The 115,343-nt window shown below is 73.2% G+C and carries 85 protein-coding genes (2 of these 85 cut by a window edge); 45 read left to right on the plus strand and 40 right to left on the minus strand.

What is annotated here, in order from left to right; all coding sequences use genetic code 11:
- From ABT369_RS10370 to ABT369_RS10430, 13 genes are all read left to right on the plus strand, one after another.
- A protein-coding gene (locus ABT369_RS10370; RefSeq protein WP_350611437.1) for a carbon-nitrogen hydrolase family protein crosses the window boundary here: on the plus strand, positions 1–751 show its 3' portion. Its footprint begins 107 nt before the window's first position; only the last 751 of its 858 coding nucleotides appear in the window; its start codon lies beyond the left edge, outside the window; it ends in the stop codon at positions 749–751.
- Positions 752–754: 3 nt separating this feature from the next.
- Entirely contained in the window at positions 755–2,398 is a 1,644-nt protein-coding gene (locus ABT369_RS10375) for a carbamoyltransferase family protein (RefSeq protein ID WP_350611438.1), read from the plus strand.
- Complete coding sequence (locus tag ABT369_RS10380; protein WP_350611439.1) at positions 2,395–3,786, plus strand: class I adenylate-forming enzyme family protein; 1,392 nt, start codon at positions 2,395–2,397, stop codon at positions 3,784–3,786. Before ABT369_RS10375 ends, ABT369_RS10380 begins: the two co-directional genes overlap by 4 nt.
- 68 nt (positions 3,787–3,854) lie before the next feature.
- A complete protein-coding gene (locus ABT369_RS10385; protein WP_350611440.1) occupies positions 3,855–5,507 on the plus strand; it encodes a carbamoyltransferase family protein in 1,653 nt (550 codons plus the stop codon).
- Positions 5,504–6,235: a sugar phosphate nucleotidyltransferase gene (locus tag ABT369_RS10390; protein WP_350611441.1), complete on the plus strand. Its 732-nt coding sequence runs from the start codon at positions 5,504–5,506 to the stop codon at positions 6,233–6,235. Before ABT369_RS10385 ends, ABT369_RS10390 begins: the two co-directional genes overlap by 4 nt.
- Positions 6,217–6,738 carry a chorismate--pyruvate lyase family protein gene (locus tag ABT369_RS10395; protein WP_350611442.1) on the plus strand — a complete coding sequence of 174 codons (522 nt, stop codon included), beginning with the start codon at positions 6,217–6,219 and terminating at the stop codon, positions 6,736–6,738. Before ABT369_RS10390 ends, ABT369_RS10395 begins: the two co-directional genes overlap by 19 nt.
- Complete coding sequence (locus tag ABT369_RS10400; protein ID WP_350611443.1) at positions 6,735–7,778, plus strand: isopenicillin N synthase family dioxygenase; 1,044 nt, start codon at positions 6,735–6,737, stop codon at positions 7,776–7,778. The genes ABT369_RS10395 and ABT369_RS10400 overlap by 4 nt, the downstream gene beginning before the upstream one ends.
- 31 nt (positions 7,779–7,809) lie before the next feature.
- Complete coding sequence (locus ABT369_RS10405; RefSeq protein WP_350611444.1) at positions 7,810–8,751, plus strand: TIGR03621 family F420-dependent LLM class oxidoreductase; 942 nt, start codon at positions 7,810–7,812, stop codon at positions 8,749–8,751.
- Positions 8,752–8,759: 8 nt separating this feature from the next.
- The gene (locus ABT369_RS10410) at positions 8,760–9,371 is read left to right on the plus strand and encodes an HAD family hydrolase (protein ID WP_350611445.1); all 612 of its coding nucleotides are present in this window, start codon (positions 8,760–8,762) and stop codon (positions 9,369–9,371) included.
- Between the two features lie 17 nt (positions 9,372–9,388).
- Positions 9,389–10,756, plus strand: a complete 1,368-nt coding sequence (locus tag ABT369_RS10415; protein WP_350611446.1) for a condensation domain-containing protein — start codon at positions 9,389–9,391, stop codon at positions 10,754–10,756.
- 20 nt (positions 10,757–10,776) lie between these two features.
- The gene (locus ABT369_RS10420; RefSeq protein ID WP_350611447.1) at positions 10,777–11,997 is read left to right on the plus strand and encodes a cytochrome P450; all 1,221 of its coding nucleotides are present in this window, start codon (positions 10,777–10,779) and stop codon (positions 11,995–11,997) included.
- Positions 11,998–12,127: 130 nt separating this feature from the next.
- Positions 12,128–12,385, plus strand: a complete 258-nt coding sequence (locus tag ABT369_RS10425; RefSeq protein ID WP_350611448.1) for a hypothetical protein — start codon at positions 12,128–12,130, stop codon at positions 12,383–12,385.
- 241 nt (positions 12,386–12,626) lie between these two features.
- Entirely contained in the window at positions 12,627–13,835 is a 1,209-nt protein-coding gene (locus ABT369_RS10430; RefSeq protein WP_350611449.1) for an oxygenase MpaB family protein, read from the plus strand.
- 13 nt (positions 13,836–13,848) lie between these two features.
- Here ABT369_RS10430 and ABT369_RS10435 read toward each other — a convergent pair whose 3' ends face one another.
- Both ABT369_RS10435 and ABT369_RS10440 read right to left on the minus strand, forming a co-directional pair.
- Positions 13,849–15,012 carry a TetR/AcrR family transcriptional regulator gene (locus tag ABT369_RS10435; protein ID WP_350611450.1) on the minus strand — a complete coding sequence of 388 codons (1,164 nt, stop codon included), beginning with the start codon at positions 15,010–15,012 and terminating at the stop codon, positions 13,849–13,851.
- Positions 15,013–15,100: 88 nt separating this feature from the next.
- Complete coding sequence (locus ABT369_RS10440) at positions 15,101–16,291, minus strand: TetR/AcrR family transcriptional regulator (RefSeq protein WP_350611451.1); 1,191 nt, start codon at positions 16,289–16,291, stop codon at positions 15,101–15,103.
- 141 nt (positions 16,292–16,432) lie between these two features.
- Between ABT369_RS10440 and ABT369_RS10445 the strand changes: the two genes are divergently transcribed.
- The gene (locus tag ABT369_RS10445; RefSeq protein WP_350611452.1) at positions 16,433–17,647 is read left to right on the plus strand and encodes an acetyl-CoA C-acetyltransferase; all 1,215 of its coding nucleotides are present in this window, start codon (positions 16,433–16,435) and stop codon (positions 17,645–17,647) included.
- Positions 17,648–17,656: 9 nt separating this feature from the next.
- Positions 17,657–19,768 (plus strand): 3-hydroxyacyl-CoA dehydrogenase NAD-binding domain-containing protein, encoded by a 2,112-nt coding sequence (locus ABT369_RS10450; RefSeq protein WP_350611453.1) that lies wholly within the window; start codon positions 17,657–17,659, stop codon positions 19,766–19,768.
- 47 nt (positions 19,769–19,815) lie between these two features.
- Here ABT369_RS10450 and ABT369_RS10455 read toward each other — a convergent pair whose 3' ends face one another.
- Complete coding sequence (locus ABT369_RS10455) at positions 19,816–20,967, minus strand: acyl-CoA dehydrogenase family protein (RefSeq protein ID WP_350611454.1); 1,152 nt, start codon at positions 20,965–20,967, stop codon at positions 19,816–19,818.
- Between the two features lie 74 nt (positions 20,968–21,041).
- Here ABT369_RS10455 and ABT369_RS10460 point away from each other — a divergent pair, with 74 nt between their 5' ends.
- Positions 21,042–22,532, plus strand: a complete 1,491-nt coding sequence (locus tag ABT369_RS10460) for an aldehyde dehydrogenase family protein (RefSeq protein ID WP_350611455.1) — start codon at positions 21,042–21,044, stop codon at positions 22,530–22,532.
- A gap of 5 nt (positions 22,533–22,537) precedes the next feature.
- Here the strand turns inward: ABT369_RS10460 and ABT369_RS10465 are convergent, their stop codons facing one another.
- Positions 22,538–23,215, minus strand: a complete 678-nt coding sequence (locus ABT369_RS10465) for a GntR family transcriptional regulator (RefSeq protein ID WP_350611456.1) — start codon at positions 23,213–23,215, stop codon at positions 22,538–22,540.
- Between the two features lie 16 nt (positions 23,216–23,231).
- Between ABT369_RS10465 and ABT369_RS10470 the strand changes: the two genes are divergently transcribed.
- The 4 genes from ABT369_RS10470 to ABT369_RS10485 are packed head-to-tail and all read left to right on the plus strand — an operon-like array spanning position 23,232 to position 27,373.
- Positions 23,232–24,062, plus strand: a complete 831-nt coding sequence (locus tag ABT369_RS10470) for an enoyl-CoA hydratase-related protein (protein WP_350611457.1) — start codon at positions 23,232–23,234, stop codon at positions 24,060–24,062.
- Positions 24,055–25,215: a CaiB/BaiF CoA transferase family protein gene (locus tag ABT369_RS10475; protein ID WP_350611458.1), complete on the plus strand. Its 1,161-nt coding sequence runs from the start codon at positions 24,055–24,057 to the stop codon at positions 25,213–25,215. Before ABT369_RS10470 ends, ABT369_RS10475 begins: the two co-directional genes overlap by 8 nt.
- Entirely contained in the window at positions 25,215–26,243 is a 1,029-nt protein-coding gene (locus ABT369_RS10480; RefSeq protein WP_350611459.1) for an LLM class F420-dependent oxidoreductase, read from the plus strand. The genes ABT369_RS10475 and ABT369_RS10480 overlap by 1 nt, the downstream gene beginning before the upstream one ends.
- Entirely contained in the window at positions 26,240–27,373 is a 1,134-nt protein-coding gene (locus ABT369_RS10485; protein WP_350611460.1) for an acyl-CoA dehydrogenase family protein, read from the plus strand. Before ABT369_RS10480 ends, ABT369_RS10485 begins: the two co-directional genes overlap by 4 nt.
- On the opposite strand, the gene ABT369_RS10490 is transcribed toward ABT369_RS10485, so the two are convergent.
- Complete coding sequence (locus ABT369_RS10490) at positions 27,359–28,045, minus strand: TetR/AcrR family transcriptional regulator (protein WP_350611461.1); 687 nt, start codon at positions 28,043–28,045, stop codon at positions 27,359–27,361. The two genes, ABT369_RS10485 and ABT369_RS10490, sit on opposite strands and share 15 nt — an antisense overlap.
- Before the next feature lie 77 nt (positions 28,046–28,122).
- Positions 28,123–29,961, minus strand: a complete 1,839-nt coding sequence (locus tag ABT369_RS10495) for an AMP-dependent synthetase/ligase (protein WP_350611462.1) — start codon at positions 29,959–29,961, stop codon at positions 28,123–28,125.
- Between the two features lie 290 nt (positions 29,962–30,251).
- Between ABT369_RS10495 and ABT369_RS10500 the strand changes: the two genes are divergently transcribed.
- Positions 30,252–31,487, plus strand: a complete 1,236-nt coding sequence (locus ABT369_RS10500) for an oxygenase MpaB family protein (protein ID WP_350611463.1) — start codon at positions 30,252–30,254, stop codon at positions 31,485–31,487.
- A 30-nt stretch (positions 31,488–31,517) separates the two neighbouring features.
- On the opposite strand, the gene ABT369_RS10505 is transcribed toward ABT369_RS10500, so the two are convergent.
- Positions 31,518–32,201: an ABC transporter ATP-binding protein gene (locus ABT369_RS10505; RefSeq protein ID WP_350611464.1), complete on the minus strand. Its 684-nt coding sequence runs from the start codon at positions 32,199–32,201 to the stop codon at positions 31,518–31,520.
- A gap of 173 nt (positions 32,202–32,374) precedes the next feature.
- On the opposite strand from ABT369_RS10505, the gene ABT369_RS10510 reads away from it, so the two are divergent.
- The 5 genes from ABT369_RS10510 (at position 32,375) to ABT369_RS10530 (ending at position 39,774) form a co-directional block, all read left to right on the plus strand.
- Entirely contained in the window at positions 32,375–33,658 is a 1,284-nt protein-coding gene (locus tag ABT369_RS10510) for a sensor histidine kinase (protein WP_350611465.1), read from the plus strand.
- Complete coding sequence (locus tag ABT369_RS10515; RefSeq protein WP_350611466.1) at positions 33,655–34,335, plus strand: response regulator; 681 nt, start codon at positions 33,655–33,657, stop codon at positions 34,333–34,335. The genes ABT369_RS10510 and ABT369_RS10515 overlap by 4 nt, the downstream gene beginning before the upstream one ends.
- Before the next feature lie 96 nt (positions 34,336–34,431).
- A complete protein-coding gene (locus ABT369_RS10520; RefSeq protein ID WP_350611467.1) occupies positions 34,432–35,223 on the plus strand; it encodes an SMI1/KNR4 family protein in 792 nt (263 codons plus the stop codon).
- Positions 35,224–35,535: 312 nt separating this feature from the next.
- Entirely contained in the window at positions 35,536–37,851 is a 2,316-nt protein-coding gene (locus tag ABT369_RS10525) for a heavy metal translocating P-type ATPase (protein WP_350611468.1), read from the plus strand.
- A gap of 90 nt (positions 37,852–37,941) precedes the next feature.
- Complete coding sequence (locus ABT369_RS10530) at positions 37,942–39,774, plus strand: sensor histidine kinase (RefSeq protein WP_350611469.1); 1,833 nt, start codon at positions 37,942–37,944, stop codon at positions 39,772–39,774.
- Positions 39,775–39,783: 9 nt separating this feature from the next.
- Here ABT369_RS10530 and ABT369_RS10535 read toward each other — a convergent pair whose 3' ends face one another.
- Positions 39,784–40,767: a CE1 family esterase gene (locus tag ABT369_RS10535; RefSeq protein ID WP_350611470.1), complete on the minus strand. Its 984-nt coding sequence runs from the start codon at positions 40,765–40,767 to the stop codon at positions 39,784–39,786.
- Between the two features lie 250 nt (positions 40,768–41,017).
- Positions 41,018–42,835 carry a hypothetical protein gene (locus ABT369_RS10540; RefSeq protein ID WP_350611471.1) on the minus strand — a complete coding sequence of 606 codons (1,818 nt, stop codon included), beginning with the start codon at positions 42,833–42,835 and terminating at the stop codon, positions 41,018–41,020.
- Between the two features lie 595 nt (positions 42,836–43,430).
- Here ABT369_RS10540 and ABT369_RS10545 point away from each other — a divergent pair.
- From ABT369_RS10545 to ABT369_RS10575, 7 genes are read left to right on the plus strand one after another with little or no spacing between them, the layout of a single operon-like run.
- Positions 43,431–50,747, plus strand: a complete 7,317-nt coding sequence (locus tag ABT369_RS10545; RefSeq protein WP_350611472.1) for an SDR family NAD(P)-dependent oxidoreductase — start codon at positions 43,431–43,433, stop codon at positions 50,745–50,747.
- A complete protein-coding gene (locus tag ABT369_RS10550) occupies positions 50,744–55,375 on the plus strand; it encodes a beta-ketoacyl synthase N-terminal-like domain-containing protein (RefSeq protein ID WP_350611473.1) in 4,632 nt (1,543 codons plus the stop codon). The genes ABT369_RS10545 and ABT369_RS10550 overlap by 4 nt, the downstream gene beginning before the upstream one ends.
- A complete protein-coding gene (locus ABT369_RS10555; RefSeq protein WP_350611474.1) occupies positions 55,365–55,682 on the plus strand; it encodes an acyl carrier protein in 318 nt (105 codons plus the stop codon). Before ABT369_RS10550 ends, ABT369_RS10555 begins: the two co-directional genes overlap by 11 nt.
- Positions 55,679–56,509, plus strand: a complete 831-nt coding sequence (locus tag ABT369_RS10560; RefSeq protein WP_350611475.1) for an alpha/beta fold hydrolase — start codon at positions 55,679–55,681, stop codon at positions 56,507–56,509. Before ABT369_RS10555 ends, ABT369_RS10560 begins: the two co-directional genes overlap by 4 nt.
- 9 nt (positions 56,510–56,518) lie before the next feature.
- The gene (locus ABT369_RS10565) at positions 56,519–57,484 is read left to right on the plus strand and encodes a sulfotransferase domain-containing protein (protein WP_350611476.1); all 966 of its coding nucleotides are present in this window, start codon (positions 56,519–56,521) and stop codon (positions 57,482–57,484) included.
- On the plus strand, positions 57,481–58,212 hold the full coding sequence (locus ABT369_RS10570) for an SDR family NAD(P)-dependent oxidoreductase (RefSeq protein WP_350611477.1): 732 nt from the start codon (positions 57,481–57,483) through the stop codon (positions 58,210–58,212). The genes ABT369_RS10565 and ABT369_RS10570 overlap by 4 nt, the downstream gene beginning before the upstream one ends.
- The gene (locus ABT369_RS10575; RefSeq protein ID WP_350611478.1) at positions 58,209–59,222 is read left to right on the plus strand and encodes an alpha/beta hydrolase; all 1,014 of its coding nucleotides are present in this window, start codon (positions 58,209–58,211) and stop codon (positions 59,220–59,222) included. Before ABT369_RS10570 ends, ABT369_RS10575 begins: the two co-directional genes overlap by 4 nt.
- Here the strand turns inward: ABT369_RS10575 and ABT369_RS10580 are convergent.
- From ABT369_RS10580 to ABT369_RS10650, 15 genes are all read right to left on the minus strand, one after another.
- Positions 59,119–61,017: a flavin-containing monooxygenase gene (locus ABT369_RS10580; protein WP_350611479.1), complete on the minus strand. Its 1,899-nt coding sequence runs from the start codon at positions 61,015–61,017 to the stop codon at positions 59,119–59,121. The two genes, ABT369_RS10575 and ABT369_RS10580, sit on opposite strands and share 104 nt — an antisense overlap.
- 298 nt (positions 61,018–61,315) lie before the next feature.
- A complete protein-coding gene (locus ABT369_RS10585) occupies positions 61,316–61,807 on the minus strand; it encodes an AbrB family transcriptional regulator (RefSeq protein ID WP_350611480.1) in 492 nt (163 codons plus the stop codon).
- A 51-nt stretch (positions 61,808–61,858) separates the two neighbouring features.
- Complete coding sequence (locus ABT369_RS10590) at positions 61,859–62,677, minus strand: SDR family oxidoreductase (RefSeq protein WP_350611481.1); 819 nt, start codon at positions 62,675–62,677, stop codon at positions 61,859–61,861.
- 6 nt (positions 62,678–62,683) lie between these two features.
- On the minus strand, positions 62,684–63,565 hold the full coding sequence (locus ABT369_RS10595) for a FadR/GntR family transcriptional regulator (RefSeq protein WP_350611482.1): 882 nt from the start codon (positions 63,563–63,565) through the stop codon (positions 62,684–62,686).
- A gap of 66 nt (positions 63,566–63,631) precedes the next feature.
- Positions 63,632–64,120 carry a MaoC/PaaZ C-terminal domain-containing protein gene (locus ABT369_RS10600; protein WP_350611483.1) on the minus strand — a complete coding sequence of 163 codons (489 nt, stop codon included), beginning with the start codon at positions 64,118–64,120 and terminating at the stop codon, positions 63,632–63,634.
- A gap of 5 nt (positions 64,121–64,125) precedes the next feature.
- Complete coding sequence (locus ABT369_RS10605; protein ID WP_350611484.1) at positions 64,126–65,307, minus strand: acyl-CoA dehydrogenase family protein; 1,182 nt, start codon at positions 65,305–65,307, stop codon at positions 64,126–64,128.
- Entirely contained in the window at positions 65,291–65,683 is a 393-nt protein-coding gene (locus ABT369_RS10610) for a DUF7508 domain-containing protein (protein ID WP_350611485.1), read from the minus strand. Before ABT369_RS10610 ends, ABT369_RS10605 begins: the two co-directional genes overlap by 17 nt.
- The gene (locus tag ABT369_RS10615) at positions 65,680–67,482 is read right to left on the minus strand and encodes an acyclic terpene utilization AtuA family protein (RefSeq protein ID WP_350611486.1); all 1,803 of its coding nucleotides are present in this window, start codon (positions 67,480–67,482) and stop codon (positions 65,680–65,682) included. Before ABT369_RS10615 ends, ABT369_RS10610 begins: the two co-directional genes overlap by 4 nt.
- Positions 67,483–67,493: 11 nt before the next feature.
- Complete coding sequence (locus tag ABT369_RS10620; RefSeq protein ID WP_350611487.1) at positions 67,494–67,952, minus strand: hotdog family protein; 459 nt, start codon at positions 67,950–67,952, stop codon at positions 67,494–67,496.
- Complete coding sequence (locus tag ABT369_RS10625) at positions 67,949–68,449, minus strand: FAS1-like dehydratase domain-containing protein (protein WP_350611488.1); 501 nt, start codon at positions 68,447–68,449, stop codon at positions 67,949–67,951. The genes ABT369_RS10620 and ABT369_RS10625 overlap by 4 nt, the downstream gene beginning before the upstream one ends.
- Positions 68,450–68,511: 62 nt before the next feature.
- A complete protein-coding gene (locus ABT369_RS10630) occupies positions 68,512–69,699 on the minus strand; it encodes a CaiB/BaiF CoA transferase family protein (RefSeq protein WP_350611489.1) in 1,188 nt (395 codons plus the stop codon).
- 32 nt (positions 69,700–69,731) lie between these two features.
- Positions 69,732–70,847 carry an ABC transporter substrate-binding protein gene (locus ABT369_RS10635; RefSeq protein WP_350611490.1) on the minus strand — a complete coding sequence of 372 codons (1,116 nt, stop codon included), beginning with the start codon at positions 70,845–70,847 and terminating at the stop codon, positions 69,732–69,734.
- 35 nt (positions 70,848–70,882) lie between these two features.
- Positions 70,883–72,592 carry an ABC transporter permease gene (locus ABT369_RS10640; protein ID WP_350611491.1) on the minus strand — a complete coding sequence of 570 codons (1,710 nt, stop codon included), beginning with the start codon at positions 72,590–72,592 and terminating at the stop codon, positions 70,883–70,885.
- 15 nt (positions 72,593–72,607) lie between these two features.
- Positions 72,608–73,684 carry an ABC transporter ATP-binding protein gene (locus ABT369_RS10645; protein WP_350611492.1) on the minus strand — a complete coding sequence of 359 codons (1,077 nt, stop codon included), beginning with the start codon at positions 73,682–73,684 and terminating at the stop codon, positions 72,608–72,610.
- A 527-nt stretch (positions 73,685–74,211) separates the two neighbouring features.
- Entirely contained in the window at positions 74,212–75,444 is a 1,233-nt protein-coding gene (locus ABT369_RS10650; RefSeq protein ID WP_350611493.1) for an ROK family transcriptional regulator, read from the minus strand.
- A 270-nt stretch (positions 75,445–75,714) separates the two neighbouring features.
- On the opposite strand from ABT369_RS10650, the gene ABT369_RS10655 reads away from it, so the two are divergent.
- The 4 genes from ABT369_RS10655 to ABT369_RS10670 all read left to right on the plus strand — a co-directional run bounded on the left by ABT369_RS10655 (position 75,715) and on the right by ABT369_RS10670 (position 79,524).
- Entirely contained in the window at positions 75,715–76,743 is a 1,029-nt protein-coding gene (locus ABT369_RS10655; RefSeq protein WP_350611494.1) for a sugar phosphate isomerase/epimerase family protein, read from the plus strand.
- An 80-nt stretch (positions 76,744–76,823) separates the two neighbouring features.
- Positions 76,824–77,096, plus strand: coding sequence for a Sec-independent protein translocase subunit TatA (gene tatA, locus ABT369_RS10660; protein ID WP_502891723.1), 273 nt, complete (start codon positions 76,824–76,826; stop codon positions 77,094–77,096).
- A gap of 62 nt (positions 77,097–77,158) precedes the next feature.
- Positions 77,159–78,532 carry a cytochrome ubiquinol oxidase subunit I gene (locus tag ABT369_RS10665; protein WP_350611495.1) on the plus strand — a complete coding sequence of 458 codons (1,374 nt, stop codon included), beginning with the start codon at positions 77,159–77,161 and terminating at the stop codon, positions 78,530–78,532.
- On the plus strand, positions 78,529–79,524 hold the full coding sequence (locus ABT369_RS10670) for a cytochrome d ubiquinol oxidase subunit II (protein WP_350611496.1): 996 nt from the start codon (positions 78,529–78,531) through the stop codon (positions 79,522–79,524). The genes ABT369_RS10665 and ABT369_RS10670 overlap by 4 nt, the downstream gene beginning before the upstream one ends.
- Before the next feature lie 15 nt (positions 79,525–79,539).
- On the opposite strand, the gene ABT369_RS10675 is transcribed toward ABT369_RS10670, so the two are convergent.
- Positions 79,540–79,758 carry a ferredoxin gene (locus ABT369_RS10675; RefSeq protein WP_350611497.1) on the minus strand — a complete coding sequence of 73 codons (219 nt, stop codon included), beginning with the start codon at positions 79,756–79,758 and terminating at the stop codon, positions 79,540–79,542.
- Between the two features lie 5 nt (positions 79,759–79,763).
- Entirely contained in the window at positions 79,764–80,966 is a 1,203-nt protein-coding gene (locus ABT369_RS10680; protein ID WP_350611498.1) for a cytochrome P450, read from the minus strand.
- Positions 80,967–81,089: 123 nt separating this feature from the next.
- On the opposite strand from ABT369_RS10680, the gene ABT369_RS10685 reads away from it, so the two are divergent.
- Positions 81,090–81,749, plus strand: a complete 660-nt coding sequence (locus tag ABT369_RS10685) for a TetR/AcrR family transcriptional regulator (RefSeq protein WP_350611499.1) — start codon at positions 81,090–81,092, stop codon at positions 81,747–81,749.
- 26 nt (positions 81,750–81,775) lie between these two features.
- Here ABT369_RS10685 and gdhA read toward each other — a convergent pair whose 3' ends face one another.
- Positions 81,776–83,128 carry an NADP-specific glutamate dehydrogenase gene (gene gdhA, locus ABT369_RS10690; RefSeq protein ID WP_350611500.1) on the minus strand — a complete coding sequence of 451 codons (1,353 nt, stop codon included), beginning with the start codon at positions 83,126–83,128 and terminating at the stop codon, positions 81,776–81,778.
- 150 nt (positions 83,129–83,278) lie between these two features.
- On the opposite strand from gdhA, the gene ABT369_RS10695 reads away from it, so the two are divergent.
- Positions 83,279–83,431, plus strand: coding sequence for a hypothetical protein (locus ABT369_RS10695; RefSeq protein ID WP_350611501.1), 153 nt, complete (start codon positions 83,279–83,281; stop codon positions 83,429–83,431).
- Between the two features lie 77 nt (positions 83,432–83,508).
- On the opposite strand, the gene ABT369_RS10700 is transcribed toward ABT369_RS10695, so the two are convergent.
- Positions 83,509–83,691 carry an antitoxin gene (locus tag ABT369_RS10700; protein ID WP_350611502.1) on the minus strand — a complete coding sequence of 61 codons (183 nt, stop codon included), beginning with the start codon at positions 83,689–83,691 and terminating at the stop codon, positions 83,509–83,511.
- A gap of 413 nt (positions 83,692–84,104) precedes the next feature.
- Between ABT369_RS10700 and ABT369_RS10705 the strand changes: the two genes are divergently transcribed.
- Both ABT369_RS10705 and ABT369_RS10710 read left to right on the plus strand, forming a co-directional pair.
- Positions 84,105–87,731, plus strand: a complete 3,627-nt coding sequence (locus ABT369_RS10705; RefSeq protein ID WP_350611503.1) for a discoidin domain-containing protein — start codon at positions 84,105–84,107, stop codon at positions 87,729–87,731.
- 80 nt (positions 87,732–87,811) lie between these two features.
- Positions 87,812–88,171: a hypothetical protein gene (locus tag ABT369_RS10710; RefSeq protein WP_350611504.1), complete on the plus strand. Its 360-nt coding sequence runs from the start codon at positions 87,812–87,814 to the stop codon at positions 88,169–88,171.
- Between the two features lie 13 nt (positions 88,172–88,184).
- On the opposite strand, the gene fmdA is transcribed toward ABT369_RS10710, so the two are convergent.
- The 8 genes from fmdA to ABT369_RS10750 form a co-directional block, all read right to left on the minus strand.
- Positions 88,185–89,435 carry a formamidase gene (fmdA, locus tag ABT369_RS10715; protein WP_350611505.1) on the minus strand — a complete coding sequence of 417 codons (1,251 nt, stop codon included), beginning with the start codon at positions 89,433–89,435 and terminating at the stop codon, positions 88,185–88,187.
- A 30-nt stretch (positions 89,436–89,465) separates the two neighbouring features.
- Positions 89,466–89,744 (minus strand): FmdB family zinc ribbon protein, encoded by a 279-nt coding sequence (locus ABT369_RS10720; RefSeq protein WP_350611506.1) that lies wholly within the window; start codon positions 89,742–89,744, stop codon positions 89,466–89,468.
- An 80-nt stretch (positions 89,745–89,824) separates the two neighbouring features.
- Positions 89,825–90,988, minus strand: a complete 1,164-nt coding sequence (locus tag ABT369_RS10725) for a globin domain-containing protein (protein WP_350611507.1) — start codon at positions 90,986–90,988, stop codon at positions 89,825–89,827.
- 124 nt (positions 90,989–91,112) lie between these two features.
- Complete coding sequence (locus ABT369_RS10730; protein WP_350611508.1) at positions 91,113–94,298, minus strand: tetratricopeptide repeat protein; 3,186 nt, start codon at positions 94,296–94,298, stop codon at positions 91,113–91,115.
- A gap of 119 nt (positions 94,299–94,417) precedes the next feature.
- Positions 94,418–95,458: a glycosyltransferase family 4 protein gene (locus ABT369_RS10735; RefSeq protein ID WP_350611509.1), complete on the minus strand. Its 1,041-nt coding sequence runs from the start codon at positions 95,456–95,458 to the stop codon at positions 94,418–94,420.
- Positions 95,455–96,726, minus strand: a complete 1,272-nt coding sequence (locus tag ABT369_RS10740) for an MFS transporter (protein WP_350611510.1) — start codon at positions 96,724–96,726, stop codon at positions 95,455–95,457. The genes ABT369_RS10735 and ABT369_RS10740 overlap by 4 nt, the downstream gene beginning before the upstream one ends.
- A 5-nt stretch (positions 96,727–96,731) precedes the next feature.
- A complete protein-coding gene (locus tag ABT369_RS10745; protein ID WP_350611511.1) occupies positions 96,732–97,844 on the minus strand; it encodes a glycosyltransferase family 4 protein in 1,113 nt (370 codons plus the stop codon).
- Positions 97,841–99,622, minus strand: coding sequence for a thiamine pyrophosphate-binding protein (locus tag ABT369_RS10750; protein ID WP_350611512.1), 1,782 nt, complete (start codon positions 99,620–99,622; stop codon positions 97,841–97,843). Before ABT369_RS10750 ends, ABT369_RS10745 begins: the two co-directional genes overlap by 4 nt.
- 56 nt (positions 99,623–99,678) lie before the next feature.
- On the opposite strand from ABT369_RS10750, the gene ABT369_RS10755 reads away from it, so the two are divergent.
- Positions 99,679–100,461 carry an HAD hydrolase family protein gene (locus ABT369_RS10755; RefSeq protein ID WP_350611513.1) on the plus strand — a complete coding sequence of 261 codons (783 nt, stop codon included), beginning with the start codon at positions 99,679–99,681 and terminating at the stop codon, positions 100,459–100,461.
- A gap of 17 nt (positions 100,462–100,478) precedes the next feature.
- Here the strand turns inward: ABT369_RS10755 and ABT369_RS10760 are convergent, their stop codons facing one another.
- The 3 genes from ABT369_RS10760 to ABT369_RS10770 form a co-directional block, all read right to left on the minus strand.
- Positions 100,479–101,432: an NAD-dependent epimerase/dehydratase family protein gene (locus ABT369_RS10760; RefSeq protein ID WP_350611514.1), complete on the minus strand. Its 954-nt coding sequence runs from the start codon at positions 101,430–101,432 to the stop codon at positions 100,479–100,481.
- Positions 101,429–102,466 (minus strand): glycosyltransferase family 4 protein, encoded by a 1,038-nt coding sequence (locus ABT369_RS10765; protein WP_350611515.1) that lies wholly within the window; start codon positions 102,464–102,466, stop codon positions 101,429–101,431. Before ABT369_RS10765 ends, ABT369_RS10760 begins: the two co-directional genes overlap by 4 nt.
- Positions 102,467–102,536: 70 nt before the next feature.
- Positions 102,537–103,601: a glycosyltransferase family 4 protein gene (locus ABT369_RS10770; protein ID WP_350611516.1), complete on the minus strand. Its 1,065-nt coding sequence runs from the start codon at positions 103,599–103,601 to the stop codon at positions 102,537–102,539.
- 244 nt (positions 103,602–103,845) lie between these two features.
- On the opposite strand from ABT369_RS10770, the gene ABT369_RS10775 reads away from it, so the two are divergent.
- Positions 103,846–105,099, plus strand: coding sequence for an NAD(P)/FAD-dependent oxidoreductase (locus ABT369_RS10775; RefSeq protein ID WP_350611517.1), 1,254 nt, complete (start codon positions 103,846–103,848; stop codon positions 105,097–105,099).
- Between the two features lie 12 nt (positions 105,100–105,111).
- On the opposite strand, the gene ABT369_RS10780 is transcribed toward ABT369_RS10775, so the two are convergent.
- Complete coding sequence (locus ABT369_RS10780; RefSeq protein WP_350611518.1) at positions 105,112–106,320, minus strand: cytochrome P450; 1,209 nt, start codon at positions 106,318–106,320, stop codon at positions 105,112–105,114.
- 187 nt (positions 106,321–106,507) lie between these two features.
- Between ABT369_RS10780 and ABT369_RS10785 the strand changes: the two genes are divergently transcribed.
- Together ABT369_RS10785 and ABT369_RS10790 are read left to right on the plus strand one after the other, a co-directional pair.
- A complete protein-coding gene (locus ABT369_RS10785; protein ID WP_350611519.1) occupies positions 106,508–113,008 on the plus strand; it encodes a non-ribosomal peptide synthetase in 6,501 nt (2,166 codons plus the stop codon).
- Positions 113,005–115,343: the beginning of a non-ribosomal peptide synthetase gene (locus ABT369_RS10790; protein WP_350611520.1), read on the plus strand. Its footprint extends 3,136 nt past the window's final position; 2,339 of the gene's 5,475 nt are visible here — the first part of the coding sequence; it begins with the start codon at positions 113,005–113,007; the stop codon falls past the right edge of the window. The genes ABT369_RS10785 and ABT369_RS10790 overlap by 4 nt, the downstream gene beginning before the upstream one ends.

A 115,343-nucleotide genomic window follows, 5' to 3' on the forward strand; every position in this document is an offset into this window, starting at 1 on the left:
CCTCGTCGTCTTTCCCGAACTGTGGCAGATCGGGTACGCCCCCTGCCCCGACGGGCCGCACCGCGACGCCTGGCTGGCCCGGGCCGAGCCGCTCGACGGCCGCTGGGTCGGCGCGTTCCGCGAGCTGGCCGCCACGGCCGGGATCGCCGTCGCGGTCACCTTCCTGCGGCGCACCGACGCGGGCCCGGCCAACGCGACCGCCGTCATCGGCAGCGACGGCGCACTGGCCCTCGTGCACGACAAGGTCCACGTCTGCGACTTCACGTGGGAGGCGGTACTGCGACCCGGAGCCCGGTTCCGCGCCGCCCCGGTGCGCACGCGCGCCGGCCCGGTCCGCATCGGCGTGATGACCTGCTTCGACCGCGAGTTCCCCGAATCGGCGCGGTCGCTGGCACTCGACGGTGCCGAACTCATCCTCAGCCCCAACGCCTGCCTCATCTGTGACGACCGGCTCGGTCAGTTCCGGGCCCGCGCGTTCGAGAACATGCTCGCCGTCGCGATGGCCAACTACCCGCGACCGTTCATGAACGGCCGCTCGGCGGTCTTCGACGGCATCGCCAGCGCGGCCGACCGGCCCCGCGACCACCAGATCCTCGTCGCCGGCGCCCGGCCCGGCCTGCTCGTCGCCGACGTCGACCTCGACGCGCTGCGCCGCTACCGCGCCCAGGGCCTCTGGACCCACGCGCGGCGCAGGCCCGACGCGTACCGCAACCTGGCCCGCAATCCGTCCCATGCCCCAGAAAGGCGGTGACCCATGCGAGTACTCGGTCTCGGCGGATCACACCACGACTACGGCGCCTGTCTCGTGCGGGACGGTGTCGTCGTGTCGGCCGTGGAGGAGGAGCGGCTGACCAGAGTGAAGATGGCCTTCGGGCTGGGCCCGCGGCTGGCCAAGGCCGAGGCGGTGGACTACGTGCTGGACGAGGCCGGCCTCGGCATCGGCGACGTCGACCTCATCGTCGCCAACGACTTCCTCAACCCCGTGTACGCCGCGCGGTTCGCCGACCGGGTGCACTGGATCGGCCACCATCTCTCGCACGCCGCGAGCACGTTCTACACCTCGCCGTTCGAGGAGGCCGCGGTGCTGGTCCTCGACGGCCGCGGCAGCGACGTCGGCACCGACGCCGGGCTGTGCTGCGAGACCACGACGTCCTATCGCGCGGACCCGTCCGGGCTGCGCCCGCTCGCCGCCCACGCGGGCCGGGTCACCCTCGCCGACGAGCGGTCCGTGGACCCCTGCGAGGACTCGATCGGCTGGATGTACGAGCTCGTGTCGCGGGAGATCGGCTTCGGCGGCCCGGGCGGGCAGGGCGCCGGCAAGACCATGGGCCTGGCGGCCTACGGCGGCCCCCGGTACGTCGAGGCCATGCGCGACTGGTACAGCCTGTCCGACGGGCGGTTCCGCCAGTCGACCGAGCAGCAGATCGCCATGCGCCGGCACATCGTCTCCGAGCTCGCCGGGGCGGGGGAGCGGGGCCGCGACGAGGTCCGCGCCGACCTCGCCCACGCCGTGCAGCACCACGTCGAGCGCATCATCGTCGAGCTGGCCCGGTGGCTGCACAAGCAGACCGGACAGTCGCGGCTGTGCCTGGCCGGCGGGGTCGCGCTCAACAGCGTGGCGAACTTCAAGATCCTCGAGGAGACGCCGTTCGAGGAGGTGCACATCGTGCCGGCCGCGGGCGACAGCGGCACGTCGCTCGGCGCCGCCCTCTACGGCCACTACGTGCACGGCGGCGCCGGGTGGACCCCCCGAACCGAACCGTTCACGCCGTACCTCGGCCGGGAGTACGGCACCGCCGACATCGACGCGGCCCTGGACGCCGTGTCCGACCGGGTGAGGGTCAGCCGCCCCGCCGAGCTGCTCGTGAGCGTCGCCCTGCGGCTGGCCGCCGGTGACGTCGTCGGCTGGTTCCAGGGGCGCTCCGAGATCGGGCCGCGGGCCCTGGGCAACCGCAGCATCCTCGCCGACCCGCGACCGGCCTGGATGAGGGACCGGATCAACGAGAAGGTCAAACACCGCGAGCCGTTCCGTCCGTTCGCGCCGATCGTCCGGCAGGCACGGCAGGCGGAGTTCTTCGGCACCGACATCCCCGTCTACTACATGCTGCTGGTGGCGCCGGTCCTGGAGCACAAGCGCCAGCAGATCGCGGCGGTGACCCACGCCGACGGTACGGCCCGGCTCCAGACCGTGACCGCCGCGCTCAACCCGAGACTCGACGCGCTCCTGGCCGCCTTCGAACGGCTGACCGGGGTACCGGTGCTGCTCAACACCTCGTTCAACGACAACGACGAACCGATCGTCGAGTCGCCGGCCGATGCCCTGCGCTGCTTCCTCAACACCGACCTCGACGCCCTCGTCCTCGGTGACACCCTGGTCACCAAGGTGCCGGCGCCGTGACCGGCCGCCTGTTCGCGGCGCTCGGCGACCGGCTCGCCGGCCAGGTCGTCGCCTCGGCCCGCGGTGAGGTGCCCGGTGCGCGGGTCCGGGCCGGCGCCGAGCGGCTCGCCGCCTGGCTCGACGGGCTCGACGGGCTCGACGGGCACGGCCAGGCGGGGGGCCCGTTGGTCGCCGCATGCGGGACCGCGGTCGGGACGCTGGTCGCCACCCTCGCGGGCGACCTCGCCGCGGTGCCGGTCGTCCACGTCGACCCGCTCGATCCGGCGCCGCCCGCCGGGCTACGGGTCGGCGACCAGCCGGGCCCGGCCGAGGGCGGCTATCGCGACCCCGAGCTCGGTGTGTACGCGGACCGGGGCACCGCCGGCGACGCCCCGGCCGGTGCGGCCCCGCACACCCAGACCTTCCTCACTTCCGGGTCGACCGGCGCCCCGACCGGCGTGGTCCGGGGAGCCGACGCGATCCTGGCCGACGGCCGCCGAGTCGCGCAGTTCCTCGGCTACCGGCCCGGGAGCCCGGTCGTCGTCGCGGTGCCGCTGCACCACGCCTACGGCTTCAACTACGGCCTCGTCGCCGCGATCCTGGCCGGCTCCGGCATCTACCACTGCGGGCCGCGGACGATCCCGTCGCAGCACGCGCGGGCCGCGGCCCGGACCGGCGCGCGGGTCCTCATCGCCCACCCGGCGCACTACCGGACCGCGGCGCAGGAGGCGGCCCGGGTCGGTGGGCCGGTGCTCGGCCCGTTCGAGCGTGCCGTGTCGGCCGGTGCGCCGCTGCCGCCCGGCGCGGCCCGGGACATCGCGCGCTGGCATCAGCTGACGCTGTACAACTGCTATGGCTCTTCGGAGGCGGGCGCGATCACCCTCAGCCCGGTCGACGGCACCGAGGCGCCCGGCGACATCGGCGTGCCGCTTCCCGGTGTGGAGGTCCGGCTCGGCGAGCGGCACGGCGACGTCGGCGGCGAGCTGCTGGTGCACACCTCCTCGCTCGCGGACGGCTACCTGGGGCCGGACGGCGTGCGCCCGCTGCGCCTCGACGGCGGCTGGCTGCGCACCGGCGATCTGGCCGAGCTCGACGGCGGCCGCATCCGGCTGCGCGGCCGCATCGCGTCGGTCATCAACGTCGACGGCGAGAAGGTGAACCCGGAGGAGGTCGAGCGGGTCCTGGCCGCCCACCCGGCGGTGGCGGACGTCGACGTGCGGGGCGAGCCCGACCTCCTGCGCGGGCAGGTGCCGGTGGCGCACGTGGTGCTGCGCGCGGCCGTCCCGGACGCGGACCTGCTCGCCTGGTGCCGCGCCCGGCTGGCGCCGGCCAAGGTGCCGCGCCGCTTCCAGGCGCACGCCGAGCTGCCGCGCACCGCGACCGGCAAGCGCATCCGTCACGACCGGTGAAGTGCTGTCCGCAGCGGTGCGGACTGATTGAGGACAACGTTTCCGAGTCGACCGAAAGGACTGGCGACATGCGGGTGCTCGGCCTTGGTGGGTCGCATCACGACTTCTGCGCGTGCCTGGTGGAGGACGGCGAGGTGATCGCGGCGGTGGAGGAGGAGCGGCTGACGCGGGTGAAGCAGGCGTTCGGCCTGGGCCCGCGGCTGGCCCGCTGCCTGGCCGCCGACGCGGTGCTGCAGGAGGCCGGCCTCGGGATCGACGACGTCGACCTGGTCGTGGCCAACGACTTCCTCAACCGGGTGTACTCGCTGCGCTTCGACAACCGCGTGCACTGGATCGGCCACCACCTGTCCCACGCCGCGAGCACCTTCTACACGGCGCCGTTCGACAGCGCGGCCGTGCTGGTGCTCGACGGTCGCGGCAGCGCGGTCGAGGGCCCGGACGGGCTGCGCGGCGAGACCATCACCCACTACGCCGCGGACTCGGACGGGCTGCGGACCATCCGTCAGCAGCTCGGCCGGGTGACCCTGACCGACGTGCGCATGGAGGACCCCAACGAGGACTCCGTCGGCTGGATGTACGAGGCGGTCTCCAAGGCGATCGGGTTCGTCTCCCGGCGCACCGGCATGGGGGAGCCGGGCAAGACGATGGGTCTGGCCCCGTACGGCGGCCGGCGGTACGTCGACGCGCTCGCGGAGACGTTCCACCTCGCCGACGGCGAGTTCCGCCAGTCGTTCGCGCAGCAGGACGCGCTGCGCGAGCTTATCGCGGGGGAGCTGGCGAAGGCGCCCGACGAACGCTCGCGGGAGGCCGTCCGGGCGGACTTCGCGTTCGCAGCCCAGGCGAACACGGAACGCATCGTGCTCGAGCTGGCGCGGTGGCTGCACGAGGCGACCGGTGAGCGGCGGCTGTGCCTGGCCGGAGGGGTGGCGCTCAACAGCGTGACCAACTACCGGCTGCTGACGGAGACGCCGTTCGAGCAGGTGCACATCGTGCCGGCGGCGGGCGACAACGGCACCGGGCTGGGTGCGGCCCTGTACGGCTACCACGAGATCGGCGGCCACCCGCGCAAGGACACCCGCACGCCGTTCTCGCCGTACCTCGGCCCGCGGCACGGCACCGCCGACATCGACGCGGCGATCGAGCAGTACCGGCGCCAGCTGCGCGTGGAGCACCCCGACGACCTGTTCGACCACGTCGCGGCCCAGCTCGCGGACGGGGCGATCGTCGGCTGGTTCCAGGGGCGCTCCGAGATCGGGCCGCGGGCGCTGGGCAACCGCAGCATCCTCGCCGACCCGCGACCCGCCGGGATGAAGGACCACATCAACGCGAAGGTCAAGCACCGCGAGGCGTTCCGTCCGTTCGCCCCGGTCGTGCTGGAGAGCCGCCAGGCCGAGTTCTTCACCTCCGACGCGCCGAACTACTACATGCTGCTGGTGCCGGACGTGCGCCCGGAGCACCGGGCCACGATCGCCGCGGTCACCCACGTGGACGGCTCCGCGCGCATGCAGACCGCCAGTCCCCGGCTCAACCGGCCGCTGTGCGACCTGCTGACCGCGTTCGACCGGATCACCGGGGTGCCGGTGCTGCTCAACACGTCGTTCAACGACAACGACGAACCGATCGTGGAGACGCCCCAGGACGCCATCCGATGCTTCCTCAACACGGAGATGGACCTGCTCGTCCTCGGCGACACGGTGCTGCGCAGGAGCGGTGCGGCATGACGGCCGTCCAGCGCCCGCCGGTGGTGCTGCTGTGCGGCGGCCTCGGCCTGCGCCAGCGCACCGACACCGACGACCTGCCCAAGGCCCTGCGCCCGCTGCCGGACGGGCGGCCGCTGCTGCTGCACATCATGGAGTACTACCGCGGCTTCGGCTGCACGGAGTTCGTCCTGTGTGTCGGGTACCGCGCCGAGGCGATCCGCGAGGTCGTACGGCGCGCCCACCCGGTCTCCGGCGGGCTGCGGATCACGTTCGTGGACAGCGGGGCGGAGGCAGGCAAGTGCGTGCGCCTGCTGGACGCCCGGCCGCACGTGGGCCGGCGCCGGTTCCTGCTCGGCTACAGCGACGTGCTGTCCAGCCTCGACCTCGACGACCTGATCAGCACCCACCAGGCCGGACGCGGCCTGGTCACGCTGGTCGCCACCCGGGTCCGTTCCCGGTACGGCGTCGTGCGCTTCGGCGAGCGGACGCTGGTGACGGCCTTCGACGAGAAGCCGGTCGACGACACGCTCATCTCGGCCGGGTACTTCGTCTGCGAGCCCGAGCTGTTCGCCGAGCTGGCACCGGGCGTGTCCTTCGAGCGCGACGTGCTGCCACGCCTCGCCGCGCGGCGCACGCTGCACGGGTTCCGGCATGACGGCATGTGGGTCGGCCTCGACACGTACAAGGACTTCCTGGAGGTCGAGTCGCTCGTGCAACGAGAGGGGGCGGCGTGGCTGACCCGGGTTTGATGCGCCTGTTCGTCGCCCAGCACGAGCGGCCGCCCGGTGCCGCGGCGCTGGACTTCGCCGCGCTGTCGCCCTACCACCGGTGCCTGCTCATCACCGACGGGACCGTGACCAGCCTCCTCGAGGCGTACGCGCTGGAGGCGGTGCGCACCCGCTGCCTCGACCGCGCCGCCGGCCGGCTCACGCCGGTGCAGCAGCGGTGGCTGCGCGTCGATGCCGGGGCCGCGACCCTGGCCCGCCGGGTCGTGATCGAGGGGGTGCGGTCCAACGCGGCCTACCTGTCGGCCTCGTCGGTCCTGATCCCCGACCGGCTGCCCCCGGACTTCGTGGAGGCGCTGGCGCACGAGCACGCCAGCATCGGCAGCGCCCTGATCGGCGCCGCCGTCGAGCACCGGCGAGAGCTGCTGTGGTTCGACCGGCCGGCGGGGACGGTGGCCAGCCGCACGTACCGCGTCTTCATCCAGGGCCGGCCCGCCCTGCTGATCACCGAGGAGTTCCTGCGATGAGCCCCGTGACCGATCCCTCGGTGACCCTCGTGGACGGGTTCGTGCCGGTCATCGACCTGGCGACGGCGCAGGGCCCGTCGTCGCGCCGGCTGGCCGCGGCCCGCACGCTCGGCCAGGTCTGCGCGACCAGCGGATTCTTCGCCGTCGTCAACCACGGCGTGCCGGCCGCCACCACGGCGGCCCTGCAACGGGCGACGCGCGCGTTCTTCGGCCTGCCCACCGAGCAGAAGGAGGCGCTGCTGGTGGACCCCATCGACCCGCTGATGCGCGGCTACGGCCGGGAGACGGAGCCCGCCATCCAGCGCGAGCAGGGACCCGGCGGCAGCCAGCTGGAGACGTTCGTCATCAACCGGCTCGGCGAGCCGCTGCCGGCACCGCTACGGCCGGCGAACGGGGACGAGGCGCTGTGCACGGCGAACCGGTGGCCGGCACTGCCCGGCTTCCGTGAGGCCTTCCTGGCGTACTTCGCCGAATCCGAGCGCCTCGCCGCGCAGATCATGGGGCTGTTCGCGCTGGCGCTGGACCTGCCCGAGGACTGGTTCGAGGACAAGTTCGCCGCGCACGCGACGAGCATGGCCGCGAACCGGTATCCGGGTCAGCCGGGACGCCCGGCCAAGGACCAGCTGCGCAAGGGCGAGCACACCGACTGGGGGACGCTGACGATCCTGCTCAAGGACGAGACCGACGCCGGCCTGCAGGTGCTCGACCGGGACCGGCGGTGGGTGAACGTGCCGTCTGTGCCGGGGTCCCTCGTCGTCAACATCGGCGACCTCATGGCCCAGTGGACGAACGGCCGGTGGGCGAGCACCGTGCACCGGGTCGTGCACACCGGCGACGACACGGGCCACGACGACCGGTACTCGGTGGCCTTCTTCCACCAGCCGAGCTACGACGCCCTCATCGAGTGCATTCCCAGCTGCGTGACCGAACAGCACCCGGCCCGCCACGCGCCGGCGACGTTCGGCGACTACCTGACCGCGAAGATGCGCCGGGCGTACCTGCACCGGCGCATCGCGGAGAACCTGCGGGCGCCGCGGTGATCCGCGCCGGTGGCCCCTTGAAAGGAGCTCCATGAGTATCGATCGTCGATTCCGGTTCGCCGTGCTGGCGAACGAGGTGCCGAGCGCGCAGAGCTGGCGGGAGCAGGCCCGGACCGCCGAGGACCTCGGCTACAGCGGCCTGCTCGTGCCGGACCACCTCGGCCGGGAATGGGGACCGCTGGTGTCCCTCGCGACCGCCGCCGAGGCGACCGGGCGGATCGCGCTCGGCACCCTCATGCTCGCTACCGATCTCCGGCATCCGCTGGTGCTGTTCAAGGAGCTGGCGACGCTGGCGCAGTTCGCCGGCGAGCGCCTGGAGATCGGCCTCGGCGCGGGATGGCTGGCCCAGGACTACGAACGGGCCGGGATCCCGATGGCACCGGCGGGCGAGCGCATCGACCGGCTCGCCGAGGCGACCACGATCCTCAAGGCACTGTGGCGGGGCGGCTCCCTGGACCATCGGGGAACGCACTACACGCTCACCGGGGCCGTGGGCGAGCCCGCACCGCCGGCCGCCCCGGCCGTGAAGTGGGTGCTGGGCGGCGGTGGCCGCAGGATGCTCTCGGTCGCCGCCGAGCACGCCGACATCATCAACGTCAGCGCGCAGCTCTCCGCCGCGCAACGGGGACCGTCGTTCTTCGCCTCGGCGCGGCTGGCCGACTTCGACCGCCGGTACGACTGGATCCGGTCCCTGACGCAGAGCCGGTTCGACGACATCGAGATCCAGTGCCTCGCGCAGGTCTGTGCCGTCACCGCGGACCGCGACCGCTACGGGCAGCGGGTCCTCGCGCGCGCGTTCGGCATGGACGCGGCGGACGCCCTCGACTCGCCGCTGGCGCTCGTCGGCTCCGTCGACGAGATCTGCGACCGGCTCGAGCGCCTGCGGGAGCGGCTCGCGATGAGCTACTGGGTGCTCCCGGCGGCGCAGCTCAAGCCCTTCGCCGACGTGGTCGAGCGACTGACCGGAAAGTGAGCCGGCCGGTGACTGCCCCAATCGAGCCGCCGCCGAGCGGCATCATCTTCGATCTGGACGGCACGCTGGTCGACTCGCTCGACCTGCACCGGCGGGCCCTGGGCGCCGCCGCGGCCGCGGCCGGGCGGGCCGAGCCGAGCGCGGCCCGCGTCTTCATGGCGCAGCGCGCGACGGACATCGGTACCGTGGCCGCATTGGTCGGCGACGCGGACCTGGGCACCGCGTGGCGCGCCTACCACGACGCCTTCCTCGAGCTGATGCCCGGCAGCGGGCTGCGGCCGACGGTCCGCACCCCGGACGTCCTGCGGCGGCTGGGCGAGGCCGGCATCGCGGTGGGCATCTGCACCGGACGGACCCGCGAGCTGGCCGCGGCGCTGCTGCGCTACTGCGGTCTGGACCTCGACCTGACCGTCGCCCGCGAGGACGTCACCGCGCCCAAGCCCGCGCCCGACGGGCTTCGGCTGGCCGTCGACCGGCTCGGGCTCGACCCGGAATCCACGCTGTTCGTCGGCGACAGCGCGGCCGACCGGTCCGCGGGCGAGGCGTGCGGGATCCGCACGGTGCTGGTCCCGGTGGCGGCCGTGCCCGGACTCGTCTGGCCGCAACTCGTCTGGCCGTAGCCATGGGAAGGACTCGAATGGCGGTACATTTCCGCGCCGAAGGCGCCGGGCCGGGTCCCCTCACCTGGGGCCAGCTCGCCATCTGGGAGGTCCTGCGCTGGCTGCCGGCCGACGACTCCTCGCTCAACATCACCGGCTCGTGCACCGTTCCCGCCGGCGTGGCGCTGCCGCAGGTCCTGGCCGCCGTCGGTGCGCTCGTGGAGCGGCATGACTCGCTGCGCAGCCGCTACTTCGACACGCCGGACGGGCCACGGCAACAGGTGCGGGACCGCGGCGAGCTGGCGGTGCCGGCGCATGACGTGGGGGAGGGCTCCCTCGACGACGCCGTGGCCCACCACCTGCGCATCATGCGGGCCGGGCACTTCGACGACGCGGTCGACCTGCCGCTGCGGGTGGCGGTGCTGACCGATGCGGGCCGCCCGGTCAGGGTGCTGATGGTGGTCAGTCACATGGCGGTCGACGGCTGGAGCTACCAGATCCTGCTTCGGGACCTGGCGGCGCTGCTCGCCGGCGAGACGCTCGGGCCGGTGGGGCAGCAGCCGTTGCAACGCGCCGCCTTCGAGGCGTCCGAGCCGGGCCGGCGCCGGGAGGCCAGGACGCTCGCCTACTGGGCCGAGCGGCTGGCCGGCACCGGCGACCGCATGATGCGCAACGCCAGTGCCGATCCGGTGCCGAAGCTGGCGTGGGCGGAGATCCTGTCACCGGCGCTGGCCGCGGCGACCCTGTCGTTGTCGGCCCGCTACGCCGTCAGACCGTCGGCCATCGCGATGGCCGCCACGGCGGTCGTGCTGACCGAATGGACCGGCCAGCCCGACGTGTCGATCCGCACGATCGTCGCCACCCGCTTCCAGCCGGAGAGCCGCGACATGGTGGCCGCGTTCAACCAGAACGCCCTGTTCCACCTGCCCGTCCGCGAGGAGGGGCGCGACGCGCTGTTCCGCCGGGCCGGGGACGCGGCCATGCGCGCCTACCGCAACAGCGAGTGCGACCCCCGGAAGCTCGGCGCGGTCATCGACGCCATCGCGGCCGAGCGCGACATCGCCGGCCGCGGGTACTGCTTCTTCAACGACGTGCGGTTCGCCCGCGAGGGCCGGGTCGTCGTCGACATCGACGCCGCGGACGAGGCGGCCCGGCGGGTGCCCACGCTGCGGCACCTGACGCGGGTGTCGGAGGTCCAGCGGCCGAGAACGCCGAAGGATGCCAATTTCTTTCTGTACCTCAACGAGATCGGCGACCGCGCGGACCTCACGCTCTGCGTCCGCGAGGGCTTCCTCGGCGCCGCAACGCCCGCCGACTTCCTCAGAAGCCTGGAGCGCACCGTGCTGGACGCCGCGCTCGACCCGCAGTACACGGTGCGGCAACCGACCTGGACCCACGACCGCTGATCAACCGGAGGTGTACGCACATGCAACTGGCCCAGCACGAGACGGCAGGCTGCCCGATCGTCTTCCCCGCGGAGCGCGACAACCCGTTCACGCCACCGGCGGCCTACCGCGACGGCGCACCGGACGGCCGGCCGCGGAAGGTCACGCTCGCCTACGGCGGCGAGGCCTGGCTCATCACACGCTACCGGGACATCAGGGCGCTGCTCTCCGACGACTCGCTGCTCAGCGCGGACGGTACCCGGGAGGGTTTCCCCGCGGTCCCGCTGTCCTACCGCGACCCGCGGCCCGGGGTGTTCGTCAACATGGACTCGCCCGAGCACACCCGGCTCCGGCGGTTCCTCGCCCACGAGTTCAGCGCCGCCGCCGTCGAGGCCCGCCGACCCGCCGTGCAGGAACAGGTCGACCGCCTGCTCGGCGCGTTCATCGAGCGCGGGCCGGGCGGCGACCTGGTCGAGGGCTTCGCCGACGTGCTGCCCCGCCACGTGTCGGCGAACCTGTTCGGCGTGCGCGGCGACGACAGCGACTTCGTCGAGCAGTGCAGCCGTGCGCGGGCGACGCACGACGGCTCGGCGGCGCGGCGGCACGCGTCGGGCCAGAAGATGCGCCGGGTCCTCGGCGACCTCGTCGCCAGCAAGATCGACGAGCCGACCGACGACCTGCTCGGCCGGCTCGTCGCGGGCGCGGTCGCATCCGGCGACCTCGAGGTCGAGGAGCTCGTGGGGATGGCCACCCTGTTGCTGGCCGCCAGCCTCGAGGCGACGTCGTGCCTGATCAGCCTGACGACGTTCTCGCTGCTGCGCGACCCGGAGCAGGGCGCGCTCGTCCGCAGCGACCCGGCCCGCTGGATCCGCCCGGCCGTCGACGAGACGTTGCGCTACTGGACCATCATCCAGCACGGCCCGATCCGCGCGGCCAAGGTCGACATCCCCATCGACGGCGAGGTGATCCGCGCCGGCGAGTCGGTCGTGCTGCACCTGCACTCGGCCAACTGGGACAGCGCCGTCTACCCCGACCCGGAGGTCTTCGACATCCGCCGCGTCGGCGCGCCCCATCTCTCCTTCGGCCACGGCGTGCACCGGTGCCTCGGCGCCGGCCTGGGACAGCTGGAGGCCTACACGGCCGTGGAGGCGATCTTCACTCGGCTGCCGGACCTGCGGCTGTCCGTGCCCGTCGAGGAGGTCACCTTCCGGGAGACCCAGGACCTGCTCTACGGCTTGCGGAGCCTGCCGGTCACCTGGTGAGCTTCGCGTCGGTCATCGGCCGCGGCCGCCTTCGTCAGGCCGGCCGCGGCTCGTCACCGGCTCAGCCGGGCCGGCTTTCGCCCGGAGGAAGCAGCAGCCGCCGCTGGCCGATGCCACGCTGCCCCGGCTGATGACGGACCAGCTCGCCCCTCCGGCTGACCTGCCGATGACGACCGGCGAGCTTTTCGAGGAGCTGTTCTTCGCGGACCACAACCGCGTCATGGTCGCGGCTCGGCACCCCGACCCCCGGGTGCGTCACTTCGCGGCGCCCGACGCGTGGCGAGATGACCTGCGGTTCATGCTGTGCGACCCGGAACCGGCGATTGCCGCGGATGCCGCGGCCAACCCGTCGCTCGACTGGAGATCGGTCACCGCCGCCCTGCGATAGACCGCGATCGCACCATCCGCGCATGCCCACCCGGCGCCGTCGCGAGGCGCGACAGCGGCGTGCCGCGATCATGTCCCTTCCGGCGTGGTGTTCCGCCGTCGAACGTGCCGCTTGCCTCCGCAGTCACGCTCCTCTATGTTAATAGAAAATCACATGGCCGGACGGTTCGTAATCTGCTCGTATCGCCTCCACACCCCAGTGTTCATGGCGATGTCCGGCCGACCGGGAAGTAGGCGAGCGAATGCAAAATCTCAGCAGAAGACGAGCGCTGACCCTCGGTGCCGCGCTGGGGCTGGTGGGTGCGCTGCCACCCGCCACGGCGTGGGCGTGGTCGTCCGCCAACTCGATCGCCGGGACCGACACGGTCACCGACCCGTGGGACGTGTGGGACGACGCCACCGACCCGCTGGTCGCCTCGCTGCTCGACAACGGCCAGATCCCGGCCGTCAACACCGCGTTCCAGTCGTGGGTCAACAACGGCGACCCGCTCCCCGCCGGGCTGCCCGCCACGCTCGGCACCTATCTGCAGCAGGTCAACCGGCTGCCCTCGTGGGCCGACACGACCAAGCTGGCCGCCGCCGCCAAGTTCAACAAGCGCATGAGCCTTTACCTGTTCCTGCTGTACGGCCTGGGCAGCGGGATCATGAGCACCGTGATCCCGCGGGAGGCCCGCAACGTCTACTACTCGGCCGGCGGCGCCGACATGAAGTCCCGCGCGGCCAAGACGTTCACCTACGGCTACGACCTGAGCGCACCGGACGCCTTCCTGCCGACGGGGCACTTCATCACCACGTCCAACAAGACAAGACTGACCCACGCGGCGGTACGTCACCTGCTGCCCAAATCGCCGGCGTGGCGGGCGGTCACCGACAACCCGATCCCCATCAGCAACGGGGACATCCTGATCACGTTCCACAGCCTCGGCACCTTCGTCCACCGCAAGCTGAAGTCCTGGGGCATCCGGATGTCGGCCGCGGAAGAGGCCGCCTATCTGCACCAGTGGCAGGTCGGGCTGCACCTGCTGGGCGTGCGGGACGACTTCATCCCGGCGACCTGGGCGGCCGCGGACGCGCAGTCGAACTACGTGCTGACGCCGCTGCTCGCCCCGACGCCCGAGGGCATCCAGCTGGCCAACATCCTGCTCGGGCTGGTCTCGCAGGTCGACGGGGGGCTCACGCTGGGGATTCAGCGGGAGTTCGTGCGGTACGTGCTCAGCGACAAGATCGGCGACTGGCTGAGGCTGCCGCGCGACCTGGTGGCCCGGGGGCTGATCGAGGTCGGCTGGCCGGCGTACGTCGCGTTCCAGGAGGGGCTCTCGCCGATCGTGCCCGCCGGGTTCGACGTGATCGACAAGCTCGTGCGCGCCATCGCCATGCTGTTCCTCAACAACGGCACCTCGGCGAGCTACACCCCCATCACCATCCCGACCGGGAACCGGCCCGGCGCCTGAGCCGGCCGCGTGCTCACAGGGTCAGCGCGGCGGTGACCAGGCCGGTCACCATGTCCCGGTGGCCGGGCGCGTCCTGCCAGCGCAGGGCGCGCCCGGCCTCCACCACCACGCCGAACCCCGCGTGCACCAGCAGCCGGGCCTGGCGCGGGTCCAGCTCCGGGCGGACCGCTCGCAGCTGCTGCTCCCAGACGGCGATGTGCTCACGCTGGGCCAGGATCAGCGGCCGCTGCACGTCGGCCGGCAACCCCGCGACCTCGGCCTCGGCGACGCTGGTGAGCGCGTTGTGCTCGAAGCAGTAGGCCACGTACGCCGCGGCCAGCGCGACCACGGCCTGCCGCGGATCGGTCGCCTGGTGCAGGCTGCGGTCGACCGCCTGGGCGAGCAGCCCCGCCGCCTGCAGACACGCGGCGACCAGGATGTCGACCTTGCCGGGGTAGTGGCGGTAGAGCGCGGACGGTGTGAGCCCGACCGCCTGCGCGATCTGGGCGTTCGTCACGTTGGCGAAGCCCTCCCGCGCGAACAGCGGGATCGCCGCGGCCAGGATCTCCGCCCGCCGCGTGCGCGGCACGGGCTGGCCGGGCAGCTCGACCAGGTGGGCACTGCGCGCGGCGGCCGCCGGATCGGTGCCGACCACGCGCAGGGCGGAGTCCAGCAGCAGCTCCTCGATCCGCCGCTGGGCGATCGAGGTGTGGTGCATCGTGATGGAGCCGATGGCGCCGAGGGCGGCCACGGCCCGCAGACGTTCGTCCGGCAGCGGGTGCTCGCGCCGCACGAGCTCGGTCACTCGCCCCACGACGTGCGCGAACTTCCCGCGCAGCACCCGGCGGTCGGCGCGCTCGAGATAGCGGGCCTCCCACCGGTAGAGCCCGCCCGAGGTGCGGTGTGCGACCGTGACGCGGATCAGGGCGGCGAGCACGTCCGGCAGCGCCGCGTCGGGCGGCCACTCGTCGAGCACCTCGACCAGCTCGTCCACCATGCCGTTGGCGCACTCGGCGAACAGCGCGTACTTGTTCGGGAAGTGCCGGTACAACGCCGGCGCGCTGATGCCCACCCCGGCGGCGATCTCCTCCATCGACGCGGCGTGATAGCCGCGCGCGCTGAACACCTGGCCGGCCGCCTCGACGATGATCTGCCTGCGGTTGTGCGGCCGGGTGGCCGCCGCCGACCCGGCGGTCACCGGATCACTCGAGCGGGCGGGGGCGCGCACAGGGCCATACGTGCTAGTCAAGCACAGCCCCGCCGCCATGGTGATCAATGGCCGGTGCTCAGGCGTGCAGGACCGCGAGGGCGAGGCGGGACGTCTGGGCGTCGAAGCCGGAGGTGCGCTCGAATCGGCCGAGTCGGCCGATGTCGGTGACGACGTTGAGCGCGGCGTGCACGAGCACCCGGGCGTCGGCGACCGGCAGCTCCGGGCGCACGGTGCCGAGCAGGCGCACCCACTCCTCGACGTGCTGGCGCTGGGCGCCGCGCAGCTGATGGCGGTCCTCGTCGGGCAGGTTGTTGTTCTCCGCGAGGTAGACCGCGACGAGGTCGCGCTGGCCGAACGCGAAGGCGACGTAGGCCCGCACGACGCGGTGCAGGGCGTCGGCCGGGTCGGCGGCCTCGGCGAGGGCCGCGGTCGTCGCGGCGGTGAGGCGGTCGGTCGCGCGGTAGTAGGCGGCCGCGAGCAGGTCGGCCTTGCTGGGGAAGTAGCGGTACACGCTGGAGGCCTGCATGCCGGCGGCGCGCCCGATGTCCTCGACGCCGACGGCGTGGTACCCGTGCCGGCGGAACAGCCGGATCGCCTCGAGGAGCAGCAGCTCGCGGCGGGAGGAGGGGCGGACCGGCGGCGCGGGCGGGTCGGCGGGCGGCGCGGGCGGCCGCCGCGGCGGGTCGGCCCGCAGGAGCGTCCAGGCGACGCGGGTGAGCAGTTCCTCGGTGTCGGCGGCCGTGGCGCGGTGGGTGGTCACGCTGCCGAGGGCGCTCAGCGCGGCGTCGACCAGCAGCTGCGCCGGTGCCTCGGCCAGTCGCGGCCGAATCGTGCGCAGCGGGGTGGTGAGGCGGCCGACGAGCGTGTCGAGTCCGGCCTGGAACTCCTGCCGGTGCTCCGGGGTGAGGTAGCGGCCCTCCCACTGGTAGAGCCCGGCGACGCGGCGCTTGGCCACGGTGACCGCGGCCAGCGCGCGGAGCAGTTCGTCCAGGACGCCCTCGGCGGCGGTCGCCTGCGGCTCGGCGGTCGCCTGGAGCAGGGCGCCGACGACGTCGCGGGTGGCGTGCACGAGGATCGCGTACTTGTTCGCGAAGTGGCGGTACACGGCCGGGCCGCTGATGCCGACGACCGCGGCGATCTCGTCGACCGAGACCCGGTGGTAGCCGCGCTCGCAGAACAGCTCGGCGCCGGCCAGCGCGATGCGGTCTTTGCGGTCCTTCGGGCGCTTCGTCGCCGTCGGGCCGACCCCGCTCGCTGCTGGCTGCACCCGTACAGGTTAGCGCCACCTCGCAGCCGTGACATCGGCGACCTGCGTGCGCCGGGCGGCCGGACGCCTTGACAGCCGCGCGGCGCCTCGGAGAAAGTTAGGCGCGATTCGCATTCGGGCGAGCGACGAGGAGCCGGCGCCATGACGACCGAGGCGTACATCTACGACGCGCTGCGCACCCCGCGCGGCCGCGGCAAGGCGACCGGATCACTGCACGGAGTGAAGCCGGTTTCGCTCATCACCGGACTCATCGAGCAGGCGCTGCGGCGGATGCCCGGTCTCGACCCGGGCCGCGTCGACGACGTCGTGCTCGGCGTGGTCTCCCCGCTGGGCGACCAGGGCGCCGACATCGCCAAGACGGCCGCCCTCGCCGCCGGCCTGCCCGACACGGTGGCCGGGGTCCAGTTGAACCGGTTCTGCGCCTCCGGCCTGGAGGCGGTGAACATCGCCGCGCAGAAGGTGCGATCGGGCTGGGAGGACCTGGTGCTCGCCGGTGGCGTCGAGTCGATGTCACGGGTGCCGATGGGCTCCGACGGGGGAGCGTGGGCGCTGGACCCGGAGACCAACTACACCACCGGCTTCGTGCCGCAGGGCATCGGCGCGGACCTCATCGCCACCATCGACGGCCACGGCCGCGAGGCCGTCGACGGCTACGCCCTGCAGTCGCAGGCCCGGGCCGCGAAGGCGTGGGCCAACGGCTACTTCGCCCGGTCCGTGGTGCCCGTTCTCGACCGCAACGGGCTCGTCGTGCTCGACCGCGACGAGCACCTCCGCCCGGACTCCACCATGGAGGGCCTGGCCGCCCTGCCGGCGTCGTTCGCCGCCATCGGTGACCTCGGCGGGTTCGATGCCGTGGCGCTGCAGAAGTACCACTGGATCGAACGCATCGACCACGTGCACACGGCCGGCAACTCCTCCGGCATCGTCGACGGCGCCGCGCTGGTCGTCGTCGGCAGCGAGGCGGCCGGCCGCGATGCGGGCCTGACACCCCGGGCCCGAATCCGGGCGACCGCGGTGAGCGGCGCCGACCCCACGATCATGCTGACCGGGCCGGCCCCGGCCGCCCGCAAGGCGCTGGCCAAGGCCGGCCTGGACGCCGCCGATCTGGACCTGGTCGAGATCAACGAGGCGTTCGCCGCCGTCGTCCTGCGCTTCGTCGCCGACCTGGACCTGAGCCTGGACATCGTCAACGTCAACGGTGGTGCCATCGCCATGGGCCACCCGCTCGGCGCCACCGGCGCCATGATCCTCGGCACGCTCGTCGACGAGCTGGAGCGCCGCGGCGGGCGGTACGGGCTCGCGACGCTCTGCGTCGGCGGCGGCATGGGCATCGCGACCGTCATCGAACGAATCTGAGGAGCGCGCATGGTCGGCACCATCCGGTGGGAGGACGGCGAGGACGGGATCGTCCTGCTCACCCTCGACCACCCGGGACGTTCGGCGAACGTGATGAACGCCGAGTTCACCGCGAGCCTCGTGAGCACCGTGGACCGGCTGGAGGCCGAGCGCGACCGGATCGCGGGCGTGATCATCACCTCCGCGAAGACGACCTTCTTCGCCGGTGGTGACCTCGAGTCCCTGGTGCGGCTGACCCCGGCCGACGCCGCGGCCGTCGAGGCCGACACCCACGGGCTCAAGCGGGCCGTGCGGCGGCTGGAGACGCTCGGCCGGCCGGTCGTCGCGGCGATCAACGGTTCGGCCCTCGGGGGCGGGCTCGAACTGGCGCTGGGATGCCACCACCGCATCGCGCTCGACGACCCCGCCATCGAGATCGGGTTCCCGGAGGTCACCCTCGGCCTGCTGCCCGGCTGCGGTGGCGTCGTGCGCAGCGTCCGGCTGCTGGGCATCGCCGACGCGCTGGGCAACTGGCTGCTGCGCGGCCAGCGGCACCGGCCGCCGGCCGCGCTCACCCACGGGCTCGTCGACGAACTCGCCCCCGATCCGGTCGCCCTGCTCGCCGCCGCCCGCGCCTGGATCGCGGCGAACCCGGACGCCACGCAGCCGTACGACCGCAAGGGCTACCGGATTCCCGGCGGTACCCCGGCCACCCCGGCGCTCGCCGCCCAGCTGCCGGCGCTGCCCGCGACCCTGCGCAAGCACCTCAAGGGCGCGCCCTACCCCGCGCCGCGCAACATCCTCGCCGCCGCGGTCGAGGGCGCGCAGGTCGACCTGGACACCGCCCTGGTCATCGAGGGCCGCTACTTCATCGAACTGGCCACCGGCCAGATCGCCAAGAACATGATCCAGGCCCTGTTCTTCGACGTGCAGCGGTCCGCCGCCCGGGACCCCGGCGCGGGCGACCCGCCGGCGCGGCGCGTCGCCGTCGTCGGGGCCGGGATGATGGGCGCCGCCATCGCCTACGTCTGCGCGAAGGCGGGCCTGGAGGTCCTGCTCAAGGACGTCACGCTCGAGGCCGCGCGCAAGGGCAAGGCCTACGCCGAGGGCCGCCGTCACGACCAGGCGCTGCTGGACCGCATCACCCCGACCGCCGACGTCGCCGACCTCGCCGGCGTCGACGTCGTCATCGAGGCGGTCTTCGAGGACCCGACGCTCAAGCAGCAGGTGTACGCCGAGATCGAGCGGGTCGCACCGGATGCGCTGATCGCCTCCAACACCTCCACCCTGCCCATCAGCCTGCTCGCCGGGACGGTGCGCCGGCCCGAGGACTTCGTCGGCCTGCACTTCTTCTCGCCGGTGGACAAGATGCCGCTGGTCGAGGTCATCCGCGGCGAGCGGACCACCGACGCGACGGTCCAGCGGGCCCTCGGCGTCGTCCGGCAGCTGCGCAAGACGCCCATCGTCGTCAACGACAGCCGGGGCTTCTTCACCAGCCGGGTCATCGGGACGTTCACGAACGAGGGCGTGGCGATGCTGGCCGAGGGCATCCCGGCCGCGACCATCGAGCAGGCCAGCAGCCAGGCCGGATACCCGGCGCCGGTGCTCGCGCTCATGGACGAGCTCACCCTCACCCTGCCCCGCCGGATCCGCCAGGAGACGGCGGCGGCGGTGGTCGCCGCGGGCGGGGCCTGGACACCGCACGCCGCCGACGCCGTCATCGACCGGATGATCGACGGGCACGGACGCCCGGGACGCGCCGGGGGAGCGGGCTTCTACGAGTACCGCGACGGCAGACGGGCCGGGCTCTGGCCGGGGCTGCGCGACGAGTTCGGCGGCGCCAACCTCGGCGTGCCGTTCGAGGATCTCCAGGAGCGGATGCTCTTCGTCGAGGCGATCGAGTCGGTGCGCTGCCTGCAGGAGGGCGTGCTCACCTCGGTCGCCGACGCCAACGTCGGCTCCATCCTGGGCATCGGCTACCCGAGCTGGACCGGGGGCGTGCTGCGGTACATCGATCAGTACGCGGGCGGGCTGCCGGGCTTCGTCGTCCGGGCGCGGGAGCTCGCCGAGCGCTACGGCGAACGGTTCGACCCGCCGGCGCTGCTGTGCGCGAAGGCCGAGCGGGGCGAGTCGTTCGCGTAGGCCCGTCCAGGCCGGTGCGTGCCTGACGCACGCACCGGCCGATGGTGCTACCGCAGCTCGTCGGTCAGACCGTAGGTCCGGGCGATGATCTCGCGCTGGATCTCGCTGGTGCCGCCGTAGACGGTGGAAACGATGGAGGAGCGCACCAGCCGCTCCATGTCGAACTCGGTGGCGTAGCCGTAGCCGCCCATCATCTGCATCGCGTCGAGGGCGACGCGGCGGGCGGTCTCGGTGGCCTTGAGCTTCGCCATCGAGCTCGCCCGGGGCAGCACCGCGCCCGGCGTGCGGTCGAGTTCGGCGGCGGTGCTGTACACCAGCAGTCGGGCGCATTCGATCTCGGTGGCCAGGTCGGCCAGGCGGTGGCGCAGCACCTGGAACGAGCCGATCGGCCGGCGGAACTGGCGCCGCTGCTTGACGTAGGCCACGACGTCGTCGAAGGCCCGCTGGGCGGTGCCGAGCATGAGGCTGGCCAGGATCAGCCGCTCCATGTTGAGCCCGGCCATCAGCTGCTTCCAGCCCGCGTCGACCTGGCCGACCACGGCGTCGGCGGGCAGGACGCAGTCGGTGAAGTACAGGTCGTTGACCTCCCGGCCGCCCATGGTCTCGATGCCGGCGACGACCAGCCCCGCCGCCGTCGTCGGGACCTGGAACATCGTCAGGCCGGAGTGCTCGCCGGCCCGGCCGGACGTGCGGGCGACGAGCAGGATGTGCTCGGCGAGATGGGCGTTGGAGCACCAGGTCTTCTGCCCGTTGACGACGAACTCGTCGCCGCGGCGCTCGGCCCGGCAGCTCAGGTTGGCCACGTCGGAGCCGGCCTCGGGCTCGGACATCGCGATCGCCTCGACGGCCCCGCGGGCCACACCGTTGAGGATGAGCTTCTGCTGCTCCGGTGACCCGAAGCGCTCGTAGGTCGCCGCGACGATGATCGACGTGGTGAAGCCGCCGATGGGTGCCATGGCTCGGGACGTCGCCTCGAGGAAGAGGCACAGGTCGACGATGCCGGCCCCGCCGCCGCCGTGCTCCTCCGGCAGGGAGAGGCCCAGCCAGCCCAGCTCGGCCATCTTGCGGTACAGCTCCGGGCTGTGTGTCTCCCGCCCGCCGTCGGTGAGCTGCTGCCGCTGGGCCCGGCTCCCGGCCTCGCGGCGGCAGAAGTCCTCCACGGCGGCCACCATCGACCGCTGCTCATCGGTCCACTCCACGGCATCCTCCAGTTCCACAAGGGATTGACACGAAGATTAGACTATCGAATATCAAATGTCAGGAGGCCGGTGCGATGACGTCCATCGTTGAACAACCCCGCCGCTTGCATGTCGTCGATCCGGCCACCGGTGAGCCGGCCGGCGACTACGACATCGCCGACGCGGCGGAGGTCGACGCCGCCGTGACCCGGGCGCGCGCCGCCGCGAGCTGGTGGAGCGGCCTGGACGCCCGCCGGCGCGCCCGCCATCTGCTCGCCTTCAAGGCACTGATCGCGGGCCGGATCGACGAGCTGGCCGGGCTCATCCGGGCCGAGACCGGCAAGCCGATCGCCGGGGCGCAGCTGGAGGTCATGCTGGCCGTCGAGCACCTGGACTGGGCCGCCCGCAACGCCCGGCGGGTGCTGCGGCGCCGCTCGGTGCCGTCCGGGATGCTGGCGTTCAACCAGGCCAGCTCCGTGCAGTACGTGCCCTACGGTGTCGTCGGCGTGATCGGGCCGTGGAACTATCCCGTCTACACCCCGATGGGCTCGATCTCGCACGCCCTCGCGGCCGGCAACGCGGTGGTGTTCAAGCCCAGCGAGTACACCCCGGGCGTCGGCGTGTGGCTGGCCCAGCGCTGGTCCGAGCTCCTGCCCGACCAGCCGGTGCTGCAGGTCGTCACCGGCGACGGCGGCACCGGGGCGGCACTCAGCCGCGCCGCCGTCGACAAGATCGCCTTCACCGGATCGGCGGCCACGGCCCGCGCGGTCATGGCGGCGTGCGCCGAGCGGCTGACCCCGGTCGTGATCGAGGGCGGCGGCAAGGACGCGCTCATCGTGACGGCCGACGCCGACCTGGACGCGGCCGCCGCCGCGGCGGTCTTCGGCGGCCTGGGCAACGCCGGCCAGACCTGCGCCGGGGTCGAGCGCGTCTACGTCGAGCGGGCCGTCCACGAGCCCTTCGTGGCGAAGCTGGCCGGGCTGATGCAGCAGGTCCGGCCGGGCGCCGAGCCGGAGGCGGCGTACGGGCCGATGAGCACGCCCACGCAGGCCGCCATCGTGCAGCGCCACATCAGCGACGCGATCAGTGGCGGCGCGCGGGCGGTGGTCGGCGGCGCCGAGTCGGTGCGGGCGCCGTTCGTCGAGCCGGTGCTGCTGGCCGATGTGCCCGAGGACAGCGCCGCGATCACCGAGGAGACGTTCGGCCCCGTCATCGTGGTGAACCCGGTCGCCGACGCCGACGAGGCGCTGCGCCGGGCGAACGCCAGCACCTACGGGCTGTCCGGCTCCATCTTCACCCGCCGCCGCGGCCGCGGGCTGGCGCTGGCCGCCGGGCTGCGCGCGGGCGCGGTGTCGGTCAACTCGGTGCTCGGATACGCCGGCGTGCCCTCACTGCCCTTCGGCGGCGTCGGCGACTCCGGCTTCGGGCGCATCCACGGCGCCGACGGCCTGCGCGAGTTCAGCCGGCCGCGATCGGTGACCTGGCAGCGGTTCCGGCCGCCGATCGACCTGATGACCATGCAACCGGCGGCGTCGGCGATGCGGATGTCGCTGGCCCTGTTCAAGTGGCGTCACGGCCGGCGGTGACCCGCTCACTCGCTCCAGACCCCGAGCCCGTCCAGGTGCTTGACGAGCCGCTCGGCGCCGTCGTTGAAGTGCCGCGCCACGACCGGGCGCACGGCGGCCGGGTCGCGCGCCTCCAGCGCGGCCAGCAACGCCTCGTGGTCGGTGACCATTGCCGCCCGCCACTCGGCGTTGCCCGCGTAGAAACGACTCGGGGTGTACCGCGTGGCCGCCCGCAGCAGCCAGGACAGCTTGCGGGCGTCCGCCAGCCGGTTGATGCTGCGGTGGAACTCGAACTCGAGCTGCTCCACCCGGCTGACCTGCCGGGCGTGGGCGGCCCGGCGCAGCCGCTCGTGCTGCTCGCGCAGGTCGGCGAGCTGGGCCGGGGTGATGTCGGCGGCCACCCGGGCGGCGAGCTCGCCGGCGATGTGGCCCTGCACCGCGAAGACGTCGACGATGTCCTGCCGTGAGAGCGGGGCGACGACGTGGCCGCGCCGCGGCTGCAGCTCCACCATGTCCTCCGCGCGCAGCATCAGCAGCGCCTCGCGCACCGGGGTGATGCTCAGCCCCGTCTCCTCCGCGACCTGCTCGAGCCGGATCCGCTCGCCCGCCCGCAGCTGGCCCGACATGATCCGGTCGCGCAGCAGGTTGGCCACCGTCTCGGACAGCTGCGGCTGGGACAGGTCGCCCGTCTTCGTCCGTTCCATCCGTAGAGAGTATCAAATGTCAAATATCACTGATCCGGACCGGACGGAGCCGATCGGGGCCGGGCTGCTGGCCGCCACCGGCCACGGCGTCCGCACGATCTGGTTCGACCGGCCCGACCGGCGCAACGCCATGACCCTGGAGATGTTCCGCGACTACTACACCGCCCTGCGGTCGGCCGACGAGGACCCCGCCGTCCGGGCCATCGTCGTCACCGGCACCGGCGACTGGTTCTGCACCGGCGCCGACCCGGAGTCGCTGCAGGGGCTGCTCGACCCGCACCACCGCGACCGCCTGGTGCACGAGCTCGGCTTCGCGGCCCACCTGCCGGCGACCCTGTCGACGCCGATCATCGCGGCGGTCAACGGCGGCGCCGCCGGCCTCGGCCTGGTGCACGCCCTCTACGCCGACGTCCGGTTCCTGGCCGCGCAGGCCCGCCTCTCCACCGCGTTCAGCCGCCTCGGCCTCGTCGCCGAATACGGCAGCGCCTGGCTGCTGCCCCGCCTCGTCGGCGCGGGCAATGCCCTGGACCTGCTGCTCTCCGGCCGCAGGATCGACGCGGCGGAGGCGTTGCGGATCGGGCTCGTGCAACGGGTCCTCCCACGCGACCGAGTGCTCGCCGAGGCCCGAGCCTATGCCGCGGACCTCGCCGAGCACTGCTCGCCGGCCTCGATGGCGGCGATCCGGCGGCAGGTATGGTCGGGCCTGGAGACCGGGATCGCCGCCGCGGCGGACGCCGCGGTCGAGCACATGGCCGCCTCGCTGGCCGGGCCGGACTTCGCCGAGGCCCTCACCAGCCGGGTCCAGGGGCGCGCCCCGCGGTTCGCGCCGAGGGACGCGCGTGCGTAGGGGCCCGCTGGCCGGGGTCCGGGTGCTGGAGCTGGCCGGGATCGGGCCCGGCCCGTTCGCGGCGATGCTGCTGGCCGACCTCGGCGCCGACGTCGTGCGCGTCGACCGGCCCGAACCCGGCGCGCCGCTCCTCGGCGACCCGAGCCGCGACCTGCTCAACCGGGGCAAGCGCTCGATCATCGTGGACCTCAAGCACCCCGACGGCGCCGACGTGGTCCTCAGCCTGGCCGAGCGCTCCGCCATCCTGATCGAGGGGTGGCGCCCGGGCGTGGCCGAACGGCTGGGCCTCGGGCCGGAGGCGGCGCTGGAGCGCAACCCGGCCCTGGTGTACGGGCGGATGACCGGCTGGGGCCAGGACGGGCCGCTGGCCCACGCGGCCGGTCACGACATCGGCTACATCGCCGTCGCCGGGGCACTGCATCCCGTCGGCCCGGCCGACGGGCCGCCGCAGATCCCGCTCAACCTGGTCGGCGACTTCGGCGGCGGCGCGCTGTACCTCGTCGTCGGCTGCCTGGCCGCGCTGCACGTGGCCCGCAGCACCGGCCGGGGCCAGGTCGTCGACGCCGCCATCGTCGACGGCACCGCCCACCTGACCACCGTCTTCGCAGGGCTGCTGGCCGGCGGGGCCTGGCGGGCCGAGCGGGGCCGCAACCTGCTCGACGGCGGCGCCCCGTTCTACAGCGTCTACGCCACCGCCGACGGCGGGCACATGGCGGTGGGTGCCCTGGAGCCGCAGTTCTACGCCGAACTGCCCCGGCTGCTCGGCCTCGCCGGTGCCGGGCTGCCGGCCCAGGACGACGTGCGGGGATGGCCGGCGCTGCGCGCCCGGTTCGCGGCGGTCTTCGCCACCCGCACCCGGGACGAGTGGACCGACCTGTTCGAGGGCACCGACGCCTGCGTGGCGCCGGTGCTGTCGCTGGCCGAGGCCCAGCACCATCCGCACCTCGTCGCGCGCGGGACGTTCGAGGATCACGCCGGGGTGCGCCAGCCCGCCGTGGCGCCGCGGCTGTCGTACACACCGGGAGCGGTCGGCGGCCCGCCACCGGCGCCCGGTGCCCACACCGAGGCGGTCCTGGCCGAGTGGGGCCTGGGCGCGCACGCCCGCCATTGGCTCGACAGCGCCGCCGCCGGCCGGACCCGGGAGGAACCCTGATGCGCATCGCCACCACGCTCGCCTACGCCAACGACCCCAGGAGCGAGGCGGACGCCGTGGCCGGGTGGGAGCGCGACGGCCTCGACGTCGTGTGGGTGAACGAGGCCTACGGCTTCGACGCGCCGACCATCATGGGCTACCTGGCCGCGACGACGCGGCGGCTGGAGATCGGCTCCGCCATCCTGCCCGTCTACTCGCGCACGCCGGCCCTGCTGGCGCAGACCGCAGCCGGCCTGGACGCGATGTCGGGCGGGCGCGCCCTGCTCGGCATCGGCGCGTCGGGGCCGCAGGTGGTCGAGGGGTGGCACGGCGTCGCCTACGACCGGCCGCTGGGGCGGACCCGCGAGGTGATCCGGATCTGCCGGCAGGTGTGGCGCCGGCAGGCACTGGAGCACGAGGGCATCTACCGGCTGCCGCTGCCCGCCGGGGAGGGCACCGGGCTGGGCAAGCCGCTGAAGCTGCTCAACCACCCGGTCCGCGAGCGGATTCCGATCTACGTGGCGAGCCTCGGCGACAAGAACGTGCAGATGACCGCGGAGCTCGCCGACGGCTGGCTGCCGTTCCTGTACGACCCCGGGCGCGCGGCCGACGTCTGGGGCGGCGCGCTGGCGGCCGGGCGCGAGCGGCGATCCGCCGATCTCGCGCCGCTGGAGGTGGTGGCCGGCGGGCCGCTGGCCATCGGCCCGGACGTGACCGGCCTGCGGGATCTCGCCCGGCCCCTGATCGCGCTGTACGTCGGCGGCATGGGCGCCAAGGGCCGCAACTTCTACCACGACCTGCTGTGCCGCTACGGCTACGCCGACGCGGCCGGGCGCATCCAGGAGCTGTACCTGGCCGGGCACAAGGCCGAGGCCGCCGCCGCGGTGCCGGCCGAGCTGCTGGAGCGCACCAGCCTGATCGGCCCGGCCGCGTACGTGCGGGACCGGGTCCAGGCGTATCGCGACGCCGGCGTCACGGTCCTCAACGTCACGCCGCTCGGGCCCGACCCGCGGCGCCTCATCGCCGCAGTGAAGGAGATGACGCAGTGAACCGCACGACGTTCACCGCCGAGCACCGGGCGTTCGCCGACATGGTGCGCGCCTTCATCGGCAAGGAGATCGCGCCGCACCACGAGCGCTGGGAGGCCGACGGCATCGTCGACCGCGCCGTGTGGCGGGCCGCGGGCGCCGCCGGGCTGCTGGGCTTCTTCGTCGACGAGCGTTACGGCGGCGGCGGGGTGACGGACCGGCGCTTCAACGCCATCCTCACCGAGGAGCTGGCCCGCGCCGGCGCCAGCGGACCGGCGTTCGGGCTGCACAACGACATCATCGGGCCGTACCTCACCGACCTGACCACCGACGAGCAGCGGCAGCGGTGGCTGCCGGGCTACTGCTCCGGCGAGATCATCACGGCGATCGCCATGTCCGAGCCCGGCGCCGGTAGCGACCTGCAGGGCATCACGACCACCGCGGTGCGCGACGGCGACGAGTACGTCCTCAACGGGCAGAAGACCTTCATCAGCAACGGCATCCTGGCCGACCTCGTCATCGTGGTCGCCCGCACCGACCCAGCGGCCGGGCACCGGGGGATCAGCCTGCTGGTCGTGGAGCGCGGCATGCCCGGCTTCGAGCGCGGCCGCAACCTCGACAAGATCGGGCAGAAGGCGCAGGACACCGCCGAGCTGTTCTTCTCCGACGTGCGGGTGCCGGTGGCCAACCGGCTCGGCGCGGAGGGCGAGGGTTTCCGGTACCTGATGCGCAATCTGGCGTTCGAACGGCTGTCGATCGCGGTCGCCGCGCTCGCGGGCGCCGAGGCGGTGTTCGAGCAGACCCTGGCCTACTGCAAGCAGCGCCAGGCCTTCGGGCGGCCGATCGGCACCTTCCAGCACAACCGGTTCGTGCTGGCGGAGCTGGCCACCGAGCTGCGCCTCGGCCGGGTCTTCGTCGACCAGTGCCTGATCGACGCGGCGCTCACGGCCGAGACCGCGGCGATGGCGAAGTGGTGGTGCACCGAGCTGCAGCTGCGCACCGTCGACCGGTGCCTGCAGCTGCACGGCGGCTACGGCTACATGCGCGAGTACGCGGTGGCCCGGGCCTATCTCGATGCCCGCGTGCAGACCATCTACGGCGGCACGACGGAGATCATGAAGGAGCTGATCGGCCGGTCACTCGGCCTGTGAGCCGTGCTCCAGCATCGGCACCAGGAACCGCCGGGCCAGCGCGCGCAGCTGCTCGGCGTCGTCGAGATCGATGACGTGGCTCGGCGTGACCAGGAAGGAGCAGGACAGCCGCGTCATCAGCTCGGCCACCACCTCCACGTCCACGTCGCCGGAGAGGTGCCCGGCGCGCTGCTCGCGGCGCAGCTGCCCGGCGACGAAGCGCTGCACCGTGGCCAGGGTTCCCCCGCCGTCGCCGATCATCGACGGGATGAGGGTGTCCGGCTCGCCGGCCATCAGGCCGCCGATCAGCGGGTTGCCCCGGATGGCCTGCAGCGAGCTGACGAAGCCCAGCACCACCCGGTCGGCGACGGTCGCGGCCTGCTTGATGTCGACGAGGAACCGGTCGAAGTACCGCCGGAACTCGCGCCTGACCACCTGCTCGACGAGCGCGTCCTTCGAGGCGAACCGGCGATAGGCGGTGATCCGCGAGACGCCGGCCCGCCGGGCGACGTCCTCCATGGTGGAGCGGCGGATACCCATGCGGCAGAACTGGTCGTAGGCCGCGTCGAGCAGCTGCCGGGCGACCTCGTCGCTGTCGTCGGCCCGCCCGAGCGCGTCGGTGAAGGCGCGCTCGAGCAGCGACGGTGCGCCCGGCGGAGCGTCGAGCGCGGACATCAGCGGGTCGCCGGCCATGAGCCGTCCTGCTCCTGTTCCTGCGATACGTTGAGGCGAGTTGCGTATCACAGTACCAAGCGGTGGCCGGGCGGTGCCTATCCGGCGTAGAGCGCGTCGATGGTGTCGCTGTAGCGGGCGGTGATGACCCGGCGCCGCAGCTTCAGCGTGGGGGTCAGCTCGCCGGTCTCCGGTGTCCAGCTCGACGGCAGGATCCGGAAGCTCTTGACCTGCTCGGGCCGGGAGAGCCGGGCGTTGGCGGCGTCCACCGTGGCCTGGATCTCGGCCAGCAGTACCGGATCCGCGGCCAGGGCGGCCGGCCGCGGGTCCTCGATGCCGTGCGTCCGGGCCCACTGCGGCGCGACCTCGTCGTCCAGGACGATCAGGGCCGTCACGTACGGCCGCCGGTCGCCGATCGCCACGGCCTGGCCGATCAGGGGATGGGCGCGCAGCAGTGCCTCGATCTGGGCCGGCGAGACGTTCTTGCCGCTCGAGGTGATGATGAGTTCCTTCTTGCGGTCGGTGATGGTGAGGAATCCGTCCTCGTCGAGGGTGCCGACGTCGCCGGTGGCCAGCCACCCGTCCGCGTCGGTGATCGCCTCCACGCCGCCGTCCCGGCGCAGATAGCCGGAGCAGACCAGCGGTCCCCGCACGAGGATCTCGCCGTCCTCGGCGAGGCGGACCGCCATGCCCGGGTTGGGCCGGCCGACGGTGCCGGTGCGGAACCGGGCCGGCGTGTTGATGGTGGCCGTGCCGGTGGTCTCGGTCATGCCCCAGACCTCGAGCACGTCGAGACCGAGCCCGGCGAGGAACCGCAGCACCTCGACCGGGATGGGCGCCGCGCCGCTGCCCGCCCACACCATGTTCTGCAGCCCGAGCAGCGCGCGCATAGGCCGCAGGACGGAGTCGTCCGCCTGCGCCAGCCGGGTGGCCAGCTCGTCCGGAACCGGCCGGCCGGCCGCGCGCAGCTCGTAGGCCTCCAGCGCCACCGCGCTCGCCGCCTCGAACGCGGCGCGCGCCGCGGGTGCGGCGGCGGCCAGCTGGGCCTGCACGCCGGCGGCCATCTTCTCCCACACGCGCGGCACGCCGAAGAACGAGGCCGGCCCGACCGCGCGCAGCGCCGCGACGAGCTGGCCCGCGTCCGGGCAGATCGTCACGTGACCGGCGCGGTAGACGGCGTTGTAGATGCCCAGCATCCGCTCGGCGATGTGCGCGAGCGGCAGGTAGGCGACCGACGGGGCGTGGTCGGGCACCGCGACGGTCGCCTCGAGCACCACGGCCTGGTAGATGACGTTGTGGTGGCTGAGCACGACGCCCTTCGGGTCGCCGGTGGTGCCGGAGGTGTACAGCAGCGTCACCGGCTGGTCCGGCCGGATCGCGCGCCAGCGCCGCTCGAACGCCTCGGGGTCGGCGCGGTGCGCGGTCCGGCCCACGGCCCGCACGTGCGAGAGGGGCACGGTCGCCAGGCTGATGTCGTCCGGCGCGGGCTCGTCGACCAGCACGATCCGGCGCAGGTCGGGCAGATCGGGCAGGATCGGCCGCCAGCGGGCGAGGTCGGCCGCCCCCTCCAGCACGAGGACCTGGGCCCGGCTGTGCACCGCCAGGTACCGCAGCTGCTCGGGGCTCAGCGTCGGGTAGACCGTGGACGGCACCGCGCCCAGGTGAACCGCGGCCAGGTCGACCAGCCAATGCTCGGGCCGGCCGGACATCATGATCAGCATGTGCCGGCCCGGCCGCAGCCCGATCTCGGCCAGGCCGCGGGAAATCTCGGCGACCTCCTGACGCAGCTCGGACCAGGTCCGGGTGTCGTCGCGGCCCAGCGTCGTCAGCGCCGGCCGATCGCCGAAGTCGGTGGCGTTGCGGTGCAGCAGGCCGGGAACGGTGAGGTCGGCGGCGGTCTTCGCGCACTGGTCGGCAAGGGTGTCGGCGGGGTCCATGGGTGTGCTCCTTAACCGGGACCGGGCGGGGTGTCGGTCGAGCAGAGCCGCTGCGGGCTTACCGGCACTGTAAACGACGGCTAACTTTCTGGGAAGGTTCCGCGTGTGCTCCCTCGTCTCCATCGGGAGAACGGAGAACCGCGACTAACTGCAGTGGCACGGCGCGCATTGATCGACGTAGCCGGATGTCTTGTGGTCGGGGGCGCGGTGTGCTCTGATGCCTGATACACGGATGCAGTTCGTGTATCAACGTATCAACGAGCTTCCGGCCTCAAGGAAAGAGGAGAAGCGTGGAACCACTCAGCAGACGCAAGGTCTTGCGAGCCGGCGGGGCGCTGGGCGCGCTCGGGGCGCTGACCGTCGCCGCACCCGCGCAGGCGAAGTCGGTGTGGACGTGGTCGCCCACCGGCTCCGTGGCCGGCGCCGGAGTCGGCGCCGATCCGCGGTGGGTGTGGGACGAGGAGGCCGATCCACTGGTCGCCTCGCTGATCGATCGGGGCGACGTGCCCGCCGTCAACGCGCTGCTGCGGACCTGGACCAAGAACGGCCAGGCGCTGCCGGCCGGGCTGCCCGCCGACCTGCGCGACTTCATGGAGCGCGCCCGCCGGCTGCCGGCCTGGGCCGACCAGGGCAAGCTGGCCACCGCGGTGCAGTTCAACCAGAAGCGCGGCCTGTACCTCGGCGTGCTCTACGGCCTGGCCAGCGGCATGATGAGCACCGTCATCCCGAAGGAGGCCCGCGCCGTCTACTACTCCAAGGGCGGCGCGGACATGAAGGACCGCATCTCCAAGACGGCCAAGCTCGGCTACGACATCGGGGCCGTCAACGCCTTCCAGCCCGACGGCGAGATGATCGTGACCGCCGTCAAGACCCGCCTGGTGCACGCGGCGGTCCGCCACCTGCTGCCGCAGTCTCCCGACTGGGCGCAGGTCGCCGACGAGGACATCCCGATCAGCCAGCGCGACATGATGGTCACCTGGCACAGCCTGCCCACCACCGTCATGCAGAAGCTCAACGCCTGGCAGGTGCCGATCCCGGCCGCCGAGTCCACGGCGTTCCTGCACTCGTGGCAGGTCGGCGCGCACATGCTGGGCATCCGCGACGAATACATCCCGGCGACGTGGAGCGAGGCCAACGCCCAGGCCCAGCAGGTGCTCACCCCGATCCTGGCGCCGACGGCCGAGGGGCTCGTGCTCTCCGACATCCTGCTCAACCTCGGCTCCGTGATCGACGGCGGCCTGCTGACCAAGCCGATCCTCGGCGCGTTCACGCGGTTCATGCTCGGCGACCAGATCGCCGGCTGGCTGAAGATCGCGCGGGAGCCGCTCTGGGACACGCTGCTGCGCACGGCCTGGGGCCCGTTCATCCTCGTGCGCGAGGGCCTGCTGCCGTTCCCGCTGGCGCCCGAGGCCTACTGGCTCTTCGACGAGTTCCTGCGCAAGGCCGCCCTGCTGTTCCTGTCCGAGGCCAAGCCGATCAGCATCGAGATCCCCGTGACGAACCGCCCCGGGCAGGTGTCGCGCTGACCCGAGCGCACGTCGGCCGGAGCGGCATCGTCATCGGGCGGCCCGCGCTTCCGCCTCAACGCCGACCCGGCCGTCGTGCACGATGACGAGCCGGTCGGCGTACCCGGCCACCCGGCTGTCGTGGGTCACCAGCAGCACGGTGACGGCCTCCTGGCGGGCCAGCCCGACGAGCAGGTCCATCACGGCCCTGCCGGTGACCGGGTCCAGCGACCCGGTCGGCTCGTCGGCGAAGAGCACGCGCGGGCGGACGGCCAGCGCCCGGGCGACGGCGACCCGCTGGGCCTGGCCGCCGGACAGCTCGCCGGTCCGCCGCGTGCCGAGCCCGCCGAGGCCGAGCCGGTCCAGCCAGCTCGCGGCGGTCGCGTACGCCGTGTTCCGGCGGACCTTGTTCAGCAGCAGCGGCAGGGCGATGTTGTCCGCGACGGTCAGCTCCGGCGCCAGCTGGCCGAACTGGAAGACGAACCCGAACGCGGTGCGCCGCAGCTTCGTACGGGCCGGCTCGGGCAGGGTGTCGAGCCGCCGGCCGTCGTAGCGCACCTCGCCGCTGTCGGGTGTGCAGATGCCGGAGAGGCAGTGCAGCAAGGTGGATTTGCCGGAGCCGCTGGGGCCCATCACGGCCAGGATCTCGCCGGGTGCCACGGCGACGGTGGCGCCGCGCAGCGCCGGGGTCGTGCCGAACGACCGGGCGACGTCCCGGGCCTCGATCATGCTCATGCCTGGACGCTATGGGCCGCACGGGTTGCCGCGCGTCGATCTGTGCTCCGATATCGGCCGGTCCGCTGGTACGACGCCGCGGCGGGGTCCTACCAGCGATGTACGACCCGGGGCCCGTCGAGCGCTGCCGAGCGGACGATGTGCCGGGCGGGCGGGTTTGCCAGACTTGGCCGGTGAGCTTCACGACGTTCCGCGAACAGCTGCGTACCGGCCCGGTGACCCCGCCGGCGCCGTCGCGATGGGCGCTCGCCGCGGATGTCGTGCTCGCGGTGGCGCTCGCGGGCGGCGCGTACTTCGGCTTCGCCCTGCGCGCCGAGGGAATCCCCACGACGGCGTTGCACGGGCCGCCGGCGCCGGTGGCCCCCGGTGCGTCCGGTCCGCCCGACGTGGTGGTGCCGTACTTCACGTCGCTGCCCTGGCCGCAGGCGCTGTTGTGGGGCCTGGTGGTCGGGCTGGCCACACTGCCCGTGGCGGCCCGGCGGCGCTACCCGCTCGCGGTGTTCTGGATCGTGCTGCTGGCGGCGACGACCTACCACCGGTCGCCCGGCTTCGGCGATCCGCTGTTCACGTTCGCCGCGTGCGTGGTCGCCGCGTACAGCGCGGTGATGCACAGCCCGTACCGTATCCCCGCCGTGGTCAGCGTGGTGCTCGGCGGGATCACCATGGTGCTGCACCGGGCCAGCCTGCCGATCAACCAGCCGGCCCTGCTGCTGATCCTGATCCTCGTGCCGGTCGGGCTCGCGGCGAACGCGGTGCACGGGCTGCAGCAGCGGGTGCGGATGGCGGAAGCCCAGCGGGAGGCCGAGGCGACGTTGGCGGTACAGCGTGAGCGCGCCCGGATCGCCCAGGAACTGCACGACGTGGTCACGCACAACGTGAGCGTCATGGTCGTGCAGGCGGTCGCGGCCCGCCGCGTCCTGCCCGTCGCGCCGGACAAGGTCGATCAGGCCCTGGCCGCCATCGAGTCGGGCGGCCGCGCCGCGATGAACGAGCTGCGGCACGTCATGGGCCTGCTGACCATGGACGGCGACGAGCCCGGCCCGGACGAGCCGGAGGTCGAGCCGCCGTCGCCCGGCCTGGACCGGGTACCGGAGCTCGTCGCCCGGGTCCGCGACGCCGGGACGCCCGTGGAGGTCACCGTCGACGGCGACCCGCAGCCGCTGCCGCCCGGGGTCGACCTCGCGGCGTACCGGGTCGTGCAGGAGGCGCTCACCAACGCCGTGAAGCACGCGGCGGGCGCCGCGGTGCACGTCCGCATCGAGCACCGGCCCGCGGAGGTACGGGTCGAGGTCACCGACAACGGTGGAACCGCCCGTCCCGCGGCCCCGGCCGGCAACGGCCGCGGTCTCATCGGGCTGCGGGAACGGCTCGCGGTCTACGGCGGGACCCTCGCCAGCGGGCCGCTGCCGGACGGCGGCTACCGAGTCCGCGCGACGATCCCGGTGGAGCGGCCGTGACCGCGGACCCGCCGCGGGTCGTGATCGCCGACGACCAGGCGCTGGTCCGCACCGGCTTCGCGATGATCCTCGGCGCCGACGGCATCGAGGTCGTCGCCGAGGCCGCCGACGGGGCCGAGGCCATCGACGCGGTCCGGCGCACGCGGCCCGACGTGGTGCTCATGGACGTGCGGATGCCCGGCGTGGACGGCCTCGAGGCCACCCGGCGCATCCTGGCCGACCACCCGGACCCGCCCCGGATCATCATCCTGACGACCTTCGACCTGGACCGGTACGTGTACGCGGCGCTGAGCGCCGGCGCGAGCGGGTTCCTGCTCAAGGACGTCACCGCCGACCGCCTCGTCTCGGCGGTGCGCATGGTCCGCACCGGCGACGCGCTGCTCGCGCCGAGCGTGACCCGCCGGCTGGTCGAGCGGTTCGCCGGACGCGACGAGGAAACGACGCTCCACCGGGACCTGTCCACCCTGACCCCGCGCGAGCTGGACATCCTCCGGCTGATCGCGCGCGGCCTGAGCAACACCGAGCTGGCGGCACGGCTGCACATCAGCGAGACGACGGTGAAGACCCACGTCACCCGGATGCTGTCCAAGCTCGGCCTCCGCGACCGCACACAGGCCATCATCGCCGCCTACGAGACGGGGCTGATCGTTCCCGGCTCCGGCACGCCGCCCGAGTGACGTCCTCCCCGCGCCGGACCGGTCGCCCTTGAACCGCCTTTGTACGATGCACCGCGCTCTTCTTCGTACACCAGGCATTCAGGAGTTTTTGCGCATATGACATCCCAGCCGCAGTACCACGCGCGTTCGCTGGCCCTGGCCGGGCGAACCGCGGAGACCTCACCCGACGCCGTAGCGGCCCTCGACCGGTTCGCCGCCGAGCGCGGCTTCCCGCTGCCCGCGTCGGTGCGGGAGTGGTATTCACTCGCCGCCGGACAGGAGATCCTGCGCCGGTTCAGCAACGATGACCGCGTGTACGCGGCCCACGAGCTGGGCCGGCCGGAGGAGTGCTCGCCCGACGACGAGTCCGACCAGGAACGCGAGTGGGATCCGGTCGCCGAGATCCAGCTCCTGCCGTTCATGATCGAGAATCAGGGCGTCTGTTTCTGGGCGGTCAAGCTCGACGGCAGCGACGACCCGCCCGTGATGATCTCGCTCGACGACCTGGAACCCACCGACGAATGGACGATGCTCTCGGCTTCGTTCTCGGATCTGGTGTACACCCGGATCTGGGACCACCAGGCGATGTGCGGCGCCCGGACGCTCCGGGCGCCGGTCGCGAGCTTCGACCCGGCCACCTGGGCGGGCTTCGGCACACGGTTGGAGGAGCGGCCCGCGGACAGCAACGGCTGGCGGTACCGGTTCGCCGGAAGCGCCGACGACCAGCGGGTCCTGCTGGAGAAGAACGCGTGGGACCAGGCCGGCCAGTGTTACCTGTGGGCAGCCAGCGACGACCTGCTCGTCGACCTCGTCACCACCGTGCGGGAGTCCACCGGCCTGGCGACGCAGCTCAGCACGTACTGGGGCGACGAGACCCTCAAGCGCATCGGTCATCGCCTGGAGGCCTGAACCGTCTCGTCCATGCGCACGGCGCGGCCGGGGGATCGGTGCCGAACCACCGCCCCCGGCCGTCAGCCGTACCGCTTGACGGACGCCGCGGGCCTCGTGGTGACCGAGCCGGTGGTTCTTCACCGCGATCACGGACGAGATCTCGCCGTCGGCCGGATGGACGAAAGCGTCTGCCTGACGGTCCTCGACGACGGAGGAGGACCGGCGCCAAGGTCGGGCCCTTCGGCCTTGGATCGGGTCCCGCGGCGCATGGAGCATGAAGTGAGGCCGGTTCGCCGGGCCGGCCGGCTCCCAGCGGGACGGAGGGCTCCGATGTCGCAGCCGCGAGGTTCCCGCCTGTGGGCCGCCCGAGAGGCACTGCTGTTCTGGTTGGCGACGCTGCTGCTCATCGCCGGTGTGGTGGCCGCCGCCGCGGGTGCGGGCGGTCCGGCGTCCGCGCTGTGGGCCGGTGCGACGCTGGTCGGCCTGGCCTACTCGACGATCACCATCGCCGTCGCGTTGCTGCGCCGCCGGCCTTCGGTGGATGTCATCGCGTGGCTGGCGCTGGCGGGCGCTCTGCTGGTCGGCCAGCCGCTGGCCGGCGCGGTGATCGCGGTCATGCTGTTCACCGGAGGCCTCCTGGAGGCGCGCGCGTCGGCCCGGGCCCGCCGGGAACTCGGCCGCCTGGCCGCCGGCGCGCCGCGGATCGCCCGCCGGGAGGGTCCGGCCGGCCTGGACGAGATCCCGGTGGACCGGGTCGCGGTCGGCGACCGGCTGCTGGTCGGCGCCGGCGAGCTCGTCCCGGTCGACGGCCGGTTGCTCGACGACGGCGTGTTCGACGAGTCGGCGCTGTCCGGCGAGCCGCTGCCGGTCGAGCGCCGGGCCGGCGACGACGTCCGCAGCGGTGTGGTCAACGCCGGGGCGGCGGCGCGGATGCTGGCCACCGAGACAGCGGCCGCGTCGACCTACGCGGGCGTGGTGCGACTGGTGCAGCGGGCCCAGGCGAGCAGCGCACCCTTCGTCCGCCTCGCCGACCGGTTCGCGCTGATCTTCGTACCGCTGACGCTGCTGGTGGCCGGGATGGCCTGGGCGATCTCGGGTGAGGCGGTGCGCGCCGTGGCCGTGCTGGTCGTGGCGACTCCCTGCCCGCTGCTGCTGGCCGCCCCGATCGCCATCATGTCCGGCGTGTCCCGGGCGGCCCGCTACGGGGTGATCCTCAAGGGCGGGGCGGCGCTGGAGCGCCTGGCCGCCGGGCGGGTCCTGCTGTTCGACAAGACCGGCACGCTGACCAGCGGCCGGCCCGTCCTCGCCACGGTGGCCACCGGCCATGACCTGCCGGCCGACGAAGTCCTGCGGCTGGCCGCCTCGCTCGACCAGTCGTCGGCGCACGTGCTCGCCGCGCCAATCGTGACCGCCGCCCGCGATCGCCGGCTGAGCCTGTCCGCGGCGTCGGACGTGCGAGAACGGCACGGCTTCGGCATCGAAGGAACGGTCGAGGGTCACGCGGTACGCCTCGGCAAGGCGGCCTGGGTCGTCGACGGCCCCGCCCCGGAGTGGGTGCGGCGCGCCCGGCGCCGGGCCACCCTGGACGGGTCGCTGACCGTGTTCGCGGCGGTGGACGACCGGCCCGCCGGGGTCCTGCTGCTCACCGATCCGCTGCGGCCCGACGCGCCGCGCATGATGCGGACCCTGCGCGACGCCGGCATCGAGCGCACCGTCCTGATCACCGGGGACCGGGCGGACATCGCGGAGACCGTCGGGCGGGTTGCCGGCGTCGACACCGTGTACGCCGACCGCGACCCCGCCGACAAGCTCGCCATCGTCGGCGCCGAACAGGCCGCCGCACCGAGCGTCATGGTCGGCGACGGGGTGAACGACGCCCCGGCGCTCGCCGCCGCCGGGGTCGGCGTGGCCCTGGCGGCCCGCGGTGTCACGGCCGCCGCCGAGGCGGCCGACGTCGTGCTCACCACGGACCGCGTCGACGGCCTCGCCGACGCGATCCTCGTCGCCCGCCGCGCCCGACGCATCGCCCGCCGCTCGGCCGCGCTCGGCATGACCCTGTCGCTGGCCGCGATGGTCCCGGCCGCGGCCGGGCTGCTCACGCCGGTGGCCGGCGCGCTGCTGCAGGAGGCGATCGACGTCGCGGCCATCGGCCTGGCCCTGACGGTCCTGCTGCCGCAGCGCACGCATACCGTCACCATGCCGACCGCCGACCTCGCCGTCACCCGGCAGCTGTATGAGCAGCACACCGCCATCCGCCCGCTCGTCGAGCAGATCCGGGCCGTCGCCGACGACCTCTCCGTCACCCGAGCCGACCTCGGGCCCGCCCGTGCGCTGCTCGACCTCCTCGAGACCGACCTGCTGCCACACGAGCGGGCCGAGGAGGAGCAGCTGCTGCCGATCGTCGCGCGGGCCCTCGGCGGTCCCGACCCGATCGCGGCCCTCAGCCGCACCCACGCCGAGATCGAGCACCAGATCCGCCGGCTGCGCCGAACCCTGCCGGACGTCGGCAGCCGGCCCGAGCCGGAAGACGTGATCGACCTGCGGGCCGGGCTCTACGGCCTGTACGCCATCATGCAGCTGCACAACGCGCAGGAGGAGGAGAACGCGTTCAGCCTGATGCCGACGGCTCGCGGCGGCGACGCGTGAACCGGCCCGGGTAGCCTTGAGAAGGTTGGCAGACCTTTCGAAGCGTGTCACCGCGCGATTCGAGCTGCGTCGCCAGCGCGAGGTGTACGTGTGCGACCTGAGAGCGTGATGCGGGAGAGGGCGGCCCCGATGCGGGTACGCCTGCTGTCGTCCTTGGTGCGTGCGAAGCCGCCGCTGCCGCTCGCGCTCCTGCTTGCGGCGGTGGTGATCGCGGCGGAGACCGTGATCCTGATCCCGCTGCACGGCGCCGTCCGCGAGGATTCCCGGGGGATGATCTACCTCGTCGGCGTTCTGGTCATCTCGACCGTGTGCGGGGCCAAGCTCGGTGTGCTGGCGGCCCTGGCCAGCACGTTTGCCTACAACTACTTCCAAGTCCCGCCCTTCGGCAGGTTCGAGGTCGCCACGACCAGGGAGGACCTGCAGGAGGCGGCTGTCTTCATGGCGGCCGCCCTGCTCGTCAGCGGTCTTGCCCACCTCGCCCGCAGACACGCCGCGGAGACGTCCGACCGCCGCCAGGAGGCCGACCTCGGTGCCGGCCTGGCCCGCCTGCTCCTCGGCACCGACGACCTGCAACCCGCCTTGGGCGTCGCCGCGCACCGGATCGCTCAGACCCTCCACATTCCCTGGGCGGCGATCGAGCTCGGCACGGCCACCACGAACGCTGACCGGGTGGCCTTCCCACTGCGGACCTGGTCGACCGACCTCGGCACCCTGCTCGTCCCGGCCGGCCTGCCCGAACCCACCCTGGTACGCCTCCGTGAGCGGATCATTCCCATGCTCGCATCGGTGCTCGGCGCCGCGCGGGAACGCGAGGCGAGCCGGGAGCAGCAGGCCGCGTTGCGCCGGGTGGCGATGCTGGTCGCCAAGGGGATCAAGCCGACCGAGGTGTTCGAGGCCGTAGCCGAGGAGATCGGGCGGGTCCTCGGTCCGTACCCCACGGCGCTGTACCGGTACGAATCCAACGGCACCGTCCGCAGACTGGCCGGCACCATGGAGCTGAACGTGGCCGAGCAGACATTCCCGGTCGAGGGAGAGTCGCTCCTGCCGATGGTGCTGAGGACCCGCGCCGCGGCCCGGATCGCCTCGTACGAGAACTCCACGGGCCCCAACGCCGCGATCGCTCGCCGCGAAGGCATCAAGTCGGGGGTCGGTGTCCCGATCGTGGTCGAAGGCCGTGTCTGGGGGGTGGCCGTCGTCGTGACGATGCGACCCGAGCCGTTGCCGGATGACACCGAAGCCCGCATGGCCGACTTCACGGAGCTCGTCGCGACCGCGATCGCCAATGCCGAGACCCACGCGGAGCTCACCGCGTCGCGTGCGCGCATCGTCGCCGCCAGCGATGAGGCGCGCCGCCGCATCGAACGCGATCTGCACGACGGCGCGCAGCAGAGTCTTGTCGCGCTCGGCCTCCAACTGCGCGGTGTCGAGGCGGCGCTGCCCGCCGACCTGGGGTCCGTCCGTGACGACCTGTCGCTGGCCGTGGGCAACCTGACCGGCGTCCTGCACGACCTGCAGGAGCTCTCGCGCGGCATCCACCCGGCGATCCTCTCCAAGGGCGGACTCGGCGCGGCCGTCAAGTCCCTCGCGCGCCGCAGTCCCACCCCCGTGGACCTCGCCCTGGCCGTCGGGCAGCGACTGCCCGAACAGGTCGAGGTCGGCGCCTACTACGTCGTGTCCGAGGCGCTCACGAACACCGCGAAACACGCCCACGCAACGCTGGTCCACGTCGGCCTCGAAACCTGCGACAGCTGTCTGCGGATCTCGGTGCAGGACGACGGTGTCGGCGGCGCCGGCGTGAGTCGCGGCTCGGGACTCGTCGGCCTCCGCGATCGCGTTGCCGTGCTCGGCGGCCGGCTGGAGATCTCCAGTCCGGCCGGCCACGGAACGGCACTCAAGGCCGAGATCCCGATCGACAAGCGCTGAGCATGGTGCTCAACCCTTGCCCGGATGGGCGCTGAAGAACTTCCAGATCGTATCGGTCGCGTTCAGCGCCGTCGACGGTGGCGGCAGCCCGAGCAGCTTCTCCACCGCCGGCATCGGGGTGCCGCCCGGCCACTGGTGCCCGGCCCCCGCGATGGTGATCAGCTCGACGTCACGCCCGTCGGGGCAGTGGGCCAGCGACGTGGTGACCGAGCTCGAGGTGTGGGCCTCCGGCGCGGAGCACCGCTCGGTCTTGCGCCAGGTCGCGATCTGGTCGGGCACCGAGCCGCCGTCGATCTTGACCGGGATCAGCCCCACGCCGTCGTTGTTCATCTTCCCCGGCTTGCCGTCGTACGGGACGATGTCGTCCCCGGTGCCGTGGATGTGGATCACGGAGATGGGCGCCGGCGACGGGCAGTCCCCGAGCAGCTTGCCGGCCACCACCCCGATCGCGGCGAACGTGGTGCTGTCGCAAGCCAGCCGGTAGGCGAGCATCCCGCCGTTGGATATCCCGGTGGCGTACGTCCGGGCCGGATCGATCGGCAGGTCGTTCGAGACCGCCGCCACCACGTCCTTGATGAACGCCACGTCGTCGACGCCGCCGTGGACCGAGGGGCCGCAGCAGTCGCCGCTCACGACCCAGGATCGCAGGAGCCCGTCGGGGTATGCGACCACGAAACCCTTGCGGTCGGCCTCGGCGTTCCAGCCGTACGCCATCTCCGCCTGGACGCCGTCGCCCAGTGCGCCGTGCAGCATCACGACCAGCGGCACCGGCTTCGACATCGACAGGTTGGCCGGCCGGTACAGCCGGTACGTGCGCTTCGTGCCGCCGATGGTGATGGTGTGGTCGGTCGAACCGGCGGCGACGGCCGGGCTGCGGACCTTGCCCGCGGCCGCCTTGGTCGTGCTCGCAGCGGTCGGTGTGGCCGACCCGCGCCCCTGCGGCTGTCCCGCATCGCAGGCGATGAGGACGATGAGCGCGCACACGGCCGCCACCGCCCACACGGTACGCCTGGCGGACGTCGTACTGCTGGATGGCCAATTCATGAAGCCTCCGCCTCTCTCGGTAACGCGGCCTCTCTCGGTAACGCGGCCTCTCTCGGTAACGCGGCCTCTCTCGGTAACGCGGCCTCTCTCGGTAACGCGGCCTCTCTCGGCAACGCGTGCCTCGTCGGTGGTGCCCGCCGGCCGGTCGGCGCCGTGCGCTGACCGGCCGGCGGGAAAGGGATGCCGCAGGCCGAGCGGGTCAGTTGCCCCGGCCCGGACGGTAGGCCGCCGGACGGTTGTTGCCGGTGGCGCGCAGCCGGATCAGCTCCCAGCCACCCTCGGGGACGTTGTCGCCCTTGTCGGTGCGCAGGTTCATCGGGTTGGCCATGCCGAGGTAGATCGTCGATCCGTCGGCCACCATGTTGCGCACGCCGTAGTTGAAGTAGTTGCCGAGCCCGGTGGTGTTGACCGGGCGGGCCGGCGACTGCGGGCTGTCGAACGCCCACAGGTCGGCGCCGTACGTCTTCGGGTCGGGCGTGCCGAACGCGGCCCGGACCCCCGGCAGCGCCTTCGCGGGCGAGTACTGGCTGATCTGGCCCCAGTCCATCGTGCCGACGTACAGCGAGCCACCGGCGACCACCATCGACCAGGTGTAGTTGTTGTAGACGTTGCCGAACCCGGCCGAGCCCCACTTGGGCTTGTACCCGGTCGAGGCGAGGTGCCAGGCGCCGGCCCCGTTGTTCGCCTTCGGGTCGTACGCGGGCAGCTGCGCCGCCCCGTAGAGCAGGTCGACCGTCGGGCGGCCCTTGTCGAAGTTGGCGGCGCGGAAGATGCTCACCGTGCGCTGGGTGTTCTTCACCGCGAGGCCGCCAGCCTGGTCGTTCGCCGGCGGGTACTGCTTCACCATGGCCGCGGTGGCCTGCAGCGGCACGTGCATCGTGCCCCAGTACAGGTAGCCGCCGTACGAGGCCAGCGAGCCGAGGCCGTACGTCTTGGCCACGACCGGGTCGGGCTCGTACTGGCTCACGCCCCACACCTGCCGCCAGCTGCCGGCGTCGTCCTTGGTCAGGCCGGGCTGCCCGTTGGCCAGCGGCGCGCTCATCCAGAGGCCCGCCGCGGTCGCCTTCGTGCTCCCGCCGGCGCTGGGCCAGGTGGTGACGAAGAGCCGGCCCTGGTGCACGACGAGATCCGCGACCTGCGACGGCAGGTAGCCCACCGCCGTGAACTTGAACGGGTTGGACTTGTTGCCGGTCCAGCGCAGCACCGCGCCGCCGCCCTGGCCCTCGGGGCCGATGCCGACACCGGCGTAGAGCGCACCGTCGGCCACGACGAAGTGCCGGATGTTGCCGTACGTGTTGAGGCTTGTCGACCCGAGGTACTTACCCGAGTTGCTGTCGAAGGCGAAGAGGTTGATGCCGAGCAGACCCGGGCCGCCGAGCAGCACCACGCCGTTGTACGTGCCGGCGGCACGCATGCCGACGGTCGTGTTGAGCCGCAGGCTGTCGTTGCTGGACGCGTTGTTGATGTCGGCCGTCTTGTCGGTCAGCTTCTTCGTCGACGTCTGGTAGACGTACACCTTCGGCGCGCGCCAGTCGCCCAGCCCGGCCGCCAGGTTGCCCGCGCTGCCCAGGCTGTCCTTGAGGTTGCCGAGCCTGCCCCCGAGGCCGCCGATCTTCTGGGTCAGCTGGTTGCCCAGCTGGCTGGAGCCGTACTCGCACACGTAGTCGTCGTTCTGGGTCGGCGTCGTCTGCGCGAGGCTCGTGCCGAGCGTGAGGCACTGGACGTTGGCGCCCGTGCCGAACCAGACCCGGTCGCCCGACTGGGCCAGGCCCCAGATGTACGACTGGTTCACCTTCGCCTGGCCCTCCTGGCAGGGCGGCCCGGACGGGTACGGCTGACCGATGCCGGCGAAGCACTCGTCCGGTGCGGCCTTCGCCAGCAGCTCCGGCCCCGAGGCCGTCCGCGCCGCCTGGGCCGTGATGGCACCGCTGGCGGCCGGCGCGGCGACGAATACGGGGATGGCCGCCAGGATCGCGGCGGGTAGCAGAGATCGGGCGAAGAACCGGATCCTGTGCATGCTTGTCCTCTCATCAGGTACAGGTCCGTCGGCGGCAGCCGCGCGGACGTCGAAAAGGGCGAGAGATAGGGGATCCGCCGACGGGCAGGGGCGTCTGCCGTCGCGGGCGGATGACGGGTACAGCGATGTCCGCACCCCGAGCCGAGCGGGCGGGAAGGGTGCGTGCCGACGGGCGGTGCGGCATTGGCAGTCCGGCTGGAATCCAGCACATCGGACGCGCTGCGCCATGCGGGCGTCTCGCCGAGCGCGGAAGGGTCCGCGGCGGTTCAGCCCAAGGCATCTACAACGAGGTTTGTATCAGACCACCGACGTACAAAGGGGAGGATCGGCGAAGAGAGTCCTGAATAGCCGGACAAACCTGAGGGCCGTGTTGTACGAATAACGTGTCGCGGCCACAGCGTGCTGGAAGACGCCGCGGACTCGCCGGTTGCGGACGCCGGCGGCGCGCACGCCGGACGTGAGCATGCTTCGGCCCGACGGCCTTGAGTTCGCTCTGGTGAAGACCCGACTGATTCGGCGCACAAGGCTGCGTCGTGGGGTCAGTGTGCGCCTGCGCAATCCAACGCTGCACACCTGACCCATCGACGGGAGCCTGATGAAGACTGCATTCGGCGGCAACGACCTGGTTGTCGCCATCAATCCGTGTGGAGCGGTGGAGCCCGGTCCACGGCTCGTGGCCGCCGCCGTTGCCGGTGGCGGACGCGGGGTCTTCGACCTGGCTCGGGGCGACGAGGCGGCACTGCGGGCGCTGGAGCGCGCGGCGTCGTGGTCGGCGGGATCGATCGGGGTCCGGGTGCCGGAAGGTTGTCGCGCCACCCTCGCCGATGTGGAGCGCGCCGCGGGGCATCGGGTGAGCCTGGTGGTGATGCCGGCGAACGGCGCCGGGTGGTCGCTGCGGGAGGCAGCGCAACGGTATCGGGTGCTGGTGGAGGTGAGCAGCCGGGCGGAGGCCCGCGCCGCGGCCGAGGCCGGTGCGCACGGGGTGATCGCGCGCGGTTGCGAGGCCGGCGGCCGGGTCGGCGAGCTGAGCTCCTTCGTCCTGTTGCAGCAGTTGCTGGCCGACGAGGCGCTGGCGCTGCCGGTGTGGGTGGCCGGGGGCATCGGGCCGCGCACGGCCGCCGCATGCGTGGTCGGCGGCGCCGCCGGTGTGGTGCTGGACAGCCAGCTCGCGCTCATGCCGGAGTCGGACCTGCCGGAGGACGTGCGGGCCGTGATCGGGCGGATGGACGGCTCGGAGACGGTGCTGTCCGATGGCGTGCGCGGCCTGCGCCGCGACGGCCGCCCGGACGGCACCGGCGAGCTGCTGCCGGTGGGCCAGGACGGCTGGATGGCGGCCGTGTTCCGGCACCGCTGGCGCACCACCGCCGCGGCGGTGCGCGGCATCCGCGCGGCGATCGAGGCCGCGGCCGGCGACGACGCGGCAGGCGCATTGCTGGCGCCGGGCGCGCCGCTCGCGGAGGCGTTGGGCGTGCGGATCCCGGTGGCGCAGGGGCCGATGACGCGCGTCAGTGACGTGGCCGGGTTCGCGGCCGCGGTGGCCGACGACGGGGCGCTGCCGTTCATCGCGCTCGCGCTGGCCACCGGCGAGCAGTCCCGGCGGATGCTGCGGGAGGCCGCGCAGCGACTGGGCCGGCGCCCGTGGGGAGTGGGCGTCCTCGGCTTCGCCCCGGAGGAGGTGCGGGCGGCGCAGCTCGCCGCCGTGATGGAGGTCCGGCCGCCGGTCGTGATCATCGCGGGTGGCCGGCCGGCCCAGGCCAAGGCCCTCGAGGCCGACGGCCTCAACGCGTTCCTGCACGTGCCGTCGCCCGGGCTGCTGCGCCAGTTCCTGCGGGCCGGCGCGCGGCGGTTCATCTTCGAGGGCGCCGAGTGCGGCGGGCACATCGGGCCGCGCACGAGCTTTGCGCTGTGGGAGGCACAGGCGCTGGCGCTGGAGGAGTTCCTCGACGAGGCGCCGCCCGGCACCGCCGCGCAGGTGCAGGTGTTCTTCGCCGGCGGTATCCACGACGGGCGTTCCGCGGCGATGGTGGCGGCGATGGCCGGCCCGCTGGCGCAGCGTGGCGTCCAGATCGGCGTGCTGATGGGCACCGCCTACCTGCTCACGAGTGAGGCGGTCGAGTGCGGGGCGATCCAGCCGCTGTTCCAGCGCGAGGTGCTGGATGCGACGGTCACCGCGCTGCTGGAGACCGCGCCGGGACACGTGACGCGGTGCCTGCACACGCCGTACGTCGACGACTTCCACCGGATGCGGCGGGAGCTGGACGCGGCGGGTGTGGACGCCCGGCAGGTGTGGGAGCAGCTGGAGACGCTGAACGTCGGCCGGCTCCGCATCGCCAGCAAGGGCCTGCGCCGCGACGGCGAGGCCCTGGTCGCCGTGGACGAGCCGGGCCAGCGCGCCGAGGGCATGTTCATGGCCGGCCAGATCGCGGTCCTGCGCGACGAGCAGACCACCGTGGCCGCGCTGCACGCCGACGTGACCGTGGGTGCGCGGCGCTTCCACGCCGGGCGGATCGCGGCGCTCAGCACGGTGCTCGGGCCGGACGCCGCGGTGGCCGAGCCGACGCCGCCGCCCCTGGACGTCGCCATCGTCGGCATGTCGTGCGTCTTCCCCGGCTCGCCGGACCTGCCCGCGTTCTGGCAGACGATCCTCGGCGGCCGCGACGCGGTGACCGAGGTGCCCGCCGAGCGGTGGGACGCCGAGACGTACTACGCGCCCGAGGTGGAGCCGGGACAGACGGGCCGGATCAGCGTGTCGAAGTGGGGCGGCTTCATCGAGCCGGTGCCGTTCGACGCGATCGGCTTCGGCATCCCGCCGGCGGCGCTGGCCAGCATCGACCCGGCCCAGCTGCTGGCCCTGGAGGCGTCGCGGCGGGCGCTGGCCGACGCCGGATACCACCACGGCTCGCCCGCGGTCGACCACTCGCGGACCGGGGTCGTGTTCGGCGCCGAGGCGGGCAGCGACCTGGGCAACGCGAAGGTGGTCCGCACCTCGCTGCCCGGGTATCTGGGTGAAGTACCGGAGGATCTGGCCGGGCAGTTGCCCACGGTCACCGAGGACTCCTTCCCCGGCATCCTGGCGAACGTGATCGCCGGGCGGGTGGCGAACCGGCTGGACCTGGGCGGCCCGAACTTCGCCGTGGACGCCGCCTGCGCCTCCTCGCTGGCGGCGATGGACGCCGCCTGCAAGGAGCTGGCCGCCGGCGGCAGCGACCTGATGCTCTGCGGCGCGGTGGACCTGCACAACGGCATCCACGACTACCTGATGTTCAGCTCCGCGCATGCGCTGTCGCCGACCGGGCGGTGCCGCACGTTCGACTCCACGGGCGACGGAATCGCGCTCGGCGAGGGTGTCGCGTGCGTGGTGCTCAAGCGGCTGGCCGACGCGCGGCGCGACGGCGATCGCGTCTACGCGGTGATCAAGGGGCTGGGCGCGGCCAGCGACGGGCGGGCGCTGGGGCTGACCGCGCCGCGGGCCGAGGGGCAGCGCCGGGCACTGGACCGGGCGTACGCGCAGAGCGGCTTCTCGCCGCGGCAGGTCGGCCTGCTCGAGGCGCACGGCACCGGCACCGTGGTCGGCGACCGCACCGAGCTGCAGACTCTGACCCGGCTGTTCGTCGAGGCCGGCGCGTCGCCGGGCAGCTGCGCGCTCGGCTCGGTCAAGTCGCAGATCGGGCACACCAAGTGCGCCGCCGGCCTGGCCGGGGTGATCAAGGCGGCGCTGGCGCTGCACACCGGCGTCCGGCCCCCGACGATCAACCTGACCCGGCCGAACCCGGCCTGGGACGCGCAGCACAGCCCGTTCGCCTTCTACACCGAGGCCCGCCCGTGGGCGGCGCCGGCGCGGGAGCGCATCGCCGGCGTCAGCGCGTTCGGCTTCGGCGGGACCAACTTCCACGTCGTGCTCGCCGCGGACCCGCACACGCCCGAGCCGCGCCATGCTCGCGGCGAGTGGCCGGCGGAGCTGTTCTGCTTCCGCGGCCGGGATCGCGCCGCGGCGCACCAGGCCGTGGGCCGGCTCGCCGAGCTGCTGCGCGGCGCCGACCGGTACGACCGGCCGTGGCGGCTGCGGGACCTGGCCGCCACGGCCGCCGCGCAGGCCGACCCGCGTTCGGGACCCGTCCAGGTCGCGATCGTCGCCCGCGACGTCACCGAGCTGGACCAGCTGCTGCGCCGCGCGCTCGCCGGCGAGCACGACCCCGGCCGGGGCCTGGTCCAGCCGGCGCCGGGCACGGCCGACGGCCGCGTGGCGTTCCTGTTCCCCGGGCAGGGCAGCCAGCGCCCGGGCGCCCTGGCCGAGCTGTTCGTGACCTTTCCCGAGCTGCGGGAGTACCTCGATCTCGGGCCGGAGCCGGCGGAGCGGCTGTTCCCGCCGGCCGCGTTCGACCCGGCCGCGCAGCGCGAGCAGCAGCAGCGGCTCACCGACACCCGGGTGGCGCAGCCGGCGCTCGGCATCGGCGGGCTCGCCGTCGCCCACCTGCTGCGCCGCCTCGACGTCCATCCCGACCTGGCCGCGGGGCACAGCTACGGCGAGCTCGTCGCGCTGAGTGTGGCCGGCGCCCTCGACCCGCCGACCCTGCTGCGGCTCAGCCGGCAGCGGGCCGAGGCGATCGTCGGCGCCGCCGGTGACGATCCGGGCACCATGGCCGCGGTCAGCGCGACCGCCGAGCAGATCTCCGCGGTCCTGGCCGGCGCCGGTCTCGCCGACCGGGTGGTGCTGGCCAACCGCAACGGCCCCACCCAGCAGGTGATCTCCGGCCCCACCCCGGCGGTGCAGTCGGCGGTCACCGCCCTGAAGGCCTCCGGCCTGACGACGCACCGGCTCAACGTCGCCTGCGCCTTCCACAGCCCGCTCGTCGCCGGCGCCACGGACCGCTTCGCGCGGGTGCTCGCCGACGAGCCGGTGGCGGCGCCGCGCATCGAGGTCTGGTCCAACCGGACCGCCGCCGCGTACCCCGCTGACGCCGACGGGGTCCGGCGGGAGCTCGCCGCCCAGGTCGGCGCGCCGGTCCGCTTCGTCGAGCAGATCGAGGCCATGTACGCCGCCGGCGCGCGGACCTTCGTCGAGACCGGCCCGGGGGAGGTCCTCACCCGACTCGTCCAGGCCATCCTCGCCGATCGGCCGCACCTCGCCATCGCCTGCGACCGCAACACCGGCGAAGGGCTTCGCGACCTGCTCACCGCGGTAGCTCAGCTGGCTTGCGCCGGGGTGCCGGTGCAGACCGGCTGGCTGTTCCACGGCCGCGACACCGTCGAGGTCATCCCGGCCGCGCCGTCCGACCGTCCCTTCTGGACAGTGGACGGCCAGCTCGTCCGCGACCGGGAGGGCACCTGCATCCCCGGCGGCCTGACGCCGCCGCGACGCATCAAGGAGCTGTCCATGACCCCAACCATCCGGCCGGCCACCGGCGGCCACGACAACGGGACCCGGCGACCGGGCCAGGAGGAACTGCTTGCCGAGTTCCTGCGGACGACTCGCGAGCTGATTGCCTCCCAGCGCGACGTCATGCTCGCCTACCTCGGCAGCGATGCCGTCGAGGCACGCGGCCCGGCGCCGGCCACCGCGACGTCTCCGCCGGCCACCGCGGCGCCACCGCCGCCGCCCGCGGTGAGCACGGTGAGCGCGCCTGTGCCCGTCGCGTCTGTGGCGATGCCGGCCGCGATGCCCGTGTTCACGCCGTCCAGCAACGGCGGCGCCGGCAACGGGGGCGTCAACGGCAAGGTCAGCAGCCTGACCTCCACCACCATGCTGGTGGTGGAGGCGCCGAAGTACGACTTCCGGGGTGCGGTGCTGGCGGTGCTCAGCGATCGGACCGGCTACCCGGTCGACCTGATCGATTTCGACCTGGACCTGGAGGCGGATCTCAGCATCGACTCGATCAAGCGGGCGGAGGTCGCCGGGGACGTCGTGGCCCGGCTCGGGCTGTCGGGCGAGGGGGACGAGTCGGAGCTGGAGGAGCTGGTCAAGGCCCGGACCGTGCGGGCCATGGTCGACTGGCTCACCGTCCGGCTGGGCGACGCGCCCTCCGACGCACCCTCCAAGGCGCCCGCCGATGTGCCCGCCGAGGCGTCGGCGGCCCGGCCTGTGGCCGTCCAGCCGGCCGCGTTGGACTTCAAGGAAGCGGTACTGGCGGTGCTCAGCGATCGCACCGGCTACCCGGTCGACCTGATCGATTTCGACCTGGACCTGGAGGCGGACCTCAGCATCGACTCGATCAAGCGGGCGGAGGTCGCCGGGGACGTCGTGGCCCGGCTCGGGCTGTCGGGCGAGGGGGACGAGTCGGAGCTGGAGGAGCTGGTCAAGGCCCGGACCGTGCGGGCCATGGTCGACTGGCTCACCGTCCGGCTGGGCGACGCACCCGTCGAGGCGCCCGCCGAGTTCCCCGTGGCCCGGCCGATACCCGCCCAGATCCGGACCGACGCGCCGACCGGCAGCGGGGGCACGCGGCCGGGCATCGCGCCGGCCCGCCTGCTCCCCACGCTGGTTCCCGTCGCCGACGAGCCGATCGGCTCGGCGACGGCGCTCGCGGGCGCCACGCTGGTGCTCACCGGGGCCGGGCCGGTGGCCGACCGCGTCGCCGAGCTGCTGCGCCGGCACGGAGCGACCGTGCGAGCCGGCACGCTCGCCGAGCCGGGCCCGCTCGATGGGGCCGACGGGTTCGTCCTGCTCGACGGGCTGGAGGCGCCAGCCGGGGGACCGGAGCCGCTGCTGCCCGGCGCGTTCGGGCCGATCAAGCAGGCCCTCGCGGGCGGACCGCGCTACCTGCTGGCGGCCGCGGACACGAACGCCGGTGCCCGCACCGACGGGCTGCGGGGCCTGCTGCGCACCGTCGCCCGCGAGTACCCCTCGACCGCCGTGCGGCTGGCCGTCGTGGATGGCACGGAACCCGCGGATCAGCTCGCCCGGCAGATCGTCGACGAGCTGCTCGCCGGGGGCGACGCGGCGGTGGTGCACCACAGCGGCGGCGTGCGGCAGGCGTACGAGACGGCCCCGGCGAGCCTCGGCGCGCTCGCGGCCGGCGGTGCCGGCCCGGCCGGCGACGGTGTGGCGGAGGCCCGGGCGGTCGGCCTCGACCGCGACTCGGTGGTGGTCCTGGTCGGCGGCGCGCGCGGCATCACGTCCTGGTTCGCCCGGGTGCTCGCCGGGTCGGCCGGGTGCCGCATCGAGCTCATCGGCAGGACCCCGGCGCCGCAGGGGCCGGAGGATCCGGCGCTGGCGGCGGCCACGGACGAGATCTCGCTGCGGGCCGCGCTCGCGCGCCAGGGCGGCGCCACACCGGCGGAGCTCGCCCGCCGGGCGCAGGCGATCCTGGCCGGCCGGGAGGTCGAAGCCACCCTGCACGAGCTGCGCGACCTGGGGGCCGAGGTGCGTTACCACAACCTCGACGTCCGCGACGCGGAGGCGACCGACCGGCTCATCGCGGCGATCCATCGCGAGCACGGCCGCATCGACGGGCTCGTGTACGCGGCCGGAGTGATCGAGGACAAGCTCATCGCCGACAAGGACCCGCAGTCGTTCGCCCGGGTCTTCGGCACCAAGGTGGCCGGAGCCCAGGCGGTCCTCGACGCGCTGGACCGGCTCGACTGCGCGCCGAAGTTCGTCGTCTTCTTCGGCAGCGTCGCGGCCACGTACGGCAACCGCGGCCAGGCGGACTACGCGGCCGCCAACGACGCCCTGGAGGCGATCGGCGCCCGCTGGGCGGCCCGCACCGGCAACCGCTGCCTGACCGTCCACTGGGGACCGTGGGCGCCCGCCGAGGGCCGCAGCGGCATGGTCAGCGCCGAGCTGAGCCGGGAGTACGCCCGGCGCGGCGTCGCGCTCATCGACCCGGAGGAGGGCGCGCTGAGCCTGCTGGGCGAGCTGGCCTGGGGGGATCCGGCGCTCACCGCCGTCGTCTACACCGCCTCGGCCGGGTGAGCGCGTTGCACGGCGACGAGACGGCCATCGTGGGCATGGCGGCGCTGCTTCCCGGCGCCGCCGACCTGGACAACTACTGGCGCAACCTGGTCGAGGGCACCGACGCGATCAGCGAGGTGCCGGCGGCCAGGATCGATCCCGAGTTCTACGACCCGGCGCAGGCGCACCGCCCGGACCGCCTGTACTGCCGGCGGGGCGGGTTCGTCGACGAGCTGGCCACGTTCGATCCGCTGCGGTTCGGCATCATGCCGGCGTCGATCGCGGACATCGAGCCGGATCAGCTCATCGCGCTGCAGGTGGCCGCGGCCGCCATCGACGACGCGGGCGGCCCGGACCGGCTGCCCCCGGGCGACCGGGTCGGCGTCATCCTCGGCCGGGGCGGCTTCCTCAGCCCGGGCCAGGTCCGCTTCAATCAGCGGGTCCGGATGTCCAACCAGGTGATCGAGGTGATCCGGGAGCTGCTCCCCGACCTGCCGCAGGAGCGGCTCGAGGCGGTCCGGCACAGGTTCGAGGAGCGGCTCGGCAAGCACCAGCCGGAGGGCGCCATCGGGGTGGTGCCGAACCTGGCCGCGTCCCGGATCGCCAACCGGCTCGACCTGCGCGGCGGGGTGTACACGCTGGACGCCGCCTGCGCGTCCTCGCTGGTCGCGGTCGACCAGGCGATCGCCGAGCTGAGCCGCGGCCGGCTCGACGCGGTGCTGGCCGGCGGCGTCCACCACGTGCACGACGTCGGCCTCTGGTCGGTCTTCAGCCAGCTCGGCGCGCTGTCCCGGCGAGGCGAGATCCGGCCGTTCGACAGCGCGGCCGACGGCCTGCTGATCGGCGAGGCCACCGGCATCGTCGTGCTCAAGCGGCTCGCCGACGCGCGCCGCGACGGCGATCGGATCTACGCGGTGATCCGGGGCAGCGGGGTGTCCAGCGACGGGCGCTCGGTCAGCATGGTCAACCCGGCCACCGCCGGGCAGGTGCTGGCGATCCGGCGGGCCTGGGAGGCGGCAGGCCTCGACCCGGCCGCGCCGGACGCGCTGGGCATGCTGGAGGCGCACGGCACCGCCACGCCGACCGGCGACGCCGCCGAGCTGGACACCCTCGCCGAGGTGTTCGGCCCGCCCGGCGATGGTCCGGCGCCGGTCATCGGCTCGGTCAAGTCGATGATCGGCCACGCCATGCCCGCCGCCGGCATCGCCGGGATGATCAAGGCGGCCCTGGCGGTGTACCGCGGCGTGCTCCTGCCGACCCTGCACTGCGACGACCCGCGCCCGGAGCTGGCGCGCACCCGGTTCGCCCCGATCGGCTCCGCCCGGCCGTGGGAGAGCGACGGGCCCCGCCGCGCCGGCGTCAACGCGTTCGGCTTCGGCGGCATCAACGCCCACGTGATCCTGGAGGAGGCGCCGGAGGCGTTCGCGGCCCGCCGCGGCGACACGGGCGCGACCGGCCCCGTGGCATCGGCCGCGGCGGCGAGCGTCGCCGAGCCGGACGAGGTGCTGTGGCTGGCCGCGCCCGACCCGGCCGCGCTGGCCCGGCTGCTCGACGCGGACGACACCACGGTCCGCGGCCTCGGCACCGCCCGGGCCCGGCAGGGCGGCGGCACCGAGGGGCGGCCCGCGGACGAGGGGTGCCGGATCGGCATCGTCGACCCCGACGCCAAGCGACTCGCGACCGCCCGCCTTGCCGTCGCCAAGGGACGGGCCTGGCGCGGCGCACGCGACATCTGGTTCAGCCCGGCCCCGCTGCTCGCCGGCGCGGCCCCCGGGCGCCTCGCCTTCGTGTTTCCCGGGCCGGAGGCCGAGTTCGGCCCGCGCACCGCGGACATCGCGGCGCACTTCGGCCTGCCCGACCGGCAGTGGTCCGCCGCCGACCTGGGCCGGCACAGCGCCGGCCTGATCGAGCTGGGTACGCTGCTCAACGACGCCCTGCACCGCGTCGGGATCACCCCGGACGCCGTCGCCGGGTACAGCGTCGGCGAGTGGACCGCCGCGCTGAGCAGCGGGCAAATCAGCGTGTCGTCCATCGACGACGTCATCGCGGCGCTCGACCCGGCCTCGGTCGACGTCCCCGGTCACGCGTTCGCCGTCGTCGGCTGCGCCGCCCAGCGGCTCGGGCCGTGGCTCGCGCAGTACCCGGGCGTCGTGCTGTCCCACGACAACGCCCCCGCGCAGTGCATCGTCAACGGACCGGAGCGCGAGATCGACCGGCTCGTCGAGGCGCTGCGCGGCAACGGCTTCGTCTGCCAGAAGCTGCCGTTCCGCTCCGCCTTCCACACCCCGCTGTTCGCCACCGGGCTGGAGTCGATCGGCGCCGCGCTGCGGCGCTGGCAGGTGCACCCCGCCCGGGTGCCCGTCTGGTCGGCGACGCTCAAGGCGCCGTCCCCGAGCGACCCGGAGAGCGTCCGCGAGCTCTCCGTGCGGCACATGCTCGAACCGGTCTGGTTCCGCGAGACCGTCCAGGCCATGTACGACGCCGGGTTCCGGGTGTTCCTGCAGGTCGGTGTCGGGCAGCTGGCCTCGGTCATCGACGACAACCTGCGCGGCCGCGACCACCTCGCCATGCCGGTCAACGTCGCCCAGCGCAGCGGCCTGAGCCAGCTGCGCCGCGTCGCCACGGCACTGTGGGTCGAGGGCGCCGCGCCGGACCTGCGCACGCTCGACACGGGCCGGGCCCGCACTGTGGCGGCGGCACCCGCCACCGCCCGGGCCGCCCGCCGCGGCCCGGCCGTGCGGCTCGACCTAGGCGTGCCGCTGGTCCGCCTCGGCGAGGGGGCCGGCGACCTGCTCGGCGTGCCCGCGCCGCGAGGCGACCGCGCCGTCGCGAAGGCCGCGGTGGCGGCGCCCGCCACCGTGCCGCCGCCCCGATCGCCCTCCACGCCGTCCCGATCGCCCGCCACGCCGTCCGAGCCGGCCCTCGCGGCGCTGAGCAAGCTCGCCGGCCAGTCGAGCGCCGCCGCCGAGCTGGCCTCGCTGCTGGGCGGCGCGAACAACGACGGGAGCGGGCCCGGCGAGCCGCCACCGCCACCGCCGCCGCCGGAGGTCCACCGCACGGTCCTGCGGGTCGCCCTCGACACGATGCCGTACCTGCGCGACCACTGCTTCTTCGCCCAGCCCGACGACTGGCCCGACCCGCAGGACCGCTTCCCCGTGGTGCCGGCGACCACGGTCATGCAGCACATGATGGACGCCGCGCGGCAGTCGGTTCCCGGCGCGCGGGTGGTCGCCGTGCGCGACGCCAGGTTCAACCGCTGGTGCGTCGCCGCGCCGCCGCAGGACGTCGAGATCACCGTCAAGCCGGCCGGGCCCGGCGGGCTCTCGGTGATCTTCGGCGGCTTCTCCCGCTCCACGGTCGAGGTGGCGCCCGACTACCCGGCGGAGCGCCCGGAGGTGTGGCGGCACGACCCGGCCACGGAACAGCCACCGAAGATCAGCGCCGAGCAGATGTACGCCGAACGGTTCGTCTTCCACGGGCCCGCGTTCCGCGGCCTGACCGAGGTCCGCGCCATCGGCGACGCACACGTCCGCGGCGTGCTGACCGCGCCGGCCCCGCCCGGCGCGCTGCTCGACAACGCGTCCCAGCTCATGGGCGACTGGCTGTTCACGACGCAGCCGTTCGGGGCGCTGCCGGTCGGGATCGGCCACGCTCGGTTCTTCGGCCCCGAGCCCGTCGCGGGCACCGCGGTCGACTGCGTCGTGCGCATCCGCTCGGTCGGCACCGAGCAGATCGTCTTCGACACGCAGCTCGCCGTCGACGGCCGAGTCTGGGCGCAGCTCGACGAGTGCGTCCACCGGCAGTTCGTCAGCCACCCGACCGCACGTGCCGCCGAGCGCTTCCCGGGGCGCAACGCGATGTCGCTGCGCCAGCCGGAGGGCTGGACCGTCGCCTTCGACCGCTGGCCCGACCTGGTCACCCGCGGGCTGGCCGCGCGCGGCATCCTCGGTGCCGCCGGCGCGGCCGAGTACGAGCGGCGGCCGCCGAAGGGGCGCAAGCAGTGGCTCCTCGGCCGCATCGCGGTCCAGGACGCCGTCCGATTCCAGATGTGGGACGACGGCCACGCCGACGTGTACCCGATCGAGCTGCCGGTGCGCAACGACCCCAGCGGCCGGCCCCGGGTCCACCCGCGCGCCGGCCGCGGCTACCGGGAGTGCGCGGTCTCGCTCGCCCATGCCGCGGAGATCGCGGTGGCGATCGCCCGGCCGAGCGCCCCGGGCACGCCACCCGACGCGCCCGGCGTTGGCATCGACGTCGCCGAGATCACCGACTGCACGGACAGCACCATCGCCTTCGCCATGACCGACGCCGAGCGGCGGCTGCTGCTCGAGTCGGCGGCGGCGACCGGCGAGGACCGGCACGTGTGGTTCACCCGCTTCTGGACCGCGAAGGAGGCCGCCGCCAAGGCGGAGGGCACCGGCCTGGCCGGCGATCCCAAGCGGTTCACCGTCGTGGAGGCCACGCCGGCGGCGCTCACCGTGGCGGTGGCGGGCCGCGTCTACCTGGTCGCCCATCGAGAAATCTCCAACCCCGAGGATCTGCCGCCGCGGCGTTACGTCGTCGGCTGGACGTGGGGACCGGAGCCCGTCAACCCGACCGGCCGCGCGGAGCGGCCCGAACCATCAGAAGGGACATCCCATGCCTGCTGACCAGAACGCGATTCTCGCCGAGATCGCCGAGATGCTGTACGCGATCCGTGACCACTCCGGCGTCGAGGGCGAGATCACGATGGAGAGCACCTTCCAGGACGACCTGGGAATGGAGAGCATCGACGTGGTGTCGCTCGCCGGCCGCCTGCAGGCCCGGTTCGGCGACACCGTGAACTTCGCCCAGTTCATCGCCGGCCTGGACGTGGACGCGGCCCGGCACCTGCGGGTCGGCCGGCTCGTCGAGCACATCGCCGCCTCGCTGGACCAGGCGGACGCCGGCTCCGGCCGGGTGGGCTCGCCGGCATGAGCACGGTGCTGGCCAACGGCCTGTCCGTCCACGTGGAGCGGCTCGCCCCGCCCGAGCCGGCGTCCGGGGCGCCCAGCACCGCACCGACCGCGGTGCTGATCCACGGCCTGGCCCTGGACACCCTGGCCAGCTGGTACCTCACCCTGGCCCAGCCGCTCGCGGCGGCCGGCCTCGACGTGGTCATGTACGACCTGCGCGGGCACGGGCACACCGAACGCCCGGCGGAGGGCTACGCGCTGGACGACTTCGTGGACGACCTGGCGGCGCTGCTGGCCGCGCTGGACATCACCGGCCCGGTCGTGCTGCTCGGCAACTCGTTCGGCGGCACGATCGCGTTCGCGTACGCGGCGCGCCACCCCGAGCGGGTCGCCGCCATCGTCGCGGTCGAGGCCGTGCCGCCCATCGCGGTGTGGCGCGAGCGGATGCCGCGGTGGCTCTCCAACGCCGTCGCGTACCTGCCCGACGACACGCTGGCCGGGATCGACGGGCGCGGCGGCCTCGGCCGGCGGGCCCGGAGCATTCGCGAGGTGATCACCGGCACCAGCCTCATGCGCGATGTGCCGGCCAGCCGGATATCGCCGGACGAGCACATCGCCGCGATCGGATGCCCGGTCCTGTGCGTGTACGGCGGCGCCGCAACCGTGGGCGACCTGGCACCCGACGTGCGCCGGCTGCTGCCGCAGGCGCGGATCGTCATCGTGCCCGGGCAGCGGCACACGGTCCTCGTCGACGAGCCGGACTCCGTCCGCGACATCGTCCTGCCCTGGCTGCTGCAGTCCGGCGGCCTCCACCGCGGCCATCACCAACTGGCCTGCATCGACCAATAGGAAAAATCCATGGATCCAGCGACCCACGATCACGCCATCATCATCAACACCGGCCGGTGCGGCTCGACGATGCTCTCCGACCTGATCGCCGAGCAGCCCGACACCCTGTCGGTCCAGGAGTGCCTCATGTGGGTGACGCCCGGGATCGCCAGCGAGACGGTGCTCACCGGCCCGGCGTACTGGTCCGCCCTGAGCGCGCCCAGCACCCAGCTCGCCACCCTGGTCCGGACCGGCCTCGTGCCGCCCGAGGTGCGCTACCCGGCGCACGGCCGCTGGGCCGGCAACCTCGCCGAGCTGCCGCAGATCCTCGCGATCACGCTGCCGAAGCTCTCGGCCGACCCCGACCGCCTGTACGACATGCTCGCCGGGCTGGTGCCCGCGTTCCCGGAGCAGCCGCTGGCCCGGCACCACCGGATGTTCCTGGACCTGCTCACCTCGCTCGCCGGCCGGCGGCGCTGGGTCGAGCGCTCCGGCGGCTCCAGCAACATCGCGCCGCGCCTGCTGCGGGACTTCCCCGACGCGAGGATCGTCTATCTGACGCGCGACTGGGCGGACACCGCCCGGTCGATGAGCCGGCACTCCTGCTTCCAGCTCATGCAGCTGCGCGTGGAGCTGGTCGGACAGTACGGCCTCGACCCGTTCGAGATCGCCCCCGGCCAGCGGGTGCCGGCGGAGGTGGAGCGGTACCTGCCCGACCGGCTGACCGCCGAGACGCTGCGCGAACGCGGCCAGGACGTCCGGCGTTTCCAGGGACTGTGCGCGTTCCTCGCCAGCCAGGCCGAGCAGGCCATCGCCGACGCGCGGCCACGGCGCCTGCTGAGGATGGCGTACGAGGACATCGTCGACGACCCGCTGCCGCAGCTCGAGCGGCTCGGCCGGTTCCTCGGCCTCGAGGACTGGCAGCCGTGGGCGCGCCGGGTGGTCGGATCGGTCAACGCGCGCGCGGGCGCGCAGGCGATGGCGGTGCGGGCATGAGCGACTTCGCGGACCGGGCCGCGCTCGTCACGGGGGCCGGCTCGGGCATCGGCGAGGCGTGCGCGTCGCTGCTGGCCGCTCGCGGCGCCGGTGTCCTGGTCGCCGACGTGGACATCGACGCGGCGACGCGCGTCGCCGAGGCCATCGGCAAGGGCGCCGTGGCCCACCGGGTCGACGTGCGCGACCCCAAGGCGTGCGAGGCGATGGTCGCCGCCGCGGTGGACTCGTTCGGCCGGCTCGACGTGGCCGTGAACAACGCCGGCATCGGCGGGCCGCGGGCCCTCACGGGGGAGTACCCGCTGGACGGCTGGGACGACGTGATCGCGGTCAACCTCAGCGGGGTGTTCTACTCGATGCGGGCCGAGATTCCCGCCATGCTCGGCAACGGATCCGGGTCCATCGTCAACGTGGCATCGGTCATGGGGTCGGTCGGCTTCCCGCGGTCGGTGGCCTACGTGGCGGCCAAGCACGGCGTCGTCGGCATGACCAAGAGCGCCGCCCTGGAGTACGCCAGGCAGGGCATCCGGGTCAACAGCGTCGGGCCGGGCTTCATCGAGGCGCCCATGCTGAAGCGGGAGAGCGCGGTCGGCGTGGCCTACCTGCACCCGACGTGCCGGCTGGGCCGCTGCGAGGAGGTGGCCGAGCTGATCGCGTTCCTCGCCTCCGACCGCGCGTCCAACACCACCGGCTCGTGCTTCGCCACCGACGGCGGATACACGGCGCAGTGACGCCGACGCCGTACGCCGACCTGGTCGTGTCCGACCCTCCGTCGCCGAACGCCGCGCTGGTGCGGCAGATGCTGCGGCACGCGGCCCTGCGACGGCCGGCCACGCTCGAGCAGTGGCGGATCGCGTACGAGCGGTCCGCCGCCGCGTTCGTGGGGGCGCCGGTCGATCTGGAGGCGGTACCGGTCGGGGCGGCCTCGGGCACCTGGCTGCGCCGCCCCGCCGCGAACCGGCCCGTCCTGCTCTACCTGCACGGCGGCTTCTACTGCCTGGGCTCCGCCCGGACCCACCTGCACCTGGCGGGCCTGCTGGCCGACTCCGCCGGGGCCGCCTGTCTCGTGCTGGACTACCGCCGAGGCCCCGAGGAGCCGTTCCCGGCCGCGGCCGACGACGGCCTGGCCGCGCTGGAGGCAATCCGCGCCGCGGCCCCGGACAGCCCGATCGTCGTCGCCGGGGACTCGGCCGGCGCCGGCCTGGCCCTGTCGGTGGCGATGCGCGTGCGCGACGACGGGGGCCGCCCGCCGGACCTGCTGGTGCTGCTGTCGCCGTGGATCGACCTGACCTGCTCCTCCCGCAGTCATCGGGAGCTGGCGGCGGCGGACCCGGTGCTGGTCGCCGACGAGCTCCGGGAGATGGCCGCCCGGTACGCCGGCGGCGCCGATCCGCGGCGGCCGGGCATCTCGCCCCTCTTCGGCGACCTCGCCCGCCTGCCACCGGTGCTGGTCCAGGCCGGCGGCCAGGAGGTGCTGCTCGACGACGCGACGAGGCTCGTCGACGGCATCCGGGCCGCCGGCGGGCGGGCCGTGCTGCACCACTGGCCGCACATGTTCCATGTCTGGCAGTGGTACCACCCGATCCTGCCCGAGGGCGCCCGTGCACTGCGGGATGCCGGCGCGGTCATCCGGGCGGCTACGGCAGGTGCAGGTATTCGGCCGGAGCAAACCGCCGGGTGCGCCGCCAGTACTCGTGCGGCGGGAACGGCCAGTTCTGCGCCGACCGTCCGGCGGGGTTGACGTACCAGCCGCCGGTCCTCGAGAAGCCCCAGGCGCGCTCGGCGTTGGCCGCGTCCACCTCGGCGCTGAAGGCGTCGCAGACCTCGGGCCGCACCTCGATCGCCCGGTGCGTCGAGCCGAGCAGGTGCCGCACCGCGTCGAGCAGGTACGTGACGCCGCACTCGGACATGTGGATGATGCTGCCGCCGTGCCCGGCGAGGTTCGTGTTCGGCCCGTAGAGGCAGAACAGGTTCGGGAAGCCGGGCACGGTGAGGCCGAGGTGGGCGCGGGCGTCGCCGTTCCACGATTGGTGCAGGTCGACGCCGCCGCGGCCGGTGACCGACATCGGCGCGAGGAATTGCGAGGCGGCGAAGCCGGTGCCGTAGACGATGACGTCGGCGGGGTGCTCGGTGCCGTCCGCGGTCCGGATGCCGCGCGGCGTGACCCGCTCGATCCGCTCGCCCACCAGCCGGACGTTGTGGCGCTTGAGCGTGGCGATCCACGCGCCGTTGTCGCGCAGGACCCGCCTGGCGCCGACCGGGTAGCCGGGGATCACCAGCGGCTCGAGGTCGGGGCGGTCGGCGAGCTGGCCGCGCATGTGGCCGGCGAGCGTCACGCGCAGCGCCTCGTTCATCGCCGAGACGGCCCGCTCGGTGGGCGGGTAGTCGCGGTCGACGACCCAGCCCTCGAGCACGCGGTGCAGCCCCGGTGCGAGCAGCCAGAAGCGGTGCCAGGCGAGGTAGTACGGCAGGTGCTCGTACAACCAGCGCAGCCCGTCCGCGACCGGGTGGTGGTAGTGCATGGTGGGCCGCAGCCACGGCGGCGTGCGCTGGAAGACGCGCACCTCGCCGGCCGTCTTGGCGATCTCCGGGACGAACTGGATGGCGCTGGCGCCGGTGCCGACGACCGCGACCCGCCGTCCGGCCAGCTCGACGCCGTGATCCCAGCGCGCGGAGTGGAACGCCGCGCCCGTGAACTCGTCGCGTCCCGCGATGTCGGGCAGGCGGGGCCGGTTGAGCTGCCCGACGGCGGTCACGAGCACGGTGCTGGTGACGGTGCGCGCTCCGTCGGGCGTGTCGAGGGTGAGCCGCCAGCGGCCCGCCGCCTCGTCCCAGGCGGCCGCGCGGACCTCGGTGTCGAACCGGATGTGGTCGTAGAGGCCGTGCTGCTTGGCGAACTCGGTGAAGTACTGGCGCAGACTCTCGTGGGTGCTGAAGTGGTACGGCCAGTCGGCGCGCTGCGCGAAGGAGTAGCTGTACAGCTGGCTGGCCACGTCGACCCGGCAGCCCGGGTACGTGTTCTCGAACCAGGTGCCGCCGACGTCGCCGTTCTTCTCGTACACGGTGACGGACACCCCGGCCTGGGTCAGCCGGTGCGCGGCGAGCAGCCCGCTCATCCCGGCGCCGACGATGGCGACCTCGACGTCCGGCGCGCCGGGCAGGTCGTCGCGGCTCCAGCCGGGCGCCCTGGGATCCGCGCCGGGCAGGATGATCTCCTCGGCCAGCATCGGTACCAGGTCGGCCGTGTCCACACCCAGGGCCCATTCGGTGATCCGGCCCAGCGTCGGCGCGTCCGGCGTCGGCACCGCGGCACCGTCGCCGAGCCGGGCGAGCACGCCGGCCGCGAGCGCGCGGGCCTCCTCCCGCTGCCGGGCGGTCAGCCCGCCCTGGGGCAGGAACAGCCAGCCGTCGGTGCGCAGGTCGTCGCGCAGGATCGAGGTGTCGCCGGTCAGGTGCGCCAGCGTCATCAGGAGCGCGGGAATCTCGGCGTCACGGAGGTGACGGCGCAGGTCAGCGTCGTCGGCATGCATCGTCATCGCAGATGTCTCCGGTAGATCGGCGCAGCCGGCGGCGGGTCAACCGTCCGATGTGGACGTCCGCTCGCGGCGAGGAATCGCCGAGCACCGTCGTTCCGCCTGTCCGCGCGCTGCTACAGCGCTTGCGCCCGCGGTGCGCGCCGATCGTAACACCCGGCCGGCGCCGGCCGCGGGCAAAGACGGCGGCCGGGCAGCCTGTCGCCCGTGCCGTGGCCGACCAGGTCGGCATCGACGAGGTGATCGCCGACGTCCTGCCGGCCGGACCTGGAGACGGGGCCCGGCCGTTGTGCGCTGTCGGTCAGGAGCCGTCCGGGAGCAGGCGGGTCAGGATCGGCAGCGTCATGATCACGAGCACGACGCGGAGCAGGTGGAACAGTGCCACATGCGGGCCCTCGCCCCGTTGCAGCGCAATCGTCGACACCACGCTCAGCGCGCCCGGAGACGTGGCCAGCACGTCGCCGGGCGGGGCGAGGTGCAGAGCGCGCAGCAGAAAGGCGATGCCGATCCCCGCGCCGATGATCAGCACGGCCGACAGGATGGCCGGCAGCACGGCCCAGCCGAGCGAGGCCAGGCTCGAGCGGGTCACCTGCAGGCCGATCGCGCCGCCGATCACCAGCTGGGCGCCGGTGTTGAGCCAGCCCGGCACGTGCATCGTCGAGTCGCGCAGGAGAGCCACCATCGCGGCGCCCAGCAGTGAGCCGAGTAGCAGGCCGCCCGGCACGCCGAGCCGTTCGGCCACCAGTCCGCCCGCACCGCCCGCGAGCAGCGCACCGACAACCCACCAGTTCATTGCCACCCCTTGCGCAGAAAAATTGCAGATGTGTCCGGCCGACGCCGAGGGTCAGCTCGGGGAGGCCGCCGTGAACGAGCGGCCCGAGGACAGCCACTTGCCGCCGTCGACCACGAGGACGGCACCGTTGACGAAGGCCGCGATCGGCGAGACCAGGAACACGGCCGGCCAGGCGATGTCGCGCACGGTGCCGACCCGGCCGAGCGGGACACCGGCCTCCAGCCCTACCGCGGAGGCGCCGGTTGCCTTGTCCACCCCGGCGGTCGGGGTGTAGCCGGGCGCGAGCGCGTTGACCCGGATGCCGTGGCGGCCCCACTCGACCGCGAGGCTCTTGGTGAGCGAGTCGACACCGGCCTTGCCGACGCCGCCGTGGATGCGGCCCGGGTTGCCGGTCATCGGTGAGGTGCTGGTGATGTTGAGGATCGCGCCGCCGCTGCCCCGTTCGATCCAGCGCCGGCCCGCCGACTGGCAGGCGTAGAAGGTGCCGAACGCGTCGGTCTCGACCACCGACCGGAAGGCATTGGGCGAGAGCGTCTCGGCCGGCGCGGTGAACGTGGCACCGGCGTTGTTGACCAGGATGCCGGCCGGGCCGAGCGCGGCCTCGGCGGCCGCCACCATCGCCTCGACGGCCTCGGGGTCGCGGATGTCACACGGGATCGCGGCGGCCCGGCCGCCCGCGCCGGTGATCTCGGCCGCGACCTCGTCGAGGCGGGCCTGACGCCGGCCGGTGACGGCGACGGCCGCGCCGACGGCCGCCAGGCCGAGCGCGATGCCCCGGCCCAGTCCACTGCCGCCGCCGGTGACGATGGCGACCTGGCCGTGCAGCAGGTCAGGGGCGAACGGCAGGTCCTTCGGGTCGTCGACGACCATGGGCGATCAACCTTCCATCGGCGTGCCCCGGGCCGGGACCGAGAAGCGGTAGCCACCGCTGCCGGTCCACGTCCACGGCACGCTCTGCTCGAGCGCGTCGGGGAACCGCCGGCGGGCGTAGGTCTCCCACTCGGCGAGGTGCTTGGTCATGGTCTCGAACGCGGCGTCGCCGTCGTGCTCGTTGAGCGCCGCCAGGATGGCTTCGTGCGCGCTGATCACGCCGCGCTGGTTGCGTTCGGAGTAGCTGAGGCCCACGATCGCGCCGTCCATGATGTCCAGCAGCGAGTCGGCCAGGTAGCGGAACAGCGCGTTGTCGGAGGACCACGCGATCACGTTGTGGAACCGGGTGTTGAGGTCGCTGAACTGCATGCTCTGCTCGCGGTCGTCCACGATGCGGTGCATTTCCGTGACGGTACGGGTCAGCTCCGCCAACGCCTCGTCGGAGATGCGCTCGGCCGCCAACCGGCAGATCATCGGCTCGAGCGCGGTGCGCACCTCGACGATCGACTTGAACGGCGTGCGCTGCATCTGCATCAGGAAGATGATCGTGCTGGCGAAGTGCGACGAGTTCGGGGTCTGCACATAGGGTCCGCCACCGAGACCCTGGCGGATCTGGATCGCACCCTGGTATTCGAGCAGCCGCAGCGCCTCGCGCACCGTGGTGCGGCCCATGCCGTAACGGTCGACCATCTCCTTTTCGGCGGGCAGCGCGTCACCAGGCTTGAGCCGCTCGCGCACGATGTCCTGCATGATGGTCTCGGCCAGGATGAACGAGGACTTCTGCGGCAGCCGCCGGGTCCGTTCGATCGGCGGCAACTCGGCCCGGGCGTCGGAGCCGGTGCGCCGCCGGCGCGGGGATGAGCCTTCGGATCGTGCTGACGCGGCCACGATGGCCTCCCGTCGACTGTGCCGGTCGGCCTCACGCCGGGGCACCATGAAAGATGCAAACAGTGGTCATAGTTCAGGTCCACTGTAGAGCGCGGTACCGGCGATGTCACACAGCGCACTCCTCGTGTAGGTGCACAGCACCCGGCCCTCGCTGTCGAGCAGGGTGTCGGCGCAGTTGACGACGGCCCGCGGCGGTTTGCTGGTGCGCAGCAGGCTCTCCAGCCGCGACTCGATGTACACCGTGTCGCCTGGGCGCAGTGGGGCCCGGAACCGCACGTTGTCGTATCCGACCAGCGCGATCAGCCGCACGCCGAGCGCCTCGAGCTCGGGCTTGATCGCCGGTGTCGACAGGCCGAGCGCGAACGCGAGCACGCACGCACCGGCCAGCAGCCGTTCACCGCCGGGCGAGTCGGCCATGAGCACCTTGTTGGTGTGGATCTCCGAAGTCGTCCAGGTCAGGTTGGTCATCAGGCTGAAGTCGCCCTCGGTGATCGTGCGGCCGCGGCTGCGCACGGTGAACCCGAACGACTCGGGCAGTTCGATCGCCTCGCCCACGCTGCTCACCTCGTCAGGAAGAACCGGTAGGGCGCGCCCAGCAGGTCGCGGCTGATGATCACCTTCTGCACCTCGGTCGCGCCCTCACCGATGCGGCGGATGCGCAGCTCCCGGTACCAGCGTTCGAGCGGCATCTCGCGCGAGACGCCCATGCCGCCGTGGATCTGGATGCTGCGGTCGACCACCCGGGCGGCGGCCTCGGTCGCCGCGATCTTGGCCAGCGCGGCCTCGCTGCGGAACGGCCGCCCGGCGTCGGCGGCACTCGCCGCGGCGAGCACCAGCAGGGTGGCGGAGCGAATGTCGTGCTCGTTCTCGACCAGCATCCAGGCGATGCCCTGGTGCTCGGCGAGGGTCTTGCCGAACGCCGTGCGCATCTTCGCCCACTCGATGGCGAGCTGCTGGGCCCGCACCGCGACGCCGATGCACCCGGCGCTGTAAGGGATGCGGTTGCGGCTGAGCCGCTCGTTGGCCAGCGCGAAGCCCTGGCCGAGGCCGCCGAGCATGTTGCCGGCCGGCACCCGCACGTTCTCCAGCTGCAGCTCGGTCGCCGGATGGGTCGCCCGCAGCGTGTGCACGATGCGCCGCACGTGAAAGCCCGGCGTGTCGGTGTCGACGATGAAGCAGGTGATGCCGTCGCGGCCGGGTCCTCCGGTGCGGGCGAACACCAGCGCGAACTGCGCCTCGTGGGCCATGCTGATCCACAGTTTGTCGCCGTTGATCACCCAGTCGTCGCCGTCCTGAACCGCCCGGGTCGTGATCGAGCGGCCGGGGTCGCTGCCGCCGGACGGCTCGGACAGCGCGAACGCGGCCAGCTTCTCGCCCCGGATCGACGGCTCCAGATAGCGCGTGCGCTGCTCGGGTGTCGCCCAGGCCGACAGCAGCGGGATCTGCCCGGTGCGCCCGAACACGTCATAACAGGGGGCGTACAGCCCGGCCCGGTGCTGCGACATCTCGATCGCCAGCAGGCAACGGGTGACCAGGTCGATCTCCGGCCCGCCCTCGCGCACCGGCAGGTCGAGGTTGTACAGCCCCATCGCCTTGGTCATCGCGGTCAGGCGGTCGAAGTCGGCCTTGGGCAGCACACTCTCGTCGGGGTCGAGGCCGTCCTCCAGCGGCCGGATCTCGTCGCATACGAAGCGGCGCACGGTCTCCAGCAAGGCCTGCTGCTCGTCACTCAGCTGCAACACGAAGCTGTCCTCCTGTTCTCGATTGGCTGCCGACGGCCAGGCGACCGTGCACGGCCGGTTCGCGGGCGGCGACCCGGTCCGGCACCCGGCCGTCCTGGTGGGCCCGATGGCTGAGCACCAGCTCGATGTGCCGGCTGCGGTACTGCACGTGCTGCTCGTACCGGATCTGCAGGCCGACACCGGACTGGCCGGCGAGTTCGGCCGAGACCCGCTGGATCGCCGAGCGCAGCCCGAACGGCTCGCGGGCGCCCGCGTAGCCGATGTCGAGCACTTCGCCCCCGGCATCGCGAATCTCGTAGACCCCGGTGCCGACCGGGATCTCCGCCAGCGCGGCCGGTGTGAGGTCGATCCACGGCTTCGTCATGCTCGCGCTCATCGCGCCTCCTCCAGCAGGGACGCCGGCACCCGCACCGTCCGGCTGCGGATGAACTCGGCCAGCCCCTTGGCCTGCGGGTCGAAGCGGGAACCGGCGGCCGCGCCTTGGCCGAGCAGACCGTGCACGACGAAGTTCACCGCCTTCAGGTTGGGCAGCACCGTGCGTGTGATCGGCAGACCGTCGGCCTCGGGGAACACCGCCCGCAGCGCCTCGACGGTGAACGAGGTGCTGAGCCAGGCGAACTCGGCGTCGGTGCGGCCCCAGATGCCGACGTTGGCGTTGGCCCCCTTGTCGCCGGAGCGGGCGCCGAACAGCCGGCCGAGGGACACCGCCGCGGTTGGCCCGCCCGGCCCCGGCCCCGGCCCCGGCTCGGGCTCCGGCTCCGGCTCGGCAAGCGAGGCGGGCGAGGCAAGCGAGGCGGGCGAGGCAAGCGAGGCGGTCGCGAGTGGCGGCAGCTCGGTCACCGTGCCGTCGGGCCGCACGACCAGCTCGCTGACCAGCTGCTGCGGTACCAGACAGGGCCAATTGACGCCGGTCTGCGAGGCCTTCTGCTCGCGGCCGTCGGGGAAGTAGATGCCGGGGAAGGTCGACAGCGCGATGCCCGTGGCGGCGTCGGAGATCTGCCGGCCGAGCCGCTTCGGGTCGCGGGCCGAGAACGTGGCCGTGAGCCGGGCGACCGCGAGTTCGTTGTGCGTCGCGCCGGGCTGGTCCAGGCGGACCGTGCGCCACGCGACGTCGTCGAACTGCGCGCCGCCGCCCAGCGCCTCGAGCAGGTCTCGCCGGACCCGTTCGACCTTCGGCTCGACGTCGCCGCCGGGAATGCCGAAGGTGACGGACTGGCGGTGCGGGCCCTCGCAGGTGATCGCCACCTTGAGCGTCGGCGGCGGCGGCAGGCCCCGCACCCCGCTGATCCGCACCCGGTCGGGCCCGTCCGGCGTGAGCTCGATCGAGGCGAGGTCGAGGGTGACATCAGGGTTGAGGTAGTACCGCTCGCCGACCTCGTACATGAGCTGCGCGGTGACGGTGCCGACCGAGACCAGGCCGCCGGTGCCGGGGTGCTTGGTGATGACGCTCGAGCCGTCGGGCGACATCTCGGCGATCGGGAACCCGGGCAGCCCGGCCGCCTTGATCTCGGTGAAGAAGGCGTAGTTGCCGCCGGTGGCCTGCGCCCCGCACTCGATGACGTGCCCGGCGGCGACCGCACCGGCCAGCTTGTCGTGCTCGTCGGTGCGCCAGCCGAAGCGCCACAGGCACGGCCCGACGACCAGCGACGCGTCGCTGACCCGCCCGCAGATCACGATGTCCGCACCCTCGCTCAGCGCGTGGGCGATCGCCCGGCCGCCGAGATAGGCGTTGGCCGTGACCGGGCGGTCGGGCGAGTCGGCCAGGCGCGCGCCGGTGTCGAGGTTGCGCAGGTCGACGCCGGCCGCCTCGAGCTCACCGAGGCGGGGCATCAGGTCGTCACCGCTCACGCAGGCGATCCGCGGGGCCAGGCCCAGGCGCTCACCGGCAGCCCGCAGCGCACCGGACAGCGCCGCCGGGTCGAGGCCACCGGCGTTGGTGACGATCCGGATTCCGCGCTCGAGACACGCGCCCAGCACCTGCTCCATCTGGCGCAGGAAGGTGACCGCGTAGCCGGGACGCCCGGCCGTGCGCGCCTTCCAGAGGAGGAACATGGTCAGCTCGGCCAGGTAGTCCCCGGTGAGCACGTCGATCTCGCCGCCCTCGACCATCTCGCGGGCGGCCGAAAGACGGTCGCCGTAGAAGCCGGAGCAGTTCGCGATCCGCAGCGGTTGCATCGTGGCGCCTCTCAGGACCCGCCGGTACCGACGGGAAGGAAGACCTCGGCCTCGCCGCGGGCGCATTCGACGTCGTCGGACTCGCGCACCTCGCGGATGCGCAGGTGCGCCACGACACCGCCGTCGGCCGGCTCGACGCGCACGACCTCGCCCTCGCAGCGCAGCACGTCACCCGGGCAGGCGAAGCGGCGCACCGAGTACTGCACCCGGACCAGCCGGCCGTGCTCACCCATCCAGCCCGTGCACAGGCTGGTGAGGAACGCCCCGTGCAGGTGCGACTGCACGAGCACGTCGGGGTAGCCCTCGCTCGCGGCGTAGTCCTTGTCGTAATGGATCCGGTGGGCGTTCCACGTGACCGCGCAGTAGCGGAACAGCTGCACCTGCGTCGGCCGGTGCTCCACCGGCGGGATGGCGTCGCCGACCTGCACGTCGCCGGCGAACCGGGCGATCGCTGTGTCCACTGTGGTCATCGTCCGAGCACCGTCCGCATCGAGGTCATCAGGGGGGTTCCGTCCGTGCCGGTGTACTCGTTGCGCAGCCGCAGCACGAGCATCAGGCCGGACTTCGACTCCCGGGTGCTGACGTCGTGCAGGACACTGGTGAACACGACGTCGGTGCCGGCGGTGACGACGCGGTGGAACTGCATCTCCTCACCGCCGCCCATGATCCGTACCCCTTCCAAGGGGATCCAGGCGAGCTCCCGGGCCGGTGTGCCGTCCAGGCGCAGGTCCTTCTCGGGTCCGCCGTCGGTCCAGTCCAGCGCCGACGGCAGGAAGTTGGGCGGCACGACCAGGCCGTCGTAGCTCTTGGACCGCGCGTACTCCTCGTCGAGGTACAGCGGGTTGTCGTCGCCGATCGCGCGGGCGTATCGGCGCGTCGTGAGCGCGTCGATCCTCAGGTGCAGCGGCTCGCTCGATTCGCCGATGTGGGTCCGGATCCTCTCCACGAGCTCTGGGCTCACGGGCATTGCTACTCCTCGTTCATGAGATGGCGCCGTTGAGTGCCGTTCGTCGCATGGCGCTGGTGAGATCAGATGGCGCCGGTGCTGCGCAGCGCCGCGATCTCGCCGGCCGGCAGCCCCAGCCGGTCGGACAGGACCGCGTCCGTGTCGGCACCCAGCCGACCGGCCCGCACGGGCTCGACCATGGGCGATTCGGACAGCAGCAGTGGGCTGCCGAAGGCCAGCCAGTCCCCCTGCCGGTCGTGCATCTTGCGCAGGACGCCGCGGGCCTCCACGTGCGGGTCGTCCATCAGCTCGGCCAGCGTGACCACCTCCGCGGCCGGGATGTTCGCCGCCCGCAGCGCCTCGCGCAGCTCGGCCTTGGACCGGGTGCGGGTCCAGCGGCCGACGATCGCGTCGACCTCGTCCATCCCGGCGTTGCGGTCGGGCAGTCGCGCGAAGCGCTCGGCGTCGGCCTCCGGGTCGTTCATGAGCCCGCACAGCCGCCGCCAGTGCGCGTCGGTCGGGCACAGGATCGCGATCCAGCCGTCGTCGGTCTCGTAGGCGTTGTAGGGCGTCACGGCGAGCCCGCCGTTGCGGTTGCCGGTGCGTTCGGGCATGGTGCCCCGGCTGTTGACGAAGCCGGCGATGTTCGACGACAGCGACGGGATCACCGCGTCCTGCAGCGCCACCTCGACGTGCTGCCCGTCGCCGGTGCGTTCCCGGTGGTACAGCGCGGCGAGGATCCCGGCGACGAGGTGCGAGGCGGCCAGGAAGTCCACGACGGACGGCCCGGTGCGCACGGGCGGGCCGTCGTCGAACCCGGTCGTGCTCATGATCGCCGTGCGGGCCTGGATGGTCAGGTCCATCGCCGGTTCGCCGCTGTACGGGCCGAATGAGCCGAACCCGGTGCCCGACGCCATGATCAGTCGCGGGTCGGCCGCGTGGAGGGTCTCCCAGCCGAGCCCGAACCGGTCCATCGCACCGGGCGCGAGGTTCTGCACCAGCACGTCGCTGTCGCGGACCAGGCGCATGAGCACGTCGCGCCCGGCGGGCTGCTTCAGGTCGAGCCGGATCACCTTCTTGCCCGCGTTGACGAGCTGGAACTGCACCGAGCTGCCGTCGCCGTAGGCGTCAACGAGCCGCCGGTACGGATCGCCCTCGGGGGCCTCGACCTTGATGACCTCGGCGCCGAGGCGGGCCAGCAGCATCGTGCAGTACGGGCCGAAGTAGAACTGGCCCACCTCGACGACCCGGACACCTTGCAGGGATGACATCTGAACCTGACCTCCGTTGTGCGGGCCGGGACCTAGCCGGCGATGCCGAAGACGGTGCCCCACTCCTTGAGCCACCCGTCGCGCTTGGCGATCTGGTCGGCGTCGGGTGCGAACTTCGCCTTGATGTCCGCCAGCGGCGGGGCGGCCTGGCCGTTGAGCTGCGGTGGTGCGGCGTCGGTGCGGATGGCGTAGTCGCCGCCCTCGGCCGCGAGCTTCGACTGCCCGCGCTTGGACAGCAGCCAGCTCAGGTACAGCTTGGCCGCGTTCGGGTGCGGCGCCTTCGCGGTGACACCGGCGTAGGCGGAGATGATCGGCGACCCGTCGGACGGCCAGACGATCTTCAGCGGTGCGCCGTCCTTCTGCGCGCCGGCGACTTCCGGCGGCCGGGCCAGCGCGATCGCGATCTCACCCCGCGACAGCTTCTCGGTCAGCGAGCCGGTGGACGTGTCGATGAGCGGCTTCGTCGCGGCGATCTTGCGCCAGTAGCTGTCGCTGCCGTTGCTGAGCTCCTGCCGCATGAAGTAGGCCAGGCGCCAGCCACCGGCGCTCGCCCCGGCCTGCACCATGCCCAGCCGGTTGGCGGTGCCGTCGAGGTTGGCCAGGTCGGCCCACGACTGCGGTGGCGTGCCCTTGAACACCTCGGTGTTGTAGGCGAACACGTTGGCCAGGTTGCTGAAGCTGTAGTAGGTGCCGTTCTTCGACTTGTACTGCGCCTCGAGGTCACCGTCCATCGGGACCTTGTACTGCGCGTACAGGCCGCTGTTGTCCAGGTCGGTCACCAGCGACGGGTCGCCGATCGCGACGATGTCGGCCGGCAGGTTGCCGGCGCCCAGTTCGCTCTTGACGCGCTCGAACAGGCGGCTCGACGGCGAGCGCACGAACTCGACCTTGATGCCGGTGTCGGCGGTGAAGGCCTCGTTGACCGCTCTCGTCGTGACTTCGTTGAGTCCGGTGTACAGGGTGAGCGTGCCCTCCTTGACCGCGGCGTCGACGAGTTCCTGGGTGGCGATCGTCTCGCCCTCGACCACGAACGGCTTGCCGGACTCGAGGATGGCGGGTGCGGGATCGTCGCCACATGCGGCGGCGGCCGGTAGCAGGACCGCCAGGCCGATCAGGCCGGTCGCAAAGCGACGTCTGGTTGTCTTCATCTGACCCGTACCTCTCACATCTGGGGGTGGGGGTGTCAGGTGCTGCGCTCGGTCTTCATGCCGAACCAGCGGCGGGAGATCAGGGTGAGCACCACGAGAACGGCTACGTAGATGAGGCTCATCGCCGCGACCGGAGCGATCCGCCCGGTCTCCCACGTGTTGTAGGTGGCGATGGACAGTGGCTCGGTCTTCGACGTGAACAGGAAGATGGCGACGCTGATCTCGCGCATCGACAGGATGAACAGCAGCAGCATCGTGCTCACCACGCCGGTGCGGATGAGCGGGACGAGGATCTCCCAGGCGGCGCGCAGCCGGCTCGCCCCGGACACCTGGGCGCTTTCCTCGAGCTCGCTGTGGACCTGGGTGAGCGACGAGGAGACCGACTGGAAGCCCTGCGGGAGCAGGTGGCCGATGAAGCCGATGATGAGGATGGCCAGGGTGCCGTAGATGGCGGTCACCCGCGACCAGGTCCACAGGTAGCCCAGGCCGATGACGAGCGCGGGCACGGCCGCGGGCCACATCGCGATATAGGGGAAAACCTTGTGGCCGGGGCCCTTGATCCGGTGCACGTAGTAGGCGATGAGCAGATAGACGCCACCGCCGATGATCGCGGTGCCGGCGCCGATCATGAGGCTGTTGAGCAGCACGTCGCGCAGGTGGGCCGACCGCAGCACCTCGTTGAACGTGCGGGTGGTGAACGAGGCGGGGTCGAAGAGCACCTTGGCGTCGCGGGTGAACGAGCTGCGCCGGAACGCGCCCTGCAGCAGCGCCCAGGTCGGTAGGCCCACGGCGAGAACGGCGTACACCGCGGCGAGCAGGAACGCGGGCCAGCGCCACGCCCCGAGCTTCTGCCGGCGGGGCGTGAACCCCTTGCCGGAGACGGTCGTGAACTCCCGCCCGGCCAGTAGCCGCCGTTGCAGGTACACCATGACACCGGTCAGCACGAGCAGCCCGGCGCCGGCGGCGCTGGCCTCGTTCGGCCGCGACGGTGCGTTGGCCATCAGCCGGTAGATCTGGGTCGGCATGGTCTGGATGCCGTAGGGCGAGCCCAGGATCTGCGGGATCGGGAAGTTCTCGGTGATCATGACGGCGATCAGCGTGCCGGCGCCCAGCAGCGCCGGCATGACCAGCCGCAGCGTCACGCTGCCGATGACGTTGCGGAACCGGGCGCCGTGCACGTACGCGGCTTCCTCGAGCTCGGGGTTCATGAGGGTCAGCGCCGCGTTGACGAGCAGGAATGCGTAGGGAGAGTAGTAGATGCCGGCCACGAAGATGATGCCCGGCAGCGAGTAGACGTTGATGAAGTCGGGCAGGCCGATCGAGCGCAGGATGACGTTGAGGTAACCCTGCCGGGGTGAGCCCAGCATCGACCAGGCCAGCGCGCCGACCAGCGACGAGGTGAACATCGGCATGATGGCCGCCACCTGCACCACACCGCGCAGCGGCACGTCGGTGCGGGCGGCGATCCAGGCCAGGGACGAGCCGATCGCCAGCGCCAGCAGGCTGGCACAGACGCCGATGATGAGCGTGTTGATGAACGCCGAGCGGCTGGCCCCGGTGAAGATGGCGGTGAGGTTGTCGAGGGTGAGGTTGCCCAGCGGTGCGCCGGGCCGGGGCGGGGTGTCCGTGAACGCTGCCACGAGCAGCGTTCCCATCGGGACGACCACGAGCAGCAGCAGGATGATGCCGATGAGGGATGCGACGGGCGCCGTGGACCACGACCGCCGCCGTTGGAGAATGTTCACCGCGCCCCTTCGGGGTCAGGACTGCAGGAGCTGGACCTTGTCCGCGGGCAGCACGGCCGTGGCGGCCTGCCCCGGCGCCGGCACCGGCGCGCCGACCGACTTGACGATGGTCAGGCGCAGGCCCGGTCCGGCCTCGGCGTGGTATCGCACCCGGTCGCCCAGATAGCTCGTCGACAGGATCGTGACGGCGACCGCGTTGGCCCGGTCGGTCTGACCGTCCGGCAGCAGGTCGATCTCTTCGGGGCGGATGCAGACATTTGTCGCGCCGTTGCTCGCATCGCGCTCCACGCGCAGCCGGATGTCGGTGCCGTCGAGGCGCACCTGACAGCCGCCAGGGCCGGCCGGGCCCAGCACCTCGGAGGGGAAGATGTTGTCGACGCCGAGGAAGTCGGCGACGAACGTCGTTCTCGGTCTGGTGTACAGCTCGGCGGGGCTGCCGAGCTGCTCGATGACGCCGTCCTTCATGATGGCGATGCGGTCGGCCAGTGCGAGGGCCTCACTCTGGTCGTGCGTCACGTACACCGACGTCATGTGCAGGCGCTGCTGCAGCTCGCGCAGCTCGAACCGCAGCTTCTCACGCAGTTTGGCGTCGAGGTTGCTCAACGGCTCGTCGAGCAGCAGCATTGCCGGTTCCATGACGAAGCTGCGGGCCACGGCGACGCGCTGCATCTGCCCGCCGCTGAGCAGGCTTGCGCCCCGCCCCCCGAGCCCGGACAGCCCGACGGTCTCGAGCGCCGCGTCGACCCGCCGGGCGATCTCCGCCTTGGGCCGGCGCTGCATACGCAGCGGGAACGCGATGTTCTGGGCGACGGTCATGTGCGGCCAGATGGCGTAGGACTGGAACACCATGCCGACCTTGCGGGCGTTGACCGGCACGTCGACCCGCGAGGCGGCGTCGAACACGACCCGGTCGCCGATGGTGATGGTGCCGGCGTCGGGCCGTTGCAGCCCGACGATGGAGCGCATGGTGGTCGTCTTGCCGCAGCCCGAGGGCCCCAGCAACACGAGCATCTCACCGGGATTGATCGACAGGCTGAGCTTGTCGACAGCGGTCTTGCCCTTGAACGCGACGGTCAGATCCTCGATCCGCACGCCGGCGCCACTGGTCGTCGATGATTCGCCGAGCCCCCGGTGACCCGGATCAACACCTCGGCGTCTGAGTAGTCCTGGCATGGGAACTCCCTGGTCAGACCCCCGCCGCAACGAACATCATTACTATGCACATGTTTTGATGGCTTGTAAAGGGTGTGTTACGGCAGAGTTACGCACAGCGGCGCTCCTGGTCGCGAGCTGTCAGGTGATGCCGCGGAGGAGGTGATGGTCCACTGTGGACCGATAGAACCGTCGGCCGGCGACCTCACGGATCGGGGGTCGCGCCTGAGGGCCGTCATAGCGAGGCCCTGCCCCGGCGGCGTCGTCAGCCATCCCGCCCCGGCACGGCCGGCGCGGGCCATACCGTTGCCCGTGCTGGACCAGCCCTCGGCGCCGAGCGCGGTGCGGGAGCCGGTCGATCGCGGCCGGAACGCGGCCGACGTCGTAGGCGAGACACGCCAGGGGCACGGTCGTGGACCGCAGGCCCGACCCCGACGTGTGCGTCGGACCGCCGGCCGCGCCCGGGTTCACGCGCCGGCGAGCGCCTCGTCGATGCGATTGGCGGCGAGGGCGTGCTGGATGGCCATCGTCGCCGCGCCGATGACGCCGCCCTGGGTTCCGGTCGTCGCCGGCACGATCTGCAGCCGGACCGTGGCGAGCGGGAGCGAGCGGCCGTACACGACCTCCCGCACCCCGGCGATGAGACTCTCGCCGGCCTGGGCGAGCGAACCGCCGATGACGACGAGCTCGGGGTTGAGCAGGCTCACGCATGTCGCGAGGACCTCGCCGATCGTGCGTCCCGCCTGACGTACCGCCTGGGCGGCAGCGATGTTGCCGCCGGAGACGAGCGCGACGACATCGCTGTTCGTCGCCGCGGGCACTCCGGCCGCGGTGAGGTGCTTGACGATCGCGCGGCCGCTCGCGACGGCCTCGAGGCATCCGGTGTTGCCGCAGGTGCACAGGACGTCGGGGGCGTGGGGGGCCGCCACGTGGCCGAGGTCGCCGGCGGCGCCGACCGCGCCCCGCAGCAGGCGGCGGCCGCTGATGATCCCGGCGCCGATGCCGGTGGCGACCTTGACGTACAGGAGGTGGTCGAGATTGGGGTGGGCCATCACGTGCTCGCCGAGGGCCATGATGTTGACGTCGTTGTCGACGAGGACCGGCACGTCCCAGTGGCGCCGCAGGTGTCCGGGCACGTCGAAGCCGTCCCACCCCGGCATGATGGGTGGGCGCATCGGCCTGCCGCTGGAGTGCTCGACGGGGCCGGGCAGGCCGATCCCGATGCCGACGAGGTCCCCGGAGTCCCGGGCCGCCTCGTCGAGCAGCCGTTGCGTCGTCGCGACGACCCAGTCGAGGACCGTGATCGGCCCGGCCGAGATGTCGACGTGCTCGGCGACCTCGGACAGGGGGCGGCCGGTGAGATCGGTGAGCGCGACACGACCGTGGGTCGCCCCGAGGTCGACGCCGGCGACGACCCGGGCCTTCGGGTTGAACGCGAACCTGGCCGGGGGGCGCCCGCCGGTCGAGGCCGCCTCGCCCGAGGGCGCGAGCAGGCCGCTGGCGAGCAGGGCGTCGACGCGGAGGCTGACGGTGGACCGGGCCAGCCCGGTGAGTCTGGACAGCTCGGCGCGCGTGCGGGGCTGCCCGTCGCGAAGGAGTTGGAGGAGTTCCCCGGCACCGGGAGCCCCTGAGCTGGGTCCGGTGAACTCGCCGATGGCCGCCGCGCCGCGATGGGCCGGCGCACGTGGGGGCTGGGGCATGGTCGAAGTGAACCATATGACGGCACACGTGGTGATCCCGCCGTCGTATCAGCAACTTCTGCCTGGTGGCCGAACAAATATGGCGACTTTAGCGGCGAATCAAACAACTTCCGTTCCGCTCGGCGGTACTTCTGTCTGACTCTTGTCAAATGTTCGGCCGTCGCCATAGGGTCGTCAATGCGTGGCCATCGAGGAGCCCCCGCCCTTCACCCCCCTCCGTCCGCTACCGCGGCGGACGTTTGGGCTGCGCGAACACCCGAAGGAGGACCCATGGAAAATAAGCTGAGTCGTCGCGCCGTCTTCGGCGTCGGCGCCGGTGTGCTGGCCGCCGGAGCGGTCGCCGCCGCTGCGGGCCCAGCCTCCGCGCTCGCGCCTTCGGCGGCGGGCCAGCCCGCGGGTGGCCCGAACGTGATCCCGGCCGACCGTGTCGGCCTGCAGATCTTCACCGTCCGCTCGCTGATCGGCAGCGACTACAAGAACCTCGAGCTCTCCCTGGAGGCGGTCCACGACGCCGGCGTCCGGGAGCTCGAGCTCGCCGGCGACTACTACGCCAAGACGACGGCCCAGCTCAAGTCCATCGTCGAGTCGTACGGGCTCCGCATCGTCAGCAACCACTTCGGCCCGCGCGGGCTCAACCTCCCGAACCCGTGGATGTCCTACGAAGGCCGGATGCAGATCTTCGAGGACGCCCGGACGCTGGGCCGGTTCCCGTACGTCGGGACCGGTAGCCAGATCGGCTTCCCCGGCCCCGGGGCCGGCGACTACACCAAGGACGGCTTCAAGGCCATGGCCGAGGTGTTCAACCAGTGCGGCGAGCACGCCGTCTCGCAGGGCTTCGGCGGCTTCTTCTACCACAACCACGACCGCGAGTTCATGCTCGACAACGGCGTCCCGCTGTACAACGTCCTGCTCGAGAACACCGACCCCCGGTACGTGAAGTTCGAGGTCGACCTGGGCTGGGTCTCGGTCGCCGGCGAGGACCCGTACTGGTGGATCAAGAACCACGGGGACCGCTTCATCGCGTTCCACATCAAGGACATCAAGTGGGACCCGAACGGCAACCGCACCGCGGCCGCCGGCACCCGGGCGGGCGGCAAGAAGTTCCGGTTCGCCGACGCCGGCAAGGGTGACGTCGACTGGACCCGCGCGCTGTCCGCGATCAAGGACCTGCGGGACTACCGGTTCTTCCTGGAGCACGACGACGCCGGCGACCTGACGCTCAACCCGCCCGGGTCCGCGAACACGGTCTGGCGGGGTTGCAGCACCCTGGAGCACATCAACACTTCCGGCCGCAAGTAACGCATCAGTCGTACCGATCCCGGGGTCCCACTTCGGCATGGGGGTGGGACCCCGGGCGACCTTGAGTGAGGTGGCTTCACATGGGTGCAGTCAGGCCGTGGCACATCATCGTGCTGGCGGTGGTACTGATCCTGCTCTTCGGCGCCAAGCGCCTGCCGGACGCGGCCCGGTCGCTGGGCCGCTCGATGCGGATCATCAAGGCCGAGACGAAGGGCCTCGCGGACGAGGACGTCGACGTCGACGCCAAGGCCGAGGCGCAGTCGGGCCGGCCGCCGCTCAGCGGCCAGATCTCCGACGACCAGCCGTCGCCGCTGGTCGACCACGATCGGGAGCGTCCCCGCTCAGCGGCGTGACGAACCGCGCACGAGTCTCGGCCGGCGTTTAGCCCGCCCGCGCGGCGGTAGAGGCAACGCCGATGGAGCCGTCGCAGTTGCTGCCCGCGCGTGAGCAGATGGCGTTCACGCTCGGGTTTCACATCATCCTCGTGCCGTTCGGGCTGGCGTTCACGTTCCTGATGCTCGTGGCCGAGTGGCGGGGGCTGCGCCGCGGCGACCGGGACGCGCTGGTGCTGGCCCGGCGGTGGTCGCAGGTGGCGGCGGTACTCTTCGCGGTCGGCGCGGTCTCCGGTACCGTGCTCAGCTTCGAGCTCGGCCTGCTGTGGCCCGGGCTGATGGGGCGCTACGGTGCCGCGTTCGGCATCCCGTTCGCGGTCGAGGGGCTGTTCTTCTTCCTCGAGGCGATCTTCGTCGCGGTGTACGTCTACGGCTGGGACCGCCTCCCCGGCTGGCGCCACTTCTGGACCGGGGTGCCGGTCGTCCTCGCCGGCATCGGGGGCACCCTTTCCGTGGTCGCCGCCAACGCGTGGATGAACCAGCCCGGTGGGTTCACCCTGCGCGACGGTCGGGTCGTCGGGGTACGCCCGCTGGAGGTGTTCTTCAACGGGGCGTTCTGGTACGAGAGCGTGCACATGCTGCTGGCCGGATACATGGTCGCCGGGTTCCTCACGGCGGCCGTGTACGCGCGCGGGCTGCGCCGGGCCGGCAACGACCGCATGGTGCGGCTGGGGCTGATGATCCCGCTGACCATGGCCGCGATCGTCACCCCGGTGCAGATCTTCGTCGGGGACGTGGTGGCCCGGGAGGTGTTCCACCGGGAGCCGGCGAAGTTCGCCACGATCGAGGCGGTGCCGACCACCGGCACCCACGTGCCCGAGGTCCTCGGCGGCGTCTACAGCCGCGGGCGGGTCCTCGGCGGCATCCCCGTCCCGAACGGGGCGTCGCTGCTGTCCGGGTTCCGCGCCGACACCCGCATCCAAGGCATCGACGCGATCCCCGAGGAGGTGCGGCCCACCGACCGGGAGGTGACGATCGTGCACCTCGCCTTCGACGTGATGGTCGGCGCCGGGATGTACCTGCTGGCCCTGTCGGCGTGGTTCGGCCTGGCCTGGTGGCGCGACCGCGGCCCGCCCGGCAGCCGCTGGTTCCCGCTCGCCGCGATCGTCGGCGGCGTCCTCGCGGTCGTCGCGCTGGAGGCCGGGTGGGTGGTCACCGAGGTCGGCCGCCAGCCATGGACCGTCGTCGGGCACCTGCTGACCCGGGATGCGGTCACGCGCTCCGGCAACGTGTGGTTCTTCTTCGCCGCCACGCTGGTGTTGTACGCCGCCGTCGCCTTCGCGACCGTGCACGTCCTCCGGGTGCTGCGTCGCCGCTGGCGCGACAGCGGCGTCGACCCGTCGGACGTCCCGTACGGCCCGGCCCGCGCCGACGAGTCCGCGGTGGGCGAGGGATGAGCACGTTCGCCGCGGTGGTGCTGTTCGCCGGCGTGCTCGCTTACGCCGTCCTGGGCGGCGCCGACTACGGCGCCGGGTTCTGGGACCTCACCGCCGGCGGTGCGGAGCGCGGGCGCCGGCCGCGGCATCTCATCGACGCCGTCCTGGCCCCGGTCTGGGAGGCCAACCACGTCTGGCTGATCTTCTGCCTGGTGATGCTGTGGTCCGCCTTCCCACCCGCGTTCGCCGCCATCATGACCACGCTGTACATCCCGCTGGGCGTGGCCGGCCTCGGTGTCGTGCTGCGCGGCTCCGGTTTCGCCTTCCGCAAGGTCCTCGTCGTCACCGATCACCAGCGCGCCGCCGGCGCCGCGTTCGCCGCCTCCTCGGTCATCACCCCGTTCTGCTTCGGTACCGTCGCCGGCGGCATCGCCTCCGGCCGCGTCCCGTCCACCGGCGGTGGCGACCCGGTCGGCTCCTGGCTCAACCCGACGAGCGTGCTCGGCGGCGTCCTCGCGGTGCTGGTCTGCGCGTTTCTCGCCGCCGTGTTCCTCACCGCCGAGGCCCGGCGCCGTCACGACGAGTCGCTGCGCCGCTGGTACGCCCGCCGCTCCCGCCTCGCCGCCCTGGTGACCGGGGCCGTCGCCCTGGCCGGCATCGCCGTGCTGCACGCCGACGCGCCGCGGCTGTTGCACGGACTGCTCACCCGCGGCCTGCCCCTCCTGATCGTCTCCGCGCTGTGCGGCCTGGGCTCGCTGACCCTGCTGCGCCACGCCTCGCCGCGCGCCGCCCAGGCCGCCGCGATCGGCGCCGCCGGCGCGGTGGTCGCCGGCTGGGGCGTGGCCCAGTACCCGTACCTGCTCGGCGATCACCTGCGCATCGCCGAGGCCGCGGCGCCGACGCCGACGCTGGGGGCGTTGACGGTCGTGGCCGCGGCCGCCCTGCTGCTCGTGGTGCCGTCGATCGCCCTGCTGTTCGTCCTGCACCAGTCCGGCCGCCTCGACAGCCACTGACGCGGTGCTCCAGGGTCATGCCGAGGGCGGCGGGCCGGGTGACTCGTCGACGGTGATGGCGCGGGCGGGGCAGAGCAGAGCCGCGTGGCGTACATCGGCCGAAAGCGACTCCGGGGGAGTGCCGGTCAGCAGGGTGACGACGCCGTCTTCCTCGCGCTGGTCGAAGACGTCGCCCGCGGTGAGGACACACTGGCCGGAGCTGATGCAGCTGGACTGGTCGACGGTCACGTGCACCGCGCTCACCACGTCACGGGCAGTTCGTAGACGCCGTAGACGGCTCCGTCGTGTTTGAACGGGATCCGGTCGAGCGTGGTGGCCAGGCGCAGGCCCGGGATGCGGCGGTACAGCGTGCCGTAGACGACCTGCAACTCCGTACGGGCCAACGGCTGGCCGAGGCACTGATGGACGCCGAAGCCGAACGCCACATGACGGCGCGCGTCGCGGCGCACGTCGAGGGCGTCGGGATCGGCGAAGGCGTCGGGGTCGCGGTTGGCGATGTCGTTCGCGAGGATCAGGCCCTCGCCCGCGCGGATGGTGCACCCCCCGATCTCGATGTCCTCGAGGGCGACGCGACGGCGACCGTTGTGGGTGATGTTCAGGTAGCGCAGCAGTTCCTCGACGGCGCTGTCGACGGTGGAGGGATCGCCGCCGTCTCGCAGCAAGGCCAGCTGGTCGGGGTGTTCGAGCAGGGCGAGAGTGCCGAGCGCGATCATGTTGGCGGTCGTCTCGTGGCCGGCGATGAGCAGCAGGACGCCGGTGCCGGCAGCCTCGCGGCGGGTCAGCTCCCCGGCGGACACGCGCGCGCCGAGCTCGGAGAGCAGGTCGTCCTGCGGGGACGCGATCTTCGTCGCCATCAGGTCGTCGAGGTAGTCGTAGATCGCCTGGAATGCCGCGCCCCGCTCGTCGGGCGTCGCGGTGCGGCGGATCAAAATGCGGCTGTTGGACTGGAAGAATTCGTGGTCGGTGTAGGGCACGCCGAGCAGCCGGCAGATGACGAGGGACGGCACCGGCAGCGCGAACGCCTCGACCAGGTCGACCGGGCGCGGGCCGGCGAGCATGCCGTCGATGAGGTCGTCGACGATCTGCTGGATCGCCGGGCGCAGTGCGCGGACCCGGCGGATGGCGAAGGGCGCGGTGACCATGCGGCGCAGGCGGGCGTGCTCGGGATCGTCCATGAGGATGAACCCGATCGTGCCACCGCCGGTGCGCAGCGGCCCGGTGAGCGGATAGCCGGGGCGCGTCACGTCGGCGCTGACCCGCGGGTCGGCGAGCAGGGCGCGCTGGTCGGCGTAGCGGGTGACGAGCCAGGCGGTGTGGCCGTCCCACGTGCGCACCTTGCCCAGCGGCTCGTCGCGTTGCCGCTCGCGCAGGGCCGGTGGCGGGTCGAACGGGCAGCGGGCCGCGCGGGTCATCGGGTATTCGGGGAGTTCGGTCTCGGTCATCGCATCCTCACGTCATGGTGTAGGCACTGTGCGTGACATCGATAAACTCGACACTAATTCAATCGACTGACTGAAACAAGGCTCGGGACCGGTGTCGATGCCTGGAGCGGTGCATACTGAGCCATGGCGAGTGGGCGGGCGCCCCGGGCGGGGGAGACACGCGCGGCGATCCTCGCCGCGGCCGAGCGGCTCTTTGCCGAGCGCGGACTCTCCGCCGTCTCCAACCGCCTCGTCAGCGAGGTCGCCGGCCAGGGCAACAACGCCGCGGTCGGCTACCACTTCGGCACCAAGACCGACCTGATCCGCGCGGTGCTGCGCGAGCATGCCCTGCCCATGGAAGAGATCCGCGCCCGATTACTCCGTGCTTGCGCGGGCCGCGACCGGCTGCGCGACTGGGTGGTCTGCCTCGTTCGCCCGGTCACCGACCATCTGGCCGACCTCGGCACGCCCAGTTGGTACGCCCGGTTCGCCGCGCAACTCATGACCGACCCGGTGCTGCGCGGCATCGTGGTCGACGACGCGCTGGCCACGCCGACCGTGCGGGCCGTGCGCGCCGGCCTCGACCGGTGCCTGCCGCACCTGTCGCCGGAGGTGCGCGCCGAGCGTCACGAGATGGTCCGTCTGCTCGTCGTGCACACCTGTGCCGAGCGGGAGCGGGCTCTCGCCGACGCCGGCCTGCGCGACCCGGCGTGGGACGCGGTGGCGGCCGGCCTGGTCGACGCGATCGTCGGCCTGCTGCGGGCGCGGGCCACCCGCGCCGCGCCCGCACACGTCCCGTCGTGAGGCTCAACTAGCAGTTGGTTGCACGCTCAGATCAGGCCCTGGGCGAGCATCGCCTCGGCGACCATCCGGAATCCGTCGATGTTGGCGCCCGCGACATAGTTGCCCGGCATGCCGTACTCCTCCGCCGTGGCATGGCAGCGGGCGTGAATGTCGCGCATGATGCCCCGAAGGCGCTGCTCCGAGTACTCGAACGTCCACGAGTCGCGGCTGGCGTTCTGCTGCATCTCCAGCGCGCTGGCCGCGACCCCGCCCGCGTTGGCGGCCTTGCCGGGGGCGAAGCGCACGCCGGCGTCGGTGAAGAGGCGTACGGCCTCCGGCGTCGTCGGCATGTTGGCCCCCTCCACCACGGCGATACAGCCTCCGGCCACCAGGGCGGCCGCGTCGTCGGCGTCGATCTCGTTCTGCGTGGCCGACGGGATCGCGATCTGGCAGGGCACCCCGCGCCACAGCCCCTTCCCGGGAGTGAACGTCGCGTGCGGGCGATGGTGGACGTACTGCCCGAGCCGTTCCCGCCGCACCTCCTTGAGCTCCTTGAGGACCGTCAGGTCGATGCCCTTGTCGTCGCGCACGTATCCGGACGAGTCGGAGCAGGCCACCACGACGCCGCCGAGCTCATGGACCTTCTCGATCGCGTAGATCGCCACGTTGCCGGAGCCGGACACCACGACCCGCTTGCCCTCGATGCTGTCACCGGCGGCGCGCAGCATCTCCTCGGCGAAGAACACCGCGCCGTAGCCGGTCGCCTCCCGCCGCACCTGAGCACCGCCGTAGGCGAGACCCTTGCCGGTGAGCACGCCGGACTCGTACCGGTTCGTGATGCGCTTGTACTGCCCGAACAGGTAGCCGATCTCGCGGCCGCCGACGCCGATGTCCCCGGCCGGCACGTCGGTGTACTCGCCGATGTGCCGGTACAGCTCCGTCATGAACGACTGGCAGAACCGCATCACCTCACGGTCGGAGCGGCCCTTCGGGTCGAAGTCGGACCCGCCCTTGCCACCGCCGATCGGCATGCCGGTCAGGGCGTTCTTGAACAGCTGCTCGAACCCGAGGAACTTCACGATCCCGAGGTAGACCGACGGGTGGAACCGCAGGCCTCCCTTGTACGGGCCCAGCGCGGAGTTGAACTCCACCCGGAACCCGCGGTTGATGTGCACCTCGCCGCTGTCGTCCTCCCAGGGCACCCGGAAGATGATCTGCCGCTCCGGCTCGCAGATCCGCTCGATGATCTTGGCCTGCGCGTATTCGGGGTGCTTGTCCAGGGCGGGCGCGACGCTGTCGAGCACTTCGCGTACCGCCTGATGGAACTCGTGCTCACCCGGATTGCGGCGCATCACCGTGGTGAAGATCGAGTCAAGGGTCTCCCGGGTCGACATGGTCATCCTTCCGGCGTGGTTCGTCCGAGAGACATCCACGCCGTTGTGGACCCATCACTGCGACGATTCCGAGTGTTCACCTCCCGTTCATGATCGCATCAAGGTGCGTGTCGATGCGACATGCCGTGCCTACTTTTGGCAGAGCGGCTGCGAAATGTGCTCGCGGCCGCCGTTGTCGCGGCCGCGTCCGCCACGGCGGTCGCCGTGCTCGTGGTCGCGGCGATCCTGGCGACAGCCGTCGACGTCGCCGCGTTCGCCGCCAGTCAAGCGGTCGCCCTTCGAGCCCTGGCCGCCCCGACCGCCGGCTGACCCGCGCGGGGTTCCGGTCCCCGTCCCGGGCACCGATGCCGATCGGTCGGTGCATTCAGGCCGCCGCCGCCGAAGCGCTACTTCGTCGTGTCGCCTTCTCCGGTGTGTTCCTTCGCCGTCTGGACCCCCTTCTGCACCTGCCCGGTGTACTTCTGACCGGTGCGCCGGTCGACCTGCTCACCGGCTTTGTCCAGCCCCTCGTCGACCTTGTCGTCGTGCTTGCCGAGGAATTCCTTCGCCTTGTCCACAATCTTGCTCACGGCCGGCACCTCCTGCCGTCAGTGGTGATGTTCGACGTTTCGGCGACTGCTTGCCTGGCGTTCTCCGGCGGCTGCCACTTCGACGGTACCGCGGTGGGCCGGCCACAGTGCCAGACCCGAACACCGGGCGAGAGCGATCGCCGTATGGCTTTCTGCCAGCTTCCGCCCCACCTGTGAACGGACTTTTCAGCATGATCTGCCGGCGCATGATAATTCGTATTAGCGTCTTGACATCTTCCGATCGGAACCGCGAAACTCAATGATCATTCATCCGATCGATTGATCGGAGTATCGAGGCTGCGGGTAACCCCAACTCCCTGGAAAAGATGGTCGATAGGGCCACGCGTCGACATCCAATGGGAGTTCCTGCGCCGAGAGCTCGGATTCGGGTCGGTCACTTGAAAGGGCAATACATGCGCCGTCTGCTCTCCGCAGTCGCGACAACCGCCGCGGCCGCGGCGCTCGTCGTGACCGCGGCGCTCACCGCCCCGGCGGCGGTCGCCGAGGACACCCCCGCCTTCGGCGCCCCGGACGCCATAGCCGCCGACTATTACGGGGCACTGCTGCGCCACACCCGGTGGGTCGAGACGGTGTGGGACCCGGCGGCGGGCGCGTACCAGCTGACGGACTTCAACTTCGCCGTCGTCCTGGGCAACGCCGTCCTGCTCACGCACGGCGACTACGACGCCGACCTCGCGGGCGTGAGCAAGGACGTGCTGCGGGCGCACACGCTGGCCACGATCAAGAAGTTCGCCGCGGACAACCGGCTCGTGCGGTCGAACGGCACGTGGGGCAAGAAGCTCTTCTGGGACTCGACATTCGAGTCGTACTTCCTCGACGCCGGCCGGCTGATGTGGAACGACCTGGACGCGGTCACGCAGGCGAACCTCAAGACGATCGCCACGGGCCAGGCGAAGTACACCGCCGATCTGAACTTCGCGCAGGACCCGCTGTCGGGCAGCTGGGACGCGCGGTGGCCCGAGGGCGCCTACCAGGGAGACACGGCGCTGGAGGAGTCCGGCGTCTACACGCAGGCGTTGTCCCCGGGCGTCGCGTGGGCGCCCGACGACCCCGATGCGGGGCGCTGGACCGAGCAGCTGAACACCTGGGCCCGCAACGCGGCCGGGCAGCCGACCGCGGACCGCAACAACCCGGCCCAGGTCGGCGGGGCGCCGATCTCGAGCAACGTGATGCGCAACATCAGCGACACCTACCTCGTGGAGAACCACGGGAGCTTCGCGCCGCACTACCAGTCGGACATCTGGCGCTCGGGCGGCCGCAACTCCATCCAGTTCATCCTCAACGGCCGGCCCGTGCCCGATGTTCTGCTCAACCAGCCGAACTCGGCCGAGCTGTGGAACTCGCTCCTGCTCGACATGTCGGCGCAGGGTGAGCCCTTCATGCCGATGGTGGCCGACCGCGAGTTCCTGTACGGCCGCGACGTGATCCCGCTGGCGTTCGTCGGCCAGGTCCTGCGCCGCCCCGAGGCGGTCACCGCCGAGAAGCACCTGGCCGCGGGCCTGGCCGCATACCAGGCGTATGCGCCGGTGAACCGGCTGGCGAAGTTCTCCGGCGAGGCGAAGTACGAGCCCGAGGCGCGTGCGGAGATCGCGATCTCCTACCTGCTGCACGAGCACGCGGCCGGCTCGGCCGCCGGGCCCGTGCAGCCCCTGACCGACGCGCAGGCGTTCGCCGCGGCCGCGGGCGTGCGCGACTACGGCGCGAGCGCGGGGATCGTCATGCAGCAGACCACGAAGGCGTGGGCCGCCGCCCTCAGCAAGCCCGGGTACGTCAAGTTCCCGTGGGTGCCCGGCCAGGACTCGTGGCTGTTCCAGATCTCGGGCGGGACGCCGTTCCTGTACCCGTCGACGAGCGCGAAGGTCGCCTCCCGCGATGTCGCGACCTACGTACGGCCGCGCGACGGGTTCGACGGCACGGCGTCGGTCTTCCAGGTCGGGTCCGGCTACGCGGGGCAGGTGACGCTGCCCACGGGCGCGGCGGTCTACGCCTCCACGGGCGCCGGAGCCGATGACGGCATCGTCTCGGTCCGCAACCTCAACATGGGCGGCGCGTTCGGGCTCAACGGCTCGCGGACCTACACGACGGCCGAGGGCGCCACCACGATCGCCCCGGTGGCCAAGATCCCCGCCGACCCGGCCGACGCGAAGGCCGCCCGCGTGGACGAGCTCACGTTCGACGCGCCCACCACGGCCCGGTACGTGCGCATGCTCGGTCAGCAGGGCAACGCCAAGTACGGCTACTCGATGTACGCGCTGCACGCATACGGCCCCGGCGACGGTTCGGCGACGCCCACCGATGTCGCGGCCGGCAAGCCGGCGACGGCGTCGAGCGAGGACGCCGGGACCGGGTACCTGGCCGCCCGTGTCACCGACGGCAACCCGTCGACCCGCTGGGCCGTCTCGGTCGCCGAGCGCACCCGGCCGGACTCCTGGCTCCAGGTCGACCTGGGCGCCCCGACCAAGCTGGGGTCGGTCCGCCTCGCGTGGGAGTCGGCGGCCGGCGCCCGGTATCTGGTCCAGGTCTCCGACGACGGGCAGACCTGGCGCACGGCTGCGGCCTACGGCAACGCCCCGGCGGACGTCAACGTCGCGCGCCTCGACACCCTGGACCTGACCCCGCCCGGGCAGACGGCACCGGCGGCGGTCACGGCGCGCTACGTGCGGATGCAGGGGGTTCGGGGCAACGCCCAGTACGGCTACTCGCTGTACCACTTCCGGGCGTTCTCGTCCAACGGCACAGACCTCGCGGCCTCGCGGCCGGTGACGGCGTCGAGCGCCGACACCGGGCTCCCCGCGAGCGCCGTCACCGACGGCAGCCCGACCACGCGCTGGGCGGTGTCGAAGGCAGACCGGCTCCGCGGCGACTCGTGGATCCAGGTCGACCTCGGCGCACCCACCGCCGTGTCGCAGGTGCAGCTCGGCTGGGAGTCCGCGGCGGGGGAGGAGTACCTCGTCCAGACCTCGATGGACGGCGTCACCTGGCAGGACGTCGCGCGGCACCGGGAGACCGGCAACCGCGTGCTCGAGTCGGCCGGCGGGTGGATCTCCGTCGAGAACAAGGGCGGGTTCGTCGTCCGCGGCTCCAACGCCCCGATCACCGTCGCCCGCGCGAGCGACACCCAGCAGGTGATCCGCCTCGCCGACGGCGGCCAGGGGCCGCGCCTGATCGAGATGGTGCCGGGCGCCACCGCCGCGACGGCCGCGCAGGCCGCGCGGCCCGAGCCGACGACGTCGAGCCCCGCCACGCAGGCCGCGCTGGTCGACGGCTTCCTGGTCGTCTTCAACCTCTCCGGGGCCGGGGTCACCACAGCGGTCACGATCCCGCACGACGGGGGTGCTGTTCCGCTGTACGCCGGCACGCAGCGCGTGGGGGCGACGTCCTCCGTGCTGGACGTGACGCTCCGCCCGGGCTCGGCCGTCGTGCTCGCTCCGCGGGTCACCGCGGTTACGCCGGGCAAGGGGACGGCTCCGGCCGGACTGACCGCCGTGGTCACCGACGGGCGCACCATCCAGGTCTCCTCCAACGGCACCGTCCGCTCGGTGCAGTTGCGCAACCTCGAGACCGGGGAGGTGCAGGGCGCGGGCCTGCCGCCGACGGGCAAGGTTCAGACGGTGTCGTACCCCTCCGCCCACCCGTACCCGGTCGCGGATCTCGCGCTCGGCACCGAGACCTTCCCCGCGTCGGTGCTCCCGCAGGGCATGACGTCGCCGGCCCTCGCCGTCGACGGCGACGCAGGCACGGCCTGGGTTCCCGGACCGGGCGGGCGCATGGTCGTCGATCTGGGGCGGTCCGCCGCGATCGGCACGGTCAGGCTGAGCTGGAACGGGGCGCGGGTGCCGGCGGCGACCGTGTCGGTCAGTGACGACGGCCTGACGTTCACCGACGTCGGCTCGGTCGCGGCGGGCACGCGGCTCGGCTCGGTCAAGCCGGCCGTCACCGCGCGGTACGTCGCCGTGACCACCACGTGGCACGCGGGCGACGCCGGGCTCAGCACGCTGGAGGTGGGCCCGGGCGCGTAGCGCCATCGAGCTCGTACAGTGGCCGCGGTCGCCGACCGCGGCCACTGTTGTCCGCCGGGGCGGCGGTCTACTGTTGCCCGATGCCGGAGAGCGAAGATCGGGTGGCGCAGCTGGAGGCGCGGGTCGCCGAGCTGGAGCGGCGTGTTGCGTGGTTGACGGCCAACGCGGGGGCTCCGCGGTTCACGCCCGGGTTCAATCAGGTGTACCGCGCGGACGGCCACGGATACGTGAGCGCGTACTACGTCGGCGGCGCGTCAAGCCGTGTACGCCTGTTCGTCGGGCCGCAGCACCCGCCCGCGCAGTGTGTCGGCGAGGCCAACTCCGGCGGGCGCGTCGACAGCCACATCGGCGGCGTCGTGCGCCCCGGCGAGTACTGGATGCTGGAGTGCACCAAGCCCAACGGCGAGGGCTACCGGGCCGTGTTCACGCCGCTGTTCTGAGCCGGCGACCGCGTCAGCGGGCCGTCGGCGCGCCCTGGCCCGGGTCGATGCGGGCCGGTCCGCGGGCCGTCGGCCGCACGTCGAAGTCGAAGATCTCGGTCGGGATGTACACGGTGGCGCACGAGTTGGGGATGTCCACGACGCCGGAGAGGCGTCCCTCGATCGGGGCGGCGCCGAGCAGCAGGTACGCCTGCTCCGGGGCGTAGCCGAACTTGGTGAGGTAGTCGATGGCGTGCAGGCAGGCGCGCTGGTACGCCAGCTGGGAGTCCAGGTAGCGCTGCTCGCCCTCGACGGTGACGGACAGCCCGGAGAAGGCGAGCCACTGGCTGTACTGCGGCGGGGTGTTGCCGGGGAGGAAGACCGCGTTCTCCTCGACGCCGTACGTCTGCATGCCGCCCTTGATCAGGTCCACGTGCAGGTCGATGAAGCCGCCCATCTCGATCGCGCCGCAGAAGGTGATCTCGCCGTCGCCCTGCGAGAAGTGCAGGTCGCCGACGGAGAGATTGGCGCCGGGAACGTACACCGGGTAGAAGACGCGGGTGCCTCGCGTGAAGTTCTTGATGTCCTGGTTGCCGCCGTTCTCGCGCGGTGGTGCGGTGCGCGCCGCCTCGGACGCGGCCCGGTCGAAGTCCGCGCCGGAGAGGCTGCCGAGGATCGCGTCGCGGGGCTCGGGCGGCAGCGACAGCGGGGGCACCCGATCGGGGTCGGTGCTGCGCAGGGCGCCCTCCCGCCGATTCCACCTGGCGAGCAGTTCGGCCGAGGGTGCGGTACCCATGAGCCCGGGGTGCGTGATCCCGGTGAACGAGACCGACGGCACGTGCCGCGAGGTCGCGCGCTCGCCGCGGAAGTCCCAGATCGCCTTGTACGCGTCGGGGAACTGCTCGGTCAGGAAGCCACCGCCGTTGCGCCTGGCGAAGATGCCGGTGTACCCCCAGCCCTGGCCGGCGAGCGGGCCGGAGTCCTCCTGGGGGATCGGGCCGAGGTCGAGGATGTCGACGATGAGCAGGTCACCCGGCTCGGCGCCCTGCACGGCGAACGGCCCGCTGAGCGCGTGCACCACCGACAGTGGCGCATCGCGGATGTCCTCGGCGGAGTCGTCGTTGTGGATCGCGCCGTCGAACCACTCCCGGCAGTGGACACGGAAGCACTGCCCCGGGCGTACCGTCACCGCCGGGGGAATGCCGGGGTGCCAGCGGTTGTGGCCGATCTTCTCCTGGTCGGTGAACCTGCGCGTCGAGTCCAGCGGGAACAGCAGCTCCGGCATCGGTACCCCTTCGTCTCGGCACGGTCGCGGTCAGGGCTTCGGCAGGCGCGCGGTCGCGGGATGGACCGGCCGTCGAGGCCCGCGTCGCACGGGCGGGCCGGACACGACTTCGGGCGTTTCCGCGCTGCGTTCCGACCGCTCGATGTGCGCGGCCAGCGGGCCGGGCGAGCGGCCGAGCAGCGGCGCGGTGTAGACCCTCACCGCCTCGCCGCCGCAGACCCGGCACGAAACACGCGCGGCGGCCTCACCGATCGGGAAGAAGGCGTCGAAGTCACCGTCGCGGGGGCATCGATAGCCGTACGTCGCCATCCCGGCTCCCCTCGCTGCGGCCCGCGTTCCGGCCGCGTACTTTCCGGCGCGGACACGGTTAAACCCGCCCGGCTGCGGGACTAGTCTTCGACGTCCGCCTGCCACAGGTCCGGGCCGAACACCTCGTACCGGATGTCGCTCGGCGCCACGCCGCGCTCGATCAGGGCGCCGCGCACGTACCGCATGAACGGCAGCGGGCCGCACAGGTAGTAGAGGGCGTTGTCCGGCAGCTGGACCTGGGAGATGTCCATGAGGCCCGCGAACACATCGTCCACCGGCATCCCCGCGTCGGCGCCCCGCTCGTACCACACGTGCAGCGTCGCGCCGGGCAGCTTCGCGATGTCGTCGACGATCTGGCCGCGCAGCGGGAAGGACTCCTCGTCCAGGTCGGCGTGCAGCACCATGACCCGCAGGCCCGACTCCGCGGTGACGAGGTGGGACAGCATCCCGGCCATCGGCGTGACCCCGATGCCGGCGCTCGCGAACACGACCGGGCGGCCGGAGTCGTCGAGCACGACGTCGCCGTAGGGCGCCGACAGCGTCACCCGGTCGCCGACGCGCAGGTCCTGGCACATCAGCGTCGACACCTCGCCGTCGGGGCCGCCCTCGCCGTGGATCCGCTTCACCGAGAACTGGCGGTGGCGGCCGTCGTCGGCGTGGCTGAGGCTGTACTGCCGCGGCTGCCGGACGCCGTCGGGCATCGGCATCAGCGCGGTGACGTACTGTCCCGGCAGCGACCGGCGCACGAGCCGGTCGTCGACGCGGCGGACGACGAACGTGACGACGTCGTCGGTTTCCGGGATGCGCCGCGCGACCTCCCACGTCCGCCACACCGTCCTGGGCGTGAGCCCGTGCCCGCTGTAGAGCCCGCGCTCGATGTTGATCAGCGCGTGGGCCAGCAGCCAGTACACCTCGTCCCAGGCGGCCGCGACCGGCGGCGTCACCGCCTCGCCGAGCACGTCGACGATCGCGGCCATCAGGTGGTCGTGGACGATGCCGTACATCCCGGGCTCGACACCGAGCGAGGCGTGCTTGTGCCCGATCCGCGTCAGCAGCCGCTCCACCGGGTGCTCCGGCGACTCCACCTGGGCCCGTGCGAAGGCCACCACGGCGCCCGCGATGGCCTGCTGCTGCGCGCCGGTGGCCTGGTTGCCCCGGTTGAACATGCCGTCGATCAGCTCGGGGTGCGCGGTGAAGAGCCGCTGGTAGAACCGGTCGGCGATGGTCCGGATGTTGTCGGTCACGGCCGGCAATGTCGCCGCCACGACTTGGCGGGCCTGATCTGACAGCACGGATTCGACGCTAGTGCCGCGGCCGGCGGCACCCTCACCGCCGCCGGGTGATCGCGTCGCGCGCACGAAGAGCCTCTTACGGAGCTGATCTTCGAGCTCCCCGCAGCGCCGCGCTGACCCGCTCGGCGTCGGGCAGGCCAAGGTCGGTGTAGACGGTCAGGGCGTGCCGCCACGCCCGCCGGGCGCCGGCCCGGTCGCCGGCCGCGGCGCGGAGGCCGGCCAGGCCCTCGTGGGCGACGGCCTCCTGGAGCCGCTCGCCGGTCTCCGCGGCCAGGGCGAGGGCCTCGGTGTAGCGGTCCCGCGCCGCGTCCGGCTCGCCCGCGGCGGCCAGTGCGGTGCCCAGCCCGTTGAGCGTGTCGATCTCGCGGGCGCGCGCCCCGATCTCACGGAACAGGCTCAGGGCGCGATGGTGGTGCACGATCGCCTCCCCGGACCGGCCGAGGACGAGCAGCGCGCGGGCCAGGTGGTGCAGCGCGTCCGCCTGTCCGGCGGGGTAGCCGATGTCGGCACAGATCGCGTAGGCCTGCTCGTGGCACTCGACGGCCCGGTCGGCGGCGCCGGTCTCCTGGCGGAGCAGACCCAGCGTGTCCAGCGCGTAGGCCTCGCCGTGCCGGGCGCCGAGCTCGCGCAGCAGCATGAGGGCCCGGTCGAGGCCCTCGGCCGCGGCCTCGAGGTCGCCGAACTGCCGGTTGCCGGTGCTGATGTGGACGAGCTGGATCGCCTCGCCGAGCCGGTGGCCGGCCGCCCGGAACGTGTCGAGGGCGGCGTAGTGGTACTTGCGGGCGCTCTCGTAGTCGCCGAGGCGCCAGGCGGCGTTGCCGATCAGCTCCTGGCTGCGCCCCTCGCCGGCGGCGTCACCGGCCGCCCGGAACCGTTCCAGCGCCTGGTGGTGCAGCTCGACGGCGTCGGCGAAGCGGCCGAGCCGCACGTAGGTGACGCCGAGATGGTTCAGCGCCGTGGCCTCGGCGGTGGGGTCGCCGTGCTGCCGGGCGGCCTCGCGGGCCCGGGAGTGCAGGTCCTGCGCCTCGGTGTAGTAGCCCAGGTCGAGGTACCGCTGCAGGGTCCGGGCGATGGCGATCGTCTCGGCGGGCCGGCCGTGCATGGCGAGCGCGACGGCGTTGGCGCGCTCGCGGTCCAGCCAGGCCCGGGCGGCGACGACATGCTCGAACAAGCCGGCGAGGTCGGCCTCCGACTCGCCGGGCAGGACGGTCGCGACGGCGGCCGTGGCCGTGTCCACGTAGTACTCGACGAGGCGGCCGAGGGCCGCGATCCGCACGGGGCCGGGGTCCTCCTCGCGGCCGCGCTCGGCGGCGTACGCGTGCAGCACGTCGTGCATCGTGAAGCGGCCGGGTTCCGGCTCGGCGAGCAGGTGCGCGCCCGTGAGCTCGGCCAGCAGCGGCGCGACCTCGGCCTGGCCGTGCCCCGCGAGCCGGGCCGCGCCGGCCGCCCCGAGGTCGGGGCCGGGATGCTGGCCGAGGAGGCGCAGCAGCCGGGCGGCGGCCGGCGTCAGCTGCCGGTAGGAGCAGTCGAGGACGGCGCGCACGTCGGTGCCGGGCTCGTCGCCGTGCAGCGCATCGAGGCGGTCGGCCAGCTCGGCCGCGAGACTCGCGAGCGGCAGGCCCGGCCTGGTCGCCGCCCGGGCGGCGGCGACGGCGAGGGCGAGCGGCAGCCGGGCGCACCGCTCGACGATCGCGTCGACCGCCTCGGCCTCCGCCCGGATCCGCTCCGCGCCCAGCCGGCGGGTCAGCAGCGCGCGGGCCTCGTCGGCGGGGAGCAGATCCAGCAGTACCGGCTGTGCGCCCTCGGCCGCGACCAGCCCGGTGAGGCGGTGGCGGCTGGTGACGAGGGCCACGCAGCCGGGCGCGGCCGGCAGCAGCGGGCGCACCTGGTCCGCGTCGCGGGCGTTGTCGAGCAGCACGAGCATCCGCCGGCCGGAGAGCAGCGTGCGGTACTGCGCGGCGCGCGCCTCAAGGTCGCCCGGCACCCGCCCCGGCGGCAGCCCCAGCGCGGTCAGGAAGCCGTGCAGCGCCTCGGCGGCCGTGACCGCGTCGCCGGTGGGGTGGAAGCCGCGGAGGTTGACGTAGAGCTGCCCGTCCGGGAACCGGGCCCGGACCCGGTGCCCCCAGTGCACGGCGAGCGTCGTCTTGCCCACGCCGGCGGTACCCGACACGACGATGACGGCCGCCGACCCGAGCCGGTCGAGCGCCGCGACGGCGTCCCCGCGCCCGGCGAACGCCTGCAGGTCGGCCGGCAGCTGGGCCGGTGCCGGCCGGGCGGGCGCGGCGACCGGCGCGGGTGCCTGCGGTACCACCGCGGGCTCCTGCCGCAGCACCCGCCGGTGCGCGGCCATCAGGTCGGGGCCCGGCTCGACGCCGAGCTCGCCGACGAGCCGCTGCCGGATGCGCCCGTAGACCGCGAGCGCGTCGGCCTGGCGCCCCTCGGCCGCCAGCACCGCGATGAGCCGCGCGTGCAGCGGCTCGTGGAGCGGGTGCGCGGCGGCGAGGTCGCGCAGGGCGGGCAGGCAGCGGTGGGCCTGACCGGCGGCGAGGGCGAGCTCGGCGTGGCGCAGCGCCATCCGCACCCGCTCCTCCACGACGGTGGTGACGAGCGGGTGGTCGCGCAGCTGCGGCACGTCCTCCAGCGGCCCGCCCCGCCACTGCCGGGCCGCCCGCTCCAGCAGATCGAGCGCCTGTTCGGGCGGGGCCGCGGCGGCCGCCAGGACGTCCCGCCGGAACGCGCCGAGGTCGAGCCGGTCGTCGGCGAGCTCGAGCCGGTACCCGCCCGGCGTCCGGTGGATGACCGGGTCCCCGTCGCGCCCGCCCGGGCGCAGCGCCGAGCGCAGCCGTGACAGGTGCGTGTAGAGCGCGCCCGCGGCGTCCGCCGGCCGGCCGCCGTCGTGCAGCAGTTCGAGCAGGTCCGCCAGCGGTACCGCCGCATTGGCCGACAGCGCGAGCCGCCCGAGCACCGCCCGCCGGGCCCCGCGCCCGACCGGCACCGCCTCGCCGCCGCGCTGCACGACCAGCGGCCCGAGCACCCCGATCAGCACCGGGGCGTCGCCGTCGGCGCCCGGTCCCGCGGCGCCCAGCCCCAGCACCTCCGCGAGCGCCTCGGCCGCCCCGCGGTGCGGCCGGCGGGTGCGCCCCTGCTCGAGGTCGCGGATCGCCGCCACGCTGAGCCCTACCCGCTCGGCCAGCTCCCGCTGACTGAGGCCGGCCGCCACGCGGTGCCGCCGCAGCAGCGCACCGAACTCATCGCCACCCATACGGGCAGGGTACGGGTTTCACTTGCAAGATCACGGAAAGGCGCACCCGTGATGATCGATCCACGCCGTTTTGGGCGGGTGCCGCGGCCGATCACGGGGCGGCCGCGGCCCCCGCCCGCTCACCGCGACGACAGGGTGATGTAGAGCTTCTCGTAGTCCTCGGCCAGGCGTTCGCCGCTGAAGTACAGCGCCCGTTCCCGGCAGGCCGCGCGGTCGATGCGGCCGATGTTGTGCACGGCCTCGACCATCGCGGCCTCGTCCGCACAGATGTAGCCGTCCACACCGTCCCGCACGATTTCGCGGACCGCGCCGCGGTCGAGGGCGACGACCGGGGTCCCGCAGGCGAGGCTCTCGGCGAGGACCAGGCCGAACGGCTCCAGCCAGTCGCTGGGGAACAGCGTGGCGAGCGCCCCGCCGAGCAGCTCCGCCTTCTGCCGGTCGTCGACCTCGCCGATGAACTCCACGTCCGCGCCGGCCATCATCGGCTCCACCTCGTCGTGCCAGTACTCGCGGTCGACGGAGTGCACGACGCCGGCGATCTTCAGCGGCAGGCCGGTGGCGCGCGCCACCGCGATGGCGAGGTCCGGGCGCTTCTCGCGGGCGAGGCGGCCGAGGAACGCGAGGTACGAACCGGGCTCGGGCCGGAACGCGAGGGTGTCGATCGGGACGCCGTTGGGGACGCACCCGGCCCAGTTCAGCGGCAGGCCCGCCAGCGGTGCCCGCTGGGCCTCGCTGATGCTGACCAGGGACGCGCCGTTCAGGCGGGTGAACAGCCAGCCGAGATCGGGCAGGTCCAGCCGTCCGTGCAGGGTGAGGACCGTCGGGCGATCGGTGAGGCCGGCGAAGGGCAGCGTGTACACGTCGGTGTGCGCGTGGATCACGTCGAACTCGTCCGCCCGGCGGTACACGTCGCTCAGCATCGCCAGCGTCTGGTACCGCGCGAGTTTCGAGTTGGGCTGCTGGCTGATGGTGCGCCACAAGGCGTGCTCGGTGACCGGCACGAGGGTCGCCTCGGTGCGGCTGTCCCCGCTGGCGAACAGCACGACATCGTGCCCACGCCGGACCAGTTCGTCGGTGAGCGTGCTGACGACGCGCTCGGCACCGCCGTACCGTGCCGGAGGTACCGCCTCGAACAGCGGCGCGACCTGGGCGATTCTCATGCGGGGCCTCCAGGTGGTGACAACGTCGTGGGGACGACCGGACACGGCTCGCCGGCGGGCGCCGGGCGATCGGTGCGGTATCGCGCGATCCCGGTGCGCAGGACGAGGAGCAGGATGAGGCAGTACCCGGCGGGCGCCGCGAGCATGACGAGGCGCGGCCCGGCGGCGTCGGCGAGCACGGCGCCGCCGGCCCAGGTCGGCAGCAGCGCCACGTTGATCGCGGTCTCCAGCATGGCGAACACGCGGCCGCGAACCGCCTCGGGCGCGGCGGTCTGGAAGATGACCTGCCGGGCCGCGTTCCAGGCCGGTGTCCCGAGCCCGGCGACGAGGACACCGGCCAGGAACGGCCAGACGGAAGGGGAGGCGGCCATGACGAGGACGCCGGCCGCGTTGACCGCCATGCCCAGCACGTAGAACCGGCCCGCGCGGGCGTCGGCCCGCCGGGCGAGGTACAGCGATCCGCCGAGGATGGCGAGGGCGCTGAGGCCGCCCTGCAGGCCGAACAGGCCGGCGCCGCCCCCCAGGACGAGGACGAACAGCGGCAGGGTCGCGTAGACCAGCCCGCTGACCAGTGCGTGCAGCGTCTCGATCGTCAGCATCCGCAGGACGAGCGCGTCCCGGCGGACCCAGCGGAACGCGGCGAGCATGGGCCGCCGGGCTCCCGGCTCGGGCGCCGCCGGGGTGTGCCGCCAGCGGGTCGCCGCCACGAGCAGCAGCGGCACGAGGAAGGTGGCCGCGTTGACGAGCAGGATCTGGCCGGTGCCGAGCACGGCGATCAGCGCGCCGCTGCCCGCCCAGGCGACGGCGGATACCAGGCCGGATCCGAGGCTCTCCGCGGCGCCGGCCCGGATGAGCTGGTCCTCGTCGACCACGGCGGGGATCGACGAGGACCGGGCCGCCTGATGGTAGGTGCCGCAGAAGGTGAGCACGGCGGCCAGGGCGTACAGGACGATCACCGGGGGCGGGCCGGCCAGCAGCCAGGACACCCCGACCGCGAGGGCGGCGAGGAACCGCACCCCGTCCGCGAGGAGCATGACCACGCGCGGGTGCCAGGCGTCCAGGGTGGTCCCGGCGCACACCCCGCCGGCCATGCCGCCGAGCATCGCGCCGACCGCGATGCCGCTGCCGGCGACCGCCGACCCCGTGGTGCTGACGAGGAACCACACGACGGCCACGTTGTACTGGACGTCGCCCATGATCGACATGCAGTTGCCGAGCCACAGCCTGAAGTAGGCCGGGTTGCGCCGGAACAGCCGCAGCAGCTGCACGATCGTCAGCCCGCCGACGCTGCCATCGCCGCGGACGGATCACGGGCCGGCCGGCCGGCGGCGCGGTACACCCGCTCGTACTCCAGGGCCATCCGCTGCGGCCCGAAGCGCGCGCGGGCGTCCCGGGCGCAGGCCACCCGGTCCAGGGCGAGGGCCGGCGCGATGCCGTCGCACAGCCCGGGCACGTCCGTCGCCAGCACGCCGTTGACGCCCGGCCGGACCAGCTCCACGGTCGCGCCGCGCGGGGTACAGACGACCGGCACGCCGCTGGCCATGCACTCCAGCACCGCCAGTCCGAAGGGCTCGTCCCACTGCAGCGGGAACAGCCCGGCCGCCGCCCCGGCGATGAGTTCTCGTTTCTCGACGCCGGTGACGCTCGGCAGATACTCGACGCCGTGGCCGAGGTGCGGCCGGACCGCGCTGTCGAAGTAGTCGCGTCCCTGGGGCGTCGAGTCGACCTTGCCGGCCAGGACGAGCGGCATCCCCGCCCGGCGGGCGACCTCGATGGCCAGGTGCTGGCCCTTCGTCGGCGTGATCCGGGCCAGCGTGAGCAGGTAGTCGCCGGGCTGCTCGCCGACCCGCAGGGCGTCGAGGTCGACCGCGTTGTGCACCACGTCGACCGCGCCCAGCCGGGTCATCGTCGCCGCCTGGGCGTGGCTGACGGCCACGAACCGCACCGCGTCGCGGACCTCCAGCAGGGTGGTCTCGCGGGGCTCGGTCATCGGTTCGTGCTGGGTGCTGACGACGCGCTCACCGGGCCGGCCCGGGCGGCCCCGGGCCGTCCACAGCAGCAGGCCCGGCGGCCGGGTGTGGTCGTGGATGACGTCGAACGTGAGGTCCCGCATCAGCCGCTGCACCCGGGACACGTAGGTGAAGTGCCGGTCCCAGCTGGCATGGCCGTGTCCGAGGTCGCCGCTCCAGCTCGCCGGTGCGACCGGGACGACGCCGGGCGCGGAGCCCTCCGCACCGAAGACGGTGACGTCGTGGCCGCGGGCGGTCAGGCCGCGGCGCAGCAGGTCGACGATGAGCTCGGTGCCGCCGTACCCGCGCGGCGGCACCGGATACCACGGCGGTGCGATCAGCGCGATCCGCAGCGCCTCGCCGCCCGGCGCCGTCATGCCGTCGCCCCGACGCTGCGCGGCTCCAGCCCGGAGACGCTCCAGATGCCCGCCCACGCATCCGCCCGGCCCGGCACGACCAGCTCGAGCAGCGACGGGCCGGGATGGGCGTGGTGCCCGCGCAGCAGCCCCCTGAGCCGGTCCAGCGTGGCCTCGACCGCGTCGGCCTGCGGGTCCGCGTCGTCGGGCCAGACGACCCGGTCCGCCGGCATGCCGAGCGCCGAGGCGACCCGGACGTAGTCGAAGCCCTGCACATTGTCGAGGTGCTCGACGCGGCGGGCGTCGCCGTCGCCGTCGATGCTGTCCAGCTGCTTGCGCAGCGAGACGCTTCCGCCGTTGTTGCACACCACGAGGGTCACGGGCACACGGTGCTCGAGCGCGGCGACCAGCCCCTGCACGCCGTTGGTGAAGCCCTGATCGCCCAGCGTGCACACCACGGAACGGTCGGGGTTGCCCAGCGCGACCCCGATCGCCGTCGCCAGCCCGCCGCCGACGAAGGCGCCGTGGTCGCCGAGCACGCGGGTGCCCTCCGGGAGCGTGTCGTACGCCTGGGCCATCAGCCCGCCGAACATCTGGCTGTCATCGACGATGACCGGTCGCCCGACCTCGGCCAGTGTCTCGCCGATCGTCCGCGCAAGCGGCCACAGCTCCGAGCGGTCCGCCGGCCGGTCGCCCGCGGGCGGGATCGCCGGAATCCGGCGCGGCGCACGTCGCAGGGCGGCGCTGACCATGGACAGGTTGGCGCAGGTGTCCCCGCTGACCACCACGTCGTCGTCGCCGAGGTAGCCGTTCTTGCCGGTACGTTCGGGCGCGCAGGTGAATGCGATCTTGCGCGTGTCCGGCAGGTCCCCCACGACCCGCGGATACATGTTGCGGTCCTCGAGCGTGATGATCAGGTCGGCGCCGGCCAGCACCTCCGCGTGCTCCGGCCGGCTCGGGTCGTACCAGCCCGCGAAGGCGGGAACCGCGGCGGCGGAGACCCGCTCGAAGAGCATGGGACCGCGCCGGTAGCGCACCTGCAGCGCGGGCGCGCCGACCCGTTCGGTGAACTCCCGCAGGGTGGCCGTGGCCCGCGCGTCCTTGAGCAGGTAGTCGTCGAGCAGCACGACCGGGCGGTCGGCGGCCTCGATGAGCCGCACGGCGTCCGACAGCGGTGCGGGTGCCGGCGCCGGGGCGCGCCGCCGGCCGGCCTTCGCGAGCGCGGCGCGCGGCACCCAGCGGCCCTCCAGCACGTCCTGAGGAAGGCCGAGCAGGACCGGCCCGCACGGCTGCTCGCGCGCCGTCTCGATGGCGGTCGCCACGGTGTCGATCAGCGCCTCGACGGCGTCCACGGTGCACTCCGGCGACCCGACCGCCGGCAGCTCGTACCACGCCTTGGCGAAGTGGCCGACGGACTCGATGAGCCGCGGCTCGCCGTGCGGCGGCAGGAACGGCTGGGAGGCGGTGCCCGGCAGCCCGACGAGACACAGGAAGCCGGCCTCGTTGCGCCAGGCGTCGCCGAGCGCGCCGGCGGCGTTGGTCAGGCCGCGGGCGCCGTGCAGCAGCGCCGCGGCGCGGCCGGGATGGAAGGCGCTCGCGCCCGCGGCCATGAAGACCGCCTCACGGTCGCCGCGGGCGTTGCGATACGCGGGCAGCCGTCGTCGCAGCGCGGAGGCGAGCGCGAGTTCCGAGGTGCCGATGTAGCCGAACACCTCGCGCACGCCGGATCCGGCCAGCAGGGTGGCGACCGCGGCCGCCCCGGTCATGGTCTCCGGCTCGGTCATGTCCGCTGCACTCACAGGCTCCTCCGTGGGCTTGCTTGTATGGTTCTGACGTCAGTCGATATGGTGCCGGGGTGACGCTGCTGGCATTCGACGTCGACGGCACGCTCACCGGCCCCACCGGCCACATCCCCGAGCCGCTGCGCGCCGTGCTGCGCGCCGTCACCGCGTCCGGCCACCACGTGACCGTGATCTCCGGCCGTTCGCGGCGCTCGCTCGCCGCCGTCGTCGACGAGCTCGGGCTGCGGAAGCCGTACGGTGCCTGGTACGGCGCCCGCGTCGCGCACGCCGACGGCGCCGCCCTGCACGAGGCCACGCTCGATCCGGACCTCGTCCGTGATCTGGTCCGTCTGGTGCGGCCCGCCGTCCGCGAGGTTCACGCCGAGACGCACGACCGGCTCTACGTGATGGAGCCCGCCGACGCCTACTGGGACTGGGCCCGGAACATGGGGTTCGCGGTCCTCGGCACCGAGCGCGACCTCGCCGAGCCCGCCTACAAACTGACCCTGCACTGCCCGGACGGCGGGGCCGGCGCGGTCGGGGACCTGGTGCGCGGCCACCATCCGCGGCTGAACCAGTTCGTGTCCGACGGCCGCTTCATCGACGTCACCGCGGCCGACGCGCACAAGGGCGCGGCGCTGGACCGGGTGGCGGCCGAGCTGGGCGTGGCGCCGGCGGACATCATCGCGTTCGGCGACGACCACAGCGACATCGCGATGTTCGACCGGGCGGGGCTCGGGGTGGCGGTCGCCACGCGGGACCCGGTCCTGCGTGAGGCCGCCGACCTGTGGCTCCCGCACTCCGGTGCGGACGGACTGGCGGCCTGGCTCACCGATCGGTTCCAGTTGCCCGCCTGAGCCGCGCGGCGCGGTGCTCACCATGCGAGCGCACCGATCCGCTGAGCCGGCAGCCGGGGTCGCCGCAGCACCTCGCCGACCGCGGCGGGCAGGCCGGTCGAGGCCCGCCAGCCGAGCAGCTCCCGGGTCTGCGTGCAGTCACTGACCAGGACCGGCCGGTCGCTGGGGCGCAGCCGGTCGGCGTCGGTGACCACCGGCAGCGGCTTGCCCGTGGCCTCCCGCACCAGATCGAGCAGCGCGGTGCCGGTCGTGCCGACCTCGGAGCCGACGTTCACGGTGACCGCGGTGCCGGGGTGCTCGAGCCCGGCCAGCCCGACCAGGGCCGCGCAGACGTCGTCCACGTACACGTAGTCGCGGGCGGTGCCGAGGTCGCCGGCGGTCACGACGTCGCCGTCGAGGGCCTGCGCGGCCAGCGACGGCAGCAGGTGCGGGTTGCGGTCGTCGGGGCCGACGACGTTGAACAGCCGGGCGATGCCGACGGAGGCGCCGGTGTCCCGCGCGTGGGTGCGGGCCAGATGCTCGGCGAAGAGCTTGGTATGGCCGTAGACGTCGGTGGGCACGGCCGGGCTGTCGATCGTGTGCGGCTGTTCGCTGGGCTCGTACACCGCCGCCGACGAGGCCACGACGACGCGGGGGACCCCGGCCGCCGCGCAGGCCCGCATGACCGCCCGGGTGCCCTTGACGTTGACGTCGACGCACGCGTCCGGCCAGCGCTCGCAGTCGGGGATGTAGTGCATGGCGGCCAGGTGGAACACCGTGTCCGGGCGGAACCCCTCGAGCACCTCGGCGATCGCGATGGCGTCGCGGACGTCCTCGCGGGCATAGCCGGCTTCCCATGGCTGCTGGCCGCCGAGCTCGTCGGCGACGTCGATGACGAGCGGCTGCGCGCCGGCGGCCGAGAGCCGGCGCGCCAGCCGGGCGCCGATGAACCCGCGGCCCCCGGTCACGGCGACCCTCGCCCCGACCGTCACCGCCGCACCCCGGCGAGGACCTCGGACTCGAGCGCGGCCAGCGCCCGGTCGGTCATGCGGTCGGCGCTGAACTCCTCCTCGTAGCGCGCCCGGCAGCTGGCCGGCGCGATGCGGTCCAACGACCGGCAGCCGCGGACCAGGTCCTCCTCGCCGTCGCCGACGAAGCCGGTCACCTCGTGCCGGACGATCTCGGCGTTGCCGCCGCGGTCCAGGGCGAGGCACGGCGTGCCGGCCGCGTGCGCCTCGATCAGCGACACGCTGCACGCCTCCCAGTCCGACGGGTGCATCAGCCCGCGGGCATCGGCGAGCAGGTCCAGCTTCTCGGCGTCGGTGATCTCGCCGAGGTACTCCGCCTCCGATCCCAGCAACGGCTGCACGACCGTGCGGAAGTAGTCCTGGTCGGCCGGGGCGACACGGCCGGCGAGCCGGATCGGCAGCCCGCCGCGCCGCGCCGCGCGGATGGCCACGTCGGGGCGTTTGGCCGGGGTGATGCGGCCCAGGAAGAGCAGGAAGTCGCGCTTGTGCTCGCGGTAGGTCACCGCGTCGCCGGGGATGCCGTTGGGGACGTGCCCCGCCCACCGCACGCCGGGGCCGGCCGCCTCGACCTGGTGCCGGGCGATGCTGATGAACGCGGTGTGCCGGTAGTGCTCCAGCATCCGGTGCGTGACCGGCAGGTGCATCCGTCCGTGCCAGGTCGTCACGACCGGCGTGCGCAGGGCGAGCGTGGCGGGCAGGAACGCGTAGCCGGCGTGCGAGTTGATGACGTCGAACTCGTCCTGCGCCGCGACGACCTGGGCCATCTGGGTGTTGTTGACCCACCACGACTCGCCGGCGTGACCGGGGTCGTGCAGCAGCGCCCGTTCGGTGCACGGCACCAGCCGGGCGCGGGTCTGCGAGTCACCCGAGGCGAACAGGGTCACGTCGTGGCCTCGCTCGACGAGGGTGTCGGCAAGGTACGCGACGATCCGCTCGACCGCGCCGTAGCGGATGGGTGGCGTGCGTTCCAGTGGCTGGACAACGAGACCGATGCGCATGATCGTGAAGCCTCCCGGGGTTCGAGGTCGTCCGGTGTGTGCTGGTCGGGTCGGCGGGTGTGGCTCGCGATCAGGCGGCCGTGTCGAGCAGGGACTCGTACACCCGCACATACCGGTCGGTCATCCGACCGGGCGTGAAGTGGTCGCGGACCCGCTGCAGGCAGTCCGCGGGGCGCAGCGTGTCGAGCCGGGCGACCGCCTCGCTCATGGCGTCGGCGTCTGCGGCCAGGAAGCCGCTGCGGCCCGGTTCGACGATCTCCGGCAGTGCGCCCCTGTCGCTGGCGATCACCGGGGTACCGCAGGCCAGTGCCTCGATCGCGACCAGCCCGAACGGCTCCGCCCACTGCGCGGGGAACAGCAGCGCCCGGGCCCGGGACAGGAACTCGTTGCGCTGCGCCGGGCCGATCTCGCCGATGTACTCGACCTGCCCGTCGAGCTCCGGCCGGATGCGCTCCTCGAAGTACCGCAGACCGGCGCCGGCCCGGTCGGCCCGGCCGGCGATCCGCAGCGGCAGCCCCGTGCGCCGGGCGACCTCGATCGCGATGTGCACCCCCTTGTCCGGCACGAGCCGGCCGAGGAATGCGAGGTACTTGTCCTTCGTCTCGCGATAGGTGTGGTCCTGCGGGTCGACGGCGTTGGCGATGGTCGCGCACACCTTCAGCCCCCGCAGCAGGGCCCGCTGGTGCTCGCTGATCGCGTTGAACCACAGGTGCCCGAAGCCGTTGAGGATGTCGTACACCGGCCGGGTGGCAGCGTCGACGCCCTGGTGCACCGTGCGGAGGATCGGCCGTCGCGGTCCCCGCTCGTTGAGCACCGCGCCCACGATCCCGCCGGAGAGCAGCCCGGCGTTGTCGTGGATGACGTCGTACCGATCACGGCCGATCGCCTCGTAGGCGTGCTGGACGTGCCGAGCCTCCACGACGCTGTGCCGCGAGCCGTGCAGGTGCTCCTCCTGCTCCTGGGCGTAGAGGGCGTGCACCGGTACCGGCGCGGTGCTCGATCCGGCGGCGAACAGGCCGACCTCGTGGCCGCGCCGGTCGAGTTCCCGGGCCAGCAGCGCGAGGTGAGTCTCGATGCCGCCGTGGGTCCGGGGCGGCACGGCGAACCAGGGCGGCGCGATGAGGGCGATGCGCACAGGCGGCCTCCGATGGCTTCGATGAACGGCGAAGGGCGAAGGGCGGACCACGGACAGACCGATCTCGCGATCGTCGGTGGTCGATCGATCTTGATCGTAACGCGCCGGGACCGCGGCGAGTGATGCGCGATGTGACGCGGTCATGCGCATCCGTCGGGCGGTCCTCCCCGCCGCGCACCGGGGACCCTTAGCGTCCGTCGGCAAGGCGGTCGCGGGAACCGCGGACACCCGGAGGAGCAGCGACATGAGGACACCGGTAGCGATCGTCGGCGGTGGGCCCGCGGGCTCGGCCATCGCCATCAACCTGGCGAAGCGGGGCATCTCCTCGGTCATCATCGAGCGGGACACCCACCCGCGGTTCCACATTGGAGAGTCACTCACCGGCGAGAGCGGGGAGCTGCTGCGCGAGCTGGGTGTCGAGGAGGATCTGGCCGCGCTGAACCCGCCGGTCAAGCACGGAATCCGGGTCTACGGGCCATCGGCTCGGCACGAGTTCTGGGTGCCGATCCGCCGCCGTGACGAGGACGGCCTGCACGACTCGACGAGCTGGCAGGTGCGCCGGTCCACCTTCGACCGGTTCCTCTTCGACCGTGCCACCGCGCTCGGCGCCACGGTGGTCCAGGGCAGGGCCGTGCGCCCGATCGTGGACGACGCCGGCACCGTCCGCGGGGTCCGGGTCGCGCTCACCGCCGGCGGCACCGTCGACGTGCACAGCGACGTGCTCGTCGACGCCTCCGGCCAGAAGACGTTCCTGGCGAACCTCGGCTTCACCGGCCGCAAGGAGACCGGCGGCTACGCCCGGCAGATGGCGGTCTACTCGCACTTCACGGGCGCGGTGCGCGACGGTGAGCAGTGGGGCAACACGCTGACGTTCTTTCGGCAGAAGTACCACTGGTGCTGGTTCATTCCGCTGGACGAGGAGACCACCAGCATCGGCTTCGTCGTGCCCACCTCGTACTTCCAGGAGCGCGGCGAATCGCCGGTGGAGTTCATGCGCCGGGAGCTTCGCGAGTTCAACACCGAGCTGGCCCGGCGGGTGGCGGACGTGGAGATGGTCGAGGACGTCCACGTGACGGCGAACTACTCCTACACGGTGGATCGGTTCTGCGGCCCCGGCTGGGTCTGCCTCGGCGACGCCCACCGGTTCATCGACCCGCTGTTCAGCTACGGCGTGAACATCACCCTGGCCGAGGCGCGCCGCCTGGCCGAGGACGTCCAGCGGCTGCTCGCCGACGGCGCCGCGGAACCGGACCGGCCGTTCCGGGAGTTCGAGGAGTGGTCCAACCGCGGGGCCGCGGTCGCACAGATGATGCTCGACGGGTTCTGGGAGACCACGTTCGCCTTCGGCCTGCTGGTGCGCACGCACAACGACGGGATCGTCGACCTGTTCTCCGGCCGGCTCTGGATGGACGACAACCCCGCGGTCGCGGAGCTGGAGGCGGCGCTGACCCGCCGCCGGACGTCCGAAGCACCGGCCGCCGCCGTGGCGACCGGCTGACGCGGCGAGGCCCTACGCGGCCCGGACCGCGACGGGGACGCCGGCCAGGCCGCGGAACGTGGCGTCCCGGCGCCGCACCGCCGGCCCGGCCGGCTCGATCGCGGCGAACCGGGCGAGCAGGTGCTCGAACACCACCCGGCCCTCGGCGCGGGCGAGCACGGCGCCCAGACAGTGATGCGGGCCGCCGCCGAACGACACGTGCGGGTTGGGACTGCGCCCCACGTCCAGCCGGTCGGGGTCGGCGAAGCGGTGCTCGTCCCGGTTGGCCGAGCCGAGCAGCAGCACCAGCACCCGGCCGGCGCGGATCGTGCGCCCGCCGACGTCCACCGGTTCGCGGACCAGCCGGGCGGTCAGCTGGATCGGGGCGTCGTAGCGCAGGAACTCCTCCACCGCGGTGCCGACCAGTGTCCGGTCGCCGCGCAGGCGAGCCCACTGATCCGGGTGGCTCAGCAGCGCCGCGCACCCGGTGGCGATCAGGTTGACCGTCGTCTCGAAGCCGGCGAAGAAGAGGAACACCGCGTTGTCGACGATCTCCTCGCGGGTCAGCGTCTCGCCGTCGGCCTCGGCCGCCAGCAACGTCGACAGCAGGTCCTCGCGGGGCACACGGCGCCGCTCGTCGAGCAGCGAGCCGACGTAGTCCCGCAGCCACACGACCGCCGCGTCGACGGTGGCGCGCTGGTGCGCCGGCACGACGCTCGCGAAGCCGAGGCACAGGTCGACGGCCTTCGGCCGGACCAGATCCCGGTCCGCGGCCGGGATGCCGAGCAGCTCGCAGACCACCGTCACCGGCAGGGGAAAGGCCAGATCGGCGACGGCGTCGAACCGGCCGCGCTCGGCGAGCGGACCGAGGAGGCCGGCGGTCACGCGGGCGATCTGCCGCTCCATCCGCTGGACGAGCCGCGGGCTGAACGCGGCGCCCATGAGCCGGCGCAGCCGCGTGTGCGCGGGCGGGTCGCGGTCGAGGATGATGCGCTCGAAGAAGTCCCGGGCCGGCCCGGTGCCGTTGGAGAACTCGTGGTACTCGGGCGGGTACTCGGTGCCGAGCCGCCGGTCGCGCAGCAACGCGGCCACGTCCGCGTGGCGCGACACCACCCACTGGCCGACGCCTCCCCGGGCGAGCGGCCCGGCTCGCCGCAGCTCGGCATAGCGGGGATAGGGATCCGCGAGCACCGCCGGATCGGCGGCGTCGAAGGTGGGCAGGCGCAGGGATCCGGTCTCCATGCGGCCGAGTCTGTGACCGGCGCCGCGGAACCGGCAAGGCGAACCGGGACAACGGCATAAGCGGTACCGCATCCGGCCGGTATTCGCGCTGTGGAGCGCTTATGCCGAAGGCGACCGGCGCGTTGTGCCGGCCCGCCCGGATGTCTTCTCTTCGGGTGTGGGCAATTCACGGCGCGAAGGACGGTCGATGGAGACTGGTGGAATCCGAGCCGGCACACCCACCGGCGCACCGACGGGACAGTCATTGCGGCGTGCGGTCGCCGAGCTGCTGGACGAGCCGGCCGACGCCATCGATGCCGAGGACGACCTGATCAGGCTCGGCCTCGACTCGGTCCGGATGATGCGCCTCGCCGCCGTGCTGCGGCAGGCCGGTGCCGACGTCACGTTCGCCGACATGCTCGAGCGGCCGACGCTGGCGGCGTGGGCCGCGCTGCTCGGCACGGAGCCCGGGCCGCCGGAGCCCGCGGCCGGCGACGCCGCCGCTGCCGACGACGACGCCGCGGGGGAGCCGTTCGAGCTGGCCCCGATGCAGCACGCCTACTGGGTCGGCCGCGCGGAGGGCCAGCCGCTCGGCGGCGTCGGCGCGCACTTCTACAACGAGTTCGACGGCCGCGACCTGGACCCGGACCGGCTGGCGGCGGCCGGGCAGGCGCTGATGCGGCGGCACGCGATGCTGCGGGCCCGGTTCACCGACGACGGCCGGCAGGTGATCGACCCGGTCGGCGCGTGGCCCGGCCCGCGCGTGCACGACCTGCGCCACCGCCCGGCCGAGGAGGTCGAGCGGGAACTGCACGCCCGCCGGCAGGCGCTGTCGCACCGGCGGCTGGACGTCGACGCCGGCGAGGTGTTCGACATCCAGCTGACGCTGCTGCCGGGCGGCCGGTGCCGGACCCACGTCAACATCGAGATGCTCGTGGCGGACGCGTACAGCTTCCGGATCCTGCTGTCGGACCTCGCCGCGCTGTACCGCGACCCGGAGCCGGCGCTGCCCCCGATCGCGTACGACTTCCGCCGTTACGTCGCCGAGCGGGCCGGCTCCCGCGGTGCCGCCGCCGAGCGCGACCGGGACTGGTGGCGCGCGCGGCTGGACGACCTGCCCGGCCCCCCGGAGCTGCCCTTCGCCGTGGCGCCCGAGCGCATCGGCCGGCCGCGGGTGACGCGGCGCTACCACCGGCTCGAACCGGCGGAATGGGAGGCGCTCGCCGCCGGCGCCCGCGCGCACGGCACCACCCTCGCGATGGTGTTCGTCACCGCGTACGCGGAGGTGCTCGGCCGCTGGTCGGACCGGCCGCGCTTCCTGCTGAACCTGCCGCTGTACGACCGCGAACCGGTGCACCCGGACGTGGCCCACCTGGTCGGCGACTTCACCAACCTGGCGCTGCTCGCCGTCGACGTGGGCGACGAGCGGCCCTTCGCCGCCCGGGTCAAGCAGATCCAGGGCGAGTTCGCCGCGTGTGCCTCGCACGCGGCCTGCTCCGGCGTCGACGTCCTGCGTGACCTCGCTCGGCGCCACCCCGACCGGCCCGCGTCCGCCCCGGTCGTCTTCACCAGCGCCCTGAGCCTCGGCGAGCTGTTCGACGCCGGTGTGCGCGACTGCTTCGGCGAACCGGTGTGGACGATCTCGCAGACCCCGCAGGTGTGGCTGGACCACCAGGTCACCGAGCGCGAGGGCGGCCTGTACGTCAACTGGGACGCCGTCGACGGGCTCTTCGCCCCGGACGTGCTCGACGACATGTTCGCCGCCTACCTGCGCCTGCTGGCCTGGCTCGGCGCGCCGGACGCGGACTGGAACCGGCCCGCACCGGACCTGCTGCCGCCCCGCCAGCGCACCGTTCGCGGGCGCGTCAACGACACCGCCGGCCCGCTCGCCGAGCGGGGCCTGCACGAGGGATTCTTCGCCGTCGCCGCCGATGATCCCGGCCGGACGGCACTGGCCTGGGGCGACGACCGGACCCTGACCTACGGCGAGCTGGCCGGCCAGGCGCTGCGCGTGGCGGGATGGCTCGCGGCCTGCGGCGTCCGTGTCGGCGAACCGGTCGCGGTGACGCTGCCGAAGGGGCCGCAGCAGGTGATCGCCGTCCTCGGTGTGCTCGCGGCCGGCGGCGTGTACGTCCCCGTCGGCGTGGAGCAACCGGAGGTACGCCGCGAACGCATCCACCGCGGGGCCGGCGTCCGGGTGGTGCTCGACGCCGCAGGGCTCGCCGAGGCGCTCGCGTCGCGCGGCCCGCTGCCGGTCCCGGTGTCCGTGTGGCCGGGCGCGCCCGCCTACATCATCTACACGTCCGGCTCGACGGGCGAGCCGAAGGGCGTCGTGGTGGCGCACCGCGCCGCCGTCAACACCATCGACGCGCTCAACGACCGCTTCGGCGTCGGGCCGCACGACCGGGTGCTCGCCGTGTCGGCGCTCGACTTCGACCTCTCGGTGTACGACATCTTCGGGCTGCTGTCGGCCGGAGGCGGCCTCGTCCTCGTCGACGAGGAGTCGCGCCGCGACGCGGTGGCGTGGTGCCGGCTCGTGCGCCGCCACGGCGTGACCCTGTGGCAGTCGGTGCCCGCGCTGCTGGACATGCTGCTGACGGCGGCCGGCGGCGACGAGCTCGGCGGCCTGCGGCTGGCGCTGCTCGGCGGGGACTGGGTCGGGCTGGACCTGCCCGGCCGCCTCGCCGGGGCCGCCCCGCACGCGCGGCTGGTGGCGCTCGGCGGGACCACGGAGACGGCGATCCACTCCACCGTGCAGGAGGTCGCCGAGGTCCCGCCGCACTGGACGTCCGTCCCCTACGGCGTACCGCTGCGCAACCAGATGTGCCGCGTGGTGGACGAGGCCGGCCGGGACCGCCCCGACCGGGTCGCCGGCGAGCTGTGGATCGGCGGCGAGTCGGTGGCCCAGGAGTACCGCGGCGACCAGGCCCGCACCGCCCGGCAGTTCGTCGTGCACGCGGGCCGCCGCTGGTACCGGACCGGTGATCTGGCCCGCTACCTGCCGGACGGCACCCTCGAGTTCCTTGGCCGTGCCGACCACCAGGTGAAGATCCGCGGGCACCGCATCGAGCTGGGCGAGGTCGAAGGGGCGTTCGCCGAGCACCCGCGAGTGCGCCACGCGGTGGTCGTGGCGGTGCGCGGACCCCGGACCCGGCTCGCGGCGGCCGTCGACGCCGCACCCGGCGCGGCGCCGGCGGACCTCGTGCCGGACCTGACCGCCTTCGTCGCGGCGCGGGTGCCGGCGTTCATGGTGCCGGCGCAGGTCACCCTCGTGGACTCGCTGCCGCTGTCCGGCAACGGGAAGATCGACCGGGCCGCGGTCGCCACCCTGCTCGCCGCGGAGCCCGGCGGCAACCCCGCGGGCGAGCGGGCGAACCCGCCGGCGCCACCGCGAGGACCGGTCGAGGCGACGGTCGCCGAGGCCTGGGCGGCGGTCCTGGACGTGCCCGCGGTCGGCCGCGACGACAGCTTCTTCCAGCTCGGCGGCGACAGCCTGCTCGCCACCCGGATGATCGGCCGGCTGCGCGCGGCCGGCCTCGGCGCCCGGCTCGGCCACCTGTACTCGGCGCCGGTCCTGCGCGACTTCGCCGCCGGGCTGCGGCCGGCCGCGGCGCCTGCCGTCACCACCGGCATCACCGCCGACCCGGCCGGCCGGCACGACCCCTTCCCGGCCACCGAGACCCAGCTGGCGTACTGGCTGGGCCGCTCCGAGGAGCTCGGCGGCGCCGGCACCACCTGGTACCTGGAGTTCGACGCCGAGGATCTCGACCTGCCCCGGCTGGAGCGCGCATGGCAGGCGCTCGTCAACCGGCACGAGATGCTCCGCGTGGTGTTCGACGCCGACGGGCGCCAGCGGATCCTGCCGAAGGTCGACCCGTACACCATCGCCGTGGCCCGGCCGGCGCCCGCCGAAGCCCCCGGCGCCCTGGACCGTCTGCGCCTCGACCTCGCACACGCCGTGCTCGACCCGGTGGCCTGGCCACTGTTCGACATCCGGGCGGTGTGCCACGGCGGGAACCGCACCCGGCTCGGCGTCGCCCTCGACTACCTCGCGTTCGACGCCCTCAGCATCATGACGGTGTACCGCGAATGGGCCGCGCTGTACCGCGATCCGGACGCCGTGCTGCCCGAGCCCGGCCTGTCGTTCCGCGACTACGTGCTCGGCGCGCATCCGGACCCACAGCGCACGGCCGTCGACCAGCAGTACTGGTCGCAGCGGATTCCGGACCTGCCCGCGGGCCCGCAGCTGCCGTTGCGGACCGACCCGGCGACGTTGCGCCGGCCGCGATTCGCGCGCCGCGAGACGACCTTGACCCCGCAGCGCTGGCACACGATCGGCGAGCTGGCCCGGCGCTTCGACCTGACCGCGTCAACGGTGCTCGCGACCGCCTACGCCGAGGTGCTGGCCGCCTGGAGCGGGCAGTCACGGTTCAGCCTCGTCTTCACCGTCTTCGACCGTGCCGACGTGCACCCGGACATCGGCGGGGTCGTCGGCGACTTCACCTCGCTGCTGCTCGTCGACTTCGACACGGCGGGCGGCGGCGGCTTCCTGGGCGCCGCCCGGCTCGCGCAGCGCCGCGTCTTCGACGCCATCGAGCACCGCGGCGTCTCCGCCCTGCCGGTGCTGCGCGAGATGGCCCGGCGATCCGGGTCCGGGCAGGTCGCGGTGCCGGTCGTGTTCACCAGTACGCTCGGTGTCGGGCCCGGCGCGGCCGCGCTCGAGCCGCCGTTCGACGCGCCGGTGTCCGGGCTGTCGCAGACCCCGCAGGTCTGGCTGGACCACCAGGTGACCCGGCGTGCGGACGGCGGGGTGACGCTGACCTGGGACGCGGTCGAGGAGCTGTTCCCGCCCGGCGTGCTGGACGACATGTTCGACGCGTACGGCCGCCTGCTCGACCGGCTCGCCGAACCGGGCGCGGACTGGTCCGCACCGGTGCCCGCGCTGTTGCCGCCGGAGCAGGCGCGCGTGCGCGCCGCCGTGAACGCGACCGACGCCCCGCAGAGCGGCCGCCGCCTGCATGACGGCTTCTTCGCCCGGGTCGCCGAGGACCCCGGCCGGATCGCGCTGGCCTGGGGTGCCGATCACACGATGACGTACGGCGAGCTGTCCGACCGGGCGCTGCGCGTGGCGGGATGGCTCGCCGGTCGCGGCGTCGGCGGCGGCGAACCGGTCGCGGTGACGTTGCCGAAGGGCCCTGACCAGGTTGCCGGCGTGCTCGGCGTCCTGGCCGCCGGGGGTGCCTATGTGCCGGTGGGTGCCGACCAGCCGGTGCGACGCCGTGACCGGATCCGCGAGGCCAGCGCCGCCCGCCTGAGCCTGGACCAGGACACGATCGCCGCCGCGCTGCTCGCGGATCCGCTGCCCGGACCGGTGGACGGCCCCGACGACCGGCTCGCGTACGTCATCTTCACCTCGGGCTCGACCGGGGAGCCGAAGGGCGTGGAGCTGACCCACCGGGCCGCGATGAACACCGTCGAGGACGTCAACGAACGCTACGGCGTCGGACCGGACGACCGGGTCCTCGCCGTGTCCGCGCTCGACTTCGACCTGTCCGTCTACGACCTCTTCGGGCTGCTGTCGGCGGGGGGTGCGGTGGTGCTCCTCGGTGAGGACGGCCGCCGCGACCCGGACCGGTGGCTGGAGCTGATGGCCCGGCACCGGGTCACCGTGTGGAACAGCGTGCCGGCCCTGCTCGACATGCTGCTGCTCGCCGCCGGCGACCGCCGGGAGGGTGCGCTGCGGCTCGCCCTGGTGTCCGGCGACTGGGTCGGGCTCGACCTGCCGGAGCGGCTGGGCCGGCACAGCGGGGGCCGCTGCCGGCTGGTCGCTCTCGGCGGCGCCACCGAGGCCGCGATCTGGTCCAACGCCTGCGACGTGGGCGAAGTACCGGCGCACTGGACGTCGATCCCGTACGGCCTGCCGCTGCGCAACCAGCGCTACCGGGTGGCCGACGAGGAGGGCCGGGACTGCCCCGACTGGGTCGCCGGCGAGCTGTGGATCGGCGGAGCGGGCGTCGCGCTCGGCTACCGCGGCGACCCGGCACGCACCGCCGCCCGGTTCGTCGAGCACGGCGGGACGCGGTGGTACCGCACCGGGGACCTGGGCCGGTACTGGCCCGACGGCACGCTGGAGTTCCTCGGCCGCACCGACAACCAGGTGAAGATCGGCGGGCACCGGGTGGAACTGGGCGAGATCGAGGCGGCCCTGCGCGCGGACCCGGCCGTCGAGCACGCGGTCGCCGTGGCCGTCGGCGAGCGGGTCCGCCGTCTCGCCGCGGCGGTGGTGCCGGTCGGCCAGGCCCCGAGCGAGGCGATGCTCCGCGCCGGCCTCGCCACCCGCGTCCCGGCCTACATGGTGCCCGAGCACATCGTCGTCCTCGATGCCCTGCCGCTGAGCCCGAACGGCAAGGTCGACCGGGCGGCGGTCGGCGCCCTCGCCGTACGACACCCTGGACCGGCATCGTCGCCGCCGGACGGCCCCGTCGAACAGGCGGTCTCGGAACTGTGGCGTTCGCTGCTGGAGCTCGATCGCGTCGGCCGGGACCAGAACTTCTTCGTCCTCGGCGGGGACAGCCTGCTCGCCACCCGGCTCGTGCAGGCGTTGCGGGACCGGTTCGGGGTGGCGCTGTCGCTGCCGCAGTTGTTCGCCATGACGACCGTCGCCGACCAGGCGCGGCACATCACGCAGATGGAGGAGGGCGAGCTGTGAGCCCCACCGACCTCATCGCCGACCTGGAGCGCCTGGGTGTACGGCTGTGGGCCGAGGACGGCCGGCTGCGGTACCGCGCGCCGCAGGGCGTGCTGACCGAGGACCGCCGGGCACTGCTGCGTGCGCACCGCTCCGAGCTGCTGCGCACACTGTCCACGGAGGACGGCGATGGTGCCGCGGCGGTCGAGCCGGCGCCCGAGTCGCGGCACGAGCCGTTCCCGCTCACCGACGTGCAGGCCGCATACCTGCTCGGCCGGCGGGAAACCTTCGACTACGGCGGCGTGGCCTGCCACGGGTACGGCGAGCTGGCCTACTCCGAACTGGACCCCGACCGGCTCGCGGCGGCCTGGCGGCAGGTGATTCGCCGGCACGACATGCTGCGCGCGGTGGTCGACCGGGGCGGTTCCCAGCGGGTGCTGCCCGACGTGCCGGAGTACCGCATCGCCGTGCTCGACGTGCGGCAGTCCGAACCCGCGGCAGCCGAAGCCGCGGCCGCCGGCGTGCGCGCCGAGCTCGACCACAAGGTCTACGACCCGGGCCGCTGGCCGCTGTTCGAGCTGCGCGTGACCCGCATGCCCGGCCGCGACCTGCTGCACTTCTCCATCGACTTCCTCATCTGCGACTTCGTCAGCATCGAGATCCTGCTCGACGAGCTGCACCATTGGTACCACCGGCCGGACGACCCCCTGCCGGCCCTGGATGTCACGTTCCGCGACTACCTGGCCGCCGAACGCCGGCAGCGCTCCGGCCCCCGCTACGAGGCCGACCGCGACTACTGGTGGCGCCGCATCGACGAGCTGCCACCCGCCCCCGAGCTGCCGCTGGCGCCGGGCCGCGGCCGGTCCGGCCCGGCCCGGTTCACCCGGTGGCAGGCCACGCTGCCGCCGCAGACGTGGGCGGCGCTGCGCCGGCAGGCGGCCGCGCACGGGGTGACCCCGTCGGGCGCCGTGCTCGCCGCGTACGCCGAGGTGGTCGGCGCCTGGAGCCGGCAGCCCCGGTTCACCCTGAACCTGACCCTGCTCAACCGCATGCCGCTGCACCCGCGCGTCGGCGCCCTGGTCGGGGACTTCACCTCGGTGGACCTGCTCGCCATCGACGCGACTGCCGCCACTGCCGCCACTGCCGCCACGGCCGGTACCGACGGCACCGGCGGTGCCGGGTTCGCCGCCCGCGCCGCGGCCGTGCAGGCGCAGCTCTTCGCGGACCTCGAACACCGGCTGTGCTCCGGTGTCGAGGTGATCCGCGAGATCGCGCGGCGCGGCGGGGCCGAGGCCGCGCTCATGCCGGTCGTGTTCACCAGCGCGATCGGCCTCTCCGGCGAGCGGGACGGTGAGCCTCGCGGGGAGCTGGTCCACGGCAGCAGCCAGACGCCGCAGGTGTGGATCGACTGCCAGAACATCGAGCGCGACGGCGGCCTCGCCACCAGCTGGGACGTGCGGGACGGGGTGCTGCGCGACGGCGTGGCCGCGGACATGTTCGACGCCTACGCGACGCTGCTGCACCGTCTCGCCGACGATCCGCGGGCGTGGGACGAGCCCGCGCCGGTGCCGCTGCCGGCCGCCCAGCGCACCCGCCGCGAGGCGTACCTGGACACCGCCGGGCCGCTGCCCGACCGGCTGCTGCACGAGGATGTCTTCGCCCAGGCCGCCCGGGCACCGCACCGGCCCGCGCTCGTCGCCGGTGGGACCACGCTGACCTACGGCGAGCTGGCCGGGCGGGCCGCCGCCGTCGCGGCCTGGTTGCGCGCCGACGGTACCGAGCCCGGCGACATCGTCGCGATCATCATGGACAAGGGCGTCGAACAGGTGGCCGGCGTGCTCGGCACGCTGCTGGCCGGCGCCGTGTACCTGCCGATCGACACCGGCCAGCCGCCGGCCCGCCGTGACCTGCTGCTGGCCGACGCGGGCGTGCGCCGCGTCCTGGGCCAGTCGTGGGTGCTCGAGTCGGCCGCGCCGTTGCCGGCCGGCGTGGCCGCGGTCGCCGTGGACGGCCTGGCCGCGACCGCCGTGGGCGAACCGCCCGCCACCGGCGTCCGGCCCGACGACCCCGCGTACGTCATCTACACCTCCGGCTCGACCGGGGTACCGAAGGGCGTGGTGATCAGCCACCGCGGCGCGCTGAACACCATCGTCGACGTCACCGCCCGGTTCGCCGTCGGCGCGGACGACCGCGTCCTCGGACTGGCCGGACTCGGGTTCGACCTGTCCGTGTACGACGTGTTCGGCACGCTGGCCGCGGGAGGCGCGCTGGTGCTGCCCGACGCCGACCGCCGCGGCGACCCGTCGCACTGGGCCGACCTGCTGGCCCGGCACGGCGTCACCGTGTGGAACTCGGT

Origin of the sequence: Dactylosporangium sp. NPDC000244, assembly GCF_040300725.1 — a bacterium.
Lineage (GTDB): Bacteria > Actinomycetota > Actinomycetes > Mycobacteriales > Micromonosporaceae > Dactylosporangium.

Coding starts and splice junctions, on each gene's coding strand:
- ABT369_RS10375 (WP_350611438.1), top strand. CDS start 755: ATGCGAGTACTCGGTCTCGGCGGATCACACCACGACTACGGCGCCTGT.
- ABT369_RS10385 (WP_350611440.1), top strand. CDS start 3,855: ATGCGGGTGCTCGGCCTTGGTGGGTCGCATCACGACTTCTGCGCGTGC.
- ABT369_RS10390 (WP_350611441.1), top strand. CDS start 5,504: ATGACGGCCGTCCAGCGCCCGCCGGTGGTGCTGCTGTGCGGCGGCCTC.
- ABT369_RS10400 (WP_350611443.1), top strand. CDS start 6,735: ATGAGCCCCGTGACCGATCCCTCGGTGACCCTCGTGGACGGGTTCGTG.
- ABT369_RS10405 (WP_350611444.1), top strand. CDS start 7,810: ATGAGTATCGATCGTCGATTCCGGTTCGCCGTGCTGGCGAACGAGGTG.
- ABT369_RS10415 (WP_350611446.1), top strand. CDS start 9,389: ATGGCGGTACATTTCCGCGCCGAAGGCGCCGGGCCGGGTCCCCTCACC.
- ABT369_RS10420 (WP_350611447.1), top strand. CDS start 10,777: ATGCAACTGGCCCAGCACGAGACGGCAGGCTGCCCGATCGTCTTCCCC.
- ABT369_RS10425 (WP_350611448.1), top strand. CDS start 12,128: ATGACGGACCAGCTCGCCCCTCCGGCTGACCTGCCGATGACGACCGGC.
- ABT369_RS10430 (WP_350611449.1), top strand. CDS start 12,627: ATGCAAAATCTCAGCAGAAGACGAGCGCTGACCCTCGGTGCCGCGCTG.
- ABT369_RS10445 (WP_350611452.1), top strand. CDS start 16,433: ATGACGACCGAGGCGTACATCTACGACGCGCTGCGCACCCCGCGCGGC.
- ABT369_RS10450 (WP_350611453.1), top strand. CDS start 17,657: ATGGTCGGCACCATCCGGTGGGAGGACGGCGAGGACGGGATCGTCCTG.
- ABT369_RS10460 (WP_350611455.1), top strand. CDS start 21,042: ATGACGTCCATCGTTGAACAACCCCGCCGCTTGCATGTCGTCGATCCG.
- ABT369_RS10465 (WP_350611456.1), bottom strand. CDS start 23,215: ATGGAACGGACGAAGACGGGCGACCTGTCCCAGCCGCAGCTGTCCGAG.
- ABT369_RS10470 (WP_350611457.1), top strand. CDS start 23,232: ATGTCAAATATCACTGATCCGGACCGGACGGAGCCGATCGGGGCCGGG.
- ABT369_RS10480 (WP_350611459.1), top strand. CDS start 25,215: ATGCGCATCGCCACCACGCTCGCCTACGCCAACGACCCCAGGAGCGAG.
- ABT369_RS10490 (WP_350611461.1), bottom strand. CDS start 28,045: ATGGCCGGCGACCCGCTGATGTCCGCGCTCGACGCTCCGCCGGGCGCA.
- ABT369_RS10495 (WP_350611462.1), bottom strand. CDS start 29,961: ATGGACCCCGCCGACACCCTTGCCGACCAGTGCGCGAAGACCGCCGCC.
- ABT369_RS10505 (WP_350611464.1), bottom strand. CDS start 32,201: ATGAGCATGATCGAGGCCCGGGACGTCGCCCGGTCGTTCGGCACGACC.
- ABT369_RS10520 (WP_350611467.1), top strand. CDS start 34,432: ATGACATCCCAGCCGCAGTACCACGCGCGTTCGCTGGCCCTGGCCGGG.
- ABT369_RS10525 (WP_350611468.1), top strand. CDS start 35,536: ATGTCGCAGCCGCGAGGTTCCCGCCTGTGGGCCGCCCGAGAGGCACTG.
- ABT369_RS10540 (WP_350611471.1), bottom strand. CDS start 42,835: ATGCACAGGATCCGGTTCTTCGCCCGATCTCTGCTACCCGCCGCGATC.
- ABT369_RS10545 (WP_350611472.1), top strand. CDS start 43,431: ATGAAGACTGCATTCGGCGGCAACGACCTGGTTGTCGCCATCAATCCG.
- ABT369_RS10555 (WP_350611474.1), top strand. CDS start 55,365: ATGCCTGCTGACCAGAACGCGATTCTCGCCGAGATCGCCGAGATGCTG.
- ABT369_RS10560 (WP_350611475.1), top strand. CDS start 55,679: ATGAGCACGGTGCTGGCCAACGGCCTGTCCGTCCACGTGGAGCGGCTC.
- ABT369_RS10565 (WP_350611476.1), top strand. CDS start 56,519: ATGGATCCAGCGACCCACGATCACGCCATCATCATCAACACCGGCCGG.
- ABT369_RS10570 (WP_350611477.1), top strand. CDS start 57,481: ATGAGCGACTTCGCGGACCGGGCCGCGCTCGTCACGGGGGCCGGCTCG.
- ABT369_RS10580 (WP_350611479.1), bottom strand. CDS start 61,017: ATGACGATGCATGCCGACGACGCTGACCTGCGCCGTCACCTCCGTGAC.
- ABT369_RS10585 (WP_350611480.1), bottom strand. CDS start 61,807: ATGAACTGGTGGGTTGTCGGTGCGCTGCTCGCGGGCGGTGCGGGCGGA.
- ABT369_RS10590 (WP_350611481.1), bottom strand. CDS start 62,677: ATGGTCGTCGACGACCCGAAGGACCTGCCGTTCGCCCCTGACCTGCTG.
- ABT369_RS10610 (WP_350611485.1), bottom strand. CDS start 65,683: ATGAGCGCGAGCATGACGAAGCCGTGGATCGACCTCACACCGGCCGCG.
- ABT369_RS10615 (WP_350611486.1), bottom strand. CDS start 67,482: ATGCAACCGCTGCGGATCGCGAACTGCTCCGGCTTCTACGGCGACCGT.
- ABT369_RS10620 (WP_350611487.1), bottom strand. CDS start 67,952: ATGACCACAGTGGACACAGCGATCGCCCGGTTCGCCGGCGACGTGCAG.
- ABT369_RS10625 (WP_350611488.1), bottom strand. CDS start 68,449: ATGCCCGTGAGCCCAGAGCTCGTGGAGAGGATCCGGACCCACATCGGC.
- ABT369_RS10630 (WP_350611489.1), bottom strand. CDS start 69,699: ATGTCATCCCTGCAAGGTGTCCGGGTCGTCGAGGTGGGCCAGTTCTAC.
- ABT369_RS10635 (WP_350611490.1), bottom strand. CDS start 70,847: ATGAAGACAACCAGACGTCGCTTTGCGACCGGCCTGATCGGCCTGGCG.
- ABT369_RS10650 (WP_350611493.1), bottom strand. CDS start 75,444: ATGCCCCAGCCCCCACGTGCGCCGGCCCATCGCGGCGCGGCGGCCATC.
- ABT369_RS10655 (WP_350611494.1), top strand. CDS start 75,715: ATGGAAAATAAGCTGAGTCGTCGCGCCGTCTTCGGCGTCGGCGCCGGT.
- tatA (WP_502891723.1), top strand. CDS start 76,824: ATGGGTGCAGTCAGGCCGTGGCACATCATCGTGCTGGCGGTGGTACTG.
- ABT369_RS10665 (WP_350611495.1), top strand. CDS start 77,159: ATGGAGCCGTCGCAGTTGCTGCCCGCGCGTGAGCAGATGGCGTTCACG.
- ABT369_RS10670 (WP_350611496.1), top strand. CDS start 78,529: ATGAGCACGTTCGCCGCGGTGGTGCTGTTCGCCGGCGTGCTCGCTTAC.
- ABT369_RS10680 (WP_350611498.1), bottom strand. CDS start 80,966: ATGACCGAGACCGAACTCCCCGAATACCCGATGACCCGCGCGGCCCGC.
- ABT369_RS10685 (WP_350611499.1), top strand. CDS start 81,090: ATGGCGAGTGGGCGGGCGCCCCGGGCGGGGGAGACACGCGCGGCGATC.
- gdhA (WP_350611500.1), bottom strand. CDS start 83,128: ATGACCATGTCGACCCGGGAGACCCTTGACTCGATCTTCACCACGGTG.
- ABT369_RS10705 (WP_350611503.1), top strand. CDS start 84,105: ATGCGCCGTCTGCTCTCCGCAGTCGCGACAACCGCCGCGGCCGCGGCG.
- ABT369_RS10710 (WP_350611504.1), top strand. CDS start 87,812: ATGCCGGAGAGCGAAGATCGGGTGGCGCAGCTGGAGGCGCGGGTCGCC.
- fmdA (WP_350611505.1), bottom strand. CDS start 89,435: ATGCCGGAGCTGCTGTTCCCGCTGGACTCGACGCGCAGGTTCACCGAC.
- ABT369_RS10720 (WP_350611506.1), bottom strand. CDS start 89,744: ATGGCGACGTACGGCTATCGATGCCCCCGCGACGGTGACTTCGACGCC.
- ABT369_RS10730 (WP_350611508.1), bottom strand. CDS start 94,298: ATGGGTGGCGATGAGTTCGGTGCGCTGCTGCGGCGGCACCGCGTGGCG.
- ABT369_RS10735 (WP_350611509.1), bottom strand. CDS start 95,458: ATGAGAATCGCCCAGGTCGCGCCGCTGTTCGAGGCGGTACCTCCGGCA.
- ABT369_RS10745 (WP_350611511.1), bottom strand. CDS start 97,844: ATGACGGCGCCGGGCGGCGAGGCGCTGCGGATCGCGCTGATCGCACCG.
- ABT369_RS10765 (WP_350611515.1), bottom strand. CDS start 102,466: ATGCGCATCGGTCTCGTTGTCCAGCCACTGGAACGCACGCCACCCATC.
- ABT369_RS10775 (WP_350611517.1), top strand. CDS start 103,846: ATGAGGACACCGGTAGCGATCGTCGGCGGTGGGCCCGCGGGCTCGGCC.
- ABT369_RS10780 (WP_350611518.1), bottom strand. CDS start 106,320: ATGGAGACCGGATCCCTGCGCCTGCCCACCTTCGACGCCGCCGATCCG.
- ABT369_RS10785 (WP_350611519.1), top strand. CDS start 106,508: ATGGAGACTGGTGGAATCCGAGCCGGCACACCCACCGGCGCACCGACG.